The organism is Streptomyces sp. NPDC047886, from assembly GCF_043204435.1.
Classification (GTDB): Bacteria; Actinomycetota; Actinomycetes; order Streptomycetales; family Streptomycetaceae; genus Streptomyces.
Genome location: NZ_JBIDCF010000002.1, coordinates 887,332 through 1,000,030, shown reverse-complemented (window position 1 = coordinate 1,000,030; position 112,699 = coordinate 887,332). Strand labels below are relative to the sequence as shown.

Sequence of the window (112,699 nt, the reverse complement as noted above, 5' to 3'; positions counted from 1 at the left end):
GCAAGGACCCGGCGGACCGGCCAGGCGCCGCCGAGACCGAACGGATGCTGCTGGAGGCGATGGAGGGCCGGACGCCGACGGCCGCGCAGGCCTTCGTGCCGACCCAGGCGGTGCGGGAGGAGCAACTGCGTGAGGCGGCGTCCCGGCACGCCGAGGAATCCGGGGCGTCAGGGGCCGCCGGGGCCGGCGGTGTCGGCGGGGCCAGCGGTGTCGGCGGGGCCGCCGGTACTCGCGAGGGCTTCGCGTCCTTCGGGACCTCTGGGGCTGCCACGGCCCCCGGGCAGTCGTCCGGCGGGCACGCGGGCGGCGGGCAGTCCGGGGCGACACCCCGGCACCCCGTACCCGTACCCGGATTCGGTCCCGCGTCCGAGCACGGGACGGCCAACCGGACCGGTCGCAGGGCCGGCGGCGCCGTCAGCGGCATCGGCACGGGTGATGGCGGCAGCGGTGGCGGTATTGGCGGTGGGCGCGGGCGTTGGCGGAGGGCCGTCCTCGTCGTCGTCCTCGCCGGCGTCGTCGGCGGCGCCGCGGGCTTCGCGGTCATGCGGTACGCGGGTGACGGCGACGACAGGCGGACCACGCAGGCGGCCGACCCCACGCCCGGTGCCTCGGCCACGCCCACCAGAACACCCGGCGGAGTGCCGGAGGGCTGGGAACGGGTCAAGGATCCGGAGGGTTTCAGCCTGCTCGTGCCCAAGGGGTGGAAGCGGCAGATGGACGGCGATCAGATCGACTACACACCCGACAACGGCCGTCACCGCATTCGCATCAGCATCGACTCGTCACCGGACTTCGAGAACCCCTACATGCACATGCTGAATGTGGAAAGGGGACTTAAGAAGCGGCTCCCGGACTATCAACGGAAGCAGCTGCACCCGAATACGTTCCGTGATCAACTGGAATCCTGTCTCTGGGAGTTCACCTGGACGGAGAGAAAGGATCATCCGGGCAAGCGGCGCGCGATCGACCAGGTGTACTTCACGGACGACGGAACGGAGTACGCGCTGTACATGTCGTCTCCCGCGGAAGACTGGCCGACCACACGGGAGCAGTTCGACATCATGCTGCGCAGCTGGCGTCCCGCCGGGGAATGACCTCCTCGGCGCGAGCAGAGGAGATGGCCGTGTCGGTCGGAGCGGACAGACCGGGGGAACAGCGGCGGATCATCGGCCGTTACCGGCTGGAGTCCCGGCTCGGCCGGGGCGGCATGGGGACGGTGTGGCGGGCGTACGACGAACTCCTCGGCCGCCGGGTCGCGGTCAAGGAGCTCCATGTCGACACCGGCGACGCCGGAGCGGCCATCGGATCGACCCTGCGCGAGGCGCGGGCCATCGCCCAGGTGCACAACCCGCACGTGGTCTGCGTCCATGACGTCGTCGAGGAGGACGGCGTCCCGTACATCGTCATGGAGCTGGTCGAGGGCGCCTCGCTCGCGGAACGCCTCGCCGTCGGCGGACCCTTCGCCCCCGCCGATGCCGCGCGCATCGGGCTCGCGCTGCTCCGCGCGCTGCGGGCCGCGCACGAACTCGGCGTGCTGCACCGGGATCTGAAGCCCGCCAACGTCCTCGTCGAGGACGGCACGGGGCGTGTCGTCCTCACCGACTTCGGGATCGCCCAGCTGGCCGGGTCCACGACGATCACCGAGACGGGCATGTTCGTGGGCTCTCCCGAGTACACCGCTCCCGAGCGGATGCAGGGCGCCAACGCCGGACCCAAGTCCGACCTGTGGTCGCTGGGCGCGCTGCTGTGCACGGTGCTGACCGGGCGGTCGCCGTTCCACCGGGACTCGCTCGGCGGCGTCCTGCACGCCGTCGTGGAGGGCGAGATCAGACCGCCCGTGGAGGCCGGGCCACTGCTCCCGGTCGTACGCGGGCTGTTGCAGCGCGACCCGGCGCGCCGGATCGACGCGGTGGAGGCGGAGCGGCTGCTGCGGGCGGCGGTGGCGGCACCCACGACGCACGCGTACGCCACGGCGGACGCCCCACCCGGCGCCGCGCACCCCGCGACGGGCCGCACAGGCCGGGCCGGACGTCCCCAGACCGGGCGGGCGGGGCCCGGACGCCTCGGCAAGGGCCGCGCGAAGAACGCCGCTCCCGCCGACGCGGTGCCCGACGGGTGGGCACCGCCCGGCGGCGTACCGGCCGGGGCAGACGCGGCGGCCGGTGCGGTGGTCGTCGGCGGGCCGGGCGGCGTGGCGGCTGCCGCACCGGAGGACGCCGTCCCACTCGTGGGCGGCGCTCGGGGCGGCCGGGGCATGGCCATCGGCGCGGGCACGGGCGCGGGGACGGTGGCGCCGCGGCACCGGGGGCGCGGCTGCCTGCTCGCCGCCGCGCTCGTCGTGGTCCTCGCGGCGGCGGGCCTGGCGGCCGTACTGCTCCTGCGCGGTGGCGGAGACGACGACGGCCGCCCCTCGGCGCCGACGGCGACAGCCACGGCCACGGCCACGGCGACAGCCACGGCCACGGCCACGGCCACGGCCACGGCGACCGCCACGGCGACAGCCACGGCCACGGCCACGGCGACCGAGACCGCCACCACCACGGCGACCGCCACGGTGACGACCACACCGCCACGCTGAACGCCCTCGACGCCCCCACCGCACAGTCCCCGGCACTCTCCCCGCCCCCTATGGCCCCTCAGCCCCCCATGGCCCCTCAGCCCCCCATGTAGCCCCTCAGCCCCCAAGCCCCCAAACCCTCTCCGCCCCCACAGCCCCCCACAGCCCCCCACGGTCCCCCACGGTCCCCCACAGCCACCCACAGCCCTCCGCGCTCGCCGCAGAACCCGGCCCAGCCGGAGTCCCGGCTCCGTCACACCGCGACAACGCGCTGATCAGGGCTTATTTGCCAGTGAACGCTGGCGTGATGTGAGCGCCCGGTGAAAAGCTGTTACCGACGGGTACCCAAAGCGTCCGCGCCCGCATACCCTCGCCCCCATGACGGACTCGCAGGCCACCGCCACCGCCACCGCATCCTCGTCGTCGTCCTCCCCCTCGCATACCGGGACGAATCCGGTCGCCCCCAGCCCCGCCGGTGTGCGCACCGCGGCGGATGTCGTGACGCCCGAAGTGGTCGCCCAGCTGACCCGGGGTGTCGTGGGCTCCGGCCGGACCGCGAACCACACGCCCTTCACCGGGGACCGGCTCGCGGAGCTGCCCGAGGCCACGCCCGATGACGTCGCCGAGGCGTTCGCCCGGGCCCGTGCCGTCCAGCCCGCGTGGGCCGCGCTGCCCGTCCGTCAGCGCGCCGCCGTACTGCTGCGCTTCCACGACCTCGTACTGGAGCGCCAGGCCGAGGTCCTCGACCTGATCCAGTTGGAGACCGGCAAGGCGCGGCTGCACGCCCACGAGGAGGTCCAGGCCGTCGCCATCGCCGCCCGCCACTACGGGCGGCGCGCCGCCGCGTACCTGAGGCCGAAGCGGCACACCGGTGCCGTACCGACCCTCACCAAGGTGACCGAACTGCGTCAGCCGCGTGGTGTCGTCGGACAGATCGCCCCCTGGAACTACCCCCTCGAACTGTCCGTCGGGGATGCCCTGCCCGCCTTCGTCGCGGGCAACGCGGTCGTCATGAAGCCCGACACGGAGACCGCGCTGACCGCCCTGTGGGCCCGCGACCTGCTCATCGAGGCGGGACTGCCCGCCGCCGTCTTCCAGGTGGTGCTGGGCGACGGTCCGGTGGTCGGCCCCGAGGTCGTCAGGCACGCCGACTACGTCTCCTTCACCGGCTCCACCCGGACCGGCCGTGAGGTCGCCCGGGGCGCGGCGGACCGGCTCGTCGGCGTCTCCCTCGAACTGGGCGGCAAGAACGCCATGCTGGTCCTGCGCGACGCCGACGTGGAGAAGGCCGCGGCCGGTGCCGTACGCGCCTGCTTCTCCTCCGCCGGACAGCTCTGCATCTCCATCGAGCGGCTGTACGTGCACGAGTCGATCGCCGACGCGTTCCTGGAGCGCTTCGCGGCCCGTACGAAGGCGATGCGGCTCGGCAACGCGCTCGCCTACGGGGCCGACATGGGCTCCCTCGTCGGCGAACGGCAGCTGGAGACGGTCACCCGGCACGTGGAGGACGCGGTCGCCAAGGGCGCCCGGCTCGTCGCGGGTGGCGTCGCGCGCCCCGACATCGGCCCGCTCTTCTACGAGCCGACCATCCTCGACGGCGTCGAGGAGCCGATGGCCGTGTGCGCCGAGGAGACCTTCGGGCCGGTCGTCTCCGTCTACCGCTTCACCGACGAGGACGAGGCGGTCGAGCGCGCCAACGCCACCGCGTACGGGCTCAACGCCAGCGTCTGGACCAAGGACGGCCGCCGGGGCCACGCCGTCGCCGCGCGGCTGCGCAGCGGCACGGTGAACATCAACGAGGGCTATGCCTCGGCGTACGGCAGTGTCCAGTCCCCGATGGGCGGTATGAAGGACTCGGGCCTCGGCCGCCGGCACGGCTCCGAGGGCATCCTCAAGTACACCGAGGCCCAGACGGTCGCCCATCAGCGGCTGATGCCACTGGCCCCGTCGTTCGGGATGGACGACGAGAAGTACGCGGCGTTCATGAGCGCCAGCCTGAAGGCGATGAAGGTGCTGCGTCTGCGCTGAGCGCGCCCGTTTCCCACCGTTTCGGTACGAGGAGAGCCATGTCCCAGGTACCCCCTGCCCAAAACCAGGAAGCCGCCGCGTCCGGCACCGCGCACGACGACACCGCGCAGGACGGCACCGCGCACGACGACTCGGCCCCGGCCGACTCGGTCGGCTCGACCGACGCGGTCTCCGATGACGCGGTCCTCGACGACACGGCCTTCGACTACGACGTCATCGTCGTCGGCTCCGGCTTCGGCGGCTCCGTCTCGGCCCTCCGCCTCACCGAGAAGGGGTACCGCGTCGGCGTGCTGGAGGCGGGCCGCCGCTTCACCCGCGCCACGCTGCCGAAGAACTCCTGGGACCTGCGCAACTACCTGTGGGCCCCGGCCCTCGGCCTGTACGGCCTGCAGCGCGTCCATCTGCTCGGCAACGTGATGGTGCTGGCGGGCGCGGGTGTCGGCGGCGGCTCCCTCAACTACGCCAACACCCTGTACGTACCGCCCGCGCCGTTCTTCCAGGACAAGCAGTGGGCGTCCATCACCGACTGGCAGGCCGAACTCGCCCCGTACTACGACCAGGCCAAGCGCATGCTGGGCGTACGCCTCAACCCGACCATGACCCCGTCGGACGTCCACCTCAAGGCGACCGCGCAGGCCATGGGCGTCGGCGACACCTTCCACCTCGCCCCCGTGGGTGTCTTCTTCGGCGACGGCAAGGACGCGGACGGAGCGTCGAAGGCGCCCCCCGGCGACCAGGTCCCCGACCCGTACTTCGGCGGTGCCGGCCCGTCCCGGCGCGCCTGCACCGAGTGCGGCGAGTGCATGACGGGCTGCCGCCACGGCGCGAAGAACACCCTCACCGAGAACTACCTGCACCTCGCCGAGAAGGCCGGCGCCGTCATCCACCCCATGACGACGGTCACGGGCATCACCGACGACCCGGACGGCGGCCACGTCGTCACGACCGTGCCCACGCACCGTCGCCGCAAGGCCACCCCGCGCCCGCTGCGCGCCCGGTACGTCGTCGTCGCGGCCGGTACGTACGGCACCCAGACCCTGCTGCACCGGATGAAGGACGAGGGAAGCCTCCCGCGTGTCTCGGCCCGGCTCGGCGAGCTCACCCGTACCAACTCCGAGGCCCTGGTCGGCTCCCAGACCACCGACCGCCGCTACCGCAAGCGCCACGGTGCCGACCGGGCCGACTTCACTCGGGGCGTGGCCATCACCTCGTCCATCCACCCCGACGCGAACACCCACATCGAACCCGTCCGCTACGGCAAGGGTTCCAACGCGATGGGCTCGCTGTCGATCCTCCAGGTGCCGTACGGCGAGCGGCGCGTCGCGGCCTGGCTCGGCAACGTCGCCCGCCACCCGGTCCTCGCTCTGCGGTCGCTGTCCAACCGCCGCTGGTCGGAGCGGACCATCATCGGCCTGGTCATGCAGTCCCTGGACAACTCGCTGACGACCTACCGCAAGCGAGCCGGTATCGGAAAAGGCCTGCTGACCGCCCGGCAGGGGCACGGCGCCCCGAACCCGAAGCAGATCGCGGAGGCCACCCGGGCCGCGACCCTCATGGCCGAGGAGATCAACGGTTTCGCGGGCTCCAACGTCGGCGAACTCATGGGCACCCCGCTCACCGCCCACTTCCTGGGCGGCTGCGTGATCGGCGCCAGCGCCGACGACGGGGTCATCGACCCGTACCACCGGCTCTACGGCCACCCGGGCATCTCGGTCGTGGACGGCGCCGCCGTCTCCGCGAACCTCGGCGTGAACCCGTCCCTCACCATCACCGCCCAGGCGGAGCGGGCCATGTCGTTCTGGCCGAACAAGGGCGAACGGGACCCGCGCCCCGCGCAGGGCGAGCCGTACGCCCGTCTCGCCCCGGTCGAGCCGAAGTCGCCGACCGTCCCGGCGGACGCGTTCGGCGCGCTGAGGCTGCCGTTCCTGGGCATGCCCGCGATGCCACCGAAGAGCTGAAGCGGGGAAGGCCCCTGGTGGGGAAGCCACCCGGGGGAGTCACCCGGCGGGGAAGCCACCCGGGGGAGTCACCCGGTGGGAAGCACCCGGGGGATTCACCAGGTGGGGAAGAAGAGGGAGAAATGACAAGAGAGGCGCTGCACCCCCCTCCGAGTGCAGCGCCTCCCCGGCTTGGGAGCGGCCGTTACGCGACGGCACCGCCGCTGCGGCGCTTCAGCGCGAAGACCACACCGGCACCCGCGACGATGGCGATGCCACCCGCGATACCGATGGTCGGCAGCATGGAGGACGAACCGGTCTCAGCGAGGTTGCCGGTGACCGGGAGCTCCTTCACACCGCCCTGCGGCTTGGTGCCGGGGCCCGACTTGCCCGGCTTCTCGTCGCCCGGCTTCGCCTCGCCCGGGTTGTCGTTCGAGCTGCCCGGCTTGAGGACGACGAAGTCGACGTAGGCGCCCGCGTTCTCCGCGATGCACTCCTTGCCGTCGACGTCACCGATGTAGCCGCCGCTGCCGAACGAGTAGCTGTCACCGGCCGGAGCGTTCTTGGCGACGTTCAGGCGCAGGTCGATCTTCACGAAGTCCTGGGACTTCATGGTGTCGACGCCCCAGAAGTAGTCGCCGGCCCACTCCTCGTCGCCGATCGGCGCCCACTCGTTGGTGCCGGGCACCTTGAACTCGAGCTTGACGTACTGGCTGAGCCACTTGGACTCGTCGATCTCGTCGTTCTCGACCTCGGCGTAGAAGGCGACCTCCTTGAGGTCGGTCTTCGACTTGTTGGTGATGGTGAGGTTGAAGTTCTTCCAGCCACTGCCGGCGACGATCTTGCCGGGCAGGCCGGTGAGCTTGACGTCGAGGGCCTTCTCCTCGAACTTCTCGTCGAGGTCCTCGCAGTACGGGAGCTCGTCCTTGCCCTCGTCCTTGCCCGTTCCACCGGTGGCGGGCGTGGTGTCGCCGCCCGGCTTCGGGGTGTCGCCCTCGGCGGGCTTGGTGTCGTCGGTCTTCGGCGTCTCGCCGGTCGACGTGGTGGTGTCGTCGGTCTTCGGCGTCTCGCCGGTCGACGTGTTCGTGTCGTCCGTCTTCGGCGTCTCGCCGGTGGACGTGTCGGTGTCGTCGCCCGGCCCGGTGGGCGCGTTCGGGTCGGTCGTGTCGCCCGACTCGCCGGTGGTCCCGGAGGACGTCGCGGCGGTGGTGCCGTCCGTCGCGTACGCGGCCGGAGCCGCGAGGAAGGCGGCGGGGGCGATGACGGCGGTCGCGGCGGCGACGGCCATGGCACGGCGAAGCTTCATGCAAGACCTCGTGGTCATGGGTGCCACCGGTCGGGTGGCACGTGTACGGAGTGGGGTTCGGCCGATAGCCGTGACGAGTCACAGGCGTGGCCGTAGTTCCGCATGCATGACCTGCGGCGAGAGCGATTGGTTGCACGGAAACTCACACAGAATTTATGTGGCCTGTGTCACATGCCGGTGGTCATATGCGCGGCCCCGAGGCGGCGGTGTGGGGCGGCGGAGGGATGGCACGGGGAACGGGGCGGGGGGCGGGGCGGAGAAACGGGGCAGGCCGACCGTTGACATGGCCAAGGGCCCCGCGGCGTGTCCGCAGGGCCCTTGGGCGTCGGCACCGGGAGTCAGGGCGGCGGTGCCGGGGTGCGGCGCCGGGGGTCGCGCCGCGAGCGAGTGGGGTCGCGTCGTGCTGGACGGTCACGTGCCCGCGACCGATGGGGACCGACCTGATGGGGACCGGACCTGATGGGGACCGGACCTGATGCGGTCGGTTCCGGGCGTCCCCGGAACCGACCGCCTTGGGTGACCGGGCTGCTGTCCCCTGCCGTCCGGTCACGCACGCCGGGACGAGGTCCCACGGCGCACCTGCGGTGCGCCACACGCCCCGGCGGAGCCACGCGTGGTTTCTTCGGGCCCGCGCCTGGCTGACACGGACAACGGGACCAACGAAGCGCGGCCGGAAGCGGTCACGCGCCGTACGGGTGAGACCGTCCCCGAACTCAGATGCGGCCCCGGCACAGCTCCAGCACCGTCATCGCCAGCGCGGTGCCCGGCTTGCCGAGCGCGTCCCTGTAGTGGGCGAGGACCTCCATCTCACGCGCCAGGTTCACCCGGCGGCCCCCGGACGTGATCCGGGCGTCCTGGATGACGGCCGAGACGGCCATGCGTTCCTGGATGAGGCCGATGATCCGGTCGTCGAGCGCGTCGATCCGCTCACGCGCGCCGGTGATCACGTGCGCCGCGTCACCGGTGCGCGCGCCGGTCTTCTCGATCTGCTCGGTCTTCTCGGTCTGCTGGGGCTGCTTCGTCGGGTCGGTCGGCTGGGTCTGCTGGGTCTGCTGGGTCGGCCGGGTGGCGGTCATGGCCATGGGGGCTCCTGTTCGGATGATCCGCTGACACCCCGCGACGACATGGTCCCGGAAACGGCACAGGCGCCCCGGGCCTTGTCGGCCCGGGGCGCCTGGGAAGTCGCTTGTCAGTAGCTCAAGCAGCACGACCATGGCAGCCGGACGGGCCGGTGCCATAGGTAAAGAAGAAGGTCAGGTGCTTGCGCATGCGAGCAGTATGGCCTCCCGTGCGGTGAAAGAGCCAGCGCGACCGTCATGGGTTCGGATGGTGAGACGAACCGACAGTCGGCCGCGCCGGTAGAATCGACAAATACCGACCCCCTCCCACCGCCGGAAGGCCGCCGTAGTGTCATCAGCGCCCCCCGCTGCCGCGTCGCCCGACGTCGTCCTCGTCGTCGACTTCGGCGCGCAGTACGCCCAGCTCATCGCCCGCCGCGTCCGTGAGGCCCGGGTCTACAGCGAGATCGTCCCGTCCACCATGCCGGTGGCCGAGATGCTGGCCAAGAACCCCAGGGCGATCATCCTGTCCGGCGGTCCGTCCTCCGTGTACGAGGAGGGCGCTCCGCGTCTCGACCGTGAGATCTTCGAGGCCGGCGTCCCCGTCTTCGGCATGTGCTACGGCTTCCAGCTGATGGCCGTGACCCTGGGCGGCACCGTCGACAACACCGGCGCCCGGGAGTACGGGCGTACGCCGCTGCACGTCAGCAGGCCGGGCTCCACCCTGTTCGAGGGCACCCCCGTCGAGCAGTCGGTGTGGATGTCCCACGGCGACGCCTGTTCCGCCGCGCCGGAGGGCTTCGCCGTCAGCGCGTCCACGGACGTCGTACCGGTCGCCGCGTTCGAGAACGACGAGAAGAAGCTGTACGGCGTGCAGTACCACCCCGAGGTGATGCACTCCACGCACGGCCAGCAGATCCTGGAGCACTTCCTCTACCGGGGCGCCGGTATCGAGCCGTCCTGGACGACGGGCAACGTCATCGACGAGCAGGTCGCGGCGATCCGCGAGCAGGTCGGCAGCAGGCGGGCCATCTGCGGCCTGTCCGGCGGCGTCGACTCCGCCGTGGCCGCCGCGCTCGTCCAGAAGGCCATCGGCTCCCAGCTGACCTGTGTGTACGTGGATCACGGTCTGATGCGGAAGGGCGAGACCGAGCAGGTCGAGAAGGACTTCGTCGCCGCGACCGGGGTCCAGCTCAAGGTGGTCGACGCGCAGGATCGCTTCCTGAAGGCGCTCGCCGGGGTCAGCGACCCGGAGGAGAAGCGCAAGATCATCGGGCGTGAGTTCATCCGCGTCTTCGAGCAGGCGCAGGCCGAGATCATCGCCGAGGCGCCGGGCGACCAGCCCGTCGAGTTCCTCGTCCAGGGCACCCTCTACCCGGACGTGGTCGAGTCCGGCGGCGGTACCGGCACGGCCAACATCAAGTCCCACCACAACGTGGGCGGCCTGCCCGAGGACCTCGAGTTCAAGCTCATCGAGCCGCTGCGCAAGCTGTTCAAGGACGAGGTCCGGATGGTCGGCCAGGAGCTCGGCCTGCCGGACGAGATCGTCCAGCGGCAGCCGTTCCCGGGCCCCGGCCTCGGCATCCGTATCGTCGGCGAGGTCACCCAGGACCGCCTCGACCTGCTGCGCGACGCCGACGCCATCGCCCGTGAGGAACTCACCGCGGCCGGCCTCGACCGCGAGATCTGGCAGTGCCCGGTGGTCCTCCTCGCCGACGTCCGCTCGGTGGGCGTGCAGGGCGACGGCCGGACCTACGGCCACCCGATCGTGCTGCGCCCGGTCTCGTCCGAGGACGCGATGACCGCGGACTGGACGCGGATGCCGTACGAGGTGCTGGCGCGGATCTCGACGCGGATCACCAACGAGGTGAAGGACGTCAACCGTGTCGTCCTCGACGTCACGAGCAAGCCGCCGGGCACCATCGAGTGGGAGTGACCCCCCGCCGGCGCGATGCCCAGGCGATCCCCGCAGATGGCGAGTGATCGCCGGGCGTCCGTCGCCCGCGTGAGCCCGGCGTGACTCCAGCCTGACGAAGAGCCGCCGTCCACCCCTGGTGGGCGGCGGCTCCTTCGTACTCGCGCCGTGCTCCTGGCCACTTGCGACGACCGGCGCTACCTTCCGCGCCATGAGCGACGAAGGACCGCACCTCGCCATGCCGCCCGCCTTCGGCTCGGCCGGCGACGAACGGGCGCACCGCAGGGAACGGCTCGCGGGCGCCCTGCGCCTCCTCGCCCGCCTCGGATACGAGGACGGGGTCTCCGCCCTGGTCACCGCACGGGACCCGGAGCGGCCCGACCACTGCTGGGCCAACCCCTTCGGAGCGCCGCTCGCCGGGACGGCCCCGGGGGACCTCGTCCTGGTCGACGGCGACGGCCGGGTGGCCGACGGCGGCGCGCCCGTCAACCAGGCGGCGTTCGCCGTGCACGCCGCCGTGCACCGGGCACGCCCCGACGTCGTCGCCGTCGCGCACGCCCACACCCTGTACGGCAGGGCCCTGGCCGCCCTCGGTGAACCGATCGAACCGCTCACCCAGGAGGCCTGCGCGTTCTACGAGGACCATGCCGTACTCGACGCGTACACCGGCGTCTCGGTCGACGCGGCCGAGGCCCGGCGCATCGCGGTCGCGCTCGGCGGCCGCAAGGCGCTGGTCCTGCGGAACCACGGCCTGCTGACCGTCGGCACATCCGTCGACGCCGCGACCTGGTGGCTCATCCAGCTGGAACGGTGCAGCCAGGTGCAGCTGACCGCCCGCGCGGCCGGGAAACCGGTGCCGATCGGCCACCGCGAGGCCCTCGCCACCCGCGCCCGGCTCGGCGGCGACCTCGCCGCGTGGCTCAACTACCAGCCCCTGTGGCGCCGGTTCGGCGCGCCCGCACCCGGCAGCTGACGAGCGCGAACCCGCACGGACACGGGCTGAACCCGGGTCGTGTCCCGCCCGTATCCCAGGGCGGGGCCGCCGGGGACAATCGGATCCAGGGGGCGGCGCGTGGAGAGGCGGAGGCCATGGGGCACACGTACCGGTCGGCGGTGGCGTACGGCGAAGGCGACAGGGCCGGTGAAGACGGCGCGCGGCGAGGCGGACGGCGGGAGCGCGCCGCCCGGTACGCACTGCTGCCGCTGCGTGTCTTCCTCGGAGTCACCTTCGTGTACGCCGGGCTCGACAAGCTGACCGACGCCCGCTTCCTGGCCGGGTCCGGCACAGGTTCCGTGGGCGAGCTCATGCGGGCCGTACGGGACGGTTCCGCCGTGCCGTGGCTCGTCGACCTGGCGCTGCGCAACCCGGAGGGGTTCGGGTACGCGATCGCTGTCGGCGAGCTGGCCGTCGGCATCGGCACGCTCCTCGGCCTGCTCGCCCGGCTCGCCGCGGCCGGCGGCGCACTGATCTCGCTGAGCCTGTGGCTCACCGTGAGCTGGCAGACCGACCCGTACTACTACGGCAACGACCTCGCCTATCTCATGGCCTGGCTGCCGTTGGTACTGGCCGGGGCGTCGGTGCTGTCCGTCGACGCGGCCCTCGCCGCTCGGCGGCGCCGTATTCGGTAGACCGACCAGGTGGTCAGAGCCGCGAGGCTCAGCCCGCCGAAGAGCAACGGCGGCATCAGGTACCAGGGGGCGTGCCAGGTGCCGAGGGCGTCACCTCCGTAGAGCACGGCGATGCCGAGACCCGTGAGGCCCGCGATCAGCCGGCCCGGCCGGAACTCATGGAGCAGCACGGGTCACCTCCAGTACCCCGACCGCCATCTGCAGGTCGAGTTCCAGCGTGCCCGCCGGGGTCACGCCCTTCGGGGGCGCGATCGTACGGGTGGCCTCGCGGGCCGGCGAGACGTCCACGTCTCCCTGCTTCGGAGGCGGGTCGTTCGGCAGCAGAAGGTCGCCCAGGCCCACGCGGGCGGTCACCCTCACCGTGACGCCTGCGGGTACGACGACCCTCAGACGGCCGGCGCCGACCTCGGCGGACGTCCGCACCGTCTCGCCCTCCGGCACGCTCAGCCGACGCAGGTTCAGCGTGGCGTCGCCGGTGCCCAGCTCGTACCGGGGCCGGACGTCCGCGACGGACGCGGGTATCCACTCGGCGTGCCGGAAGTCCGTACCGATCTGCGGCGGCACCAGCGACGCGAGGCCCAGCAGCAGCGCCGTGACCACCGTCATGAAGATCGTGCCGAACCTGGTCCTGCCCAGGAACGAGGCGACCACCAGGCCCAGCCCGAACACCCCGAGCGCGCACGCCAGCCCGATCTGCAGGCAGACACCCAGGGGGTGCGACTCCCAGGCTGCGGCCGTGCCGACCCCGCCCGCGATCAGCGCGAGCAGCAGGACGAGCCCGCCGATGGACTTCGGGCCCGGCGCCGGGGCGGCCGCGGGCCGGGCGGGCCGGGGCGGCTGCCCCCATGCGGCGTGCGGCGGCAGCGCCGCTCCCTCCTCCGCGTCGTCCGGGCCCCACAGATAGCCGATGGCCACAGGCCCGGTCGTACCGTCCTTGACGATGGGATCCCGCCACCAGGACGGCGCGCCCGGCGGCGGCGGGGCCTTGGTCTCGGGCGGCGCCTCGGCCACGGCCTGCGCCACCGCCTGCGCGGCCGCCCGTTCCAGCGGTGTCTCCGGCCCCGCGGCGAGCCGGCGGCGCTGCGACCACACCGCCGCACCGCTCACGGCGAGGAGCAGCAGCACCGAGAACGTGATCGTGCCGGGGTTGCCCCCCAGCATCGACAGGAACAGGCCGCAGCCGACCAGGGCCATCAGCACGGCGATCAGCGAGGCGCCGTCCACCCGCCCCGACAGCAGCCGCCGACCCTCGTTCTCCTCCTCGCCGTCGGCCGTGATCAGCAGCCAGGCGAAGCCGTAGAAGATCAGACCTATGCCACCCGCCACGGCGAGCACACCCGTGGCCACCCGGAAGATCGCCGGGTCGAGGTCGAAGTGCCGGCCGAGACCGCCGCACACCCCCGCGACCACCTTCTGCCGCTGCGTGCGCCGCAGCGGCGGGTGGGGCGGGGAGGCGGGAGCCCCCGGCGGAGCGGGCGTCGTGCTGGTCATGCGTCCATGGTGACGGTCTGTGCGCCGCCGCGGCACCCGCGGCGACCCTGGCCGATCCCTGATATTGCCCGGCGCGCCCCTGAGACGCGGACCGCCGACCACAAGCCCCGACCCGGCCGCCGACCCCCGGTGTCCCCGCGGCCGTCTCAGGGTCGGTTGGGGGACGGACCCTGATGTCCCGGCGCGCCGCGCATGTGACGATCTCTTCATGCCGTCCGCCGCCGCCCTGCTGCCCGACACCGACGACCCACCCGTGCGCAAGCTCTACCGCAGCGCCGACGGGCGGATGCTCGGCGGTGTCGCACGGGGCCTCGCCGGACACCTCGGACTGCCCGTCATATGGGTGCGCTGCGCGTTCGTCGCGCTGCTCCTGGCCGACGGCCGGCTCGGCATGCTGCTCTACGCGGCGTTCTGGCTCGCCGTGCCGCTCGGGGTCGGCGGCCGCACCACCGAGCCGCGCTCCCTGTTCGAGACCACAGCCGACGGCCGGCGCCGGCTGCGCAAGCCCGACAAGGGGCAGACCGTCGCCCTGGTCGCGCTGCTGGCCGGCGGGGCCGTCTTCGTCAGCAACGTCGAACTGGGCGGTGAGGCGGGCCGCTACATCTGGCCGACCCTCCTCATCGGCGTCGGTGTCGTCCTTGTGTGGCGGCAGGTCGACAACGCCCGCCGCGCCCGCTGGACCGAGTCCGGCCGCCGCAAACGCCTCTTCCAGATCGCCCGAGGAGTGGCCGGCGCCGCCCTCGTCGGCATGGGGCTCACGGTCTTCCTGGTCGTGCGCGGCTCGGTCGCGCAGCTCGGCACGGCGCTCACCGCGTCGATGGCCGTCCTGGCCGGGATCGCCCTGCTCGCCGGGCCGTGGCTGGTCCGCATGTCGCAGGACCTGTCGGAGGAGCGGACCATGCGGATCCGCGCCCAGGAGCGTGCCGAGGTCGCCGCCCATGTCCACGACTCCGTCCTGCACACGCTGACCCTGATCCAGCGGAACGCGGACGACGCCGGCGAGGTCCGCCGCCTCGCCCGCGCCCAGGAGCGGGAGCTGCGCAACTGGCTGTACCGGCCGGACGGCATGGGCAGGGCCGAGGGAGAGGGCGAGGACGAGGGGCCGGAGAGCCTCGGCGACGCGGTCAGGAAGGCCGCCGCCGAGGTCGAGGACAAGCACGGCGTGCCCCTGGAGGTCGTGGTCGTCGGCGACTGCCCGCTGGACGAGAAGCTGGCCGCGCAGCTCCAGGCCGCGCGCGAGGCGATGGTCAACGCCGCCAAGTACGGTGGCGGGGGCGGACCGGTACAGGTGTACGCGGAGGTCGAGGGGCGTACGGTCTTCGTGTCCGTACGGGACCGGGGGCCGGGCTTCGACCCGGACGCGGTCCCCGCCGACCGGATGGGCGTACGAGAATCGATCATCGGTCGGATGCAGCGCAACGGCGGTACGGCGCGGGTGCGGTCGGCGCCGGGCGAGGGCACCGAGGTGGAGCTCGAAATGGAGAGGGCGGACGGATGACCGAGGAGACGACGAGCGGACGGCGCGTACGGGTGGTGCTCGTCGACGACCACCGTATGTTCCGCACCGGAGTCCAGGCCGAGATCGGCCGCACCGAGACCACGGGCGTGGAGGTCGTGGGGGAGGCCGCCGACGTGGACCAGGCGGTCACCGTGATCCACGCGACCCGCCCCGAAGTGGTGCTCCTCGATGTGCATCTGCCGGGCGGCGGCGGGGTCGAGGTGCTGCGCCGCTGCGCTCCGCTGATGACCGGCGACGAGCCGGTGCGCTTCCTCGCGTTGTCGGTCTCCGACGCCGCCGAGGACGTCATCGGGGTCATCCGGGGCGGCGCCAGGGGCTATGTCACCAAGACGATCACGGGCACCGACCTGGTGGACTCGATCTTCCGGGTGCAGGACGGCGACGCCGTGTTCTCGCCCCGGCTCGCCGGGTTCGTGCTGGACGCGTTCGCGTCGACGGACGCGCCGCCCGTCGACGAGGACATGGACCGGCTCACCCAGCGCGAGCGGGAGGTGCTGCGGCTGATCGCGCGCGGGTACGCGTACAAGGAGATCGCCAAGCAGCTGTTCATCTCGGTGAAGACGGTCGAGTCGCACGTCTCGGCGGTGCTGCGCAAGCTCCAGCTCTCCAACCGGCACGAACTCACCCGCTGGGCGACGGCCCGCCGCCTCGTCTGACCCCCGTTCGGCGCCCTCGGCGGGCCGGGTGGCCGTCGGCGGACACGGGATCGACGGGTATGTGTGAGGCAACCGGTACATAACCGTGGCAACCCGGACGGCTAACGGCCCCTCCTACCTTCCGTGATGAGCCTGACGGGTACTCCCTTCCTCGTGACCGCGGTGGCGCTGGCCGTGATGGCGGTCGTGCTGCCGCTCGCGCTGTGGAGCAGACTGCGCGGACCTGCCCTCGTCCGGGGCGCCGTGCGGCTGGGCATGGTGGCCTTCGCGCAGATCACGGCGCTTCTGGTGGTTTTCGTCGCCGTGAACAACGCGAACAACCTGTACGACAGCTGGGGCGATCTCCTGGGTACCAGCGACCATGTGGACACCGCGATCGACCTCGGCCCGGACGGCACGGGCGGCAAGCGGGTCTCCGACCTGCCGAAGGTCCGGCAGACGTTCACGCCCGTGGACGAGCCCGGCATGGGCAGCGGCGTGCGTCGCACCGATCTGAAGGGCCGCGTCTCCGGCGTGAACGCGGAGGTGTACGTATGGCTGCCGCCGCAGTACGACGACCCCGCCTACCGGACCCACACGTTTCCCGTCGTCCAGGTGCTGTCGGGCTACCCCGGCTCTCCGAAGTCCTGGTTCGGCAGCCTCCACGCGAACCAGCAGCTGGAGCCGCTGATGCGCAGCGGCAAGGTCGCGCCGTTCATCCTGGTCGCTCCCCGCACCACCCTGCTCGGAGACGCCGACACCGGCTGCGCCAACGTGCCCGGCCGGGTCAACGCCGAGACATGGCTGAGCATCGACGTACGGCGGATGGTCATCGACAACTTCCGGGTCTCCGACAAGGCGGACGGCTGGTCGGTCGTCGGCTACTCGGCGGGCGCGCACTGCGCCGCCAAGCTGGCGCTCGCGCACCCCGACCGGTACCGGTACGCGGTCAGCATGTCCGGTTACAACGACCCGGCGAGCGAGCGGACCTCGCTCACCGCGCAGGATCCGGCGCTTCGGCACGCCAACAACCCGCTGAACATCCTGAAGGAGGCCGCGACCCCGCCGCGGGTCACGATGCTGTTCACCGGGGACGTGAACGACGGTTACCAGCAGGGCATCGACCTGCGGCGGGCGGCGAAGGCACCGACACGGATCGATGTACAGCGGGTCGAGGGCGGGCACCGCATCACCACCTGGCTGCGGGAGGTCCCGTCCGTCTTCGGCTGGCTGACCCGGCAGACCCAGGGCGTCGCCGACGGCACGCAGGGCGGGAACCCGGGCGCGGGATCCCCACAGGGCGAGAACCCGCCACAGGGCGAGAACCGGCCGGGGGGCGAGAACCGGCCGGAGGGCGAGAAGTGGCCGGGGGGCGAGAACCTTCCGGAGGGCCGGAACCCGTCACAGGGCCAGAGCTCCGCCCCGGGGCAGGGCACCCTCTTCGGCGCCCCCTGACAAGCACCGCACCCAGCGGCATCCCGGCGGGCACCCCCGGCCGCACCCCGAGCCCCCCGGGCCGCACCCCCCGGGAGACCCCTGGCCGCACCCCCGAGGGGCCCCTGGCGACCCCCGGGCCGCACGCCCGGGAGACCCCCTGGCGGCACCCCGAGAACACCATGCGCATCGCCCGACACCCGTCAGGCGACGCGGGTGGCGCCCGCCCAGGGCATCTCGTCGAGGGGCGCGATCCGTACCGTCGAGCCGGTGCGCGGTGCGTGGATCATCTGGCCACCGCCGATGTAGATCCCGACATGGCTGAGACCCGAGTAGAAGAAGACCAGGTCGCCGGGGGCGAGTTCGGAGCGTGACACGCGCCGCCCGGCGTTGATCTGCGTGTAGGTCGTACGGGGCAGCGCCACTCCGGCGGAGCGCCAGGCGGCCTGCGTGAGCCCCGAGCAGTCGAAGGACGACGGGCCGGTGGCGCCCCAGACGTACGGCTTGCCGATGGCTCCGTACGCGTACGCGACGGCCTGTGCGGCGCGCGGGTTCGGGGCCTGGACGGAGCCGCGCGGCTCGGAGGCCCGATCGGCGCGGGTGTCGGAGCCCGTGCGCCCGGTGGTGTCCTCGCCGTGGCTGTGCGCACTCTCCTGGTACCGGGCGCGCTCGGCGGCCGTGAGCCGCGCGAGCAGTTTCTCGGCGGCGGCCAGGTTGCCCTGGATGGTGGACTTCTGCCGGCTCAGCTCGGCCTGGTGGCCGCGCAGTTCGCGGACGCGGTCGCCCGACTCGGTGCGCAGCCTGTTGATCTCCGCGAGCTGGCCGGTGATGCCGGCGATGGTGTCGGCCTGCCGGTCGCCGATCCGTTCGGCGAGCGCCGCGCCGCTCAGGTAGGTGTCCGGGTCGGAGGAGAAGGCCAGCTGGAGGGCCGGGTCGAGGCCGCCTGCCCGGTACTGGGCGGTGGCCATCGCGCCGAGCGCGTTGCGCGTGGTGTTGAGCCGGTCGGTCCTGCGGGCGGCCTCGTCGCGCAGGGCGTCCAGGGAGGCGCGGGCCTGGTCGGCCTTCTCCTTGGCGCCGTTGTACTTCTCGGTCGCCACCTCGGCGTCGTGGTACAGCTGGTCCACCTTGGCCTTGACCTGGGCCGGGGTGAGTCGGGGTTCGGCGTGTCCGGAGCCTTCGAAGGCGGTGGCGGTCGCCGCCCCGGCGAGCGCGAGTGTGGCGGCGGTGCGGCCGGCCTGGCCGCTGAGCGGGCGCTGCCTGGGCTTGCGGTGCGCTGCCACGACGGCGGTCACTTCCCTTCGTACGGGGCGATCGGTGCGGCGCCTGCCGGGGTGCTGAGCGAAACTGCTGAGCTGGCTGCTGAGCGGGGCTGCTGAGCGGAGTCGCTGAGCGTGTGGGGGTGTGTGGTGGGAGTGCGGGGACGCCTGGGGGAGGACGCTAGGCCCGGCGGTCGCGGCGGAGCGGGCCGGTGACCGCAATTGGCCGCAGGTGAGGGATCGGGATCGCGTTCCTCTGCGGACGGGAACGCTGGAATCTTGCATTCCGGATCAGCTGTGACCGATGTGGCGAAAGAGGCGGACCTGGCCGACGGCCGGTGCTATGGCCCCGGTTAGGCTCCGCCCCATGGACGTACTCATCAATGTCTTCGTCGCGCTGCACATCATCGGCATCGCCTCCCTCCTGGGCGGCTTCCTGACCCAGATGAAGGCGATGGGCGCGGGCACGGCGCGCATGGTCCCGGCGATGCTGCACGGCGCCCTGACGATGCTGGTCACCGGCGTGGTCCTGGTCGGCCTCAACCAGGCCGAGGGCGCGACCGTGAACAACATCAAGATCGGCGTCAAGCTCGCCGTGCTCGTGGTGATCCTCGGCCTGGTCTATGTGAAGCGGGACGACGAGCACGTCGACAAGGCCGTCTTCGGCGCGGTGGGCGGCCTCACGATGGCCAACATCTTCATCGCCACGCTCTGGACCTGATCCACCCGGTGGCCAGGCCCGAGCCCGCTGGCCAGGCCGGCCCGGGCGGCCAGGCCGCGCCCGCTGGCCAGGCCGTGCCCGGTGCATAAGCCCGAGCCCCGGGTGGTCGGGCCGGAAGTCGGCTCGGTGGTCAGGCCGGCGGTCAGCCCGGCCCGAGCCCGGCCCGAGCCCGGCGGTCAGGCTGACGTCAGGCCGACGTCAGGCCGGCTCGGGCCCGGCGGTCGGGTCGGCCATCGGCCCGGCTCGGGCCCGGCGGTCAGGTCGGCGATCGGCCCGGCGGTCAACCCGCCCCGAGCCCGGCGGTCAACCCGCCCCGAGCCCGGTGGTCAACCCGCCCCCGCGCCCGGTGGTCAGGCCGGGCGGACGCTGCCGTAGATCGGCATGTAGTAGATCGACTCCTCGCGGACGTTCGTGCCCGGCTTCGGGGCGTGGATCATCCGGCCGCCGCCGATGTAGATGCCGACGTGGCTGATGTCGTCGTAGAAGAAGACCAGGTCACCGGGGAGCAGATCCTCCGTCGCGACCCGCTGGCCCACCTTCACCTGCTCCCACGTCGTACGCGGCAGCTCGACGCCCGCCGCCCGCCACGCCGCCTGGGTCAGCCCCGAGCAGTCGTACGAGCTCGGGCCGGTCGCCCCCCACACGTACGGCTTGCCGATCTGCGCCCGGGCGAAGGCGAGCACCTTCTCGGCCTTGGCGGCGTAGTCGCCGTCCGGCGCGACCGGCTGCCGCTCCTGCGCGTCCCCGTCCCCGGTCTGCTCCGGCGCCTGCTCCTGGGCCGCCGCGTCCGCCGCCTGCCGCCGCTGCTCCTCCTGACGCAGGCGCTCGGCCTCCGCCTCGGCGGCGGCCTTCTCCTCCGCCCGGCGGCGGGCCTCGGCCTCGCGGCGCCGCTCCAGCTCGGCCAGCCGGGCCTTCTCCTCGGCCGTCAGCCGGGACAGCAGCGTGCGGGCCTCGCCCAGCTTCCGCTGCACGGTCTCCTTGCTCTTCCGCAGGGCGGCCTGCGAGGCGGTGAGCGACTCCAGGCTCCGGGTGGCCTCGGCGCGCTTCTTCGACGCCTCGGCCTGCTGCCGCTCGAAGTCCGTGACCGCCTGGCGCTGCCGGTCGGTCAGCCGCTCCATCAGCTGCGTCTGGTCCACGTACGACTGGGGGCTGTCCGCGAAGATCAGCGCCGCCGTGGGGCTGAGCGTGCCGGAGCGGTACTGCGCGGCCGCGTACCCGCCCAGGGCGCGCCGCGAATCGTTCAGGGCGTCGGCGCGCCGGGCGACGCCGTCCAGCAGGCCGTCGACCTCGCGCCGCTGGCGGTCGGTGGCCTCCTTGGCCTTGTTGTACTGCTGGGTCGCCGTACCGGCCTGCCGGTACAGGTCGTCGACCTTGCGCTGGACCTCCTCGACCGACGGCTTGGCGTCGGCACCCGGGTCCGTGGGGGCGGCACCGGCGCTCTGCGTGGACAGCAGGGTCACCGAGGCGAGCGCCGCCGTCGTGAACCCGACGGCGGGGGAGTGCGAGCGGATCGTACGGGTCGTGCGGCTGCGCGGCTTGCGATGCGACGCCAAGGCCGGCATCTCCTTCCGTCGACGCCTACCGGGTTAGCTGTCGGGTTCGGGCGATACGGAAGGTGCCCTACGGCCGCGCCGCGCCTGCTCCGGCGGCGCGGGCCGATTCACCCCGGTGGTGCTCGGGTGGTTCCCCGGTTCCGGACAGCCTGAGGGCAGGCCGGATTCGGCGTGGGCAGCCCGACCGGCGTGGGTCGCCGCTGAGGGAACGGGCCGCTTGGGCGAGCACGCTAGCCAACCTGTGGCGGTGCTGTGAAGGATGATGTTCGATATGCCCGATACATTTCCGTGACCTTAGCGCCGGGTCGCCGTCGGGTGGCGCAGCGTGAGGCGTCCGGTTCCGGCCCGGGCTGTCGGTGGGGCCGCCTAGACTCGTTAAGCGATGAGCAGCCTCTTTGACGACAGCTTCCTGGCGGACCTCTCGAACCACGCTTCGGAGGAGCACCCGCCGCCACCCGAGGACGAGGGCCCGGCCGTGGACGAGATCCCGGACGACCTCTTCGGCGGGAAGTTCGACGTGCCTCCGGCCAGGGACGGGTACTACCGCGACGGCGCCGCACGGCCCGCCGTGGACCCCGCCGCGCTGCTGGAGGGGCTCAACGAACAGCAGCGGGCCGCCGTCGTGCACACCGGCACACCCCTGCTCATCGTGGCCGGCGCCGGTTCGGGCAAGACCCGGGTCCTGACGCACCGCATCGCCCACCTGCTGGGCACCCGGCACGTCCACCCCGGCCAGATACTGGCGATCACCTTCACCAACAAGGCCGCCGGCGAGATGAAGGAGCGCGTCGAGCAGCTCGTCGGCCCGCGCGCCAACGCGATGTGGGTCATGACGTTCCACAGCGCCTGCGTCCGCATCCTGCGCCGCGAGTCCAAGAAGCTCGGCTTCACCTCGTCGTTCTCGATCTACGACGCAGCCGACTCCAAGCGTCTGATGGCGCTGGTCTGCCGTGACCTGGACCTCGACCCGAAGCGGTATCCGCCGAAGTCCTTCAGCGCCAAGATCTCCAACCTGAAGAACGAGCTGATCGACGAGGAGACCTTCGCCGACCAGGCCGTCGACGGTTTCGAGAAGACGCTGGCCGAGGCGTACCGGATGTACCAGGCGCGGCTGCGCGAGGCCAACGCCCTGGACTTCGACGACATCATCATGACGACGGTGCACCTGCTCCAGGCGTTCCCGGACGTCGCCGAGCACTACCGCCGCCGCTTCCGGCACGTCCTGGTGGACGAGTACCAGGACACCAACCACGCGCAGTACACCCTCGTACGGGAGCTGGTCGGCACCGGCTACGAGGACCTGGACCCGGCCGAGCTGTGTGTCGTCGGCGACGCGGACCAGTCGATCTACGCCTTCCGCGGCGCGACCATCCGCAACATCCTCCAGTTCGAGGAGGACTACCCGGACGCGACGACGATCCTGCTGGAGCAGAACTACCGCTCCACCCAGACCATCCTGTCCGCGGCCAACGCCGTCATCGAGCGCAACGAGAGCCGCCGCCCCAAGAACTTGTGGACCAAGGCGGGGGCCGGCGCGCAGATCACCGGGTACGTCGCCGACACGGAGCACGACGAGGCCCAGTTCGTCGCGGACGAGATCGACCGGCTGACCGACGCGGGCGAGGCGAAGGCCGGAGACGTCGCCGTCTTCTACCGCACGAACGCCCAGTCCCGCGTCTTCGAAGAGATCTTCATCCGGGTCGGACTGCCCTACAAGGTCGTCGGCGGTGTCCGGTTCTACGAGCGCAAGGAGGTGCGCGACGTGCTCGCGTACCTGCGCGTGCTGGCCAACCCCGAGGACAACGTCCCGCTGCGCCGCATCCTCAACGTCCCCAAGCGCGGCATCGGCGACCGCGCCGAGGCGATGCTCGACGCCCTGGCACAGCGCGAGAAGATCACCTTCCCGCAGGCCCTGCGCCGCGTCGACGAGGCGTACGGCATGGCGGCCAGGTCCGCCAACGCGGTGAAGCGGTTCAACACGCTGATGGAGGAGCTGCGCACCATCGCCGAGTCCGGCGCGGGTCCGGCGGTCGTCCTGGAAGCCGTCCTGGAGCGGACCGGATACCTGGCGGAGCTCCAGGCGTCGACCGACCCCCAGGACGAGACCCGGATCGAGAACCTCCAGGAACTCGCCGCCGTCGCCCTCGAGTTCGAGCAGGAGCGGGGCGAGGGCGAGGGCGCCGGGACGCTCGCGGAGTTCCTGGAGCAGGTCGCCCTGGTCGCCGACTCCGACCAGATCCCCGACGAGGACGAAGAGGGCTCCGGCGTCATCACGCTGATGACCCTGCACACCGCCAAGGGGCTGGAGTTCCCGGTGGTGTTCCTCACGGGCATGGAGGACGGTGTCTTCCCGCACATGCGCGCCCTGGGGCAGACCAAGGAGCTGGAGGAGGAGCGGCGCCTGGCGTACGTGGGTATCACGCGCGCCCGCGAGCGGCTCTACCTGACCCGCTCGGCGATGCGCAGCGCATGGGGCCAGCCCGCCTACAATCCGCCGTCGCGGTTCCTGGAGGAGATCCCCGGCCGGCATCTGGAGTGGAAGCGTACGGGTCCGATGGCCGCCCCGGCCGGTCCTACGTCCGGCATCGCGTCGTCGCTGTCCTCGTCGCTGTCGTCCCGCTCCCGGTCGCGCTCCGGCCAGGGAGGCCCCGCGGGCTTCGCGACCCGGCGTACGACGGACAAGCCGGTGATCTCGCTGGCCGTCGGGGACCGCGTGACGCACGACCAGTTCGGTCTGGGAACCGTCATGGCCGTGACCGGGGCCGGTGCGGACGCCCAGGCGACGATCGACTTCGGGGACGAGAAGCCGAAGCGACTGCTGCTGCGGTACGCGCCGGTGGAGAAGCTGTAGCCGTGCCGTACGGTGCCGTGCGGCCGCCGGGCACGGGCGCTCGGTGGCCGGCCCGGTCACCCGGCCGGTGGTGGCGGCCGGTCGCTCGGGCGGTCGCGTGACCGGTGTTGGCGGGCGGTCGCGTGACCGGTGTTGGCGGGCGGTCGCGTGACCGGTGCTCGGGCGGTCGCGTGACCGGTTGCTCGGGCGGCGGGCCGGGTTACTTCGTGGGGTCGAGGTCGTGGCTGCGCAGCCACGGCAGCGGGTCGATCGCCGCACCGCCGCCGGGACGTACCTCGAAGTGCAGATGCGGGCCGGTGGAATTGCCGGAGTTGCCCGAGTAGGCGATCACATCGCCGGCCTTGACCTCACCGGAGCGGATCTTCGTGCTGCTCAGATGGCAGTACCAGGTCTCGGTGCCGTCCTTGGCGGTCACGATGGCCATGTTGCCGTAGGCGCTGTTCCACTGGGTGCGGACGGTGCCGTCGGTCGCCGCCATCACCGGAGTCCCGTACTGGACGGGGAAGTCGATGCCGGTGTGCAGCGACATCCAGTTGACGCCTGCCTGGCCGTAGTAGGCGCTCAGCTGCTGCAGCTTCACCGGCAGGGCGAACTTGGGGCGCAGCGCCTCCTTGCGGGCGGCCTCCGCCTCGCGCTTCTTCCGCTCGGCCTCCTGGCGCGCCTTGAGGTCCAGGCGTTCCTGCGTGCGGCTCGCGCGGTCGCCGAAGTCGCGGGCGTCGGCGCTGAGCGCGGCGAGCTGGGTGTCCAGCGCGCTGTTGGCCGCGATCGGCTTCACGGAGGACGGGTCCGCGGCGGTCACCGCCTTGCCGTCGTCCTTCTGCTCGCCGTCGGTCAGACCGCTCACGGAGGCGGCGGCGATACCGGCGACGCCCATCACGCAGGCGGACGGCACGGCGACGGTCAGCAGGGCGGAACGCTTCGCCGGGGTACGGCGACGGCCCCGGCTGCCACCGGCGCGGCGGACCGGGCGGGGTGTGACGGGGGCCGGGGCGCTCTGCGCGGTCTGTACGAGCGGTTCGGAGTCGGGTGCGTCGGTGTCGTCGCCGGTGTGGAGGTCGCCCTCGGCGTGGCCCTCCACGGGGGTCCCGTGCTCGGTCTCCGCTGCGGCGTCGGACGCGAAGTGCGCGTCGAAGCCCGGGTCGAAGCCGGGGTCGAACTCCTGCGTGGCGTCGGGCGCGAACTCCTCCGGCGCGGGAGCGTATTCCGGCTGGGCGGCCGAGGTGGCGTCCGCGGTGTGCGGGGTCTGGGTGGCGTGTGCTGCCTCCGCGGCCGCGTAGTCGTACTGCTGGGGGACGTACGTCTCCGTCGTGCCCGTGTAGTTCCAGGCCGTGGCGTCGTACGCGCCGCTGTCATAACCGGCCGTGTTCCACTGCCCGGTCGTGGTCGTGGTCGTGGTCGCGGTCGTGTCGTACGAGGTCGGGGTGAACTGGGCGGTCGGCTGCGCCGCGTTGGCCTCGTGGGCCTGGTTCCAGGCGGAGGCGTCCCACTGCCCGGTGTACTCGGAGTACTCGACGTGGCCGGTGGTGTCCCACTGCTGCGTACCGCTGTACTGCCCGGTATGGCCCGCGTCGTAGCCGTCCGGCAGGGTGCCGAAGAGGGGGTCGGTCGCGAAGTGACCGGTGTCGTAACCGCCGGTGCTCGTGGCGTAACCGCTGGTCGTGGCGCTGGTGGTGAAGCTGCCGGTGTCGTAGGCGCCCGTCTCGAAACCGGAGGTCTCGAAGCTGCCCGTGGTGTACGCGTCGCCTCCGACGTACCCGGCGTGGGGGTGCTGGTCGTTCACCAACTTCTCTCTCGCCTCGGCAGCAGGACCAGTTCTGAGGAGCCCCGCGAACGGGAATCCCAGAGGGAAAGCAGTGGGCGCGACTGTACCCGGCGGTATGCGCGAGCGACAATCTTCCCCGGGTTTTGGACCCCGGTGAAAGGGGCATTCGGCCGCCTTTCGGCGGAGCGCACACAGAGCCTTGGCGGTACGTTCGAAACCTGTTCGAGAAATGGCGGGTGTGGAGGCGCCCGCAGGCCGGGCTCAGTCGGGAGTTGCTCAGGCGACCGACGCGGAACCGCCCGCTCCCTCGGCCTCCCCGCCGGACTCGAGGGCCTCCCGGATCGCGGCGACGACCGCCGGATGGACGGGGAGGGCGAGATGGCCGATCCCGCTCACCCGTACGTTCCTGGCGATCAGGTCGGGATGCGACACGCGGGCCGTCTCGACCGGGACCATGATCTGGTCGAGTTCGCTCCAGAAGCCCACGAAGCGGGTCCTGCATCCCGGTGCCGGTTCGCTCAGCTCGCGCAGTACCGACGACCCCGGCCGCATCTGCCGTACGAGCGGATGGATCCCGGCCGGCGGCGCCACGGCCGTACCGGAATGCGGTGTGCCGAGCGTGACCAGGACGCGCACGCGCCGGTCGCCGCCCAGTCGCTGTACGTAGTAGCGGGCGATCAGCCCGCCCAGACTGTGGCCCACGATGTCGACCTCCGCGTGACCCGTGCGGGCGCACAGCTCCTCGACACGGCGGCCCAGCAGCTCGGCGGCGGCGCGTATGTCGCAGGTCAGGGGCGAGTAGTTGAGCGCCTCCAGGCGGCGTCGGCCCTGGCGGGCGAGTGATCGGCGCAGCAGGACGAAGACGGAACGGTTGTCGATGAACCCGTGCAGCAGCACGACCGGCGGCTCGGTACGCCCGACGGACACGGCGGGGGCGGGGGCGGGGGTGGAGGTGCGGTGTGCGGTGGGGCCGGGCGCGGGCGCCGTCCTGCGCTCGGGGACCAGGCCCGTGGGGTACAGGAAGACGTGGCCGGTGAGGATCGCGAGCTCCAGGACACCGGCCTTGAGCAGGGCGGCCGACGGCAGCCCGAGCGACGGCAGCGCGACCGATGGCAGCGCGATGGACGGCAGCGCGATCGACCGCAGCACGACCGACGGTAAGGAGAGCAGCGGGAGGAGGGGGAGCGCCCGTGCGACTCCCGACCTCCCGACCAGGGACTCAAGGATCCCCGACGGGCTGATCCGCGAGGGGATGATCCGGGACGCGCTGATCCGCGAGGGGATGATCCGGGACGCCGGGCCCTTCATCGCAGGATCTCCATGGCCGACCTCCCGAATGGAACGGCACACGGAGGGCAGCTCTGTCCCCCGTGTGCCCTCATGGATGCCGGTCGGAGGGGTGGCGTGGGGATGCACCGCCGTGCCGCGCGGCTGGCGGCACGGTGGTACGGCGACCTCTTCGCGGCTCCTGTCGCTGTCGTACCGCCTGCGGCCATTGGGCCCCTTGATGCGGGTACGACGCCTCTGGTGAACATGTCCCACGTGTGATTTCCCCCTCCCTGCCCACCGTGAAACGGCCGGTTGCGGGATGCTGGCGATAACGTTCGTTCACCTCCCCGGCCATCAGGCGCGGGGGACGCATGTGGAGGCAGTGATGGGTGTGACCGGTCCGATCCGCGTGGTGGTGGCCAAGCCGGGTCTCGACGGCCACGATCGCGGCGCGAAGGTGATCGCGCGAGCGCTGCGCGACGCCGGCATGGAGGTCATCTACACCGGGCTGCACCAGACACCGGAGCAGATCGTGGACACCGCGATCCAGGAGGACGCGGACGCGATCGGCCTGTCGATCCTGTCGGGCGCGCACAACACGCTCTTCGTGAAGGTGCTGGAACTGCTCAAGGAGCGCGACGCGGAGGACATCAAGGTCTTCGGCGGCGGCATCATCCCCGAGGCGGACATCGCGCCGCTGAAGGAGAAGGGCGTCGCGGAGATCTTCACGCCGGGCGCGACGACCGCGTCCATCGTGGACTGGGTCAACGCGAACGTCCGCGAGGCCGCCGGCGCCTGACGCCCGCTGCCCGCAGGCCACCCCCGGAGCGTCGACGCACCGGGGGGCGCCCCGCGTGCCTCCGGCGCGCCCGCACCGGTGCGTCCCCGCGCGCGTGCTGCCGGCGCGCGCGTGTGCCGGCGCGCGCGTCCGGCGGGCGCCGCCGCCCGTACGCCACGGGCTGCCGAGCGGCGGCGGGCGTGTCAGGCATCCTCGGCCGCCCCGCCCGCCCCGCCCGCCCCGCCCGCCCCGCCCGCCAGCTCCTGGCGTATCGCCGCGCGGAGACGGAGCGTGGCGACAAGTCGCCGGAACGCCTCCGACCAGTACCCTCCCGCTCCCGGCGACGCGCCTTCGGGCTCGTCGGTCACCGCCGTGAGGACCTCCAGCCGGTCCGCCTCGCCGGGATCCAGGCACCGCTCCGCCAGCCCCATCACCCCGCTGAAACTCCACGGATAGCTGCCCGCGTCGCGGGCGATGTCGAGCGCGTCGACCACCGCGCGTCCGAGCGGGCCGGCCCAGGGCACCGCGCAGACTCCCAGCAGCTGGAACGCCTCCGACAGTCCGTGCGCGGCGATGAACGCGGCCACCCAGTCGGCGCGCTCGTCGGCGGGCAGCACCGACAGCAGCTGTGACCGCTCGGCCGGTGACGACGTGCCGGGGCCGCTCGCCGGGGGCGCCGCGGCGGGGCCGAGCAGGGCGCGGGACCACGCGGCGTCCCGCTGACGCACCGAGGCCCGGCACCAGGCGGCGTGCAGCTCGCCCTGCCAGTCGTCGGCGACCTGCAGCGCGACGATCTCCGCCGGGCCGCGTCCGCCGAGGCGCTCAGGCCACAGGGAGAGCGGGGCCGACTCCACGAGCTGGGCGAGCCACCAGGACCGTTCGCCGCGACCCGACGGCGGCTGCGGCACGACTCCGTCGCGCTGCATGCCGGTGTCGCACTCGTGCGGCGCCTCCACGACGACGGCGGGGCCGTCCCCCGTACGGTCCAGGCTCACGCAAGACGCCGCCCGGTCCGCCATACGGCCCGCGAACGCCGACCGGGGGAGTGCGGAGAGGAGCTCTGCGGCGGTCGAGCGGACGTTACGGCTGCGGTCGGACAGGGCCTGTTCCAGGAAGGGCTCGTCGTGGTCGGAGAGCCCGGCCCGCAGCGAGTCCAGGAACATCAGCCGGTCCTCGGCCCGCTCGGTGGACCAGGTCGACGCCAGCAGCTCCCGCGCGGCGCCCGGATCGTGCGCGCGTACGGCGCCGAGCAGCGCGACCCGCTCCGCGAACAGGCCCTCCTCCCACAGACGCCGCACCGCCGCCGGGTCGTCGGGCGAGGGCAGCGCCGTACCGCCGGGCGCCCCGCGCAGGGCGAACCGCCACTCCGGGTTGAGCCCGGCCAGCCACAGGGCGCGCGGCCCGGCGAAGGCCAGCGCCTGCGGCCGCAGGTCGGTGCGGGCCCGAGCGGCGTCCAGCAGCGCGGGCACGGCCGCCGCCGGGGCCCGGTAGCCGTGCTCGTTGGCCGCGGCCAGCCACTGCGGCAGCAGCTCCGTGAGGTCGGGTGCCGCACCGCGCCTGCCGCCGCCCTGTGCCGGACCCGAACGGCCGGCGAGCAGCTGGGTGAGCCGCCGCGCGGCCGGCTCCGGGAGCGGCGGCCTGGGGTCGTGCGGCGCGGGCTCGGGCCGGGTGGCGGCCCGCGCGGGCAGCAGGCCCGCACGGCGCCGCACGGTGTGCAGCGCGGCCGCGTCGAGCAGCGCGACGGGAGCGTCCTTGCCCGGGTCGCCCGGGTCGCCCGGAGCGCCCAGGCCGCCCGGTTTGCGCGGGTCGCCGGGGTCGCTCACGCCACCCGGGCCGCTCTGGTCGCCCGGAGCGTCAAGGCTGTCCAGGCCGCCCGGAGCGTCAGGTGCGGTCGGGCCGACCGGCACTGCGGCGCCGCCCGGGTCGCCGGAGGTTCCGGGCGTGGCGGCGGTCGCGCGGGTGCGGAGCGGGCCCTGGGAGTGCGGGATGGTCGGCGTGTCCCGGGTGTCGGCTGTGCCGAGCGGGGTCAGAGCCGTCACGTGTCGTGCCGGGGGGCGCCGGTCGGTGCCGAGCAGCGCCGAGGTGACGAGTTCTTCCCATGCCGTGGTGGTCATCGGGGCCTCCGTACGTTCGGGTCTGGACCGTCGGGTAAGGAACCGTCGGGTCGGCGGGACCGTCGGGTCGGACCGTCGGGTAAGGAACCGTCGGGTCGGCGGGACCGTCGGGTCGGGGACCGTCAGGTCAGCGGGACCGTCTCGGACGTGTCCGGTGACCACACGGCGAGCGGGGTGAACCCGCGGTGCCCGCACTCGCCGAAGACGGTGACGGGGGCGCCGCCGGACACCGAGGCCAGCCGCCACAGGCCCGGTCGGTTCAGCGCGGTGTGCGTGACCGGCAGCGCCGCGTCGCCGTCCGCGTCCGCCAGCTGCCAGCCGGTCTGCGCGGGCACGGGGACGACGCCGGTCAGTGTCACCGGCCAGGAGTCCAGCCAGGGGTCGTCGCGGAGCGCCAGTCCGTACGCCGTGAGCGCGTCCCCGACCGTCCCGCCGGGTGGCGGCGCGTCGATCGGCACCGGCTGCGAGAACCGGTCCCCGAGCTCGGCCCGCAACCGGCCCCCACCCGGGTGCGGGGTGACCTCCGCGTCGATGGCGGCGCCCACGGGGAGGGCCAGTTCGGGCGCGCGGCCGCCGGCCCCGAAGGACAGCAGCAGGGCCGTGCGGCCACTCGCCCGCCCGTACAGCCAGACGCGGCGCGTGGTCAGCTTGCCGTCGGACGTGTCGTACTGCGCGAGGACGAGCCACTGATCCCGTATCGCCGGACCGGCGGCCGACGAGGGCAGCCCCACCCGGGTCCTTACCGTCGCCGCCAGTGGCTCCGGCAGCCGCTCGACGCCCAGCCACGCCGTGCCGAGCAGATGGGTCAGCGCGCTCTCCTCCAGCAGCCGTACCGGCCAGCCGGGACCCGACCCCGGTATCGCGCCCAGCTCCCGGACCCGTCCCGCGAGCCCGGGCGCCTGCGCGTCGACCATGCGCCGCGCGGTCTCCTCCCACCATCCGTACCCCGCCTGTCCGGCGGAGGCGAGGCCGTCGCGCAGCAGATCCGCGAGGCGCTGCTCCAGCTCCGCGGCTCCCGAGGTGATCCTCGCGGCACGCCGCTCCGCCCTGCGGCGCGCGGCCTCCGGGTCGGCGGACCCGCCTCCCGCTCCGGCCGCCGCGTCCTCTCTCCGCTTCTCCGCGCGGCTCCGCCGGCCCGCGAGCCACTTCTCCGCCCACTCCGGCGGCGCGCCGGCGTCCTCCGGCACGGCGTCCGCACCGGCGGCCCAGAGCAGCAGCAGGCCGAGCGCGTGCTTGCACGGGAACTTCCGGCTGGGACAACTGCACTGGTACGCGGGTCCCGTGGTGTCGACCACCGTCCGGTAGGGCGTCCTGCCGCTGCCCTTGCACAAGCCCCATACGGTGCCGTCCCCGGCACCGCTTCCCGTCTCGGACCACGGTCCCGCCGTGCCCAGCTTGCCTCCCGCCCTGCGTGAGGCGTCGTCAGGCGCCAGTGCCAGCACCTGCTCCGCCGTCCAGCGCACCCCTCGGTTCGAGGAGATCCGGGGCGCTCCCCCATCAGATCGCAGCATGGGAACGACCGTACGACCCACCACTGACAATCCACCCCGACCTGCGGATCGGCAGCCGGACAACGCTGTTGACCTCCCCCACCCCGTGCGGTTGTCTGCGCCTGACACATCCGAAGCACCGGGGGGAACCCGCATGAACCGCATGACCCGATCCGTCGTCTCCGCACTCGCCGCCGGAGGTCTCGCCCTCGGCCTCGGCGCCTGCTCGGTCACCGAGGAGGCGGCCAAGGGGGTCGACAAGGCCATGAACGAGACGTACCAGGTGACGTACGAGGTGACCGGGAAGAGCGTGGACTCGATCACCTACAACGGCGGCCAGGGCGACGCCATGAACCCGAAGCTCGAAACGGTCGAGAAGCCGACACTGCCGTGGACGAAGACCGTCACGCTGCGCGGTATCGAGGCGCCCGCCGTCACGCCCATCGCCCTCGACGCCGGCGGTGCCGACGTCACCTGCAAGATCACGCACGAGGGCAAGGTGATCAAGGAGGCGTCCGGCCAGGGCGTCGCCGCGGCCGGCGGCTGCGTCGCGGTCTCCCCGCTGGCCGGCTGACCCACCGCCAACCCGCCCCGACAATCGGCCGTTTCTGCCATCTGACCTGCGGAGACGACCGATTGTCAGTGGCGTGGTGCACGGTTGATCCCACACCCGGTCGAACGAGTCGATCGATCTGGAGGGGGATCCATGACCGTGCCCGAAACCACCGCGACCCGGCCCGCCGAAGCGCTGCGACCGCATGCCGAGGACGCCTTCGCCGACGAGCTGAGGGCACTCGCCGCGGCCGACGACCGGCCCCGCCCCGAGCGCTGGCGGCTGTCGCCGTGGGCCGTCGCCACCTACCTGCTCGGCGGCACCCTGCCCGACGGCACCGTGATCACACCGAAGTACGTGGGACCGCGCCGCATCGTCGAGGTCGCCGTCACCACGCTCGCCACCGACCGCGCCCTGCTGCTCCTCGGCGTTCCCGGCACCGCCAAGACCTGGGTGTCCGAGCACCTCGCCGCCGCCGTCAGCGGCGACTCCACGCTGCTCGTACAGGGCACCGCGGGCACACCCGAGGAAGCGATCCGGTACGGCTGGAACTACGCCCGGCTCCTGGCAGACGGCCCCAGCCGGGACGCCCTGGTGCCCAGCCCCGTCATGCGCGCCATGGCCGACGGCATGACCGCCCGCGTCGAAGAGCTGACCCGTATCCCCGCCGACGTGCAGGACACCCTGATCACGATCCTGTCGGAGAAGACCCTGCCCATCCCGGAACTCGGCCAGGAGGTCCAGGCCGTACGGGGCTTCAACCTGATCGCCACCGCCAACGACCGCGACCGGGGCGTCAACGACCTGTCCAGCGCCCTGCGCCGGCGCTTCAACACCGTCGTGCTGCCGCTGCCCGCGACACCCGAGGCCGAGGTCGACATCGTCTCCCGGCGCGTCGAGCAGACCGGCCGCTCCCTCGACCTGCCGGCCGTCCCCGAGGGCATGGACGAGATCCGCCGTGTCGTCACCGTCTTCCGCGAGCTGCGCGACGGCGTCACCACCGACGGCCGCACCAAGCTCAAGTCGCCCTCCGGCACACTCTCCACGGCCGAGGCCATCTCGGTGGTCACCAACGGCCTCGCTCTCGCCGCGCACTTCGGCGACGGGGTCCTTCGCCCCGGCGACGTCGCCGCCGGCATCCTGGGCGCGGTCGTCCGCGACCCGGCCGCCGACCGGGTCGTCTGGCAGGAGTACCTGGAGACCGTCGTCCGGGAGCGGGACGGCTGGAAGGACTTCTACCGCGCCTGCCGCGAGGTGACGGTATGACGGGACCGCTGCTCCTGGGCGTACGGCACCACGGGCCGGGCTCCGCACGCGCGGTGCGTGCCGCACTCGACGCGACACGGCCACGTGCCGTCCTCGTCGAGGGCCCGCCCGAGGGCGACGCGCTGCTGCCGCTCGCCGCCGACGAGGGCATGCGGCCCCCGGTCGCGCTGCTCGCCCACGCCACGGGCGACCCCGGCAGGGCCGCGTTCTGGCCGCTGGCCGAGTTCTCGCCGGAGTGGGTCGCGATCCGCTGGGCGCTCGACCACGGCGCGGCCGTGCGCTTCATCGACCTGCCCGCCGCCCACTCCCTCGCCATGGCCGCCGACCCCACCTGGGGCGACGAGGACGAGGGCGAGGCGGACGGGATCACCGGGGACACGGGCGCGGGCACGGAGCACGGACTGCGCCTCGACCCCCTCGCGGTCCTCGCCCAGACCGCGGGCTACGACGACCCGGAGCGCTGGTGGGAGGACGTGGTCGAACACCGCGCCGCCGGCCGCGCCTCCGCCCCCGGGCGCTCCTCCGCAGACGCCACCGACCGTTCCGACGCCGCCCTCGGCGCCACCGACCGTCACGACGCCGGCGCCACCGACCGTTCCGACGCCGCCCCCGGCGCCACCGACCGTCACGACGCTGACGCCACCGACCGTTCCGACGCCGGCGCCGATGCCACCGACCGTCACGACGCCGACGCCCACGCTGACGGCGCACCCGCCTCCGCCGGTCCCGCCCCCCACACCTGCGCCGGTTCCACCACCGACACCTCCACCGGTTCCACCACCGACGCCTCGGCCTCTTCCGCCACCGACCCCTCGGCCGGTTCCTCCGCCGGTGCGTCCGGGGGCGGGGGAACCGACCCCGTCGCGCCGTTCACCGCGCTCGCCGAGGCCATGACCGCCCTCCGCGAGGCGTACGGCCACGGCGGTCACGACCGTGACCTGATCCGCGAGGCTTATATGCGCCTCCAGCTCCGCGCGGCCAGGAAGGAGCACGGCGACGCGGTGGCCGTCGTCTGCGGCGCCTGGCACGTGCCCGCCCTGCGCGCCACCCCGACCGTCGCCGCCGACCGTGCCCTCCTCAAGGGCCTGCCCAAGGTCAAGGCGGAGACGACCTGGGTGCCATGGACGCACCGCAGACTGGCACGGCGCAGCGGCTACGGCGCCGGCATCACCTCACCCGGCTGGTACGGACACCTGTTCACCGCCCCCGACCGGCCCGTCGAACGCTGGATGACCAAGGTCGCGGGGCTCCTCCGCGACGAGGACCGGATGGTCTCCTCCGCCCATGTCATCGAGGCCGTACGGCTCGCCGGGACGCTCGCCGCGATGCGCGGCCGCCCGCTCCCCGGGCTGGGCGAGACGACCGACGCCGTACGGGCCGTGATGTGCGACGGCTCCGACGTGCCGCTCGCGCTCATCCACGACCGGCTCGTCATCGGCGACGTCATCGGCGAGGTGCCGCCTGACGCCCCGGCCGTACCGCTCCAGCGCGACCTGGACCGCACCCAGCGCACCCTGCGCCTCAAACCCGAGGCCCACACCCGCGAACTCGACCTCGACCTGCGCAAGGACACCGACGCCGCCCGCAGCAGACTCCTCCACCGGCTGCGCCTGCTGGGCGTCGACTGGGGCGAGCCCGTCACGGCGCGCGGCGGCAGCACCGGCACGTTCCGCGAGAGCTGGCGGCTGCGCTGGGAGCCGGAGTTGCACGTCGGGATCGCCGAAGCCGGCGCCTGGGGCACCACGGTCCTCACCGCCGCCACCGCCCGCGCCCAGGATCTCGCCGCCGCCGCCGCCACCCTGTCCGACATCACCGCACTCGCCGAACGGTGCCTGCTGGCCGACCTGCCCGAGGCGCTGCCCGTCGTGATGAAGGCCCTCGCCGACCGTGCCGCCCTGGACGCGGACGTCGGCCACCTCGCCGAAGCCCTGCCGGCCCTCGCCCGCTCCCTGCGCTACGGCGACGTGCGCGCCACCGACACAGCCGCCCTCGCCGACGTCGCCACCGGGCTGGCGCTGCGCGTCTTCGTCGGCCTGCCGCCCGCCTGCGCCGGACTCGACGCGGACGGTGCCGCCGCGATGCGCCGCCACCTCGACGGCGTCCACACCGCGCTGCGGCTCCTACCCGACCACGAGGAACTCACCGGACGCTGGGGCGCCGTGCTCGACCGGCTCACCGCGCGGGACGGCATACCCGGCGTCCTGCGCGGGCGGTCCGCCCGGCTCCTCCTGGACGACGGGCGGCTCGCCACGGACGACGCCGCCCGGCTCATGGGCCTCGCCCTGTCGCCCGGCACGGTACCCGCCGACGCCGCCGCCTGGATCGAGGGGTTCGTCGGCGGCGCTCCCGGGGGCGCCCGCGACCCCGCCGGCGGACTGCTCCTGGTCCACGACGAGCGGCTCCTCGGCCTGGTCGACGCCTGGCTGTCCGGGGTGTCCGCCGAGGCGTTCACCGATGTCCTGCCGCTCCTTCGCCGCACCTTCTCGGCGTACGAACCGGGCGTCCGCCGGACGCTGGGCGAGCTTGTCAGGCGAGGCCCGGGCAGCGCGGGCACGGCGGCGCCCGACGCTGGCACGCCCGGCTTCGGCGCAGGGCTGGACACGGCCCGCGCGGACGCCGTCGTGCCCCTGGTGAGGCTGCTGCTCGGCGCCGGAACGACCGACGACAACGACCTGGTGGAGGTGGGCCGATGAGTACGGACGAGCGACTGCGGCGCTGGCGCATGGTGCTCGGCGGAGGCGCCGCCGACGGCACCGGACACCCGCTCACCGGCACCGACGCGGCGATGGACGGCACCCTCGCCGCGCTGTACGGGGACGACGGCCCACAGGGCCCGGGTGCGGGCGGCAGCGGCGGCCGGCGGCAGGGCGGCGGCGGCCGCTCGGCCGGACTAGGAGGGTCGGCGCCGTCCGTCGCCCGCTGGCTCGGCGACATCCGTACGTACTTCCCCAGCTCCGTCGTCCAGGTCATGCAGCGCGACGCGATCGACCGGCTCGGCCTGTCGGCGCTCCTGCTGGAACCCGAGGTGCTGGAGGCCGTCGAGGCCGACGTCCACCTCGTCGGCACCCTCCTGTCGCTGAACAAGGCGATGCCGGAGACCACCAGGGAAACGGCACGAGCCGTCGTCCGCAAGGTCGTCGACGACCTGGAGAAGCGGCTCGCCACCCGCACGCGGGCCACCCTCACCGGCGCCCTCGACCGCAGCGCCCGGATCAGCCGGCCGCGCCACCGGGACGTCGACTGGGACCGCACGATCCGGGCGAACCTGAAGAACTACCTCCCCGAGTACCGCACCGTCGTGCCCGAGCGGCTCATCGGCTACGGGCGCGCCGCGCAGTCCGTGAAGAAGGAGGTCGTGCTCTGCATCGACCAGTCCGGATCGATGGCCGCGTCGGTGGTGTACGCCTCGGTGTTCGGAGCCGTCCTGGCGTCCATGCGGTCCATCTCCACGCGCCTGGTGGTCTTCGACACCGCCGTGGTGGACCTCACCGACCAACTGGACGACCCCGTCGACGTGCTGTTCGGCACCCGGCTCGGCGGCGGCACCGACATCAACCGTGCCCTGGCGTACTGCCAGTCGCAGATCACCCGCCCCGCCGACACCGTCGTCGTCCTCATCAGCGACCTCTACGAGGGCGGCATACGGGACGAGATGCTCAAGCGCGTGGCGGCGATGAAGGCGTCGGGTGTGCAGTTCGTCGCCCTGCTGGCGCTCTCCGACGAAGGGGCCCCCGCCTACGACCGGGAACACGCCGCCGCGCTCGCCGCCCTCGGCGCACCCGCGTTCGCCTGCACTCCCGACCTCTTCCCGGAGGTGATGGCCGCGGCGATCGAGAAACGGCCGCTCCCCGTCCCGGCGGAGCAGATGTGACGCTTTATCCGGTGAGGAGGCCGGTAGCACCCATTCCGGACATGGTGACCCATCGGTAACACGGGACTTGCGTGCACCCCCGAGGCTCGTGCAAGCATCGGCCGTCGTACGCGGATTCCGATCGTCCGCGCCGGGGAGGAATCCGCACACCGTGACCGTCGCCGCAGCAGCCGCAGCCGTTGCGCCCGCCGCCGTTACGCGCCTCGCGCGCCGTACGGCGACCGGGCGGGCGACGGCTGTCCTGCTGTTCCTCGGCGGGCTGTTCGGGCTCGGACTCCTCTGCGGCGGCAGCGCCCACGCGGCGGAGGGCGCGGCGGAGTCGCGCCAGCGCTCCGAGGCGGTCGCCGCACCCATGCGTGAAACCACCCGCCAGGCCGCCGAAGACGCCACCGAAACCGCCGGAACCGCCACCGCGACCGCCGGAACCGCCACCGAAACCGCCGGAACCGCCACCGCCGGAACCGCCACCGCGAGCGCCGCAACCATCGGCGCGGCCACGGAGGTCGCCGACGGCGTCGAGGCTGTGACGGCACCGCCCGCGACGGCTTCCGGCACGGTACGGGCGGCGGTCGAGCCCGTCCTGTCGACCGCGCGGGATGCGTCGAGCGCCGTGCGCGACGTCACGGCGGCGCTGCCGGTCCCGGACGCGCCACCCGAGACGGCGCCCGTGCTGCCGCTGCCGCCCACGGCACCCGGAGCGGACCAGCCGCGGCACTCCGCGCCGTCCACGTCCGGCACCGTCGACGCGGACGGCGCGGACGGCGCGGCCATCCGTACCGGCACGGACCGGGCGGACACCGCCCCGCCGCGTACCGGCACCGCCGCCGAACGGACCGCGTCCCCGTACACGTACGCGCACCCGGCCACGTCCGATGCCGACGCCGACAGCCTTCACGTGAAGGCGTTCGCGCCCGCCTCTCCCAGCCCCGTGCCCGCGCCCGGCGACCCCTGCGGTGGCGCGGCACGGCACCTCGCGGGAGACGGCGGCTCGTCGCGCGGCGCGGGCGACCAGCACGCCGTGGCGGACCGTACGGCCGCGCCACGCGGCCCGGTACACGGCGCCGGACTCCCGGCCACCGCCGCGACCACCGTCGACCGGCCCGGCGACGTTCTCGAATTCCCCGGCTAGGGCAGCCCTTCCCCCGCTCAAGACCTGCCGCGCGGGGGCGGGACAGGTCTGCCCGCCGTCTCCAAGAGCCCCTTCTTCAGGTCGGCTCGGAATTCGAAGGAATCGACGCACCCATGCACAAGAACATTCGCCGCTCCATAGCCGTCGCCGCCACGGCCACCGGTATGTGGGCGCTGGGCACCGCCGCCGCCAACGCGGACGAGCTGCCCGTCTCCATCCCGCTGTCGACGCCGGACACGGCCGTCGACGCGTCCGACGACGTCGTGGTCGGCGTGTCCGTCGACCTCACGCAGGACACGCCGGATGCCGAGGTCCGCGTTCAGGGCACCACGGTCGGCACCGATGACGTCCAGGCCCCGACCGTCCAGGCCCCCACCGTCCAGACTCCGGACCTGCAGACTCCGGACCTGCAGACCCCGGGCCTGCAGACCCCGGCCGTCGACGCGCCCGCCGTCCAGGCGCCGGGCACGCCCTCCGCCCCCTCCGTGCCCGATGTCACCGTGCCCGATGTCACCGGGCCCGACGCCGGCATCGACTACCTCTTCGGCCCCCTCGCCGCCTTCGCGCCGGAGCTGGAGCAGCCGCAGGCTCCCGACGCCCCTGCCGCCCCCACCGCCGCCGACGCCTTCGCGACCGCGTCCCCCATCGCCGACGGTGTCGCCGCCGACTTCCTGCCGCCCTACGCGGCCCGTGCCCTGGACGCGCTGCTCCCGTTCGCGGAGCAGACCGCCGGTGACGCGGTCGTCTTCGCCGACGGCACGGCGAACGGTGTCGTGGCGGGTGCGCAGCCGCTCGCGGCGGGTGTGGCCGCCGAGGTCCAGCCGTTCGGCCAGGGTGTCGTCGGTTCGGTGCAGCCGCTGGCCGAGGGTGTCGTCGGCTCGGCGCATTCTCTGGTGACGGCCGTCACCGACCAGGTGCAGCCGATCACCGACCAGGTGCAGCCGGTCGCCCAGGGCGTCGCCGGGTCCACCACGACCCTCGCGGGCGGCGTGGCCTCGCACACCCAGCCGTTCGCGCAGGGTGTGACGACCACGATGATGTCCGACGCCGACCCGCTCACCGGCAACGCCGTCGCGGGCGCCCAGGACACGGTCACGGCGATCACCCCGGACTACCTCCCCTACGGTGCCTGATCCGGTACGAAATCCGTAGTGACGGGCGGTCTCACAGCCGGTGGGACCGCCCGTTTGAGGCGCGTGTCTGTGACAGGTATCACCGCGCCGGTGTGATCTGCGATTTAGGGACCTACGGCCCTCAGGGATAACCTGCGAGACGGACATGCCGCGTCCACGGACACCGTGTACGCCTCCCCTGTGACAGCGCAGTCACGTTGCCCTCCGCCCGCCTGCCGGGCGCGCGGCACGCCCACGCAGACAACGGAACCGCGATCATCGGAAAAGGGACGGACGCGCGTGGACCTGTTCGAGTACCAGGCGAGGGACCTCTTCGCCAAGCACGGTGTACCGGTGCTGGCCGGTGAAGTCATCGACACGCCTGAGGCGGCGCGCGAGGCCACCGAGCGGCTGGGCGGCAAGTCGGTCGTCAAGGCGCAGGTGAAGGTCGGCGGCCGCGGCAAGGCCGGTGGCGTGAAGCTGGCCGCCACTCCGGACGAGGCCGTCGCTCGCGCGACGGACATCCTCGGCATGGACATCAAGGGCCACACGGTCCACAAGGTCATGATCGCCGAGACGGCGCCGGAGATCCTCGAGGAGTACTACGTCTCGTACCTCCTCGACCGCACCAACCGCACCTTCCTGGCGATGGCCTCCGTCGAGGGCGGCATGGACATCGAGGAGGTCGCGGCCACCAAGCCCGAGGCCCTCGCGAAGGTCCCGGTCAACGCCAACGAGGGCGTCACCATCGAGAAGGCCCGCGAGATCGTCGCGCAGGCGAAGTTCCCGGCCGAGGTCGCGGAGAAGGTCGCCGAGGTCCTGGTGACCCTGTGGCAGACCTTCATCGCCGAGGATGCGCTCCTCGTCGAGGTCAACCCGCTGGCCAAGGTCGCCTCCGGTGACATCCTGGCCCTCGACGGCAAGGTGTCCCTGGACGCCAACGCCGACTTCCGCCAGCCGGAGCACGAGGCGCTCGAGGACAAGGCGGCAGCCAACCCGCTCGAGGCTGCCGCCAAGGCCAAGAACCTCAACTACGTCAAGCTCGACGGCGAGGTCGGCATCATCGGCAACGGCGCGGGTCTGGTCATGTCGACCCTCGACGTCGTCGCCTACGCCGGTGAGGCGCACGGCGGCGTGAAGCCCGCCAACTTCCTCGACATCGGTGGCGGCGCCTCCGCCGAGGTCATGGCGAACGGCCTGGAGATCATCCTCGGCGACCCGGACGTCAAGTCCGTCTTCGTCAACGTCTTCGGTGGCATCACCGCCTGCGACGAGGTCGCCAACGGCATCGTCCAGGCGCTTGAGCTGCTCAAGTCCAAGGGCGAGGATGTCACCAAGCCCCTGGTCGTGCGCCTCGACGGCAACAACGCGGAGCTGGGTCGCAAGATCCTGTCGGACGCCAACCACCCGCTCGTGCAGCGCGTGGACACCATGGACGGCGCGGCCGACAAGGCCGCCGAGCTCGCGGCTGCGAAGTAAGGGACGAGGTTCACCAAAGCCATGGCTATCTTCCTCACCAAGGACAGCAAGGTCATCGTCCAGGGCATGACCGGCGCCACCGGCATGAAGCACACCAAGCTCATGCTCGGTGACGGCACCAACATCGTCGGTGGTGTGAACCCGCGCAAGGCCGGTACGACCGTCGACTTCGACGGCACCGAGGTTCCCGTCTTCGGCTCGGTCGCCGAGGCGATGGAGAAGACCGGCGCCGACGTGTCCGTCCTCTTCGTGCCGCCGGCCTTCGCGAAGGCCGCCGTCGTCGAGGCGATCGACGCCGAGATCCCGCTGGCCGTCGTCATCACCGAGGGCATCGCGGTCCACGACTCCGCCGCCTTCTGGGCGTACGCGAAGTCCAAGGGCAACAAGACCCGCATCATCGGCCCGAACTGCCCCGGCCTGATCACGCCGGGCCAGTCCAACGCCGGCATCATCCCGGGCGACATCACCAAGCCCGGCAAGATCGGTCTCGTGTCGAAGTCCGGCACGCTGACCTACCAGATGATGTACGAGCTCCGTGACATCGGCTTCACCTCCGCCGTCGGCATCGGTGGCGACCCGGTCATCGGCACCACGCACATCGACGCCCTGGAGGCCTTCGAGGCCGACCCGGAGACCGAGCTGATCGTCATGATCGGCGAGATCGGCGGCGACGCCGAGGAGCGTGCGGCCGACTTCATCAAGGCCAACGTCACCAAGCCGGTCGTCGGCTACGTCGCGGGCTTCACCGCCCCCGAGGGCAAGACGATGGGCCACGCCGGTGCGATCGTGTCCGGTTCGTCCGGCACCGCGCAGGCGAAGAAGGAGGCCCTCGAGGCCGCGGGCGTCAAGGTCGGCAAGACGCCGACCGAGACGGCCAAGCTGGCGCGCGCCATCCTGGCCGGCTGACACCGCCGTCGCCGTCAGGCACTGCGGAGGGGCCCGCTCCGGGGAACATCCCGGGGCGGGCCCCTCCGCGTCTCGCCTCACGTCTCGCTCCGCGTCTTGCTCCGTGCTCGTCCTCGCGTCTCGCTCCCGCGTCCTGCTTCCCGTCGGCTCAGCGGACGTCCGGTACGAGGCGTGGCGGCCCCTTCACCGGCTGGTCGCTCAGCCGGTCGCGGAGCTCCTCGTTCAGCTGGGTCAGCCGCTGCGGGCCGCTCAGCATGGGCACCCCGCCGACCGCGCGGCCGGGGGCCAGCGGTGGCTCGTAGCGGGTGGGGGCGGTGGCCAGCGTGACGGCGGTCGCCCCGACGATGAGCGTGCTGAGCCCGAGGGTGCTCCTGGTCCAGAGCCGGGCGCGGCGCTCGCTGCCGACGCGTACGGTACGGGCCGTCGACAGGACCATGGTCGGCCCGGTCGTGAGCAGTTCGGCTAGCCGCCGGTGCAGCGCGGCGGGGTCGCCGAGCTCGGGGAACCGTTCGGCGAGCGCCTCGCGCGCGTGCAGGAGCCGGTTGGCGGCGGCCGGGGTGCTCGCCTCCGTCTCGGCGGCCGTGTCCGGCAGGTCCAGGCCGAGCCCGTCGTACAGCAGGAGCGTGCGGCGGTACGAGGGTGGCAGGTCCAGCAGTGCGGCCCGCAGCGCCTGGTCGCCGCGTCCGCCCACGGGGACGTCGGGCTGTCGGTGCGCGCGGCGCAGCCGGTGCCAGGGCGACAGCGCGTGGTCGTGCGTCGCGGCACGGACCCATCCGGCGGGATCGCGGTCGACGGCGACCTCCGGCCAGCGCTCCCAGGCGCGGTGGAATGCCTGCTCGACGGCCTCCCGCGACAGCCGCCGCCGTCCGGTGAGCAGGAATGCCTGCTGTACGAGGCCGGGCGCGGCGTAGGCGTACAGCGCGTCGAACGCCTCGCCGGGGGTCGTCGCGACAGGCCGCGGCATACGGCGGTACGCGGGCCGGGTGGACATGGCGTCGCCCGGTGCGTCGCCCGGTGCGTCACCCGGGGCGCCGTCGGGGGCGCCGTCGGCCGGGGCGGAGGCCCGGGGTCGTCTCCCTGCCCCCGCGGCGGACGCGGCGTTGGCCGCCGCCGTGCGGCGGTCGAGCTGTGCGGCCGACACGACGGGGATGACCGGTACGGGTTCGGGACCGCTCACCGGCTCCGACGGACCCCGGGCCTGTTCGTGGTCCAGGTCCTGGCCATGGTCCTGTCCCTGTCCCTGTCCCTGGTGCCGGCCTTCGCGCCGCCCTCCGTCCGGCGGGGGTGGGCCGGAGGGGCGCGTGGTGCGGGACGGCTGGGTGGGTCTCGTGCTGCCGGACGGACCGGAGGCGGCGTCGGCCAGGGTGCCGAGCAGTCTCGCGTACGCCTCGCGCTTCCGTCCGCGCGGTGACGTCCGTCCCGTCTCCCAGGCCCGTACCGTCGCGCAGGTGACCCCCAGCGCCTCGGCGACCTGGTCCTCGCTCAGCGAACGTGCCTCCCGTCGGCGGCGCCGCTCCTTGGGGGAGGGCAGGGGCGGCGCGGGGCGGGTGGTGGTGCTCCGGGTCATGGGAGCCCTCCAGAAGCGCTGCACTCAACGGAAAAGTACATAACCGTATATTGAGCGACACAGCGGTCATTCGCCTGTTACGCGAATACAGCGCGTGTCGTTGGCAGCATGTTCGCGTGACCGACATCGTGAGCGGCAGCGCGACCGAGACGCCCGGCGGCCCGGCCCCCGACCTCGATGCCGTACCGGCGCCGGCCGAGGGGCCGGGCGTCCTCTACGGCGGGCGGCGTGCCGCGGTCGCCACGTCCTTCGTACGCGGTGCCGTCGCCGCGGGCCTCGGTCTCGGTTCACTGGCCGTCCTGGCGACCGTGGCATGGATCAGCTCCCCGTACCCCGACAGCGGGCCGACCGGCGCGCTGCACGTCGCCGCCGCCCTGTGGCTGCTGGCGCACGGTGTGGAGCTGGTGCGGCCCGGCACCCTCTCCGGCACCCCCGCGCCAGTCGGCGTCGTCCCCCTGCTGCTGGCCGCCCTGCCGGTGTGGCTCGCGCACCGTGCCGCCCGGGACGCCCGCGACCCCGGTGACGGCCGCCCCCGTCCCTCGGCGGCCGGCGCCGTGTGTGCCGTCACGGCCGGATACCTGCTGGTCGCGGCAGGTGCTGTCGGCTACGCGACGGGCGGACCGCTGTCCGTCGAACCGTCCGTCGCGGCGTCGCGCCTGCCGCTCGTGGTGGCGGCCGCGGCGGTGGCGGGGGTGTGGACGGCGCACGGCCGCCCGTTCGGTCCGCTGCCGGACCGGGTGCCGCGCCGGTTGCGGGTCGAGCTGGCCCGGACGCGGGTCGCGGTCGCGTCACGTGCGGCGGCCGCCGCCCTCGGGGTGCTGCTCGCGGGCGGTGCGGTGCTGGTCGCGGCGTCCCTGGCCTGGCACGGCGGCGCGGCGCGGGACTCTTTCCTGGTCCTGGCGGGGGACTGGTCCGGCCGTGTGGCGGTCGTCCTGCTGGCGCTGGCGCTGCTGCCGAACGCGGCCGTGTGGGGAGCGGCGTACGGACTCGGGCCGGGGTTCGCGCTGGGGACGGGGGCGACGGTCACCCCGCTCGCGGTGGTCGGCGGCGCCCCCGCGACGCCGGAGTTCCCGCTGCTGGCGGCGGTTCCGGTGAGCGCCGGTGGCGGCTGGCTCACCTGGTCGTGCCTGGCCGTCCCGGTGGTGGCCGGCGCGGTGGCGGCGCGGCGCACGGCCCGGGTGGCGGCGCCGCCGTTCGCCCGCCGCGACGAGGCGTGGACCGTACGCGAGACGACGTTCACGGTGCTGCTGGCGGCGGCCCTGTGCGGCCTCGCCACGGCGGCGCTGGCGGCGGTCGCGGGCGGCCCGCTGGGGAGCGGCGCCCTCGCGGAGTTCGGTCCGGTGTGGTGGCGCGCCGGCGGGGCGGCGTTCGCGTGGATGGCCGCCGTGGCCGTACCGGTCGCCCTGGCGCTGCGGGCCTGGCGGGTACGGGAGCGGAGGCCGCGCGCGGTGCCGGAGCCTCCGGTACGGCTGCCCGTGCCCCCGCCGGTGCCGCCGCCCGTCCCCCCGTACGAGGGGTTCGACGGGTACGGGACGGACGAGGCGGACGGCGTACCCCACAGTCCCGGCGCGGATCCCGGCGCGGATCCCGGCGGGGATCCCGGCGCGGAGTCGTACGGCTTCCTGCCCGCCGCGTGGGAGGGGCCGGGCGCCCGCGAGGCGCGCTGGGCGGCGCTGAAGGAGGCGTCGGGCGGCCTGATGGCGAGCACCGAACTCCCGGAGCGGATGCCGCCGCCATGGCCGCCGCGGCCGCCCGAGCCGCCGACGGCGACCGAAGCGCCAGAGCGGTGGGAGGGTCAGGAACAGTACGCGTCGCGAGAAGGGCCCGGAGCGTCAGGGCCGCGAGAAGCGCAGGAAGCGCCCGTCCCCGCGCCCCCGCCCGCCACTCAGCCCCCGGCGACCACGCCTGTACCGCCCCCGCCGACGGCTTCCGCGCCGCCCCCGCCGACGGCTCCTGCGCCGTCCCCGACGGCCACTCGGCCGCCTGCCGGTCCTGCCGGTCCTTCCGCTACTCCTTGACGCCGAAGACGTCGCGCAGCGGGTCGGGGAGCAACTCGTTGCAGGACAGCTGGCCGTCCTTGGTCAGGGCGTCGTCCACGCAGGTGTAGAAGTCGCGGTACACGAGCTGGATCGTGAACGTCGTCGCCACGATCATCAGCGCCAGCCCCGCCGTGACCAGTCCGCTCACCGCCGCCGTCGTCTGCGGGCGGCCGGGGGAGGCGCCGGCGGGTCCGCCGCCGGGAGGTGTCGTCCCGGTGACGGCGGCCTGCTGCGCGGTGCGGGACTTGGCGCGGAGGGAGCTGATGCCCCAGTAGAGCGCGAGCGAGCCGAGGAGCAGGGCGATCTCCGGCAGGTCGAAGACCGCGAAGAAGAAGGCCCACATTCCGGAGAGCAGCGCGTAACGCGCGCGCCGCTGGGCCGGGTCGGTCGGGTCCCAGCGCGGCTGCGGGCCGCTCTGGCCACCGCCGGGCCCGCCCTGCTGGTCGCCCTGCGGCCGGCCGCCGAAGCCGCCGGAGGAGCGGCCGGGCTGCCGGGGGCTCCACTGGCTGCCCCAGGAAGGGCGGTCACGGTCCTGACCGGAGGCGCCGGACCCGTGATCGTCGCCTCCGCGCCCGTTCCCACCGCGCCCGTCGCCGGTTCCGCCGCCGCCGTCGCTCCCGCCGTTGTCGGGGCGGCGCGGCTGCCAGGGCTGGTCCGGCCTGCCCTCGGGCGGCGGCGCGAACGGGTTGTTGTCGTCCGTGGACTGGCGTTCCCGCGGCAGGAGGTGGATGGCCGTGCGGCGGCGTCGGTCCGGCATGTGGTGAACGTCTTCCCCTCAGACCCCGGGCAACGCGCGCCCAGCGGGTCTTGTGTCGTCGTGTCCGTCCGTCGGGGACGGCTCTGCCCCTGACGCTACCGCCCGGCCCCGCCCCCGTCCCGTGGGGGCGGTGCGGTGTGCCGGTATCGTTGCTGACGGTCGGCTCGTTCGTAGAGTTCCCCGTATCCGGGAGTACGACGCGTTTGTACGACCATACAAAGTCGATCGCACGGGCCGACGGCGCGGAGCCGACCGCCCGGAACGGACCACACTCAGCCGACCACACACAGCCGCCCCGCACACAGCCGCACCGCACCGCAACGCGAAAAGAGTCCCCCTGTGGCCGCCGCCCCCGCCCGCCTCGTCGTCCTGGTCTCCGGGTCAGGGACGAACCTGCAAGCGCTGCTCGACGCCATCACCGCCGACCCCGACGGGTACGGCTCTGACGTGCGGGTCGTCGCCGTGGGCGCCGACCGCGACGGGATCGCCGGGCTGGAGCGGGCCGAGCGCGCCGGGGTGCCGACGTTCGTGTGCAAGGTCAGGGACTTCGAGACCCGTGACGCGTGGGACCGGGCGCTCGCCGATGCCACCGCCGCGTACGCGCCCGACCTCGTCGTGTCGGCCGGGTTCATGAAGATCGTCGGCAAGGAGTTCCTGGCGCGGTTCGGCGGGCGGACCGTCAACACGCATCCGGCCCTGCTGCCCAGTTTTCCCGGTGCCCACGGAGTGCGGGACGCGCTCGCGTACGGGGCGAAGGTCACCGGGTGCACCGTCCACTTCGTCGACGACGGCGTCGACACCGGCCCGATCATCGCGCAGGGCGTGGTCGAGGTGCGGGACACGGACGACGAAGCCGCTCTCCATGAGCGCATCAAGGAAGTCGAGCGCACGCTGCTCGTCGATGTCGTGGGGCGTCTGGCCCGGCACGGCTACCGCATTGAGGGACGAAAGGTTCATGTCGGTGAATAAGCCCATCCGTCGCGCGTTGATCAGTGTCTACGACAAGACGGGTCTTGAGGAGCTGGCCCGGGGCCTGCACGAGGCGGGTGTCGAGCTGGTCTCCACGGGCTCCACGGCCGGGAGGATCGCCGCAGCGGGCGTGCCGGTCACCAAGGTCGAGGAGCTGACCGGCTTCCCCGAGTGCCTGGACGGCCGCGTCAAGACGCTGCACCCGCGCGTGCACGCCGGAATCCTCGCCGACCTGCGCCTGGACGCGCACCGTGAGCAGCTCGCGGAGCTGGGCGTGGAGCCGTTCGACCTGGTGGTCGTGAACCTGTACCCGTTCAAGGCGACCGTCGCGTCGGGTGCCGGGCCCGACGAGTGCGTCGAGCAGATCGACATCGGCGGCCCGTCCATGGTCCGCGCCGCCGCGAAGAACCACCCCTCCGTGGCGGTCGTGACGTCCCCGGCCCGGTACGGCGACGTCCTCGACGCCGTGAAGTCCGGCGGCTTCGACCTGACCGCGCGCAAGCGGCTCGCCGCCGAGGCGTTCCAGCACACCGCCGCGTACGACGTCGCCGTCGCTTCCTGGTTCGCGTCCTCGTACGCGCCGGCCGACGATTCGGCGTTCCCCGACTTCATCGGTGCCACCTACGCGCGCCAGAACGTCCTGCGGTACGGCGAGAACCCGCACCAGGGCGCCGCACTGTACGTCGACGGCGAGGGCGGCCTCGCCGAGGCGGAGCAGCTGCACGGCAAGGAGATGTCGTACAACAACTACACGGACACCGACGCCGCGCGCCGGGCCGCGTACGACCACACCGAGCCCTGCGTCGCGATCATCAAGCACGCCAACCCGTGCGGCATCGCCATCGGAGCGGACGTCGCCGAGGCGCACCGCAAGGCGCACGCCTGCGACCCGCTCTCGGCCTTCGGCGGCGTCATCGCGGTCAACCGCCCGGTATCCGTCGCGATGGCGGAGCAGGTCGCCGAGATCTTCACCGAGGTCATCGTGGCCCCGGACTACGAGGACGGCGCCGTCGAGGTGCTCGCCCGTAAGAAGAACATCCGTGTGCTGCGCGCGGAGGGCGCCCCCGCCAACCCGGTCGAGGTGAAGCCGATCGACGGCGGCGCGCTCCTCCAGGTCACCGACCGCCTCCAGGCCGACGGCGACGACCCGGCCAACTGGACCCTGGCGACCGGCGAGGCGCTCTCCGCCGCCGAGCTGGCCGAGCTGTCCTTCGCCTGGAAGGCCTGCCGGGCCGTCAAGTCCAACGCGATCCTGCTCGCCAAGGACGGCGCGAGCGTCGGCGTCGGCATGGGCCAGGTCAACCGCGTCGACTCGGCGAAGCTCGCGGTCGAACGCGCCGGCGCCGAGCGCGCCCAGGGCGCCTACGCCGCGTCGGACGCGTTCTTCCCGTTCCCCGACGGCCTGGAGATCCTCACGGCCGCAGGCGTCAAGGCCGTGGTCCAGCCGGGCGGCTCGGTCCGCGACGAGCAGGTCGTGGAGGCCGCGGAGAAGGCGGGCGTGACGATGTACTTCACGGGCACGCGCCACTTCTTCCACTGACGGTTCCCGTCACAGACACGACCGGGGCGGGGGGGGGCCCCGCCCCCCCCCCCCCCCCCGGGGGGGCGCGCGCGGGTAGCCCCGGGGGGCGGGGGGGGCGTGGGGGGGGGGCGGGCGGGGGCCCCGCCCCCCGCCCCCCCCCCCCCCGGCCCCCCCGCCCCCCCCCCCCCCCCCCGCGGGCGCGCCCCCCCCCCCCCCCCCCCCCCCCCCCCCCGGCGTCGTCTTCCGGCAGGTCGAAGCCGGTCGCGCGGACGCGCAAGGGCCGTGGTGATCGCCGGTCGAGCGAACACCACGGCCCTTGCGCCGGTGGAGCGGAGAAGCGTGTGCGTCAGTGGCGCGGACGGCTGAACCACGCGGCGCCGTCGGACTTGCCGACGAAGACGGCGATCAGAATCGCCAGGACGGTGTGCGCCAGGCCGATGACGACGAACGGGTAGATGCCGAGGATCGCCGTGATGATGCCGAAGACCATCGTGGTGATCCGGATGCCGTTGCCGCCGTTGCCGAACTTGGCGCCGAGCACGATCGCGAACACGCCCCAGCCCAGAATGAGGAGCGTGACGACCCAGACAGCGCCGACCGACATGTCGGCGAGCTGCTGGAACTGGATGTCGTCCTTCAGTGTCGGGTCGTCCTTCGCCGCGCTGATCGCCATGGCGGTGAGCGCGGCCAGGATCGCTCCGATCACCTGGAGGCCGCCGATGACGAACAGCATCACGCGGGCCGCCTTGACGCCGCCCGGCATCTCCTGGGGCGCGGGGGCGTAGCCGCCGCCGTACGGGGAGACCGGCGGGGCCTGGGGGTAGCCGTAGCCGGGCTGTGCGGGCTGCTGCCCCTGCGGGTAGCCGTATCCGGGCTGACCCTGCTGCTGGCCGTAAGGGTTGTTCGGGTCGCCGAAGCTCATGGCGGGATTCCTCCGTGGGTTGTGCGGGGACGACGCGGCCCGCGCGGAGAACTGCACATGTATGAGCCGTTTTGCCCCCCGGCACTGCCCGCGGCACTGCGCGGTTCATCGTGGTAGTAACCTCGATATTTTGTCCAGTCCGAAACGTCAATAGTTGTGCAAGTGCAACGTCGCATCCCGCCGGGCGTACGCGAATTGGAACAGTCCGGGGGTCATCCGCGAGGATGGGCCCATGACCGCCCAGATTCTCGATGGCAAGGCCGCCGCGGCCGCGATCAAAACCGATCTGACCGCCCGTGTGGCGGATCTCAAGGCCGGGGGCATCACTCCAGGGCTTGGGACGCTGCTGGTCGGTGAGGACGTCGGCAGCCAGAAGTACGTCGCCGGCAAGCACCGCGACTGTGCCCAGGTGGGCATCGCCTCCATCCAGCACACGCTGCCCGCGACCGCCACGCAGGAGGACATCGAGGCGGTCGTGCGCGAGCTCAACGACGACCCCGCCTGCACCGGTTACATCGTGCAACTCCCGCTTCCCCGGGGCATCGACACCAACCGGGTGCTGGAGCTGATGGATCCCGCCAAGGACGCGGACGGGCTGCACCCCATGAACCTCGGACGCCTGGTGCTCGGCGAGCCCGCGCCGCTGCCGTGCACGCCCGCCGGCATCGTGGCGCTGCTGCGCCGCCACGGCGTGGAGATCGCCGGTGCCCATGTCGTGGTGGTCGGACGCGGCGTCACCATCGGCCGCCCGATGCCGCTGCTGCTGACCCGCCGGTCGGAGAACGCCACGGTCACGCAGTGCCACACCGGTACGCGCGACCTCGCCGCGCATCTGCGCCGCGCCGACATCGTGGTCGCCGCCGCCGGTGTCCCGCACCTGATCAAGCCCGAGGACATCAAGCCGGGCGCGGCGATCCTGGACGTGGGCGTCAGCCGGGACGAGAACGGGAAGATCGTCGGCGATGTGCACCCCGGCGTGGCCGACGTGGCCGGCTGGGTCGCCCCCAACCCCGGCGGTGTCGGTCCGATGACCAGGGCCCAGCTGCTGGTCAACGTCGTCGAGGCGGCCGAGCGCGCCGCGGCCGCGGCCGCGAGCTGAGCCGGAGAGGGCGACCCCATGGGCGTACGGGCCAACGACGAGCCCCCGGCCGAGCAGGCCCCGGCGGCGACGAACGACGACCCGGCGGGCGCCGCGCCCACCGGGGGTGGCGGCGACGGCGCCGGTGACCGTGCCGACGCCGGTGACCGTGCCGGTGCCGCCGCGTCGGCGGACGGTGCCGCACCGGCTGCCGCGACGGCCGCGTCGGCGGACGGTGCCGCGCCCGTGAACGGCGCGGCACCCGCGAACGGCGCCGCGCCCGCGAACGGCGCCGCGCCCGCGAACGGCGCCGCGCCCGCGAACGGCGCCGCGCCCGCGAACGGCGCCGCGCCCGCGAACGGCGCCGCGCCCGGCGACGCCGCTTCCGCGGACGGTGCCGCGCCCGGTGGCGGTGGGCCTTCGCGGGCTCGGGCACGGGGCGGGATCCGCCGCGGGGGCGCCACGCGGCGGCCGCCGACCATGACCCGGGACACCGCGCGCCCCGAGGGCGGCGGGCGTGCCGCGCCCGGTGACGCGCCCGCGCCCGCGCGGCAGTGGCCGTTGCTGCTCGTGGTGGGGCTGGCCGCGCTGGGGCTGCTGGTGGTCGGGTTCGATCCGTTCTGGCAGGCGTCCCGGATGGGCGCCATCCTGATCGGGGTCGCCCTGCTGACCGGCGCGGCCCTGCGGCGGGTACTGCCGTCCGTCGGCATGCTGGCCGTGCGGTCCCGGTTCACCGACATGATCACGTACGGGCTGCTCGGGACGCTGATCGTGCTGCTCGCCCTCATGACGCAGCCCAAACCATGGCTGGAGATCCCGTTCCTGGAGGACATCGTTCGCTTCACTGTGCGTTAGCGCCCGTGTGTGCGGGGTGACGCTTCGGTGAAGTGAGAGGGACGGTCCACCCAATGGCCAAGATCAAGGTAGCCAGCCCCGTCGTCGAGCTCGACGGTGACGAGATGACCCGCATCATCTGGCGGTCCATCAGGGAGAAGCTGATCCTGCCCTACCTCGACGTCGAGCTGATCTACTTCGACCTCGGCATCCAGCACCGCGATGCCACCGGCGACCAGGTCACCGCCGACGCCGCGCACGCCGTCAAGGCGTACGGCGCCGGCGTCAAGTGCGCCACCCTCACGCCGGACGAGGCGCGTGTCGAGGAGTTCAACCTCAAGGCGATGTACCGCTCCCCGAACGCCACGATCCGCGACCTCATCGGCGGTGTGCTCTTCCGGGAGCCGATCGTCGTCGGCAACGTCCCGCGCCCGGTGCCCGGCTGGACCGAGCCCGTCGTCGTGGGCCGGCACGCCTTCGGCGACCAGTACCGAGCCACCGACCTCAAGGTCCCGGGCGCGGGCACCCTCACCATGACGTTCACCCCGAAGGACGGCACGGACCCGGTCGAGCTGGAGGTCTGCGACTTCCCTGGACCCGGGGTCGCGCTGGCCATGTACAACCTGGACGACTCCATCCGCGACTTCGCGCGCGCGTCGTTCCGGTACGGCCTGGCCCGCGACTACCCGGTCTACCTGGCCACCAAGAACACGGTCCTGAAGAAGTACGACGGCCGGTTCAAGGACATCTTCCAGGAGGTGTTCGACGCCGAGTTCCGGGCCGAGTTCGAGGCGCGGGGGCTCGACTACGAGCACCGGCTCGTCGACGACATGGCCGCGTCGGCCCTCGTCAGCCGGGGCGGCTACGTCTGGGCGTGCAAGAACTACGACGGGGACGTCCAGTCGGACGTCGTCGCGCAGGGCTTCGGTTCACTCGGTCTGATGACATCGGTGCTGATGTCCCCCGACGGCAGGACGGTCCTGGCGGAGGCCGCCCATGGCACCGTCACCCGCCACTACCGCGAGCACCAGCAGGGCAAGGCGACCTCGACCAACCCGGTCGCCTCGGTCTTCGCCTGGACCCGGGGGCTCGCCCACCGCGCGGAGCTGGACGGCACGCCGGAGGTGGCCCGGTTCGCCCGGACGCTGGAGCAGGTCTGCGTCCGGACGGTCGAAGGCGGCCAGATGACCAAAGACCTGGCCCTTCTGATCGGTTCCGAGCAGCCGTGGTTGACGACCGAACAGTTCCTGGCGGCCGTGGACGAGAACCTCCGTAAGACGCTCGTCACGGTCTGACTCCCGTACACACGGCACCGCACCGCACCGCACGGCACGGCACGGTGCGGCACTGCACGGTGCGGCACTGCACCGCACGGCGCTGCACGGTGCGGCATCGCGTGAAGGTCGGTCGTCCGAGCGTCTCTCGGACGTACGGGCGGCTCTCGGCGCGTACGGGCCGGTGCGAGGCCGGCGGCGGCCATCCCCTCCCCCGAGGTAAGGACGGGCGCCGCCGGCCCGCGTTACGAGAGTCATGCACCCGCCAAGCTCGATCAAGGTATGTCCTGGCCCTGTGGCACGGAGGTGACCATTCCGGCATCGTGTGATCGCGCGGCGACGGAGCGTGCGACCCGCCCGGGGAACTGCCATCCTGGGCTCGCGCGTCCTCATGCATGCCGGGGAACAAGGGGGAGCAATGCCACGCTGGAAGGCGCTGCCGGATGAACTCGACCCACAGGTCAGGGAGTTCGCGGACCAACTGCGACGGCTGGTCGACCGCAGCGGGCTGAGCCTCGCGGGCATCGCGGACCGCACCGGCTACAGCAAGACGTCGTGGGAACGGTGTCTGGACGGGCGGCTGCTCGCGCCCCGGCCGGCGATCCTCGCCCTCGCGGAGGCGACCGGCACCAGCCCGGTGCACCTCCTCACCCTGTGGGAGCTCGCGGAACGCGCCTGGAACCGCTCGGGCGCCGCCGGTACGACCGCCAACCGCTCCACCCCGGACGCCACCGCCCGCGATCCGTACCCGCACCCGCGGCCCCGCCGTGAACCGCCCCTGGACGGGGCGCGCATCGCCGAGGCCCGCGCCGCGCTCACCACCCCCGCCGGCACCCGCGCCGGCACCGCCGTGGGCGCTCCCGGCCGTACCCCGCCCGCGCGCAAGGCGACCATGTTCCTGGCCGGACTCGTCGGCGCCCTGCTGGTCGTGGCGGCCGCCGTGCTCCTCACCGACCTGGGGGAGGACCCCGGCAAGGGCGCCGTCGGCGCGCCGGGCACCGGACGCTCCCCTTCGGCCACGTCCGGCGGCCCCGGCGGTCCCGCGACGTCCCCGGTGCCCACGCCCGCCACCGGCGCCCCGAGCGCGCTGCCCGCCGGTGTGAAGTGCGCCGGAGCCGACTGCGCGGGCCAGGATCCTCAGGCCATGGGGTGCGGCGGCCCGTACGCCAGGACCGTCGTCTCGGCGACCGTCGGTACGGCCGTGGTCGAGGTCCGCCACAGCGAGGTGTGCGGCGCGGCCTGGGCGCGTATCAGCCGGGCGCTGCCCGGCGACACGGTCAGCGTGACGGCGGGCGGTACGACCAGGAGCGGCGTGGTGCGCGCGGACATGGACGCGTACACCCCGATGGTGGCGGTCGCGGACGGTACGAGGGCACGGGCGTGCGCCACGCTGCACACGGGCAAGGCGGGCTGCGCCGGGGCCTCCTGAGCGTGCGGAACCGTACGGCGGTGTGGACGCCGGGATGGACGCCCGGATGGACGCCCCGGATGGACGCCGGGATGGACGCCCGGATCGATGCCCCGGATGGACGCCGGGATGGACGGCTGGGTGTTTCGTGAGCGGTGACACAAGGGGGCGGCGGGTGCGGGCGGCCGGGGTCGGATAGCCTGACCGCTGGATTCTCTTCACGTCGAGAGACCGCCGGACACGATCCGTCGTCCATCGGCGCCGAAGACGTCCAGCACCAGGGGCAGGGACCCCCACCGCCAGCTGTCTTACGGAGATCGCCATGACCCGCACTCCCGTGAATGTCACCGTGACCGGCGCGGCCGGCCAGATCGGTTACGCGCTGCTCTTCCGCATCGCCTCCGGCCATCTGCTCGGCGCGGACGTGCCGGTCAAGCTCCGCCTCCTGGAGATCCCGCAGGGCCTGAAGGCCGCTGAGGGCACGGCGATGGAGCTCGACGACTGCGCGTTCCCGCTGCTGCGCGGCATCGAGATCACCGACGACCCGAACGTCGCGTTCGACGGTGCCAACGTCGCCCTCCTCGTCGGCGCCCGCCCCCGTACCAAGGGCATGGAGCGCGGTGACCTGCTGGAGGCCAACGGCGGCATCTTCAAGCCGCAGGGCAAGGCCATCAACGACCACGCCGCGGACGACATCAAGGTCCTCGTCGTCGGCAACCCGGCCAACACCAACGCGCTCATCGCGCAGGCCGCGGCGCCGGACGTACCGGCCGAGCGCTTCACCGCGATGACCCGCCTCGACCACAACCGCGCGATCTCGCAGCTGGCCGCCAAGACCGGTGCCGCCGTCTCCGACATCAAGCGCCTCACCATCTGGGGCAACCACTCGGCGACGCAGTACCCGGACATCTTCCACGCCACCATCGGCGGCAAGAACGCCGCCGAGGTCGTCGACGACGAGAAGTGGCTGGCCGACACCTTCATCCCGACCGTCGCGAAGCGCGGCGCCGCGATCATCGAGGCCCGTGGCGCCTCGTCCGCCGCCTCCGCCGCGAACGCCGCCATCGACCACGTCCACACGTGGGTGAACGGCACCGCCGAGGGCGACTGGACCTCCATGGGCATCCCGTCGGACGGCTCCTACGGTGTCCCCGAGGGCCTCATCTCCTCCTTCCCGGTGACCTGCAAGGACGGCGTGTACGAGATCGTCCAGGGCCTGGACGTCAACGAGTTCTCCCGCACGCGCATCGACGCGTCGGTCCAGGAGCTCGCGGAGGAGCGCGACGCCGTGCGGGGTCTCGGCCTCCTCTGAGCCGACCGTCCTCACCGGCCCGGCTTGTTCTCACCGGCCCGGCTTGTTCTCACCGGCCCCGGCTGTTCTCACCGCCCCCGGCTGCTCTCCCGCAGCCGGGGGCGTGGTGTTTCCGCGGCCGGGGTGCCGAGGTAGGTGCGGCGCAGGCGCAGGAAGGGCAGCTCGATGGCGTGGTACGTGAGGAACGACAGCGCCACGGTCAGCGGCAGCGCCACCAGCAGCGTCAGTGTGAACGCCGCCCAGACGGGCGGCAGTGACGGCAGGAGGTCCGCGAGCCCGGCGTACCGGCACAGCACCGTCAGCACCATGAAGTGGATGAGGTAGACGGAGAAGCTGACCTCGCCGAGGCGGGCCAGGGCCCGGGAGAGCGCCCCTCCGGCGGTGCGGGCGCCCGCCACGTACGCGGCCACGACCAGCGCCCACACCGCGCCCTCCACCGTGCTCCACAGCAGCTTGAGCGGGCTGTCGGAGACGAAGCCGTGCACCTGGTTGAAGGACCAGAGCACCGTCACGGCCAGCGCCAGGGCCGTCGGTGTGAGCCACCGGGCGCGCAGCAGGTCGCGGTGGTGGAGGTAGCACCAGGCGGCGAGCATGCCGAGCAGGAACTGGTCGATGCGCCCGGCGAGGCCCAGGTAGAGGGCCTCCGTGTGGGGCGCGGGTGCCGGGCCGCTGAACCACACCAGGGCGCGCAGCAGCGCGACGGCGGCGAGGAGCCGCAGCAGGGCCGCGGGCCCGCGGTCGCCGAGGAGCCGGTGGAGCAGCGGGAAGAGCAGGTAGAACTGGAGCTCGACGCCGAGGGTCCAGAAGACTCCGCCGTACGGCCGGCTCGGCGTCGTGAAGGTCAGGATCCGCACGAGGTCCTCGTAGCCGGGCAGCGTGACGTGGGTGGCGAGGCCCAGGACGGCGATCACCAGGTAGAGCGGATAGACGCGCAGCAGCCGGTTGGTGATGAACCGTCCGTACCGGATCGGCCTGCCGTACGCGCCGACGGTGAAGATGAAGCCCGACAGGACCATGAAGAGGGCGACCGCCGTGTGTCCTTCGAAGACCAGGGTGGCGGCGGGGTTGGGGGAGTACAGCCAGTCCGCGACCGGGGTGAAGGCGTGGCCCTCGATGCGCGCGCCGAGCAGTTGGCACCCGTGGTAGACGACGACCAGGACGGCGGCCACGGCCCGCAGGTGGTCGACGGGGGCCAGGTAGACGCGGTCGCGGTCGCTGCTGCGCATGGTCGGAACCCTAGGTCGGCGGCTTCGCGCCACCCGTCCGACCGGGCGATGCGGGCGCAGCACATCATCCATACGGATCATTGCGTAAGTACGATCGAATGTAGTACTTCTTATGCATGAGCGAGCGGGTGCACAACAGGCTGGCGGTGGTCCGGGCCGAGCGGAAGGTGTCACGGCAGGCACTGGCCGAGGCCGTCGGCGTCCACTACCAGACCATCGGCTACATCGAACGGGGGCAGTACAACCCCAGCCTCGACCTGGCGTTGAAGCTGGCCGCCCACTTCGGTCTCCCGGTGGAGGCGCTGTTCTCCCTGGAGCCGTTCCAGCCGCTCACGAACGAGATCTACGGGGACCACGGGAGGAAACCATGACCACGCCCACGCCCACGACCGGGGCCGGGACCGCGACGCGCTACGACCGGCGCATGTACGCGATCATGAACCGGGGTGAGGCCGCGTCGCTCCACGCCACGGCCGGACGCAGGCGCGCCTGGGTGGTCGCCCACACCGTGCTGACGGCGGCCTTCGTCGCCGCCTGGCTCGGCACCGTGCTGGGCGCGGAGCCCGGCGGCCCGGTCTGGACCGCCGTCGCCCTGCTCGCGGTGCTCGTCCCGTGGTGCGTGGCCATGGGCGTGATCAACGGCGCCACGCGCGGGCTGTTCGAGCTGCGCGGCCGGATGCTGGACGAGCGCCAGCTCGCCGAGCGGGACCGGTCGCTGGCCCTCGCCCACCGGATCACCTCCGGCACCCTCCTCGCCGCCGCCGCGGCGGCCGGTCTGGCGAACTGGCTCGGCGGCGTCCGGTTCCCCGACCTCCTCTTCCCGGTCCTGCTCACCGCGCTGGTCGTGCACCGGATGATGCCCCGCTGGATCGCCTGCCTTCGCGTACAGGACGAACCCGGCGAGGAGTGAGCCGCACCACTTTCGCGCATGCTTTCCACCGCCCAGGGCAGGGGCCCCGGTCGCCGGTCACCACCGGTCATGACCACACCGGGAACGGAAGGCAACACGCGCAGTGTCGGAACAACAGACCATCCATGTGGCCGGAGAGTGGCGCGCAGCCGCCTCCGGAGCCACACGCGACATCCTCGACCCCGCCGACGCCACGACCCTCGCGGTCGTCGCCGAAGGCGGAGCCGAGGACACCGACGCCGCTGTCGCCGCCGCACGCACGGCGTTCGACGGCGGCCGGGGGGAGTGGCCGCGCACGCCCGTCGCCGAGCGGGCGGCGCTGCTGCGCCGGGTCGCGGACCTGCTGCAGCGCGATCGTGAGACGATCGGGCTGCTGGAGAGCCGCGACGCGGGAAAGACCCTCGAAGAAGGGCGCGTCGACGTCGACTGCGTGAGCGACGCCTTCCGCTACTTCGCCGACCTCGTCATGAACGAGAGCGGCGGCCGGGTCGTCGACGCCGGATCACCCGACGTCCACAGCGTCGTCGTCCATGAGCCCGTCGGCGTCTGCGCCCTGATCACGCCCTGGAACTACCCGCTCCTCCAGGCCAGTTGGAAGATCGCCCCGGCGCTCGCCGCGGGCAACACCTTCGTCGTCAAGCCGAGCGAGATCACCCCGCTCACCACCGTCGCGCTGATCGAGCTGCTGGCGGAGGCCGGTCTGCCGACCGGTGTCGCCAACCTCGTCACCGGCGCCGGGGACCCCGTCGGCGCCCGGCTGTCCGCACACCCCGACGTCGACCTGGTGTCGTTCACCGGCGGCCTCGTCAGCGGTACGAAGGTGATGCGCGCCGCCGCCGACAGCGTCAAGAAGGTCGCCCTCGAACTGGGCGGCAAGAACCCCAACGTCGTCTTCGCCGACGCCTGCGCCACCGACGAGGGCTTCGACACCGCCGTCGACCAGGCGCTCAACGCCGCGTTCATCCACAGCGGCCAGGTCTGCTCGGCCGGCTCGCGGCTCATTGTGGAGGCGTCGCTGCGCGACCGGTTCGTCGCCGAACTCGCCCGCCGCGCCGAGAGGATCCGCATCGGCCGGGGCACCGACCAGGGCGTCGAGTGCGGCCCCCTCGTGTCGGCCGCGCAGCTGGCCCGTACCGAGGAGTACGTCGCCTCCGCCCTCGCCGAGGGCGCCGTGCTGCGCGCGGGCGGCGAACGCCCCCGCGAAGCCGGCCTCGCCGACGGGTACTTCTACCGCCCGACCGTCCTCGACCGCTGCCACCGCGGCATGCGCGTGGTCCGCGAGGAGGTCTTCGGCCCGGTCCTCACCGTCGAGACGTTCCGTACGGAGGACGAGGCCGTCGCCCTCGCCAACGACACCGAGTACGGCCTCGCCGGGGCCGTCTGGTCCGCCGACGCGGGCCGCGCGCGGCGCGTCGCGGGACGGCTGCGCCACGGCACCGTCTGGATCAACGACTTCCACCCCTACCTGCCGCAGGCGGAGTGGGGCGGCTTCGGCAAGAGCGGTATCGGCCGCGAGCTGGGTCCCGCCGGACTCGCCGAGTACCGCGAGAGCAAGCACGTGTACCAGAACCTCGCCCCGCGCCCCGTGCGCTGGTTCGCGGGCTGACCGGGGGAGAAAGCAGCACCATGAGCACCACCAGCGACCACACCCGTATGACCACCACCGGCGACGACAGCGGCACGTACGACTACGTCGTCGTCGGCGGCGGCACCGCCGGATCCGTCATCGCGAACCGGCTGTCCGCCGACCCCGGCGTCACCGTCGCCGTGATCGAGGGCGGCCCGTCCGACGTCGACCGCCCCGACGTCCTGACCCTGCGCCGCTGGATGGGCCTCCTCGGCGGCGAACTCGACTACGACTACCCCACCACCGAACAGCCGCGCGGCAACTCCCACATCCGGCACAGCCGCGCCCGCGTGCTCGGCGGCTGCTCCTCGCACAACACGCTCATCGCGTTCAAGCCGCTGCCGTCCGACTGGGACGAGTGGGCCGACGCCGGGGCCGACGGCTGGGACGCCGCCGCCATGGACCCCTACTTCGGCAAGCTCCTCAACAACATCGTCCCCGTGGACGAGAAGGACCGGAACGCCATCGCCCGCGACTTCGTGGCCGCCGCGCGGTCCGCGCTCGGCGTCCCGGGTGTCGAGGGCTTCAACCGGGAGCCGTTCCACGAGGGCGTCGGCTTCTTCGACCTCGCCTACCACCCGGAGGACAACAAGCGCTCCTCCGCCTCGGTCGCGTACCTCCACCCGGTCATGGACGAGCGCCCCAACCTCCACCTGATGCTGGAGACCTGGGCGTACAAGCTGGAGCTGGACGGTACGACGGCGACCGGCGTCCACGTCCGTGCCAAGGACGGCACCGAACAGCTCGTCACCGCCCGCCGCGAAGTCCTCGTCTGCGCGGGTGCCGTGGACACGCCCCGGCTGCTGCTGCACTCCGGCATCGGCCCCAGGAAGGACCTCGAAGAGCTCGGCATTCCCGTCGTCCACGACCTGCCGGGCGTCGGCGAGAACCTCCTCGACCACCCGGAGTCGGTCATCGTCTGGGAGACGAACGGGCCCATCCCCGAGAACTCCGCCATGGACAGCGACGCGGGCCTCTTCGTGCGCCGTGACCCCGAGTCCAAGGGCCCGGACCTGATGTTCCACTTCTACCAGATACCCTTCACCGACAACCCCGAGCGCCTCGGCTACCAGCGCCCCGCGTACGGCGTGTCGATGACGCCGAACATACCCAAGCCGCGCAGCCGCGGCCGCCTCTACCTGACCAGCGCCGACCCGTCGGTCAAGCCCGCGCTGGACTTCCGCTACTTCACCGACGAGGACGACTACGACGCCCGGACGCTGGTCGACGGCATCCGGATCGCCCGCGAGATCGCCCGCTCCGAGCCCCTGGCCGGCTGGCTCAAGCGTGAGGTGTGCCCGGGGCCCGAGGTCACCGGCGACGAGGAACTCAGCGAGTACGCCCGCAAGGTCGCCCACACCGTCTACCACCCGGCGGGCACCTGCCGGATGGGCGCCTCCGACGACGAACAGGCCGTCGTCGCCCCCGACCTGACCGTACGGGGCCTCGACGGGATCCGGATCGCCGACGCGTCCGTGTTCCCGACCATGACGGCCGTCAACCCGATGATCGCCGTCCTGATGGTCGGCGAGAAGTGCGCCGACCTGCTGGGAGCACGAACCCGATGAACACCAACCCCGCCAGTACCCCCACCACGCCCGACCACACCTCCACCGCCGCCACGATCCCCGCCACCGGGTCCGCACAGGAGACCGGCACCCCGCCCGTCTTCTCCGTCGACGGGCTGTGGAAGGTCTTCGGCCCGCGCGCGGACAAGGTCCCCGGCTCCGCCCTCGCCGAGCTGCCCCCCGCCGAGCTCCGCGAGCGCACCGGCTGCACCGCCGCCGTCCGCGACGTCTCCTTCGACGTGCGCAAGGGCGAGGTCTTCGTCGTCATGGGCCTGTCCGGCTCCGGCAAGTCCACCCTCGTCCGCTGCCTCACCCGGCTCATCGAGCCGACCGCGGGGGCCGTCCGGATCGACGGCGAGGACGTGCTCTCCATGGACCGCGCCCGGCTGCGCGAGCTGCGCCGCCACCGCGCCGCCATGGTCTTCCAGCACTTCGGGCTGCTCCCGCACCGCTCGGTGCTCGACAACGTCGCCTACGGCCTGGAGATCCAGGGCATGGGGCGTGCCGAGCGGCGGGCGAAGGCCGCCGAACTCGTCGCCAAGGTCGGCCTTGAGGGCCTGGAGGACCGCAGGCCCGGCCAGCTCTCCGGCGGCCAGCAGCAGCGCGTCGGCCTCGCCAGGGCGCTCGCCGTGGACCCCGAAGTGCTGCTGTTCGACGAACCGTTCAGCGCCCTCGACCCGCTGATCCGCCGCGACATGCAGGACGAGGTCGTGCGGCTGCACCGCGAGGAGGGCCGCACGATGGTGTTCATCACCCACGACCTGAACGAGGCGCTCCGCCTCGGCGACCGGATCGCGCTGATGCGGGACGGCCGGATCGTGCAGCTCGGCACGGCCGAGGAGATCGTCGGCGCCCCCGCCGACGACTACGTACGGGACTTCGTCCGTGATGTGCCGCGCGAGCAGGTCATGACGGTACGGACGGCGATGCGCCCGCCGCACGACGCCGAAGGCGACGGCCACTCCGGCCCCGCCCTCGCGCCCGACGCGACCGTCTTCGAGGCCATCGAGGCCGCCGCCCGCACCGGCGGCCCCGTCCGGGTCGTCGAGAACGGCCGCTGCGTCGGCGTCGTCGACCACGGGAGCCTGCTCTCGGTCGTCGCCGGTGTCCCCCTCGGGAAGGCGGCGGCATGACCGCGGCCGTCACCCCCTCCCCCGTACCCCCCGCCCCCGTACGCGAGCCCGCCGCGCGACCGGAGACGGAACCCGTCCATCCCGTACGGCGGCTGCTGCAGCACCGCGTCGGCCGCAGGCTCCTGCCGCTCGCCGTCGCCGCGGTGGTGCTCGTCCCGCTGGGCGCCGCCCTGTGGGGCACCGGAAGCTGGCCCGCCGCGCTGACCGTCGACGTCTCGGCTCCACTGGACGACGCCAACCAGTGGGTCATCGACAACCGCGACTCGCACCCCCTGTTCCTCTACTTCCTCCTCCACCTCTCCAACACCGCCACGGACGCGGTGGACGGCGTCTACCGCTTCCTGGACGCCATGGGCTGGCTGGGCGTCCTCACCGCCGGGGTGCTGTTCGCCTGGCGGGCGGCGGGGCTCGGCCGCCGCGGCGCCAGGGTCGCCGCGATCGCCCTCGGCGCCTTCGCCGTGTGCGGGCTGCTCGGCATGTGGGACGCCACCCTGCTCACCATCGCGCTGATGGTGGTCGCCGTGGCCGTCGCCGCCCTGCTCGGCGCTCTGATCGGTCTCGCCGCCGGACTCTCCGACCGGGTGGACCGCGCGCTGCGGCCGGTGCTCGACACCATGCAGGTGCTGCCCGCCTTCGCGTACCTCCTCCCGTTCGTGCTGGTCTTCGGCACGGGCACGCCCGCAGCGCTGTTCTGCACGGTGATCTACGCGGCCCCGCCCATGGCCCGGCTCACGGCGCTCGGCCTGCGCGGGGCCGACCGCTCCGTCCTGGAGGCGTCCGTCTCGCTCGGCGCGAGCGGCTGGCAGCGGCTGCGGACCGCACGGCTGCCGCTGGCCCGCCGGCAGATGCTCCTCGGCCTCAACCAGACGATCATGATGGCCCTGTCGATGGTCGTCATCGCGGCGCTCGTCGGGGCCGGCGGCCTCGGCGAGGAGGTCTACTCGGCGCTCTCCACGGTCGACGTCGGCAAGGCGCTCACCGCCGGTATCCCCATCGTGCTGATCGCCGTCTGGCTGGACCGTACGACCGCCGCGGCCGGCGACCGGATCGGCGCCGGCACGTCCGGCGGCGGGCTCCTGCACGGCCGGTCCGCGTGGGCCCTGGTCACGGCCGGAGTCATGGCCGCCGTCGTGGCCGGACTCGCCCTCGGCAAGACGTGGCCGGCCGACTGGACCGTCGACTTCTCCACCTCCGTGAACAGGGCCCAGGACTGGGTCACCGCGCACCTGTCCTCCGGTGTCCCCGTACTCGGCGGCACAGACGTCTGGTCGGAGAACTTCACCCTCTGGGTCCTCAACCCGCTCCGTGACGGCCTGCAGTGGCTGCCCTGGTGGGCGCTGCTGCTCCTCGTCGCGGCGCTCGCCTGGCTCGTCGGCAGCTGGATCACCGCGCTGACGGCCACGTCCGCGATGGCCGCGATCGGCGTCCTCGGCGTCTGGAGCAAGTCCCTCGACACCCTGTCCCAGGTGCTCGCCGCGCTCGTCGTCACCCTCTTCCTCGGGGTGCTCGCCGGTGTCCTGTGCGCCCGCGCGGGGCGGCTCGAACGCTGGCTGCGGCCGGTCCTCGACGCCATGCAGACGATGCCGCAGTTCGTCTACCTCATCCCGGTGGTCGCCCTGTTCGGCGTCACCCGCGCCTCGGCGATCATCGCGGCCGTCGTGTACGCGCTGCCCGCCGTCGTCCGCATCACCACCCAGGGCATGCGCGAGGTCGACCCGGCCGCGCTGGAGGCATCCCGCTCCCTCGGCTCCTCCGCCTGGCAGCAACTCCGCCAGGTCCAGCTGCCGCTCGCCCGCCCGGCGCTCCAGCTCGCCGTCAACCAGGGCGTCGTACTGGTCCTCGCGGTGGTCGTGGTCGGCGGACTCGTCGGCGGCGGAGCCCTCGGCTACGACGTCGTCAAGGGCCTCTCCCGGGGCGAGATGGGCCTCGGCATGACCGCCGGCGTGGCGATCGTCTGCCTGGGACTCGTCCTCGACCGGATCACCCAGCCGACGTCCCGCAAGCCCCGGCACTGACCCCTCCCCCTCACGTACAGGAGCACCACCATGCGTACCAGCATTCGTACCGCCACGGCCGTCGCCGGCGCCCTCGGCGTCCTCACCCTCAGCGCGTGCGGCGCCGCCGACACCGGCAAGAGCCAGGCCGCCGGCAGCGGGGGCACCGTGACGCTGACCGTCCCGTCCTGGGTCGGCGCCCAGGCCAACACGGCCGTCGCCGCCCACATCCTGAAGAACGAACTGGGCTACAAGGTGAAGACCCAGCAGATGGGCGAGGTCCTCGCCTGGGACGCCCTCTCCAAGGGCGACATCGACGCGATACTCGAGGACTGGGGCCATCCCAAGGAGGAGAAGCAGTACGTCGAGACCAAGAAGACCGTCGTCAGAGGCGGCGACCTCGGCGTCACCGGGCACATCGGCTGGTTCGTCCCGAAGTACTTCGCGGACGCGCACCCGGACGTCACGGACTGGAAGAACCTCAACAAGTACGCCAAGGACTTCCGGACCGCCGAGAGCGGCGACAAGGGCGAACTCCTGGAGGGTTCCCCGGACTACGTCACCCACGACGACGCGATCATCAAGAACCTGAAGCTCGACCTGAAGACCACCTACGCGGGCTCCGAGGCCGCGCAGATCACCGCGATCCAGAAGTACGCCAAGGCGAAGACGCCCTTCCTGACGTACTGGTGGACCCCGCAGTGGCTGAACGCCCAGGTCGAGATGGTCGAGGTCAAGCTGCCCGAGTACAAGGAAGGCTGCGACGCCGACCCGAAGGCGGTCGCCTGCGCCTACCCGAACACCCCGCTGCAGAAGTTCCTGAACGCGGACTTCGCCAAGGACGGCGGCAAGGCGGCCGAGTTCCTGAAGAACTTCAACTGGTCCACCGAGCAGCAGAACGAGGTGGCCCAGATGATCGCCGGCGACAAGATGTCCCCGGAGGCCGCGGCCGAGAAGTGGGTCAAGGCCAACGAGTCCACATGGAAGGCCTGGCTCCCCAAGTGACCCGGTAACCCCCGACGCCCCTCGGCCCCCACCCGGAAGTCCCCGGGCGGGGGCCGACACCTGTGGAGTGTCAGGCGTGGAGCCGGGCGAGCACGAGGTCGCGGTACGGCAGCAGCACCGGGGGACAGTGGTGGAGCCCGAGCTCCTCCTCCACCCGTGTGAGGACCTCGGCGGCGCCCGCTGGACCGCTGGTGTTGACCTCGGTCTCCACGAAGACGCCCACGTCCTCGACGGTGTCGAGGGTGACGGTCACTTCGTCCAGGACCGGGTGAGTGTAGGCACTGCGGTGCTTGGTGACGCGCGCGAGAAAGACCATGCCGATCGCCTCCAGCAGGCGGCGGGCCTCCTCTCCCTGCCCGGCACCGTCGAGCCGAACGTTCGTCTCTCGCTTCGACACGATCCCATCCGTAGCCGCCTCGGTAGTCGCCGGCTTGTAGGTGATCTCACAGAAGTCGTCCCGCTCCCGGACGCGCAGGCATTCGACCGTCCTGAGGTAGTCGACGTCGGGGCGGCCGTAGTAGTCGTCAGTCTCGGTGTAGCTGCCTGACCGCCGGTAGCCGAGCGCTGAGAGCCGACCGGGGAGTAGTCCGGCGCAGTCTTCCGCGTCCCTCTTGCGCTCGGTCTCCACAGGGGCATTGGTCACGCGTGTCACGTCCTTTGCATGATCGCTGAGTGCATTCGCGCCAGGCTCTTCTTGCTGCACCGAGTCCGTACGGTGGTCATGGCCTCCATGATCGCGTCAACGTCGGATGCCGGAACATTGCTGAAGAGCACGAGCTGTTTCGAGTCGGTCAGCGGGTTCGCCAACCGATGCCGCAGATAGCGGTTGTAGTAGTTCCTCGTCGCGGTCGTGACGTCGTGGGCGAGTCGCGGAATCATCACCGTGCCGCCGGCCTCGGCCGACGAGATGACGAACTCCGTCAGCAGTTCCTCCACTGTGAGGTAGGCATACGTCTCACGGCCCTCCCGGGTGCTCCAGTCTTTCCAGACCGACGCGCACTGGGAGTCCCCGGCCTCGGCAGCGGTCAGGAAGCCCACCAGAGCGGCGTCGGTGCATTCGTCGAAGATGTCACCGTCGACCACGTAGTGATCCGCGTACGGTTCGCTGACGGCGGTGAGCATCGCGGACTGCTGACGGGAGAGCCGGTTAGCTTCGGTCAGGCTGTAGTGGACACGCTTGTGCCCGGAACCCGCGTCGATCCAGTCGGCAGCCAGGAGCCCGTCCAGCTCCGGCCGGAATCCGAGGACACCGGACCTCCACGCGTAGTCGCGGAAGGTGATGTAGCGGCGTTGCAACTCCCGGAACAGTCCCACGGGGGCCGTGATGACGGCGCACGTCTTGGGGTTCACCTCGCTCAACGCGATGGTTCGGCCGTCCTGTCGGATCACCGGGTCGTCGCTGGAGCGGTGGTAGGGGTGGGTACCCTCGCTCAGGTACAGGGGGGTGAATACGCGGATGAACTGTAACCAGGACCGGGCCGCGTAGGTCTGCGTCACCCGTTCGTGGAGGGATGCGCCGTGGACCGCGTACACGTCGCGGTACACGAAGAACCCACCTGGTTTGATGACGCCGGGCAGGGTCTGCATCACACTGTGAAGTCCGCTGTACCCACCACCGTATGAGTACACCTCGTGCAGCAGCGCGGAGGCACTGATCACGTCGACCGGCTCGCCGAGCAGATCGCCGATGTCCTGCGCGAGCCCCCGCTTCAGGGTGCAGACCCCTACCTTGTTGAACTCCTCGATCGCCGATGTCAGAGACCGCGATGTGATGCCCGGTGCCTCGATCAGCGTCACCGTCACATCTCCGCGGTCCACTGGGTCCGCCGCGAGGCGCGAGGCCAGAAACCGTACCGCCGCGCCCCCTCCAGGCCCGACCTCCACCACGTGCGGGCTTTCACTCCGCGTCCGTCGCAGTGCCCGGTAGACGAATTCCCCCTTCTCCTTGCCGTGGCTGTTGGCAGCCACGTCCAGGTAGCCGGTCGCGGACTTGGCCGCTGCGGCGAAAACGCCCATGGGCGTGCTCCTCTCGAATCTCTCGAGGGTGCTGTGAACGGAAGACCGGATGCGCACACCGGTGGTCCCCTCGACGGTAGGAAGCGCCACGGGAGGTCTCAACGAAGTTGCGCGTTATTGCGGAGATTCACCCGAGGGAGCCGATGGCGGCATCGATGAGGGACCGCGCACGATCGCCGTAGACGGCCATGTCGGACAGCGTGGTGAACGCCCGGCGATAGTCGGCGATTTCGCCGGGCTGCACCACGTTGATCTCGGCGGTCAAGGTCTCGACGAGGCCGCGCTCGCCGTCGTAGACGTAGAACGCCTCCAGCGGCCAGATGGTGCGCTCCACACCGAAGGGGATGACCCCGAGCGAGACGGAAGGCAAAGGCATGACCGTGAGCAGATGCCGAAGCTGTGCGGCCATCGCATCCACGGTGCCGATGCGGTGCCGTAGCACGCACTCCTCCATGACGATGGCGAAGCGGTGCTCGCCTTCGTAGAGGAAGCGGGAGCGAGCGATACGAGCGGATACGGCCTCAGTGACGTCGTCCGGAGTTCCCTGAAAGCCCGTGATGGACTTCAACAGGGCTGTGGCGTACGCGGGAGTCTGCAGAAAGCCGGGAACGACGTTGGAGACGTACGCATGGCACATGCCGGTCTGCTCGTGCAGTGCGTAGAAGTCGAGTTGTACCTTGCGCATACCGTTCTTGTGCAGCCTGCGCCACTCCAGATACATGGAGTAGACCGCACGGGAGGTAGCGATCAGATCCTCGGCTTGGTCCTCGGCGCCGCATGCCACGCACCACGCGCGAATGTCCGCGTCGGTGGGGGTGACTTCACCCTTCTGAATACGTGTCGTCTTCGCCGGGTGCCAGCCGCACCTGGCGGAGAGTTCCCTGCCTGTGAGGCCGGCATCCTGGCGGAGGTGGGACAGGCGGACAGCCAGGGCTTTACGTGCCGCCCGAACGCTGGACGAGGGGGAGGGGGGCATGGGATCCGGCGGCGGTTCAGACGGTGAACTTCTCGTGGTCTACGGCCCGTCCCCAGACGGCCTCGAAGGCCCGTGAGCAAAGACTCACGACTGACGGTTCCTCGGTCAGTTGCTTGGCAGGAGCGGCCCAGTCTCCTGCACCCGTGAAGATGTTGAACTGCACCACCCGGTCGTCGAACAGCCAGAAGTCGTTTCCCGGCAACGCGATGTCCGACGCCTGACGGCGAGGCAGCCATCGGACCAGTTCGCCCGCACCGATGTTCAGTGGGGTGGCGGCGTGTTCCCAGCGGATGTAGTCCGTCACCGGCTCGGAGACGATCCGGGCGCGGCGCATCACAACGCCCCTGCCTACAGCCTTGCGCACCATACCCAGCCACTCGGGCCACCAACGGGCGGTAGGGTCGAGATCGATCGAGCCCGTGCGCTTGAACTGCTCGAACTCCTCGATCTCGTCCCCCACGCCGTAGCTGTCCCGCATCTCCAAATGCACGGCGCTGTACCGCGTGGAAGACAGCAACTCAGCGAAGCTCGGCACGCCGCTCTGCGACATCGCATGCCTCCCTCAGAATCGGCACCATGCGAGCGGGGATGCGGATGATCGTCTCATGTGCGGGGATGCCCGCCGCGTGTCCAGCGACCCATGCCTTCTCGCTCAGCCGGGCCTTCAGTAACGCGTCGGCCTCCTCGCCCTGGAGGACCAGGTCGGCCGTCTCGTTGTCCACCCATACCGTTGGCGAGCCCTCGCCACCGGTGTTGGGGTCGATCCCGATGAACGCGAGCTCCATGAATCCTCCCCGAGCCATGTGGATTGCATGTGCCTGCTTCCCTCGGGACGGAGGTCCGTAACCTGGATCACCGCTAAGGTCGTGGAGGCAGGGAGTCGAGCGGAGGGGCGGCATGGCAGCCAGGAAGCCGCCGACCGAGCGGCAACGGCGGCTCGGCGTGGAACTGCGCAGGATGCGCGAGCGGGCCGGGCTCCCGTTGGCCGAAGCGGCCGCGCTTCACGGCGTGGACAAGACGACGATCAGCAACACCGAGTCGGCCCGTTTCGGCGTCAGCCCCGACCGGGTCCGCGTCTGGGCTTCCAACTACGCCTGCTCCGACGCCCCGTACGTGGACGCTCTCGCCGCCATGGCCCGGGAACGTCCGGGCGGCAACTGGTGGGACGAGTGCCGCGACGCGGTCGCTCCCGCGATGCTGGACCTGGCGGAACTGGAGCACCACGCCACCGCGTTGCGGCACGTTCAGATCACGCATCTGCCGGGGCTTCTGCAGCACCCCGACTACGCCCGCGCGTCGTTCCTGGAGGCTTTGCCTCCGTTGAAGGACGAGGAGATCGAGCAGCGGATCGCCTTCCGCGTGAGACGTCAGGGGATCCTTGACCGGCCGGAGGCGCCCGAGTGCTCCTTCCTCGTGCACGAGGCCGCTCTCCGTATGCACTTCGGTGGCCGGGCCGTCATCCGGACGCAGCTGGCCCACATGCTGAAGCAGGCCGACCGGGAGCAGGTGACGATCCGCGTCATCCCGTTCGAAGCCGGCGGTTTCACGAGCGTGGCGGGCTCCACGCTCTACGCCTGTGGGCCGGTGGCCATGCTCGACACGGTGCAGATCGACGTCTCCAACGGGATGACGTTCCTGTACGCGGAGACCGACCTGGTCAACTACCGCGTGCTTCTGGCCCGTATGCAGGATCGCTCCCTCGACCCGGATCGCTCGCGGGACTTCATCCGGGAAGTACTGCAGGAACTGTGAGGGAGTGGACGTGGACATTCAGTGGCGTAAGTCGTCGTTCTCCGACGCGGCGGGGAACTGCATCGAACTCGCTGCGCGGGACGGGCACATCCTCGTCCGCGAGAGCGATGAACCCGACGTGATAGTGACGACGAGTCCGCAGAAGCTGCGGGCGTTCCTTGCCGGAGCCAAGGCGGGGGAGTTCGACGACCTGGTGTGAGCCGACCGCCGTGGGCATATGCCATTCAACGTTTATAGCTCATCAATGTTGATGAGCTATTGGCCGGACCGGTAGCGTCATTGCTACGTGCTGTGACGGCCTTGTCGCGGCGCGCAGACAAGCGTGCCCCGGCGGTGTCACCAGCACCCCGGGGCATGGCCAACGTTATGTGGAGCGTCAGCATGGCCCACCGTATCTGGCATGCCGTCCAACGGACAGCCGCCTTCACTCTTCTCGCCTTGTTCTGCCGAGCCGTGACCACCGTCGGGCGCGAGCCCCGGGGCCGTCACCGTCGCGGCGGATATTGCCCTCTCCCGCCGCGCCGGGTCGTCCTCGGCGACCTCGTGCTCGACTCCCCGAGCCCGCTCGTCCGCCCGTACCTCACCGCCTACGAGCGGGCGGTGGGCTGATGAACCGGCTCACCGTGGTGCGGCGGTGGCACCGGGGCCCCCGGTGTGTGGGGCACGCGCGGGCGCTGCTCGCCGACGTACTGGACGACTGGGATCTGAACGCCATCGCGGAATCGGCTGTACTCGTCCTGTCCGAACTCGTGACCAACGCCGTCCGGCACGCCCCTGTGCGGGGCCGGGACATCGAGACACGGTTTCTGCGCCTGGCGACGCACGGCGTACGTATCGAGGTGCACGACGCCTCCGGCGTACGGCCGGAACGGGTGCCGCCCCGCGCGGACCTGTCCGGGGGCCGGGGGCTCGTGATCGTCGACGCCCTGGCGGACCGGTGGGGCGTCTCCGACCGCCGTGGCCCCGGCAAGGTCGTCTGGGCGGAACTGCACGCCGAGGCGGTGACCGTATGAACCGCTCCCTCGCCCGGGTGGCGCCACCCGGGCCGGAGTTCCTCGTCGGCGTCGGTGTCGCGTCCTGGGTCGACAGACGTACCGGTAGCCTGCCCTGCCTGCTCGTCACGGGCCGGACCCGGGACAGCGCGCTCGGCCTGCGCGGCATGGCGCTCGGCCTCTGGCTCGCGCCCGTTGTCGCCCGCCGCGTCCCGGTCGGGCGCGGGCGCCTGCTCAGGCGGGGTGACGTCATCGCCCTCGACTACGGCCACGACTCCTGCCTCCTCCACGTGCCCACCCCCGGACCCGTGTGGCTGTCCCGCGCGGCCGCGCTGGGGGCCGTACGCGTCACCGTCGGTCTCGACCCGCTGAGACTCGGGGCGGACCGGGAGGAGGTCGGTACGTACATGGGCCACCTCATGGACACCGGACGCGCGTTCACGGGCATCTGCGTCGCGACCGGGAGCGCGTAACCCCTTTCTCCCGCCCGCCCCCACCGGCGTGCGGACGCCTTCCCGGCGGAACGGGGACGCGCAGGGTCGACCCGCAGGGTTGGCGGCTACGGCACGTCCGGCATGACCGGGACCCGAGGCCGCCGACCCGAGGACGCGAGCCCGGAGCGGCACCGACCCCACGACCACCCGAGGCGGTGTCCCACGGCGGTCGGCGCGGCGGCACCGCCCCGGGGCGGCCCGTCGGCGGCTGTCGCCCGGTCAGCCCCGAGCGGGCAGGGCCTGGCCGGCGTCACGGCCGCCGACCGGGTCGAAGGCGGGGTCGATGACTTCGACCCTGTCGCCGCATCCCGTGCCGAGCCGGTGGGTGACGCACAGTTGGATCACCACGCTCTTGCCGTACCGGGGGTGCAGGAAATTGCGTCCCGCCACCCAGCCCGCAGCGGTGGCCGTGTCCGTGCAGGTCACTTCGTTGGTGTCCTTCGACGGGCTCGCGCCGCCGTACAGCTCGCGCGAGTAGTGCCGCAGGAAGGCGTGGAACTGGCCTGCGGCCTGGCAGTCCACGTGGATCCGTGCGCTGACGACGTACGAGTCCTTCTCGAAGCGGACTTCCCCCTTGCTTGCCCTGGCCTCGTAGGCGCCGAACCACCCGGCGACGCGGAGGTCGCGGAACGGCCGCACCGCGTCGGCGTGGGCGGGCGTGGAGCTCACGCAGGTGAGACCGGCCGCCGCGAGGCCAAGAGCGCGGGGTCATCGAACCGGAGGCGTCCGACATGGAGCCGCTCGTGCCCGTACATGGACTGGCCCAGTTCGACGGTCCTCTCCACCTGGAGCGTCCATGCCGCCGAGGGAATGTCGACGGTGCCGGGCCCGGGGGTGCCGCGTCCGCTCCAGCCGGTGCAGATGAGCCAGCAGGCGGCGGCGAAGTCCGGGCGGCCCACGGGATTCCCGTACAGCCGCTGGGGCTCGTGGCGAGCGGCGACGTCCATGAGCGAGACCTCGGCGACCCCGGGTTCGGGGATGTGCCCGATGACGGCCGTGTCGCCGTAATGACCCGTACCGGCGTACGCGAGCAGGCAGTAGCGGTCGGGCCAGGTGTGCAGCAGGGACACCACGGTGACCCTGCTGGTGCCGGTCACGATGGAGGGCACGTGTACTCCTCGGAAGGCGGGCGCCCCTGTCCGGAACCTGTTCCGGACAGGGCCGCCGTCGGTCGGTCTAGGGGATGCAGTTGTCGCCGCAGCCGGACGACGGGTTGGAGCCGCCTCCGTCACCGTCCTCGATGTCGGTGTTGTCGGGGTCGCCCTGGACACGAGCCCAGCGCTGTGGGTGGATACGGGTCATGTGCCGGTCCCTTCCTCGGAGGGGTGGTGCACGGCCCTGCCCCGGTCGCGGTCCGCCAGGGAATGAGCGGCCGGGGCGGGGAGAACGGCGGTCAGGTACGGGCCTTCCGGTGGCAGGCGTGCGCACAGGGCACGGTCAGTACCGGCCGATCCCCGACGCGCCTCGGCCGGCCGGGCAGCCATACGTCGATGGGCCCGGGGCACAGGGCGCACTCGTCCAGGCAGCACTCCGGCGACAGGTCGGGGAACCGCTCGGCGTGCCGCGCCAGTTCACCGCGCCGCGTCATGTCCCCGGTGGTCACCCCGGCGTCACCCGCAGCCGACAGCGGCGGCGCTTCGTCTCGTCCGGGCGCACTTGGTACACCTTGATCGTCATCACGGAATGTCCCCTGTTGGGTGCGTTCGGTAGTGGCGACTCGACGTTACGGAGCCTGCATGCCGACGCTCCAGCGTTGTGCAGAAGTGTGCATAAGGCGGCTCAGCCTCAGCTGGTGGCTGCATCTCGCCCTTGACGGGGCGGGCGCTTGTCGAGATTCTCTTGCACGGAACTGCACAGCCCGACCAATGGAGCTGACGTGTCGTTACAGTTCATCGGGATCGACCCCAACACCGGGCAGCATGAAAGCCCGACTGTCTGGGTCGACAAGGAGAATCGGGAGCTGGTCTTCCAGGGATGGAAGCCGGGGCCCGCCCTCATGGCGGAGTGCGCCGCCACAGAGATTCCCGGGCACGCCCAGGGCATCCCGGAGAACGAATCAGTGGTCCGGATTCCGGCCAGGATGGTGCAGATGATCAGGGAGGCATGTGATGTCGTCGAGCGTTCCTGACTTCGACAAGCTGATCGCGCGCTGTAAGCACTCTGCCGTGCACCTGGAGATGCGCGACTCGTACGGCGTGGACTACGAGAAGGGACCGTTCGCCGCCTGGAAGGCGGGATTCCGCCACGATCCGGCCGACCGGGCGTCCTGGTGGCGGCCGTGGCACGACTTGATCTCCGAGACGGTTTCCCGTGGCGTTGTCGTGCGGCGCGCCCGTATCGTCTCCGAGCCCGTGAGCGAGTACATCCAGTTCGAGCACTCGGGTACCTTCACCAACGTCGCGGCCGGAGAACTGGTGCGGTGGCTGCCTCGACGTCAGGCATCCGACATCGCCCTTCCTGGGAACGACTTCTGGCTGTTCGACGGAGCCTGGATCTGGTGGAACCACTTCACCGGCGAGGGCGCTTCAGCAGGTCCGGAGATCAGTGACGACCCGGCTGCCGCGAAGCTCTGCGCCGAGGCGTTCGAAGCCGTGTGGGAGCGTGCCATCCCGCACGACCAGTACGAGATCCGCTAGCAGGGGCCTGACACACTCCTTGCATGCCCGCTTCTCCCTCATCGTCCGCGCAAGCCGCCCGCGAAGCCGTCGCGCGGCGGCTGCGTGACCTCCGCAAGACCGCTGGGCTGACCGTCGCCGAACTGGCCGATCGGTGCGGCTGGCACCACGCCAAGACCTCCCGCATCGAGAACGCCCGCACCGCACCCTCCGCGAAGGACATCGGCCTCTGGTGCGAGGCGTGCGGTGTCGGTGACCAGGTGCCCGACCTGATAGCCCAGTCCCTCAACGCCGAGTCGATGTACAGCGAGTGGCGCCATCAGATGCGCAGCGGACTGAAGCGGCTCCAGGAGAGCCAGACACAGTTCTTCCGCGACACACGGTTGTTCCGCGTCTACTCCGCGACTCTCGTGCCGGGGCTACTCCAGACGGAAGGCTATGCGGCGGCACTGTTGAGCACCATCGCCGACTTTCAGGAGATCCCCGACGACGGCCCCGAGGCCGCTGCCGCCCGCGTCGAGCGATCGAAGATCATTCACGAGCCCGGGCACCGGTGCGTCCTGCTGGTCGAAGAGGCCGCGCTGTACTACCGGCTGGGCGACGCGGACGCGATGGCCGCGCAGCTGGGTCATCTACTGACCGCAGGCGCCCTGCCGTCCGTATCCTTCGGGATCATTCCCATGAAGACCCGAGGACGCAGGCACTGGCCTGTGGAGACTTTTCACGTGTACGACGACAGTCTCGTCTCGGTGGAGCTGCTGTCCGCGAGGGTGCGCATCACCCAGCCCAGTGAGATCGCCCTCTACCTCAAGGCGTTCGAGAACCTCCGCAGCATGGCCGTGTACGGCGCCGAGGCCCGTGCGCTGATCGTCAGGGCGATCGAGGCCCTCGACTGAGACGCCCTCAGCCGGCCTCCGCGCGGCGGCGGCGCCGCGCGGTCAGGAGCGTCGCCGTGACCGAGGCCGCCAGCGCGGCGAGCAGCAGCCAGGCCAGGGCGCCCACCCAGCCTGCCACGAGGTCGTACGTACCGCCGTCCGGGTACACGCAGGTCGTCTGCGGGGGGAACACGGCGCGGCGGACCTCGTCGGCCCGCCGGTAGACGCCCGTGGTGAACGCCGAGCAGATGGAGAGCGGTTCGCGGCCAGGCGGGCCCGTGACCAGCACCACCGCCGCGTAGTGCGCGGCGAGGGCGGCGGCGCAGACGAAGGAGAGGGTGCGCAGGCGCGTGGCCGACACCGCGCGTGCCGGGCCCGCCAGGTGCCACGTGAACTCCAGCGCGAACGCGACGACGGCGCAGATCGCCACGCCCGCCACGCAGGCCCACACCGCCCAGCCCAGGCCGTCGGCGGCGGAGATCGTAGTGCCGTCCTCGTACACGCAGCTTAGGTTCGGTGGGAAGCCGCTCCGCTCGATACGGAACGGCCCGCCCGGTCCCACCAGCCCGTGGCCGCAGCGTTCGTCAAGCTCCGAGACGCCCGTCCACAGCCAGGCCAGGAGCCAGGTGAGGACGGTGCCGCACAGGAACAGGGCGAGGGCGGTCCACCAGCGGTCCGCGACGCGCCGCACGCTCATCGGACGCGTTCCACTGGCGGGGTGGCGGCTCCTCGTCGGAGAGGCGTACGCGGATCGGCGCTCACGAGCGGTTCCCCTCCACTCGGGGCTGTTGGGTGCGACGACTGTGGATATCACACCCGGGCGACGCCGCCACCCCCGCGGAGGGCGTCGCCAGGGCGGGAAGTCGCCCCCGAGAAGGCGCGGCGCTCGCCGCCGCCCATGCCCCGGCAGGACCCGGGGTTGCCCCTGATGCCTTCAAGGCCGCAGGGGCGGGGCCCCCGGGGCCCGGCCGTGGCGCGGGCCCGGCCGTGCGCGGGCCCGGCCGTGGCGCGGGGTGCCGGAACGCCGCTCCACGAGCGGCTACTTGAACTGGCCGGGGGTGTAGTGGCCCGGCACCGCGCGGGTGGTGACGGCGATCCGGTTCCAGGCGTTGATCACGATGATCGCGGAGATGAGCTGGGACAGCTCCTTCTCGTCGAACTGCTTGGCGGCCCGCTCGTACACCTCGTCCGGGACGAAGCCGTCGGTCAGGACGGTGACGGCCTCGGTGAGCTCGATCGCCGCGAGTTCCTTCTCGGTGTAGAAGTGCCGCGACTCCTCCCAGGCGCTGAGCTGGATGATCCGCTCAACCGTCTCGCCGGCGGCGAGCGCGTCCTTGGTGTGCATGTCGAGGCAGTACGCGCAGTGGTTGAGCTGCGAGGCCCGGATCTTGACCAGCTCCACGAGAACGGGGTCGAGGCCCTGGTGGGCGGCCGCGTCCAGCCGGACCATCGCCCGGTAGACGTCGGGGACGTGCGCGGCCAGATTGAGCCGGGGGGTGTGCTCGGGGGCGTACTCGGCGTCGTGGGTCTTCGTCGTGGTCGTCGTGTTCGTCGTCATGTGGACGACCGTACGCGGAGGTTGGCGCACGGGTATGGTCCATTTACATGACGGATTCCCGGGCCACTTCGGCGAGCTTCGGCACCGATCTGCATCTGGAGATACGAGGCCCCGGGCTGCGCGCCGGTCTGATGGACGCCCTGCGGGAGGCCGTCAGGAGCGGGCGGCTCGCGCCCGGTGTGCGGCTGCCGTCCTCCCGGTCGCTCGCCGCCGATCTGGGCATCGCCCGGAACACGGTCGCCGACGCGTACGCCGAGCTGGTCGCGGAGGGCTGGCTCACCGCGCGCCAGGGCTCGGGCACACGGGTGGCCCGCCGGGCAGAGCCGCGCAGGTCCGAGCCACGCCGGGGGGATCCGCGCCGGGCCGAGCGGCGCGGGGGCAGGCACGTCCCGATGCCACTGCCCTGGCAGGGGACGACCCCGGCACGGCGCGGCAGGCCGCTGCACACCCTGCACCCGGGCACCCCCGACCTCGGGTCGTTCCCGCGCGCCGAGTGGCTCAAGGCGGCCCGCCGGGCGCTGACCGAGGCGCCGCACGAGGCGTTCGGCTACAACGACCCGCGCGGCCGCGCCGAACTGCGCACCGTCCTCGCCGAGTACCTGGCACGGGCCCGCGGGGTGCACGCCGATCCCGACCGGATCGTCATCTGCTCCGGCTTCGTCCATGGGCTGATGCTGATGGGCAAGGTGCTGCGCGAGCGCCGCGTCCGGCAGGTGGCCGTCGAGTCGTACGGGCTCGATGTGCACTGGAACCTGCTGACGGAGGCGGGCCTGGGCACTCCGGCGCTGTCGATCGACGAGCGCGGCACCCGGACCGAGGACCTGGCGCACGGCAGGGAGGGCGCGCTCCTCATCACACCCGCCCACCAGTTCCCGACCGGCGGGGCGCTGCCGCCGGACCGGCGCGCGGCGGCCGTCGACTGGGCGCGCGCCGCCGGAGGGCTGATCTTGGAGGACGACTACGACGGCGAGTTCCGCTATGACCGCCAGCCCGTGGGCGCGCTGCAGGGCCTGGACCCCGAGCGGGTCGTCTACCTCGGCACGGCCAGCAAGTCGCTCGCCCCGGGGCTGCGCCTGGCCTGGATGGTGCTGCCCGATGAGCTGGTACCGGACGTCCTGCTGGCGAAGGGCGACGTGGACTGGGTGTCGAGCGCCCTGGACCAGCTGACGCTGGCCGAGTTCATCGCGTCAGGCGCCTACGACCGGCACGTACGGAACATGCGCCTGCGCTACCGCAGACGGCGCGACCAGCTCGTGGCGGCCCTCGCCGAACGGGCGCCCGACATCCGCGTGAGCGGTATCGCCGCCGGGCTGCACGCGGTCCTGGACCTGCCGCCGGGCACGGAACAGCCGGCCGTCCAGGCGGCCGCCCGCCAGGGCCTCGCCCTCCAGGGCCTCAGCCGCTTCCGTCACCCCGACGTGCCCCACACCCGCGACGGCCTCGTCGTCGGCTACGCCACCCCCACCGACAGCGCCTGGCCGAGCGCCCTCGACATCCTCTGCCGCTCCCTGCCCTGACCTTGCCCAGGCCCTGCCCCTGCCTGCGACTCCGTCCCCGACCCGACCCCGACCCGACCCCGACCCGACCCTGACCACCCCGTCGCCGCCGCACGCACAGGCTTCGTGGACGACCGGACTTACGGTCATGTCCACGGTCCCTTTATGGTGTTCGGCGTTGTTCGTTCGAAGAGTTCATGACGGGGGATCGAGATGCGCAGGTTGAGGTCGAGCACGGTCGTGCTCGGCGGTATGGGGGTGCTCGCGGCGACGATCACGTCCTGTGGCGCCGAGCCCGACAAGCGGTGCGTGGACCGGTACACGCGGGAGCTGCTGCCCAGCTACGAGTGCGGCAGCGGGAGCGGCGGGAGCAGCGGGAGCGGCTCCAGCTCGAGCACCGGCGGCGGGTCGTACTACTACGGCGGAAGCACCCGGGACGGCAAGGTCAGCGGCGGGAGCTTCGACAAGGCGGCCGTCGACCGGGGCGGCTTCGGCTGCTCCACGAGCGGCGGCGGCTGAGCGGGCGGGGCATACGCGTCGATGAAGCGTCACACGATCGAGCCGCGTCCCGGCTGGCAGCGGACCGTCGAGGAGCAGGGCTGCGTCTATCCGCTGACCCGCTTCCCCGACGGGTCGCTTCGCCCCTACTGGGACGAGAGCGCCTACTACTCCTTCTCGCTGCCCGAGGTCGAGGCGCTGGAGGAGGTCGTCGAGGAGCTGCACGCCATGTGCCTGGCCGCCGCCGCGCACATCGTCGAGCGGGACCGGTTCGCCGACCTCGGCATCACCGACCGCCGACTGGCCTCCCTCGTCGCCGAGTCCTGGCGGCGGCGGGACGAACTGCCGTCCGTGTACGGCAGGTTCGACCTGCGGTACGACGGTACGGGCCCGGCCAAGCTGCTGGAGTACAACGCGGACACGCCCACCTCGCTGGTGGAGGCGGCCAGTCCGCAGTGGTTCTGGATGGAGGAGCGGTTCCCCGGGGCCGACCAGTGGAACTCCCTGCACGAGCGGCTGGTCGACGCCTGGAAACGGCAGGCGCGGCTGCTGCCGCCGGGTCCGGTGCACTTCGTCCACTCGGAGGGCGACGAGATCGGCGAGGACCTGATGACGGTCGCGTACCTGCGGGAGACCGCCGAACAGGCCGGACTCGCCACCGAGGCGCTGTCGGTGGAGGAGATCGGCTGGGACCGGCTGACGGGCCGCTTCGTGGACGACCGGCTCCGCTTCATCCGCAGCTGCTTCAAGCTGTACCCGTGGGAGTGGCTGGTCACCGACCGGTTCGGGCCGCATGTCCTCGACACGCTCGACAACGGCGGCGGCACCGGTACGACCTGCTGGATCGAGCCCGCCTGGAAGATGCTGCTGTCCAACAAGGCGCTGCTCGCGGTCCTCTGGGAGCTCTACCCCGGGCACCCCAACCTGCTGCCCGCCTATCTGGACGGTCCGCGGGAACTGGCGGACGAGGGCGGCTGGGTCGCCAAGCCGCTGCTGGGCCGTGAGGGCGCGGGCGTCACCGTCCACGAGGCGGGCGAGCGGCCCGCCGTACGGGACGAGCCCTGCTGCTACCAGGCGCTCGCGCCGCTGCCGGACTTCGACGGCAACCGGGTGGTGCTCGGTGCGTGGATGGTCGAGGACGAGGCGGCGGGCCTCGGCATCCGGGAGTCCTCGGGGCTGGTCACGGACGGGTACGCCCGGTTCCTGCCGCACGTGATCCTGTAGCGGTCGGCTCCCGGGGCCGGACCGAAGAAGCAGCCGCGAAGAAGCGGCAGCGAGGAAGCAGCCGCGAAGGAGCACCGCGAAGAAGCAGCCGCGAAGAAGCAGCCGCGAAGGAGCAGCCGCGACGAGCAGCGAGGGGGGCGGAGTCCTGACGAGTCGTGCCGGGGCGCACTGACGGGCCGCCCCGGCACCGGCGTACGGGCCCGTCAGCCCGCCAGGACCTCCCGCAGCTGCTCCAGGCCCCAGTCGAGGTCCTCCTTGCCGATCACCAGCGGCGGGGCGATCCGGATCGTGGAGCCGTGGGTGTCCTTCACCAGCACGCCGCGCTCCATCAGCCGCTCCGAGATCTGCCGGCCCGTGCCCAGGCGGGGCGCGATGTCGACGCCCGCCCACAGGCCGCGCCCGCGCACCGCCTCGACCGCGCCGCCGCCGACGAGGAGCCCCAGCTCACGGTGGAGGTGGTCGCCGAGTTCGGCCGCCCGCTGCTGGTACTCGCCCGTGCGCAGCATCGCCAGCACCTCCAGGGCCACCGCGCAGGCGAGCGGGTTGCCGCCGAACGTCGAGCCGTGCTCGCCCGGCCGGTGCACCCCGAGCACGGCCTCGCTCGACACGACGGCCGACACCGGTACGACGCCGCCGCCGAGCGCCTTGCCGAGCAGGTACATGTCGGGGACGACGCCCTCGTGTTCGCAGGCGAACGTCTTGCCCGTGCGGCCCAGGCCCGACTGGATCTCGTCCGCGATGAACAGGACGTTCCGCTCCCGGGTCAGCTCCCGGACCGCCGGCAGGTACCCGGGCGGCGGCACCAGCACGCCGGCCTCGCCCTGGATCGGCTCCAGCAGCACGGCCACGGTGTTGTCGGTCATCGCGTCGGCGAGCGCGGTCAGATCCCCGTACGGCACGATCTCGAAGCCCGGCGTGTACGGGCCGTAGTCCGCCCGCGCCTCGGGGTCCGTGGAGAAGCTGACGATCGTCGTCGTCCGCCCGTGGAAGTTGTTCGCCGCGACAATGATCTTGGCGGTGCCGTCCGGCACGCCCTTGACGCGGTAGCCCCACTTCCGGGCGGTCTTCACGGCGGTCTCCACCGCCTCGGCGCCCGTGTTCATCGGCAGCACCATCTCCATGCCGCAGAACTCGGCGAGCTCGTCGCAGAAGGCCGCGAACCGGTCGTGGTAGAAGGCGCGCGACGTCAGCGTCACCCGCTCCAGCTGGGCCTTCGCGGCGTCGATCAGCCGGCGGTTGCCGTGGCCGAAGTTGAGCGCCGAGTAGCCGGCGAGCATGTCGAGATAGCGGCGGCCCTCGATATCGGTCATCCACGCGCCGTCCGCCGTCGCGACGACGACGGGCAGGGGGTGGTAGTTGTGCGCGCTGTGCGCCTCCGCGGCTGCGATCGCGTCTTGGGTTCTCGACACGGGATCTCCGTTCGTCCTGCGGGACCGGGGCGGGGGTGGCGCCCCTTTCTATCGTCGCTCGGCATGTGGACGAGGAAACATCGTGTCCGGCGCGGCGACTAGCATGAAGCTACGCACGGCGACTGGCGTACGGGGAAGGGACCTCGGGGAAGCCGCGCGAGGCAGAACGTCCCGTGAGGCGCCGCCCGCCTGGGCGCCTCGGCCCTTGTGTCACGCGCTGCCCATCCGGAGGACGCCATGAGCACCCCGTCCAGCACCCCGCACTCCTCGCGCTCGGCGCACGTCCCGCACACGCCGTCGGGCGCCACCCCGCATCCCGCGCTCGCCGCCGCCGACCCCGAGCTCGCCGAGCTCGTCGCCGCCGAGGAGCGTCTGCAGGCCGAGACGCTGCGGCTCATCCCCAGCGAGAACTACGTCTCGCGGGCCGTCCTCGAGGCGTCGGGGACCGTCCTGCAGAACAAGTACAGCGAGGGCTACGCCGGCCGCCGCTACTACGAGGGCCAGCAGAACATCGACCAGGTCGAGCGGCTCGCCGTCGGCCGGGCCAAGGACCTGTTCGGCGTCGACCACGCGAACGTCCAGCCCTACTCGGGCTCCCCGGCCAACCTCGCCGTCTACCTCGCGTTCGCCGAGCCGGGCGACACCGTGATGGGCATGGCCCTGCCGATGGGCGGCCACCTCACGCACGGCTGGGGCGTCTCCGCGACCGGCAAGTGGTTCCGGGGCGTGCAGTACGGCGTACGCCCGGGCCCGGTCTCCGAGGGGGGCGGCCTGATCGACTTCGACCAGGTGCGCGATCTGGCACTCGCCGAACGCCCGAAGATCATCTTCTGTGGCGGTACGGCGCTGCCCCGCACCATCGACTTCGCCGCGTTCGCCGAGATCGCCCGCGAGTGCGGCGCCGTCCTCGTCGCCGACATCGCGCACATCGCCGGCCTGATCGCGGGCGGCGCCCACCCCTCGCCGGTGCCCCACGCGGACGTGGTCTCCACGACCACCCACAAGACCCTGCGCGGTCCGCGCGGCGCGATGCTCATGTCGCGCGAGGAGCACGCCAAGGCCATCGACAAGGCCGTCTTCCCCGGCCTGCAGGGGGGACCGCACAACCAGACCACCGCCGCGATCGCGGTCGCGCTGCGCGAGGCGGCCCAGCCGTCGTTCCGGGAGTACGCCCACGCGGTCGTCGCCAACGCCCGCGCCCTCGCCGACGAGCTCCTCGCCCGGGGCTTCGACCTGGTGTCGGGCGGCACCGACAACCACCTGATCCTGATGGACCTCACCCCCAAGGACGTGCCGGGCAAGGTCGCGGCGAAGGCCCTGGACCGGGCGGGCATCGTCGTCAACTACAACACCGTCCCCTACGACCCGAGGAAGCCCTTCGACCCCTCGGGCATCCGCATCGGCACCCCGTCCCTCACCTCCCGGGGGCTCGGTACGGAGCACATGGCGACCGTCGCCGACTGGATCGACCGGGGCGTCACGGCGGCGCACAAGGGCGACGAGGAGGCCGTCGCCGCGATCCGCGCGGAGGTCGCCGACCTGATGGCGCAGTACCCGGCGCCCGGCATCCCCGCGTAGCCGAACGCGCTCGGGCTCCCCGCGTCAGCCGGACGGGCTAGGGGCTTCCCGCGTCAGCCAGACGGCTGGGGCCCCCGCGTACCCGGTCGGGCTCGGGGCTCCCCGCGCAGCCGGACGGGCTCGTACGGGCTCGGCGGGCGGCCCGGCGGGGCGCCGGAGTGTGGTTCTCGTCTCACTCCGGCGCCGCCGCCAGGGACTGTGCGGGCGGTTGTCCACAGGGCGTGCCGAGTGGTCGGCCGCACCTGAGAGAATGTGGAACATGGCCTCTGATCGCCCCATGCAGCGTCCTCGCGTGCTCTCCGGAATCCAGCCCACCGCAGGTTCGTTCCACCTCGGCAACTACCTGGGTGCGGTCCGCCAGTGGGTCGCCCTCCAGGAGACCCACGACGCGTTCTACATGGTCGTCGACCTGCACGCGATCACCGTTCCGCAGGACCCCGCCGAGCTGCGCGCCAACACCCGCCTCGCGGCCGCGCAGCTGCTCGCCGCCGGTCTCGACCCGGAGCGGTGCACGCTCTTCGTGCAGAGCCATGTGCCCGAGCACGCCCAGCTCGGCTGGGTCATGAACTGCTTCACCGGGTTCGGCGAGGCCTCCCGGATGACGCAGTTCAAGGACAAGTCCGCCAAGCAGGGCGCCGAGCGTGCCACGGTCGGCCTGTTCACGTACCCGATCCTCCAGGTCGCGGACATCCTGCTGTACCAGGCGAACCAGGTCCCGGTCGGTGAGGACCAGCGCCAGCACATCGAGCTGACCCGTGACCTCGCCGAGCGGTTCAACGCCCGCTTCGGTGAGACGTTCACGGTCCCCGCGCCGTACATCCTGAAGGAGACGGCGAAGATCTACGACCTGCAGGACCCGACCGCCAAGATGAGCAAGTCGGCGTCGACGCCGAAGGGCCTGATCAACCTGCTGGACGAGCCGAAGGCGACGGCGAAGAAGGTGAAGAGCGCGGTCACGGACACCGACACCGTCATCCGCTTCGACCCGGAGAACAAGCCGGGCGTCAGCAACCTGCTGACGATCATGTCCACGCTCACCGGCCGGTCCGTTGACGACCTGGTGAGCGGCTACGAGGGCAAGCTGTACGGCGCGCTGAAGACCGACCTCGCCGAGGTCGTCGTGGACTTCGTCACCCCGTTCAGGACCCGCACGCAGGAATACCTGGACGACCCGGAGACGCTGGACTCGATCCTGGCCAAGGGCGCGGAGAAGGCCCGCGCCGTCGCCGCCGAGACGCTCGCGCAGACGTACGAGAAGGTCGGCTTCCTGCCGGCCAAGCACTGACCCCGGGCCAGGGCCCGGGGGCCCTGGCCACGTGGTGGGTCCAGGCGCCACACTGGCGACCCACCCACTCACCCGACGCCCGCCCGCCGCACCGACACTGAGGAGAACGATGTGGGGACCGTAACGCTCGGCGTTTCGATCGCGGTCCCGGAGCCCTACGGCAGCCTGCTCCAGGAGCGGCGCGCGGGCTTCGGGGATCCCGCGGCCCACGGCATCCCCACCCATGTCACCCTCCTCCCGCCGACCGAGGTCGACGAGGCGGAACTGCCGGCGGTCCGGGCGCATCTCGCGCGGGTCGCCGCAGCCGGCCGGCCGTTCCCGATGCGGCTGAGCGGCACGGGCACGTTCCGGCCGCTCTCGCCGGTCGTGTACGTGCGGCTGGCGGAGGGCGCCTCGGCGTGCTCCCGGCTCCAGCAGCAGGTCAGGGACGCGTCCGGGCCGCTGGTGCGGGAGCTGCAGTTCCCGTACCACCCGCATGTCACCGTGGCGCACGGCATCCCCGACGACGCGATGGACCGGGCGTACGAGGAGCTCGCCGACTTCGAGGCGGAGTGGACCGTCGCCTCCTTCGCCCTGTACGAGCAGGGCGCGGACGCGGTGTGGCGCAAGCTCCACGAGTACGAGTTCGGCAGCGGCCGCCCCGCGAAGGGCGTCCCCGCGCAGGGCTCTCCCGTGGACGAGCCGGCCACCACGACGTTCCTCTGAGCCGGGGCCACGGAGTCCACGCGGCTTGACGGGGCCCACGGAGTCCACGCGGCTTGACGGGGCCCACGGAGTCCACGCGGTTTGACGGGGCCCACGGAGTCCGCGCGGCTGACGGAGCCCACGCGGCCACGGGGCCCGCAGAACCCACCGGCCCACGCGGCCACGGGGCTCACACGGACAGCCGCCGGAACAGCGGGCGCGGCAGATGCCGCAGGACCGACATCACCACCCGCAGACCGCCCGGCACCCACACCGTCTCCGCGCGGCGCCGCAGGCCGTGCTCGATCGCCTCGGCCACGGCCACCGGGGTCGTCGCCAGCGGCGCCCTGGCCAGCCCGGCCGTCATCTTCGTCCGGACGAAACCGGGCCGTACGACCATCACGTGCACGCCCGTGCCGTGCAGCGCGTCACCGAGCCCCTGCGCGAACGCGTCCAGGCCGGCCTTGCTGGAGCCGTAGATGAAGTTGGCGCGGCGGGCGCGTTCGGCGGCCACGGACGACAGCACCACCAGCGAGCCGTGGCCCTGGCTCTGCAGCGCCTTCGCGCAGACGAGCCCGGCCGACACGGCCCCCGTGTAGTTGGTCTGCGCCACCCGCACGGCGGCGAGCGGATCACCCTCGTCGTGCGCCTGGTCCCCGAGGACGCCGAACGCCAGCAGCACCATGTCGATGTCGCCGTCCGTGAACAGCTTGCCGAGGGTCTCCTCGTGCGAGGCCGGGTCCAGCGCGTCGAACGGGACGGTACGGACGTCCTCCGCGCCGCCCCCGGGCAGCGACCGCAGCGACCGTGCGGCCGCCTCCAGGGCGGGGGACGGCCGCCCGGCCAGCAGGACCGTGCGGGTGCGGCGGCGGGCGACGAGCCGGCGGGCGGTGGCCAGCGCGATGTCCGACGTACCGCCGAGGACGAGCAGGGACTGCGGGGTGCCGAAGGCGTCCTTCATGACGGGTTCGCTCCCAGGGCCAGACGGCGGGCGAGGTCGGAGGTGAACACGGAGCCGGGGTCGAGCCGGGCCCGCAGGGCGAGGAAGTCGGGCAGCCTCGGGTACATGGCGGGCAGCAGCTCCGGCCGCAGCCGGGCGTCCTTGGCGAGGTAGACCCGCCCGCCGGCGGCCGCCACGTCCTCGTCCAGCTCGTCCAGGAACGCGCCGAGGCCGGACAGGGACGCCGGGATGTCGAGCGCCAGGGTCCAGCCGGGCATCGGGAACGACAGCCAGCCGGGGTCGGCGTCGCCGAACCGTTTCAGTACGGCCAGGAACGAGGGGCAGCCACGCCGCGCGATCCGGCGCACCACCCGGCGCAGTGTCTCCTCCTGTCCGTCGCCGACGGCGAACTGGTACTGGACGAAGCCGCCCCGGCCGTAGATCCGGTTCCAGTGCGGCACCCCGTCCAGGGGGTGGAAGAACGACGGGATCGGCTGGAGCTCACCGGTGCGGCGGCGCGGCGCCCTGCGGTACCAGAGCTCGTTGAACAGCCCGACCGAGGTACGGCCGAGCAGCCCTCGCGGAACGTACGAGGGCGCCGCCGGGAGCCTCCCCGGCCGGAACGCCAGCGGGTCGCGTCGCCGTCGGCGCGCCCCGACCGGCAGCGCGTCGTACGGGGCGTGGTCGCCGCGGGTGAGGACCGAGCGGCCGGTGGCGGCGCCGCGCGCGAGCAGGTCGATCCAGGCGACGGAGTAGCGGTAGCGGTGGTCGGTGGCGGTGAGCCGGGCCATCAGGTCGTCCAGGTCGCGGGCCCGCTCGGTGTCGACGGACATCAGCGACGTCTCCACCGGCAGCAGGCGCAGGGCGGCGGAGAGGACCACCCCGGTCAGGCCCATGCCGCCGGTCGTCGCGTCGAACAGATCGGTGCCCGGCAGCACCGTACGGATCTCCCCGTCGGCCGTGAGCAGCTCGAAACCGCGTACGTGGCGGCTGAAGGAGCCGGAGACATGGTGGTTCTTGCCGTGGATGTCGGCGCCGATGGCCCCGCCGACGGTGACATGACGGGTGCCGGGGGTCACCGGCACGAACCAGCCGAGCGGCAGCAGCACCTCCATCAGCCGGTGCAGGCTCACCCCGGCGTCGCACACGACGACGCCCGCCTCCGCGTCGACCGAGCGGATCCGGGCCAGCCCGGTCATGTCCAGCAGGGCGCCCCCGGCGTTCTGCGCCGCGTCCCCGTACGAGCGCCCCAGGCCCCGGGCGATGCCGCCCCGGCCCCCGGGCTCGGCGCAGGCGCGGACGGCGTCGGCGGCCTCCTCGGGGCTGCGGGGCCGCAGGACACGGGCGGCGGCGGTGGGGGCGGTGCGGCCCCAGCCGGTCACCGCGACGGGACCGGCGGGGGAGCTGTGCGCGGCGAGCATGCCAATGACCGTAACGCCGCATATGGCTGGTTTCCCGGCTTTCTTCGCCGAACGCGCCGAACTCGCCGAATGGGTGATTAAACGAGTGTCATGAAAGATTGCCGTGCCGCGCGCGGCCTCGCGCGCGAGAGTCGCCCGCATGCGACACATCGACCGACGCGGGCTCGATCGGCACGGCATCGAAGGACGCGGCCCCGATCGGCACGGCCTCGACCGTCGCGGCCTCGACCGGCGGCTGCTCGACGCCCTGCGCGACTGCGGGCGCCGCAGGCCCGGTGTGGCGTCCGCCGCCAAGGCGCTGTCGCTCAGCGGCGAGCACGGCGCGCTGTGGCTCGCCGCCGGGCTCATGGGCGCGGCCGCCGACCGTGAGCGGCGCGGGGCGTGGCTGCGGGGAACGGCCCTGGTCGCGGGGGCGCATCTGGCGAGCATGGGCGTCAAGCGGGTGGTCCAGCGCCCGCGCCCCGAAGGCCCGGCGCTGGTGCGCACCGCAGGCCGGCACGGGTTCCCGAGCTCGCACGCCACGTCGGCGGCGGCTGCGGCCGTCGCGTTCGGGGCGCTGCGGCCCGCCGCCCGCCGGCTGGTCCCGCCGGTGGCCGCCGCGATGTGCCTCTCCCGCCTGGTGGTGGGCGTCCACCACCCGACGGACGTGGCGGCCGGAGTGCTCCTGGGCGCCGCCACCGCCGCCCTCGGCAGCCGCCGCGCCGCCACCGCCGCCCTCGGCAGCCGCCGCGCCGCCACCGCTGCCCTCGGCAGCCGCCGCGCCGCCACCACCGCTGTCGGCGGCCGTCGGCGGGTGTTCCGTCCGGGGGCCGCCGGCCGTGGGTGAACACACCGCCGCCGTACTGGACCGGGCGCGGGCCGGGGCGCCCGACGCGCGGCCGCCGCACCCGACCGGACGCGGCCTGGCCCGGGGACTGCTGCGCACCGCGCGCCCGCGCCAGTGGGTCAAGAACGTGCTCGTCGTCGCCGCGCCGGCCGCGGCGGGCGAGCTGGCCTCCCGGCACACCGCCGTCCAGCTCGCCCTGGTGTTCTGGCTGTTCACCGCCGCCGCGGCCGCCGTCTACCTGGTCAACGACGCCTGCGACGCGGCCGCCGACCGCGCCCACCCCGTCAAGTGCCGCCGCCCGGTGGCCGCGGGGGACGTGCCGGTGCCCGTGGCGTACACGGCCGCCGGGGTGCTCGCGGGAGGCGCGCTCGCGGGGGCCGCGTGGCTCTGCAACGCCCTGACGGCCGCGCTGCTCGCCGCGTACCTGGCCATGCAGCTCGCGTACTGCCTGCGCCTCAAGCACGTCCTCGTCGTGGACCTCGCCGTCGTCACCACCGGGTTCCTGCTGCGCGCCATGATCGGCGGCGTCGCGCTCGGCATCCCGCTGTCCCGCTGGTTCCTGATCACCACCGGGTTCGGCGCCCTGTTCATGGTCTCGGCCAAGCGGTACTCCGAGGCCGTGCAGCTCGGCGGGACGGGCAGCCGGGGCGCCACCCGGGCGCTGCTCACCGAGTACACCACCGGCTACCTGCGGTTCGTGTGGCAGCTCGCGGCCGGTGTCGCCGTGCTCGGCTACTGCCTGTGGGCGCTGGAGAGCGGCGGCACGGCCAACGGCTCGCTGCTGCCCTGGCGCCAGCTCTCCGTGATCGCCTTCATCCTGGCCGTCCTCCGCTACGCCGTCTTCGCCGACCGGGGCACCGCCGGAGCGCCCGAGGACGTCGTCCTGCGCGACCGGCCGCTCGCCGTCATCGGCCTCGTCTGGACGGCGATGTACGGCCTGGCGGTGGCGGACCTGTGAACCCGCCGGCGGAGCCGGTGAACCGGCGGGCGCCGGGGCGGAAACGGGGTAGGCACCCACGATGGACTGGCTGACCAAGCTCCCCGTCATCGGCCCCGTGGCGGCGCGGCTCACACGGACCCACGCCTGGCGCTCGTACGAGACCCTCGACCGGGTCCACTGGACGCGCCTCGCCGCCGCGATCACTTTCATCAGTTTCCTGTCGCTGTTCCCGCTCATCACGGTCGCCGCCGCGATCGGCGCCGCGCTGCTCAGCGAAGAGCGGCTGGACGGCATCGAGGAGAAGCTCGGCGAACAGGTCCCCGGCATCTCCGACCAGCTCGACATCGGCGCGCTCGTCGACAACGCGGGCACCGTCGGACTCGTCGCGGGCGCCGTGCTGCTCTTCATCGGTATCGGCTGGGTCGGTTTGATGCGGGACTGCCTGCGCGCCGTCTGGGACCTGGACGACATCGACGAGGGCAACCCGATCGTCCGCAAGGGCAAGGACGCCGTGGTCCTGCTCGGCCTCGGCGCGACCGCGCTCGTCTCTCTCGCCGCGTCCATGCTCGGGTCCACCGCCGTCGGCTGGACCGCCGACCGGCTGGGCCTGGCCGGCGGCGGCTGGGACCTGCTGCTCAGGATCGTCGCGCTCGCCGCGGCGGCGTTCGCCGGCTTCGTCCTCCTGCTGTACCTGCTGACCCTGCTGCCCGGGGTCGACCCGCCGCGCCGCCGGCTCGTCGTCGCCGCGGTGATCGGGGCCGTCGGCTTCGAACTGCTGAAGCTGCTGCTCGGCGGCTATGTGTCCGGGGTAGCCGGGCGCTCCATGTACGGGGCGTTCGGCGTGCCCGTCGCCCTGCTGCTGTGGATCAACTTCACCGCCAAGCTGCTGCTGTTCTGCGCCGCCTGGACGGCCACGCCCGGCGCGGGACAGCCCGTCAGTGATCGCCCCGGCGGCGGACCAGCTCCGGCACCGGCCAGCGACGGTTGATCAGGAACACCACACCGGCCAGCACCACCAGCACCCCGCCGACGACCGCCAGCGCCGTCCCGACACCGCCGGAACCGGTGTGCCTGGCCTGCCCGGCGATCGCCGCCTCGGCGGCGCCGCCCGGGGTCGCGGACGGGCTGGGGCGGCCCGTACCGGTCTTCGCGGACCTCGGCGGCACCAGCTCGCCGACCGGCTCGACCTTCCCGGCCGCCGCGAACCCCCAGTCGAGGAGCTTCGCCGTCTCCTTATAGACGGCGCCGCTCTCCTTGGACGACGGGTTCATGACCGTGACCAGCAGGACCCGGCCGTTCCGCTCGGCCACCCCGGTGAACGTGGAGCCCGCGTGCGTGGTGTTGCCGTTCTTGACGCCCGCGATGCCCTTGTAGGGGGCGACGCCGTACGCGCCGGTCAGCAGCCGGTTGGTGTTCTGGATCTCGAACGTCTCACGCTTCTTGCCGGGCTTCTGCTCGCCGGGGAACTGTGCCCGCACGGTCGACGCGTACTCCCGGAAGTCCTTGTTCTGCATGCCGCTGCGCGCGATCAGCGTGAGGTCGTACGCGGACGAGACCTGGCCCTCGGCGTCGTAGCCGTCGGGCGAGACGACCTCGGTGTCCAGCGCCTGGAGTTCGTCGGCGCGGGCGTTCATGTCCCGGACGGTCTGGGGGACGCCGCCGTTCATCTCGGACAGCGCGTACACGGCGTCGTTGCCGGAGCGCAGGAAGACGCCGAGCCACAGGTCCCGCACGGTGTAGGCGTGCTTCTCCTTTATGCCGACGAGGCTGGAGCCCTCACCTATCCTCGCCAGTTCGCCCGGTGCGACCAGATGGGTGGCCGTCCTCGGGAACTTGGGCAGCAGCGTGTCCGCGAAGAGCATCTTGATGGTGGAGGCCGGCGCCAGCCGCCAGTGGGCGTTGTGCGCCGCCAGCACGTCACCGTTCTCCGCGTCCGCGACGATCCAGGACCGGCCCGTCAGGTCCTTCGGCAGCACGGGCGCCCCCGCCCGCAGCCTGACCTGGGTGCCGGGCTTCCCCAGCAGCTCCCCGCCGACCGTGGACATGACGGCGGGCGGCTTCGGCTGCGCGGCCGCGTCCTTCTTCTTGTCCGCCCGGGGACTGGGCTCGGCCAGGGCGGGGGAGGCGACGAGCAGGGGCAGCAGCGCGGCGGCGACGACGGCGGCCGTCAAGGCCTTGTTCTTCGGAGCGGACACGTTCGAGAACGTACAGGCAACCTTTCGGCGGCCCCACACCGGTCCACCACCCGGCCGGAGCCGTGACACCCGTTGCGGTGATACTGGCTCCATGAGACTCAGCCGCTCCGCCTCCTGGTTCCTGCTCGCGTTCGGGGTGTGGAGCTGGTTCATCTGGATCACTTTCGTCAAGAACCTGTGGAACGACGCGAGCGGTCTCGCCTTCGACGACCTGGGTGACCCGACCGCGTACTTCTGGGTCCACCTGCTGCTCGCTGTCACGTCCTTTCTTCTGGGGACGGGGATCGGTGTGCTCGGGTTGCGCGGGGTGCGCGCCGCGCGCCGGGGCAGCGGCGACGAGGCGTAGGGGGTAGGGATCGTGCTGGTCGTCCTGCTGGTGCTCGTCGTGGTCGTCGCCCTGCTCGGCGGGGTCCACTGGTACGTGTGGCGCCGCCTGGTGCGCGATGTGACGCTAACGGGCGGCGTGGCACGCCGCATCGGGACCGTCGCCGCCGTGGTGCTGCCGCTGCTGTCGCTCGGCGCCCTGATGTCGGGCCGCGCCGGGCTCCCGTTCCCGGTGCAGCAGGCACTGGCGTGGCCGGGGTTCCTGTGGCTGGCGGTGCTGCTGTACGTGGTGCTGGCGCTGGTCGCGGGCGAGGCGGTACGGCCGGTGCTGCTGCGGGTCCTGGCGCGCCGCGACGCCGCCCGCGCGGCGGCCGGAGCACCGGCCCACCCGGCGGCGGCCGCCGTGCCGACCGCCATACCGGTCGCCGCGTCGGCGGTCGCCGCGTCCGCCGGTGCCGCGCCTGCCGGGGCCGCGTCCGCCGCAGCCGTCCAGGACACCGGGACCCGGGAAGCGGTGGACACGCTCGAAGCCCCCGCCCCGGCTGCCCCGGCCCTGTCGGCGGCCGGCCCGGGCGCGGCCGGTGAGGCCGCCGCCCAGGGCGTCTCCCGGCGGCTGTTCGTCTCCCGTGTCGTGGGCGGCGCGGCGGCGGCCGCCGCCGTCGGCACCGTCGGGTACGGCACGTACGGCGTCCTGCGCGGGCCGCGCGTCAAGCGCGTCACCGTGCCGCTCGCCAAGCTCGCGCGGGGCGCGCACGGCTTCCGTATCGCGGTCGTCAGCGACATCCACCTCGGCCCGACCCTGGGCCGCGCCCACACCCGGCGCATCGTCGACGCGATCAACGGCACCCAGCCCGACCTGATCGCCGTGGTCGGCGACCTGGTCGACGGCACCGTGGCGGATCTGGGCCCGGCCGCCGAGCCGCTCGCGGGGCTGCGCGCCCGGCACGGCTCGTTCTTCGTGACCGGCAACCACGAGTACTTCTCCGGTGCCGCCGAATGGGTGGACCACGTCCGGGAGCTCGGCCTGCGTCCGCTGACGAACGAGCGCGTCGAGATCCCGGGCTTCGACCTGGCGGGCGTCAACGACCCGGCGGGCGAGAACCACGGCGAGGGCCCCGACTTCGGCCGGGCACTCGGCGACCGGGACCGCACCCGGGCCGCCGTGTTGCTGGCGCACCAGCCGGTCGTCATCCACGACGCGGTACGGCACGGCGTCGACCTCCAGCTGTCCGGCCACACCCACGGCGGTCAGATGTGGCCCGGCGAGTACCTCGCCGACCTCGCCAACCCGACCGTCGAGGGCCTGGAGCGCTACGGCGACACCCAGCTGTACGTCACCCGGGGCGCGGGCGCCTGGGGCCCGCCCGTCCGTGTCGGGGCGCCGTCGGACATCACGGTCGTGGAGCTGGCCTCGCGTCAGGCCTGAGCGGGCTCCTGCGGCCCGGTCGTCGTCCTGCCCGCGCCTGCCCGTCCGGGCCGTTCACCCGCGCCCGGCAGGAACTCCTCCAGCACCTCGTGCACCTGCCGTACCAGCGGGCGCAGCACCCGGAACCGGGACAGGGCGATCGCACGGGCGGCGAGCGGGGCGGTGCGCTCGACGAGGCGGCGGCTGCGCTCGGTGCCGGGGGACCTGTCGTACACCCAGAAGAGCACCAGGCCCATCTGCATCAGCCACATCAGCCGGGGGAGCAGGGGGACCAGTTCCGGCGGCGTCCGGGTGCCGGAGCCGCCGAGTACCCGCTCGTGGATGGCGATGGCCGCCTCGCGGGCGGGCGCCGACTCGGCGGAGAAGGGGCTGAGCGGGCTCTCGGGGTCGGCGGCGTTCTTGAAGAACTGGGCCGCGAACCGGTGGTACGGGGCCGCGACGTCCAGCCAGGCGAGCAGGGTGCCCCGGATACGCGCCGCGAGGTCCACGTCGCCGTCCAGGACCGGCCGGACCGCCGTCTGGTGTTCGGCGGCGATCCGGTCGTAGAAGCCCTGGACCAGGTGTTCCTTGGAGGCGAAGTAGTAGTACGCGTTGCCGACGGAGACGCCGGCCTCCTGCGCGATGGCCCGCATCGTCGTCCGGTCGTAACCGCGCTCCTGGAAGAGCCGGAGCGCCGTTTCGAGGATGACGGTGCGGGTCTGCTCGCTCTTGGGCCCCTTGGGACCCTTGGGACCGTTCACGCGTCCGAGCCTAACGGGCGGTGAACGGCCGATCGTTCAGCCGGCGTCGGTCACCGTGATGGCCCGCACCGGGCAGGCCCGGCCCGCCTCCCGTACGAGCGGACTCCCGGCGCCGTCCTCCCGGCCCGGGAGCAGGGCGCTGAATCCGTCGTCGTCCTGGGTGAACACCTCCGGTGCCGTCAGGGCGCACTGGCCCGCCCCGATGCAGAGGTCCTTGTCGATCGAGATGCGCATACCCGATCTCACCATCCTCACCACGCCACGGGCAGCTCCACCATGCCCTGCAGCGTGTCGCCCGGCTTGAACGGGATGGTGTCCGGGTCGGCGGCCAGCCGCAGCCCCGGCAGCCGCCGCAGCAGACCGCCGAGCGCGATCTCCATCTCGGCGCGCGCGAGGTTCTGGCCCAGGCACTGGTGGATGCCGAAGCCGAACGCGACATGGTGACGGGCCGAGCGCCCCCAGTCCAGGGAGTCCGGCTCGGCGTACATCACCGGGTCCCGGTTGATGACGGACGTCGAGAACACGACGCCCTCGCCGGCCCGGATCCGGGTGCCGCCCGCCACCTCGATGTCCTCGGTGGCGAACCGCAGCATGCCGTCCGCGATCGACAGGAACCGCAGCAGCTCCTCCACGGCACCCGGCAGCAGCGAGGGGTCGGCCCGCAGTTCGGCGAGCCGCTCCGGGTGCCGCAGCAGCGTGAAGGTGCCCAGCGAGATCATGTTGGCGGTGGTCTCGTGACCGGCGATCAGCAGGATCATCGCCAGGTCCAGCAGCTCCTGCCGGTCGATGTGCCCCGGCACGTACTGCTCCATGACGAGCTCGTCCAGCAGCCCGTCACCCGGCTTGTCGCGCTTGCGTTCGGCGAGGTCGCCGAGGTAGCCCTCCAGTTGTTCGAGGGCGTCCTCGGTGTCGGCCGCCGTCGGGCCGCGCAGCAGCCGGCGCGACTGCTCCTCGAAGAAGTCGTGGTCGGCGTACGGCACCCCGAGCAGATCGCAGATCACGATCGACGGCACGGGCAGCGCGAAGGCGCTCACCAGCTCGGCGGGCGGCCCCTGTTCGACCATCGCGTCGAGCAGCTCGTCCACGGTCCGCTGGATCCGGGGCCGGAGGTCGGCGATCCGCCGGACGCTGAAGCTGGGGATCAGCATCCGCCGCTGGACGTTGTGCTTGGGGTCGTCCTGGCCGAGCAACGCGGATCTGCGGCGGTTGCGCACGGCGGTGAAGCGTTCGGTGGGGATGGGGAACGCCTCATGGGTGGTGTCGGTGGACAGCCGCTGGTCGGCGAGGAGGTCACGGGCGGCGGCGTGGCCGGTGACCAGCCACACGGCACGCCCGTCGTAGAGCGAGACGCGCGAGAGCGGCCGTTCCTCGCGGAGCGGATCGTAGGCGGTCGGCGGGTGGTAGGGGCAGGTGCGGTCCTGCGGGAACGCAACGGCTTCCGTTTCCGTCATGGCTCCACTACATGCTCCCCACACGTAACGGGTCAACGCACGGACCGGCCAAAACCACCCGCCGTACGCTTCCGGACACCGCGCCAGGCCCCGCGGGACCGGCCCGGCGCCCTCAGCGCCTCAGAAGCTCAGCGACCGCGCGTAGTTGAGCTGCCCCATGACCATGGCGAACGTCTGCGGACTCGTCGCCGGGATCATGGTCGAGTGGTGGCGCCCCCCGCTGGTGACCGTGACCTGAACGAAGCCGGTCGTCGTCTTCTCCTTCATCAGCAGGAACAGCAGTCCCAGGAAGCAGAACACGAAGAAGACAACGGCGAGCACGATGGCGTGCGTCGGCATCTTCTCCTCGGTGCGCGACATGTCGGTGGCGTTCCACACCGCGCCCTTGAGCGGCATCGTCCCGGCGGGCGTGACGATCGAGTCCGCCAGGACGGTGATGTCGCCGATCGCGACCAGGGGCGTGCCCGCTCCGGCGGCGGGCGCGGGGTACGCGCCGGTGCCCGGGTACGCGCCCGGTGCGGACGGCTGCTGCGGGTAGCCGTAACCGGGCGCCGTATGGGGGTAGCCGTAGCCCGGGGGCTGGGTCGGACCCCAGGTGTAATCGCCGTCGTTGGCGTACGGATTCGGCTCGCTCATCGATCGATCCCCGTCCCTCTCGTGTGGCCCGACTCGTCCGCTCATGGCGAAGGCCCGCTTCTGTACGGTGAGCGTACAGAAGCGGGCCTTCGCCGGAGGCGTGGTGTCAGTAGCGGCGCGTGATCAGGGCGCGCTTGACCTCCTGGATCGCCTTGGTGACCTCGATACCGCGCGGGCAGGCGTCCGTGCAGTTGAACGTGGTGCGGCAACGCCACACGCCGTCCTTGTCGTTGAGGATCTCCAGACGCTGCTCGCCGGCCTCGTCGCGCGAGTCGAAGATGAACCGGTGCGCGTTGACGATGGCGGCGGGACCGAAGTACTGGCCGTCGTTCCAGAAGACCGGGCAGGACGACGTGCACGCGGCGCACAGGATGCACTTGGTGGTGTCGTCGAACCGCTCGCGGTCCTCGGCGGACTGCAGCCGCTCACGCGTCGGCTCGTTCCCGGTCGTGACGAGGAACGGCATGACGTCCCGGTACGCCTGGAAGAACGGCTCCATGTCCACGACCAGGTCCTTGAGGACCGTCAGGCCCTTGATGGCCTCGACCGTGATGGGCTTCTCCGGGTTGATGTCCTTGATCAGCGTCTTGCAGGCGAGCCTGTTCTTGCCGTTGATCCGCATCGCGTCGGAGCCGCAGATGCCGTGCGCGCAGGAGCGCCGGAAGGTGAGCGAGCCGTCGACGTCCCACTTGATCTTGTGGAGACCGTCGAGCACGCGCTCCTTCGGGTCGATCTCGATCTGGAAGTCCTGCCACTGGGCCTCGTCGGAGACCTCGGGGTTGAAGCGGCGGATCCGGAAGGTGACCGTGATGTAGGGCGAGGCGGCAGCGGTGTCGGCCGCCTTCTCCAGGGTCGGGGTGGCCATCAGTACTTACGCTCCATCGGCTGGTAGCGGGTCTGGACGACGGGCTTGTAGTCGAGACGCACGGTCTCGGAGCCGTCGTCGCCGACCTCGCGGTACGCCATGGTGTGGCGCATGAAGTTGACGTCGTCGCGGTTCGGGTAGTCCTCGCGGTAGTGACCGCCGCGGGACTCCTTGCGGGCGAGCGCGGACACGGCCATGACCTCGGCCAGGTCGAGCAGGTTGCCCAGCTCGATGGCCTCCAGCAGGTCGGTGTTGAACCGCTTGCCCTTGTCCTGGATCGCCACGTTCCTGTACCGCTCGCGCAGCTCCGCGATCTTCTCGACCGCGGTCTTGATCGTCTGCTCGGTGCGGAACACCATCACGTTGGCGTCCATCGTCTCCTGGAGCTCACGGCGGAGCTCCGCGACCCGCTCGCTGCCCGTGGAGTTGCGCAGCCGCTCGACCTGCTCCTCGACGAACGCGGCCGGGTTCTCCGGCAGCTCGACGTAGTCGGACTTCGCCGAGTACTCGGCGGCGGCGATACCGGCCCGCTTGCCGAAGACGTTGATGTCGAGCAGCGAGTTGGTGCCCAGCCGGTTGGCGCCGTGCACCGACACGCAGGCGACCTCGCCGGCGGCGTACAGACCGGGGACGACGGTGGTGTTGTCCGCCAGGACCTCACCCTCGACGTTGGTCGGGATACCGCCCATGGCGTAGTGCGCGGTCGGCTGGATCGGGATCGGGTCCGTGTACGGCTCGATGCCGAGGTACGTACGGGCGAACTCGGTGATGTCGGGGAGCTTGGCGTCCAGCTGCTCCGGCGGCAGGTGCGTCAGGTCCAGGAAGACGTGGTCGCCCTCGGGCCCGCAGCCGCGGCCCTCGCGGATCTCCGTGTAGATGGAGCGCGAGACGACGTCACGGGACGCGAGGTCCTTCATGACCGGCGCGTACTTCTCCATGAAGCGCTCGCCGTCCTTGTTGCGGAGGATGCCGCCCTCACCGCGGGCGCCCTCCGTCAGCAGGATGCCCATGCGCCAGATGCCCGTCGGGTGGAACTGGAAGAACTCCATGTCCTCCAGCGGCAGACCGCGCCGGTAGCAGGCGGCCTGGCCGTCACCGGTCAGGGTGTGAGCGTTCGACGTCACCTTGAAGAACTTGCCGGTGCCGCCGGACGCGTAGATCACGGCCTTGGCCTGGAAGATGTGGATCTCACCGGTGGCGAGCTCGAAGGCGACCACACCGGCCGACTTCCTGACGCCGTCGACCTCGGTGATCAGCTGGTCCAGGACGTAGAACTCGTTGAAGAACTCCACGCCCTCCTTGACGCAGTTCTGGTACAGCGTCTGGAGGATCATGTGGCCGGTGCGGTCCGCGGCGTAGCAGGACCGGCGGACCGGGGCCTCGCCGTGGTTGCGGCTGTGGCCGCCGAAGCGGCGCTGGTCGATGGTGCCGCCCGGGGTCCGGTTGAACGGCAGGCCCATCTTCTCCAGGTCGAGGACGGCGTCGATGGCCTCCTTCGCCAGGATCTCGGCGGCGTCCTGGTCGACCAGGTAGTCACCGCCCTTGACCGTGTCGAAGGTGTGCCACTCCCAGTTGTCCTCCTCCACGTTGGCCAGCGCGGCGGCCATGCCGCCCTGCGCGGCGCCCGTGTGGGAGCGGGTCGGGTAGAGCTTCGTCAGCACGGCGGTACGGCTGCGCTTCGTCGCCTCGATGGCGGCGCGCATGCCCGCGCCGCCGGCGCCGACGATGACGGTGTCGTACTTGTGGATCTTCATGACGTGGATTACCTCAGCCCCGTGCCTAGCGGATGTTCGGGTCGAAGGTGAAGATCACCAGCGTGCCCAGAAGGATGGTGAACACCGTGGCGGTGTACAGCAGGCCCTTGAGCCACAGGCGCGTGTTCGGGCGCTCGGCGTAGTCGTTGATGACGGTACGCAGGCCGTTGGCGCCGTGCAGCATGGCGAGCCACAGCATCAGCAGGTCCCAGACCTGCCAGAACGGGGACGCCCAGCGGCCGGCCACGAAGGCGAAGCCGATCTTGGAGACGCCGCCGTCCAGCACGAGCTGGATGAGCAGGTGGCCGATGACCAGGACGACCAGCACGACGCCGGACAGGCGCATGAAGAGCCACGCGGCCATCTCGAAGTTGCCGCGGGCCGACCGCGGGGTCTTCCCGGTGCGCTTGCGCGGCGGCTCGATGACCGGGGCGGGGTTGTCGACGTCGTACAGGCTGACGCCCTCGACGGGACCCACGGCGGACGTGGTGTCGGCGGCGGTGTTGTTCGAAGACATGTCTGGCGTCAGCTCCCGAACACTTCACGTGCGGCGTGGCCGAGTACCGGGTACAGCGCACCCACCATCAGCACGAACCAGATGGCCATCACGGACCAGAGCATCTGCTTCTGGTAGCGCGGGCCCTTGGACCAGAAGTCCACGGCGATGACACGGAGGCCGTTCAGCGCGTGGAAGAGGATGGCCGCGACGAGGCCGTACTCCAGCAGCGCGACGAGGGGCGTCTTGTAGGTGGCGACGACATCGTCGTAGGCCTCGGGCGAGACGCGGACGAGAGCGGTGTCCAATACGTGTACGAACAGGAAGAAGAAGATGAGGACGCCGGTGACTCGATGAGCCACCCACGACCACATGCCTTCCCGGCCGCGGTACAGCGTTCCAGCCGGCACGGAATAACCCTCCGGGAGCGGGGATTGGGGTCGATACCGGCTTCTCTGTCGGTCTGACCCGGCCGGGTACGGTCCACCGGCCCCGGTCATCGTAGCGACGACTTGTCGGTCCGCTCGCGCCGGGTGGCCAGGTGTGATCAAACAGGCAGCCAATGGGCCACGGACGGGCTATCCCCGGGGGTCCATATCCGCCACAAGCCGGAAAAGCCGGGCGCGGGCGAGTCGTCGCAGCTCATCGGCGGCGATGGCGCGCTCCTCGTCCGGTTCGTTACCGAGCCGTGAGCGGATGCCCGCCAGGACCTGGTCCAGGTGCTCGTCGGAGCGGTGCCCGTGCAGACAGATGACGAACGCGTGTCCGAATCTGGCGCGGTACGCCTCATGCGCGGCGTCCAGGGCCATGTGCGCGGCGGCCGGTGCGGAGGCGGGCAGCACGGGCCGTGCCTCGTCGGCGAGCGCCTCGTCCAGATCGCGGGCCGACAGGTCGTAGCTGGCCTCGTCGGCCGCCGCGAGCAGGGAGTCGAGGGTGGGGTACGGGCGGTGCGCGGCCAGCCGCCTGGCCCAGCGGCGGCTGCCGCAGCAGGCCAGCAGAGAGGTTTCCGCCCACTCGGTGGGAGCCGTGTTGAAGCCGCCCAGCCCCGCGGGGATGTGCGGGCCCCGGCTCTGGGCCGGTATGGCGGCGGTGGCGCTGAAGGATTTCGGGGTGCCTGCGGCGGATTCGCTGGACAGCGGGGGCTCCTCGAACAAGTCAGCGGAATATGTGGAAAAGATGTGAGGGAAGGGGCACAACGTTACCGAGGGTGAGCGGGTGCTGTCCGAAGCCTTTCGGAATTTCACCCGGAAGGGAGAGTTTCGACACGGTTGATGGACGCACTCGGGGTCGGCTGGACATCGCGGTCGGTGAGAGGCGGCCGGGAGAAGCGGGACACTCGGGGCAGGAGACACGGCGAGGTACGGCGAGGTACGGCCGGGGCGCCGGGCCCGTGCCGGTGTCGGTGTCGGGTCGTGTCGGTGCCGGTGCCGGTGCCGGTGTCAGTACCGGGTCGTGTCGGTGTCGGTACCGGGCCGTACCGGTGTCGGTGTCGGTACGTGCCGGTGTCGGCGTCGGGCCGGGAGGCGGCGGCGCCGGGGCGGCGGACCGTGTCGGTACCGGTGGCCGTGTCCGTGTCGGTACCGGTGTCCGTGTCGGTGACGGTGTCGGAGGAGGAAACCGAGTGAAGGCACGCATACGCGGCGCGGCGCTCGCGGTCGGCGCGGCCCTGCTCGTCGGCACGGCGGCCGGCTGCGGCGACGGCGGTCGGGGCGGCTACGGCACCGGGCCCGTCACGGCGAGCCCGGGCGTCACCTCGCGCGCCGGCGACCCGGCCGGTACGAGCACCCCGCCCCGGTCGCCCTCCCCGAGCCCGACGCCCACGCGGACGTACCCCCTGTCCACCGAGCCGCGCACCATCCCCTCCGTCCGCGACCACGAGCCCGCCCGGGGCCCCGGCTGGCGGCCGGGCGCGGGCAGTGCGGTCGTGGTCGCCAGGGGCAGCAGCGTCCTCGCCGACGAGGCCCGCCTCCTGGCCCGGGAGCTGAAGATCGCCGACCGGGGCGAGTCGCCGGCCAGGCCCGGTGACATCGAGCTGGCCCTCGACACCGCGCAGGCAGGGGGCCCCGAGTCGTACACGCTGACCACGCGCGGCGGCCGGGTGCGGATCACCGGCCCCGACGAGGCGGGCGTGTTCTACGGGACCAGGACCGTGAAGCAGGCGGTGCGCTCGGGCGGAGCCGTGCCCGAGGGCGTCGTACGGGACCGGCCCGGCCGGCCGCAGCGCGGACTCATGGTCGACATCGCCCGGAAGCACTTCACCGCCGACTGGCTGGAGGCGCGGGTACGCGAGATGGCCGACCTGAAGCTGAACCAGCTCGGGCTGCACTTCTCCGACGACCAGGCGTTCCGCATCGAGTCCTCGTCCCACCCCGAGGTGGTGGCGGCGCAGCGGCTGACCAAGGCCGAGGTGCGGCGGATTGTGGCGCTCGCCGCGAGCCTGCACATCGAGGTGATACCGGAGATCGACTCGCCCGGGCACCTCGGCGCCGTCCTCGACGCCCATCAGGACCTGCGGCTGCGCAACGCGAGCGGCACGGTGGCGCGCGGCGCGATCGACATCGCGAAACCCGCGTCGGCGCGGCTCGTGGACGAACTGCTGCGGGAGTACGCCGCGCTGTTCCCCGGCCGGTACTTCCACATCGGCGCCGACGAGTACCGGGCGCTGATGGCGCGCGACCCCGAGGCGACCTACCCGGGCCTGGCGGCCGAGGCGCGGCGGGTGTTCGGCCCGAACGCGCGCGTGAAGGACCTCGCGACCGACTGGCTGAACGACCGCGCGGCGGTGGTGCGGGCGGCCGGCAAGCAGCCCAAGGCGTGGAACGACGGGTTCTTCCGGGGCGGCGTCGTGCGGGCCGACAAGAGCGTCGAGGTCGAGTACTGGACGGGCAAGGAGTTCGGTGCGCGGCAGCCCGCGGAGTATCTGAGCGAGGGCCGCAAGGTCGTCAACGTCAACGACGAGTACCTCTATTACGTGCTCGGTGAGCCGAACCAGTTCACGTACCCGACCGGGCGCCGCATCTACCAGGAGTGGACGCCGCTGGTGCTGCGCGGCAGCGCGGCGGTGCCCGCCCGCTACTCGGGCCAGATCCTCGGCGGCCGGTTCGCCGTCTGGTGCGACCTGGCGAACGCGCAGACGCAGGCGCAGGTGGCGAGCGGCATCCGGATGCCGCTGCGGGCGACGGCGCAGAAACTGTGGGACCCGGGGAAGCCACCGCTGACCTGGGAGGCGTTCCGCGCGCTCGCCGACAGGCTGGGGTCCTGACGCGGTGCGGTGCGGGCTGCCCGGGGGTAGTGCGGCCCGCACCGCGCCACGATGTGCGCAGAATGTAACAGAGCCATGGCGGAACTGTGCAGGTATCGCTGAGGTGATACTTCACGCCACCCGCAGTGACGATTTTTCGCCACGCGGCGCAGTAAGGGAAGTACCGCGTCCGCGACGGGAGACCTCCATGAGCCCGAGCACGAGCACCAGCCAGAGCGCGACCACCGGCCAGAGCGCGAGCCAGAGCGCCAGCGCCGGCCCGCCCGCGAATCCGGCGCGGCTGATCGCCGATGCCGACGAGCGCGGCCTCGCCGCCACCGCCCTCGCCTGCCTGGAACGATGTCTGCCGCTGCTCGACCCGGCGGTGTCCGGTGAAGCGCTCCGCCCCGCGTGGGCCGGAGTCGCGCGTGGCGGCCAGGGCTGGGCCGGCCGCCTCGACGAGGCACGCGACGACATCCCCGCCGCGACCGGTACGGAGGACGAGTCCGCCGCCCTCGTACGGCGCATGCTCGGCGCCGCGCCCACCGAATGGGCGGCGGCGCCGCTGCGCGTCTGGGCCGACGAGTGCTCGCTCATCGCGCTCGACCTCCACCAGCGCCTGTGCGCCACCGAGACCGCGTCGCCCGATGAGCTGGAGGGATGGCGCTCGGGCGGTGCGGACGGCATGGGCCCGCTGGCCGCCGGGGAACTGCGCCGCCAGGTCCAGGTCCTGGAGATCTTCGCCGACGGGGCGATCGGCGGACTGCGCCGCGCGCTCGACATCTCCGCCGAGGGCCAGCGCGTCGTACGGGCCGTGGTCTCCCGCCGGGCACGCGGGGCGTGACGTCCGCGTTCCCGGGTACTCGCCGCGCTGTCGAACCCGAGAACGAGGAGGCAGAGGCAAATGGGCAAGGTGAAGGAGGCCGTCGAGGTCGAGGTCCCCGTCCACACCGCGTACAACCAGTGGACCCAGTTCGAGTCGTTCCCGAACTTCATGGAGGGCGTCGAGGAGGTCCGGCAGCTCGACGACCGGCACAACCACTGGACCACCAAGATCGGCGGAGTTCGGCGGGAGTTCGACACGGAGATCGTCGACCAGTTCCCGGACGAGCGGATCGCCTGGCGCACCGTCAGCGGCGACACCCAGCAGAAGGGCGTCGTGAGCTTCCAGCGCCTGGACGACACGCACACCCGCGTGGAGCTCGTGATGGACGTCGAGCCGAGCGGCGCGGCCGAGAAGACGGCCGACGCGGTCGGTCTGATCGACCGTCGGGTGAAGGGCGACATGCGGCGCTTCAAGGACTTCATCGAGCACCGCAGTGGTGAGACCGGCGCCTGGCGCGGCCGCATCAAGCCTGGATGACCCGGCCCGCGGTGGTCCGGCCGAGCGTGGTCCGGCCCGACCGTGGACCGTGGTCAGAGCGGCCGTGGACCGGGTCCGGTCGGCCGTGGTCCGGCCGAGCGTGGTCTGGCCGAGCGTGGGGCGGCGGCGCCCGAAGGTGCCGCCGCCCCGGCGCGCTTTTCGCCGCACCGGCCGGTGCGCCGCCCGGCGCGTCCGGTCAGAGCAGCAGCAGGACCGCCGCGCCCCACACCACCGACACGACGACGAGCAGCGGCCCCAGGGGCATGCCCTGCCTGCTCGGCGGCGCCTCCCCGAGGGGCCGCAGGTCCGGGCGGTGCAGCAGCGCGCGGAGCTCGTCGGCCGCGCGGACCGCGTACGGGTCACGGCCCAGCCGCCGTTCGAGCCACGCCCAGCCGGAGGGGGACACCTGAACGGTGTCGCCGCCCCTGTGCCCGTCCCCGTCGCCCTCCCCGGCCGGGGACAGTTCGATGCGGATGGCGTCGTTCGTGTGCCGTACCCCCGTGATCCGGCTCCACTCGATACGCCGCACCCGCCACGCCCGCGCGACCCACAGCCCGTCGCGGTCCGCGGTGATCCGCCAGTTGAGCGCGGTCGCCACGGACGCCACCAGCCAGGGCAGACCGAGGCCGAGCCACAGCCAGGACCACGAGAAGCCCTCGTCCAGCGCGGCCCACATACCGCCGCCCTGCACCAGCAGCAGGAACACCCCGACCATGCGCGAGGCGCCGTTCGCCGACCAGCTGCGGGCCTCGCCCGACACCTCCATCGCGGCGGCGACCTCGTCCACCGGACGGCGGTGGTGCCGCTCGCGCCGCTCCCCGCCCTGCGGCCGGTGCCGCCCCTGGACGCCGGCCCGGTCCTGGCCGTGGGCGCGCTCGAACTCCTCGCCGGACCCGAACAGTCCCGGCACGGCCGGCTTCACCACGGTGACGCTGCACTCCAGGGAGACCTCGTCCGCGTCCTCGTCGTCGCGTGACACGAAGGCGAGTTCGGCACCGGCGTACGGAACCCCGTAGAGCACCGCCTCACGCATCACCGGCGCCGGGTCGTCACCCCTGAGGATGGCGGCCATCCCGGCGAGCTCATCGGCGAGGCCCGCCGCGTCCCGCCCGGCGCCCTCCTCGCCCCCGTCCGCCGTCCCGCGCTCCTCCCTCTCCTCGGCCTCCCTCTCCGGGTCGGAGGCGTACAGGGAGTGGAAGTGGAGGACGGGCCGCTCGCCGCCCGGATCGTCCGCCGCGTACACCCACGTCCGCCCGTCCTGATGGCCCTCGCGGACCAGGACCCGCAGCACCGGCAGCGGCCCACGGCGCAGCCGCTCCGCGCGCGTACGGCCGTCGACGCCGTTGGCCAGGAACGCCAGGCCCACGACCGAGGACGCGAGCACCAGCAGTTCCCAGCCGAAGACGTCGTAGGGCTCCGCCACCAGCCGCGCCCAGTCGCCGTCCACGAGCACGTCGACGGTGCTGCCGACGGGGAAGTCCTCCGGGTACCCGGTCTCGATCGTGTACGAGCCGCGCCCCGCGACCGCCACCGTGAGGGACGTCGCCTCGTCGTCGTCCCTGACCTTGGTGACCTCGCCGCTCACCGGTGTGAGCACGGCGGCCCGCTCCTCGTACGCGTCGACGACCTCCTGCGCCTGCCAGAACGCGAACGCCGCCACCGCGAGCAGCGGCGCCGCCAGCGCGAACGACCACCGCCCGCGCCGGAACGTCCGGGCCGCCGCGGGCAGCGGGTGCGTGACCGTGCCCGCCGCCGCGAGGGCCAGCGCCTGCTGCCGCCCCGCCATCGCCAGCCGGTGGACGAGCGTGACCGCGGTGAACCCGACCGCCCCGACGAACCCGAGCGCGGCCGGCTCCTCCAGCACGGCGGAGAACCCGCCGTCGAAGGCGTTGCCGACGAGCACCACGGCGAGGCCGGCCAGCGCGAGCCGGGGCTGCCGCCATACCCAGAGGAAACCGAGGAGCGTCAGCACGGCGAACAGCAGTCCGATCCAGTCCGTGCCACAGGGGTCGGCCGCGGTGCACGGCGGGACGGGCCCGGTCTCCAGCGACCACACCCCGGTGCCGAGCAGTGCGAGCAGCGCCCACAGCGGGTGCGCCCACCGCCCCGGAACGGACGCGAGCCAGGCCCGCGTGTCAGCCGACCGCCACTCGGGCGTGCCGGGAGGTATGTGCTCGGCGGGGAGAGACACGGGAAGCGAGGTCACCCGCGCATTATTCACCGGCGCCAGGACCCCGCCGACGGCCCGCCCGGCACGGAGAACGGCGGCGCCCGGCACGGAGACGGCGGCGGCCGGTACGGAGACGGCGGCGGCCGGTACAGGGAACGGCGGCGCCCGGCACGAGAGACGGCGGCGCCCGGCACGGGGAACGGCGGCGGCCGGCACGGGGAACGGCGGCGCCCGGCACGAGAGACGGCGGCGGCCGGCACGGGGAACGGCGGCGCCCGGCACGAGAGACGGCGGCGGCCGGCACGGGGCCGGACGCCCCACGACGGCCGCCGCCGTCAGATGAGTTCGGTTCAGTTCACCACGGTCGTGGTCTCCCTCGTCGCCGGATCACCGCTTGGCGTAGACGGAGCTCGCGGCGGCCGTGCGGATGCCGGGCAGCGCGCTGTAGAGCGTGGCGCCGGGGCACAGCGTGGCGTAGCCGTCCCGGTGGCCCGAGATCGTGTAGAGCGTGGCCGCCTGGCCCTTCTTCCACACACCCGTGTCGGCTCCGGCGACGAGCGTCACCTTGCCCTGCGGGTCGCCGCCGTGCAGACCGAGCTTCCAGCCGGCGATGTCGGCGATGGCCTTCTTCGCCGCCGCCGTCGGGGTGCCGCCGTTCTCGTAGTCACCGATCAGGCTGATGCCGGACGAGTAGGTGTTGAAGCCGTAGGTGTGGGCGCCCTGCACCGGGCGGTCGACGCCGCCCGCGCGGCCCTCGAAGATGGTGCCGCACTTGTCGACGAAGAAGTTGTAGCCGATGTCGTTCCAGCCGTTCGTCTTCACGTGGTAGGTGAGGATCGAGCGGATGATCGCCGGGGATTCGGCGCAGGTGTAGTTGTTCGTACCGGCGGTGTGGTGCACGAACATCGCCTGGACCTTGGAGATGTAGGTGGGCGGGTCCGCGACGAGGGACTCGTCGGCGCCCCACTGCGCGCGCTTCACGATCGGCGGCACGGCGGGCGTGGTCGGCGACGTGGTCACGGTCGGCTTCGGCGTGGGTGTCGGCGTCGGAGTCGGCGTGGGCGTCGGAGTGGGGGTCGGCGTCGGGGAGGCGGTCGGCTTGTCCGTCGGGCTCGTGGACGGCGTCGGTGTCGGCTCCTGCTCCGTGGGCGTCGCCGACGGGCCGGCCGACTCGGTCGGAGTGGGGGTCGGTTCGGGGTCCTCGGTGACGGTCGGCGTCGGCGTCGGTGTCGGGGTGGGGGTGGGGGTGGGTGCCGGGGTCACGGAGGCCGACGGCGTGGGCGTCGGGGTCGGCGTCGGGGACGCCGGCGGGGTGCTCGGCTGCGGGGCGGGCCTGCCCGTCTTGTTGAGGTGGCCGCCCGACCGCAGCACATCGCCCGGGTCGATCATCTCCAGCCGCAGCGAGTCCGGCACGGACACCTCGCCGGAGCCGGCCACGACCCTGGCCTCCACGCCGTTGGACATGCCGACCCAGAGCGGCTCGGACGCGCCGCGGACGCCGGACTCCCCGCCTTCGGCCGTCTCGGGCGCGCGGACGTCGAAGTCGAGGTCCCGCCACGCCGACCAGGCGCCGGTCGACGCGCTGCGGGTACGGATCTGGGCCGTGCCGTCGAACAGGTCGGCACTGTCCTTCCAGCTCACGCCGACCAGCGAGAACGTCTTCGTCTCGGTCCTGGGCAGCGTCCGCTTCTTCGGGTCCTCACCGGTCAGCGCGAGGGTGTGCGCCTCCGCGGCGCGTACGGCCGTCGGCTGCGGGCCGTCGCTCCGCGTGGCGTCTCCTCCGGGTGCGCCCGCGACGGCGGCGGTGGTGACTCCTATGCCACCGACGACGAGTGCCCCCGTCGCCAGCCACACGTTCCGTCGTGTGCGCGATGCCCGGTGGCCTCGCGTTGTTCTCGGACTCATGTCCTACCCCTCCGCGTTCGGTATCCGATCGATGACTCACGACCGATGCGAATGGTTGTATGGGACTGGTGTGACAGGTGATTCGTGACACGACGGCTCAGTGACATTTCCGGTCGGTCGCACGCAGAAGGAAACGTGGGGGCGTTCGGGGCGAACGGGGCGTACGAAACGGAGCTCGGCGTTGCCGTCGAGCGGGCGCAGCGCGGTGACGAGGAGGCCTTCGCGGTCGCCTACCGGCTGGTGCAGCCGCAACTGCTCGGATATCTACGGGGCATGGTGGGGACCGACGCGGAGGACGTGGCCGCCGAGGCGTGGCTGGAGATAGCGCGCGACCTCGGGAGGTTCCGCGGCGACGCGGCCGGGTTCCGCGGCTGGACGGCGGCCATCGCCCGGAACCGCGCACTCGACCATGTGCGTCGGCAGAGCCGGAGACCCCGTACGTCCGCCCTGGAACAGCACGCCCTGGACCTGGCGGACGGTCAGGACACCGCCGCGGCCGCGCTGGAGACGCTCTCCACCGAACAGGTCGTCGCACTGATCGCCGGCCTGCCGCGTGACCAGGCGGAGGCGGTGCTGCTGCGGGTGGTGGTCGGCCTCGACGGGCCGGCCGCCGCCCGGGTCCTGGGTAAACGCCCAGGAGCGGTACGCACCGCGACCTACCGGGGGCTGAAGAGACTTGCCGGGCGACTGGACCAGGGCGGAGCGAGCGGATGAGACGGCAACACGAGCAGGGGCCCGGACCCGAGGAGCTGCGGAAGGTGGCCGAGCTGCTCAGAGCCGCCGCCCTGCCGAGCGGAGAGGTCGACCCGGTGGGCGAGGAACGGGCGGTCGCGGCCTTCCGGGCGGCGCGCGAGGCGGGAGCGCACGCCGGGCGCGGAACCCGGCGGCGCGACGACTGGCGGCCGGCACGGCGGCGGCGCGGGCGCGGATCCGCGCGGGCGGCGGCCCTGGGTCTGGCGGCGGTGGTCACGCTGGGCGGGGTCGCGGTGGCGGCCGGCACGCTCGGCGGGGACAGCGGCGGCCGGGCGCCCGAGCCGCACCGGGCGTCGGTGCCCGCGTCGCCGACCGTGCCCGCGACCCCGGCGGAGTCCACGCACCCGCACGACCCGGGCCGCACCCCTGGGGGACCGACGCCACCGGCGGAGGGGCAGGGGAACGGGAAGGGGAACGGGAACGGAAACGCGAAGGAGCGGGACCGGGACGCGGACCGGAAGCAGAACGGAAAGCAGGACGGAAAGCAGGGCCGTAACGACAAGCAGGACGGAAAGCAGGGCCGTAACGACAAGCAGGGTCGGGACGGACAGCAGGGCCGGCACGACAAGCAGGGCCATAAGGGAGAGAACGGACAGAGCGGCCGGCCGCAGCCGCCGTCGCAGCCTGAGGCGCGGTCCCAGGGTGCACGAGAGCAGGCCGGTGACCGAGCGGGGAAGGCGGGGAAGGCAGGGGAGGACCTCGGGTCGAAGAGCCGGGAGAAGCCCGGCGCGGCGGCCGACGGCGGTAAGTGACCGGAAACGGAGCCGGAACCGGAGGGCGACACGGGGCCGGAACCGGAGGACGACCGGGGCCGCCACCCCCCACAGGAGAGGCCCCGGTCGCCGTCCGCGGGTCCGCAGGACGGCCCCGTACTCCTATCAGCGCCACGCATGCGTTTTGTGTCACACCACTCGGCGGCCCCAAGATGTTGCGTGTTGTACAAACATGGACGAGACGCGGCAGGAGCACGTAGCGTGCTGCTCCGCGCTGAGCGGAGCGGCGGTGGTGACCAGCCGCGATGACGAACAGGTTGTGGGAGTGCTGGGGGACGACGCGGAGCTGACCGCCGCAGTGCTCGCGGCACAGACCGGTGACGAGAACGCGTTCCGGACTGTGTACCGCGCCGTACATCCGCGGTTGCTCGGTTACATACGCACGCTGGTCGGTGACGCCGAGGCGGAGGACGTCGCGTCCGAGTCGTGGCTGCAGATCGCCCGCGACCTGGACCGGTTCTCCGGCGACGCCGACCGCTTCCGGGGCTGGGCGGCGCGCATCGCGCGCAACCGCGCCCTGGACCATCTGCGCATGCGCGGTCGGCGCCCCGCGACCGGCGGCGACGAGAGCGAGCTGACCGACAAGCCGGCCGCGAGCGACACCGCGGACGAGGCCATGGAGGCCCTGGCCACCGGCCACACGATGAGCTTGATCGCCCAGCTGCCGCAGGACCAGGCGGAGGCCGTCATCCTGCGTGTCGTCGTCGGGCTCGACGCCAAGACCGCCGCCGAGACGCTCGGCAAGCGGCCCGGCGCCGTACGCACCGCCGCGCACCGCGGACTCAAACGTCTGGCCGAGCTGCTCGGCACCGAGAGCCCCGGTGTGTCGCTGGGCGCCGTACCGCCGCAGCCCGGCCCCCGCGTGGGTTCGGGAACGCGCTCCGGTGTGACGCATTGGCGCTCGCGGACGCAGAAGGACATGTGATGGCCGACGAGCGGTATGAGTGGCTCGACCAGGCCGCGGCGGAGCGACTGCTGCGCGGCGAGCCGGTCGACGCTGCCGACGATCGCGCCCGCACGCAGGCCGATCGCCTCGCCGAGGCCCTCCGGGCCGCCCGCCTCGCGTACTGCGCGGGCGGTGCGCCGTCCGCCGCGCTGCCCGGTGAGGAAGCGGCACTCGCGGCATTCCGCGAAGCCCGCGCGACGTCCGCCACGTCGTCCGCGGCCTCGGCGACCACGACGTCCGTGGCCGCGTCGGCCCCCACGTCCGTGACCGGCTCCGACCTCGGCGCCGTACGCATCGGCGGCGCGCCGCGCCCCTTCCGCTGGGCGAGGCCCGCGCGCTGGGGCCTCGCGGCGTCGGTCGCCGGCCTCGCGGTCGGCGGCGTGGCCGTCGCCGCCGGTACGGGCGTGCTGACGCCGTTCGGCGACGACCGGACGCCGGTGCCCTCCGCCTCGGTGTCCGCGGCCGCCACGGCCGACCCCCGCGACTCCGGTCACGCGGCGGGCGGGCACGACTCCGGTACGCCCACGGCGCCCGCCGACCCCGGTGCGCTGCCCTCGTCACCGGCGCCGGGCTCCGGCCCCTGGTCGCTGCCGCCCGGCTCGGGCCGTGGTGATGACAACGATGGCGCCACGACGGGCCCCGGGCGTGAGCCCGGCGGTGACCCTGCGCGTACCCCCGACGACGGAACGTCGTCCGGTTCCTCCGCGCGCCTTGCTCAGGCGTGCCGTGACTACCGCGCGGGCCGTATCGACAGTGCCGCCAAGCGGAGCCTGGAGGCCGAGGCCCGGGGCGGCAGCCTCAAGGGGTTCTGCGACGACGTGCTGGACGGCGACCAGGACGGCTCCGGCACGCGCGACGGCGACTCCGGCGGCGGCGCCGACGGCGGCTCCGGCCGCCCCGGCACGGAGAGCGGCGACGGCGAGCGCGACGGCGACTCGGGCCGTACCGCCGGGACCCGCTCCGGTGACGGCGGTTCCGTGCCCAGCGTCTCCTGGACGGCCCCGGCGCAGACCGGGTCCACCGCGGCCGCGCAGCCGGCCATGGCCTCCTGACCCGCCCAGGACCTGCGTTTTTCTCCGCGCTCCCACAGGGGTGTGACGTTTTTTCGTCCCGTGGCGCAGTAATAAGTGAGCCGACTGGTCATCGGCAGCGCTAAGGAGCCGGGGTTCCCCCCGTACCTACGGCTCAGCGCATCTGGCGCGGGCGGGGCATGTTCCCCCGGTCCCGCCCGCGCCACTCTCTCCTCCCGGCCCTCGCCGGAACTCCCTCGGATTCCCCGGATTCCCGGATGGCCCGGATCCCTGGACGGCCCCGGGATCGCCCAGCTCTCGCCGGCAGACCGCCCGAGACTCCCCGAGCGGCCACCAGCCCACCGGCCGACCCAGCTCACCGGCCGACCCGGCTCACCGGCCGACCGGCCACCGGTCGAGCGGCCTACCAGTCCACCTGCCTACCAGTGGACGACGACCTTGTCGCCGGTCTTCACCTGGTCGAAGACGCTGGCCAGCTTGGCCTTGTCCCGGACGTTCACGCAGCCGTGCGACGCGCCGTTGTAGCCGCGAGCCGCGAAGTCGGCCGAGTAGTGCACCGCCTGGCCGCCGCTGAAGAACATCGAGTACGGCATCGCCGTGTGGTAGAGCGTCGACGTCCACTCGCGCTCCTTGCGGTCGACCTTGAACGTGCCCTCCCGGGTCGGGGTGTTCTCCGAACCGAAGCGCACGTCCATCGCCGAGACGACCTTGCCGTCGACCATCCAGGCGAGGGTCCGGCTCTCCTTGCTGATGCACAGCACCCGGCCCGTCATGCACCGCGCGTCCGGCGTGTCCAGCGGGTTGGACGTCGCGGGCCGCAGCTCGTCGGCGGTCGGCTCGCGCGTCATCGCGACCAGCTTCTGCCAGGTCGTCTCGTCCACCGAGCCGGTGGCGGGCAGCTCGCGCTTCTTCTGGAAGGCGGAGACCGCGTCGGCCGTGATCGAGCCGTAGAACGCCGTCGGGCCGCGGTGGAAGTAGCCGATCTGGCGCAGCCGCGCCTGCAGCTCGCGGACCTGCTCGCTCTCCGAACCCTTCGTCATCAGCGCCTTGGCCGTCGGGCTGGGAGCCGCCGTCGACGGCGAGGACGACGGCTTGTCGTCCCCGGGCGTCCCCGACGGCGACGCGGAGGGCGCCTGGGAGGGATCGGCGGACGGCGCGATCGACGTCGTGGCGGACGCGGCCGGAGAGCCGGTGCGCGCCGGGCCGGACGCGCCGACGGCCTGGGCCGTGCAGCCGGTGGCCATCGCCACGGCCGCGGCGGCGAGCGCTGCTCGGCGTATGACGGATGCGCGGGTGCGGGTGCGGGTGTGGGTGCGGTTGGTGGTGCGGTGCATCGGAGCCCCCCGAATGGATGTGTGTACGTAGGGATGCCTCGCCCCGGAGCATGGTTGCGCATGATGACGCAGTTGTGACACTTGCTGTGAGGAAGGTCCCAGCGTGCGGGCCTCCACCGGCCGCACGCCCGCCGCTACAGTCCGTCGCGAGGGTCGATACCTGCGAGTAGGTCTATTCGGAAGGCACAGCACATGGCGCGCGAGTCGGAGTCGGGTCTGCCCATCGAGCCGGTGTACGGGCCGGCCGCACTCGACGGGTGGGACCCCGACGAGAAACTGGGCGAACCGGGCGCGTACCCCTTCACACGCGGTGTCTACCCGTCGATGTACACCGGCCGGCCGTGGACGATGCGGCAGTACGCCGGGTTCGGCACGGCCGTGGAGTCCAACGCCCGCTACAAGCAGCTCATCGCCAACGGCACGATGGGCCTGTCCGTCGCGTTCGACCTGCCCACCCAGATGGGCCACGACTCGGACGCCTCCATCGCGCACGGCGAGGTCGGCAAGGTCGGCGTCGCCATCGACTCGATCGACGACATGCGGGTGCTGTTCGGCGGGATCCCGCTGGACCAGGTCTCGACCTCGATGACCATCAACGCCCCGGCCGCGCTGCTGCTCCTGCTCTACCAGCTCGTCGCGGAGGAGCAGGGCGTCCCGGCCGGGAAGCTGACCGGCACGATCCAGAACGACGTGCTCAAGGAGTACATCGCGCGCGGCACGTACATCTTCCCGCCGAAGCCGTCGCTGCGGCTGATCGCCGACATCTTCAAGTACTGCAAGGCCGAGATCCCGAAGTGGAACACGATCTCCATCTCCGGCTACCACATGGCCGAGGCGGGGGCGTCGCCCGCGCAGGAGATCGCCTTCACCCTCGCCGACGGCATCGAGTACGTCCGTACCGCCGTGGCCGCGGGCATGGACGTCGACGACTTCGCGCCGAGGCTCTCGTTCTT

General features: G+C 72.5%; 102 protein-coding genes and 1 riboswitch (2 of these 103 running past the window's edge). Of the genes, 62 read left to right on the top strand and 40 right to left on the bottom strand.

The annotated features are described in order from the left end of the window. The 4 genes from ACGF5U_RS10190 to ACGF5U_RS10175 form a co-directional block, all read left to right on the top strand. Positions 1-1,094 carry the 3' portion of a serine/threonine-protein kinase gene (locus ACGF5U_RS10190; RefSeq protein ID WP_392712002.1) on the top strand. Its footprint begins 751 nt before the window's first position, so only the last 1,094 of its 1,845 coding nucleotides appear in the window; its start codon lies off the left edge, out of view; it ends in the stop codon at positions 1,092-1,094. A gap of 29 nt (positions 1,095-1,123) precedes the next feature. Beyond that, the gene (locus ACGF5U_RS10185) at positions 1,124-2,578 is read left to right on the top strand and encodes a serine/threonine-protein kinase (RefSeq protein WP_392712004.1); all 1,455 of its coding nucleotides are present in this window, start codon (positions 1,124-1,126) and stop codon (positions 2,576-2,578) included. Positions 2,579-2,935: 357 nt separating this feature from the next. Next, complete coding sequence (locus ACGF5U_RS10180) at positions 2,936-4,585, top strand: succinic semialdehyde dehydrogenase (RefSeq protein WP_392712006.1); 1,650 nt, start codon at positions 2,936-2,938, stop codon at positions 4,583-4,585. 38 nt (positions 4,586-4,623) lie between these two features. Continuing rightward, on the top strand, positions 4,624-6,543 hold the full coding sequence (locus tag ACGF5U_RS10175; RefSeq protein WP_392712008.1) for a GMC oxidoreductase: 1,920 nt from the start codon (positions 4,624-4,626) through the stop codon (positions 6,541-6,543). A 184-nt stretch (positions 6,544-6,727) separates the two neighbouring features. On the opposite strand, the gene ACGF5U_RS10170 is transcribed toward ACGF5U_RS10175, so the two are convergent. Next, entirely contained in the window at positions 6,728-7,828 is a 1,101-nt protein-coding gene (locus tag ACGF5U_RS10170; RefSeq protein WP_392712009.1) for a hypothetical protein, read from the bottom strand. A gap of 713 nt (positions 7,829-8,541) precedes the next feature. Then, on the bottom strand, positions 8,542-8,910 hold the full coding sequence (locus tag ACGF5U_RS10165) for a chorismate mutase (protein WP_392712011.1): 369 nt from the start codon (positions 8,908-8,910) through the stop codon (positions 8,542-8,544). Between the two features lie 325 nt (positions 8,911-9,235). On the opposite strand from ACGF5U_RS10165, the gene guaA reads away from it, so the two are divergent. The 3 genes from guaA (at position 9,236) to ACGF5U_RS10150 (ending at position 12,430) form a co-directional block, all read left to right on the top strand. After that, the gene (gene guaA / locus ACGF5U_RS10160; protein WP_392712012.1) at positions 9,236-10,822 is read left to right on the top strand and encodes a glutamine-hydrolyzing GMP synthase; all 1,587 of its coding nucleotides are present in this window, start codon (positions 9,236-9,238) and stop codon (positions 10,820-10,822) included. Positions 10,823-11,012: 190 nt separating this feature from the next. After that, positions 11,013-11,774: a class II aldolase/adducin family protein gene (locus tag ACGF5U_RS10155; RefSeq protein ID WP_392712014.1), complete on the top strand. Its 762-nt coding sequence runs from the start codon at positions 11,013-11,015 to the stop codon at positions 11,772-11,774. A 116-nt stretch (positions 11,775-11,890) separates the two neighbouring features. Beyond that, entirely contained in the window at positions 11,891-12,430 is a 540-nt protein-coding gene (locus ACGF5U_RS10150) for a DoxX family membrane protein (RefSeq protein WP_392712016.1), read from the top strand. 156 nt (positions 12,431-12,586) lie between these two features. On the opposite strand, the gene ACGF5U_RS10145 is transcribed toward ACGF5U_RS10150, so the two are convergent. Next, positions 12,587-13,921 carry a PspC domain-containing protein gene (locus tag ACGF5U_RS10145; protein ID WP_392712018.1) on the bottom strand — a complete coding sequence of 445 codons (1,335 nt, stop codon included), beginning with the start codon at positions 13,919-13,921 and terminating at the stop codon, positions 12,587-12,589. A gap of 208 nt (positions 13,922-14,129) precedes the next feature. On the opposite strand from ACGF5U_RS10145, the gene ACGF5U_RS10140 reads away from it, so the two are divergent. From ACGF5U_RS10140 to ACGF5U_RS10130, 3 genes are all read left to right on the top strand, one after another. Continuing rightward, positions 14,130-15,419 carry a PspC domain-containing protein gene (locus ACGF5U_RS10140; RefSeq protein WP_392712019.1) on the top strand — a complete coding sequence of 430 codons (1,290 nt, stop codon included), beginning with the start codon at positions 14,130-14,132 and terminating at the stop codon, positions 15,417-15,419. Then, positions 15,416-16,096, top strand: coding sequence for a LuxR C-terminal-related transcriptional regulator (locus ACGF5U_RS10135; RefSeq protein ID WP_392712020.1), 681 nt, complete (start codon positions 15,416-15,418; stop codon positions 16,094-16,096). Before ACGF5U_RS10140 ends, ACGF5U_RS10135 begins: the two co-directional genes overlap by 4 nt. Positions 16,097-16,222: 126 nt before the next feature. Next, entirely contained in the window at positions 16,223-17,530 is a 1,308-nt protein-coding gene (locus ACGF5U_RS10130) for an alpha/beta hydrolase (protein WP_392712022.1), read from the top strand. 182 nt (positions 17,531-17,712) lie between these two features. Here the strand turns inward: ACGF5U_RS10130 and ACGF5U_RS10125 are convergent, their stop codons facing one another. Beyond that, positions 17,713-18,789, bottom strand: coding sequence for an NlpC/P60 family protein (locus ACGF5U_RS10125; RefSeq protein WP_392712023.1), 1,077 nt, complete (start codon positions 18,787-18,789; stop codon positions 17,713-17,715). Between the two features lie 343 nt (positions 18,790-19,132). Here ACGF5U_RS10125 and ACGF5U_RS10120 point away from each other — a divergent pair, with 343 nt between their 5' ends. Beyond that, positions 19,133-19,486 carry a hypothetical protein gene (locus ACGF5U_RS10120; protein WP_392712025.1) on the top strand — a complete coding sequence of 118 codons (354 nt, stop codon included), beginning with the start codon at positions 19,133-19,135 and terminating at the stop codon, positions 19,484-19,486. Positions 19,487-19,836: 350 nt separating this feature from the next. Here the strand turns inward: ACGF5U_RS10120 and ACGF5U_RS10115 are convergent, their stop codons facing one another. Continuing rightward, positions 19,837-21,048 (bottom strand): NlpC/P60 family protein, encoded by a 1,212-nt coding sequence (locus tag ACGF5U_RS10115; RefSeq protein WP_392712027.1) that lies wholly within the window; start codon positions 21,046-21,048, stop codon positions 19,837-19,839. Then, positions 21,047-21,221: riboswitch (cyclic di-AMP (ydaO/yuaA leader) on the bottom strand. Its footprint overlaps the gene before it by 2 nt. Positions 21,222-21,421: 200 nt before the next feature. Here ACGF5U_RS10115 and pcrA point away from each other — a divergent pair. After that, positions 21,422-23,890, top strand: coding sequence for a DNA helicase PcrA (pcrA, locus tag ACGF5U_RS10110; RefSeq protein ID WP_392712029.1), 2,469 nt, complete (start codon positions 21,422-21,424; stop codon positions 23,888-23,890). Positions 23,891-24,089: 199 nt separating this feature from the next. On the opposite strand, the gene ACGF5U_RS10105 is transcribed toward pcrA, so the two are convergent. Together ACGF5U_RS10105 and ACGF5U_RS10100 are read right to left on the bottom strand one after the other, a co-directional pair. Beyond that, complete coding sequence (locus ACGF5U_RS10105; RefSeq protein ID WP_392712030.1) at positions 24,090-25,670, bottom strand: M23 family metallopeptidase; 1,581 nt, start codon at positions 25,668-25,670, stop codon at positions 24,090-24,092. 258 nt (positions 25,671-25,928) lie between these two features. Beyond that, the gene (locus tag ACGF5U_RS10100) at positions 25,929-26,960 is read right to left on the bottom strand and encodes an esterase/lipase family protein (RefSeq protein ID WP_392712032.1); all 1,032 of its coding nucleotides are present in this window, start codon (positions 26,958-26,960) and stop codon (positions 25,929-25,931) included. Between the two features lie 346 nt (positions 26,961-27,306). Here ACGF5U_RS10100 and ACGF5U_RS10095 point away from each other — a divergent pair, with 346 nt between their 5' ends. Further along, on the top strand, positions 27,307-27,720 hold the full coding sequence (locus tag ACGF5U_RS10095) for a cobalamin B12-binding domain-containing protein (protein ID WP_392712034.1): 414 nt from the start codon (positions 27,307-27,309) through the stop codon (positions 27,718-27,720). Between the two features lie 182 nt (positions 27,721-27,902). On the opposite strand, the gene ACGF5U_RS10090 is transcribed toward ACGF5U_RS10095, so the two are convergent. Continuing rightward, on the bottom strand, positions 27,903-29,813 hold the full coding sequence (locus tag ACGF5U_RS10090) for a DUF5691 domain-containing protein (RefSeq protein WP_392712036.1): 1,911 nt from the start codon (positions 29,811-29,813) through the stop codon (positions 27,903-27,905). Between the two features lie 122 nt (positions 29,814-29,935). Further along, positions 29,936-31,324, bottom strand: a complete 1,389-nt coding sequence (locus ACGF5U_RS10085; protein ID WP_392712037.1) for an SWIM zinc finger family protein — start codon at positions 31,322-31,324, stop codon at positions 29,936-29,938. Between the two features lie 133 nt (positions 31,325-31,457). Here ACGF5U_RS10085 and ACGF5U_RS10080 point away from each other — a divergent pair, with 133 nt between their 5' ends. The 8 genes from ACGF5U_RS10080 to sucD all read left to right on the top strand — a co-directional run bounded on the left by ACGF5U_RS10080 (position 31,458) and on the right by sucD (position 41,619). Further along, positions 31,458-31,877: an MmpS family transport accessory protein gene (locus ACGF5U_RS10080; RefSeq protein WP_392712039.1), complete on the top strand. Its 420-nt coding sequence runs from the start codon at positions 31,458-31,460 to the stop codon at positions 31,875-31,877. A 132-nt stretch (positions 31,878-32,009) separates the two neighbouring features. Then, positions 32,010-33,122: an AAA family ATPase gene (locus ACGF5U_RS10075; RefSeq protein WP_392712041.1), complete on the top strand. Its 1,113-nt coding sequence runs from the start codon at positions 32,010-32,012 to the stop codon at positions 33,120-33,122. Then, positions 33,119-35,815 (top strand): DUF5682 family protein, encoded by a 2,697-nt coding sequence (locus ACGF5U_RS10070; RefSeq protein WP_392712043.1) that lies wholly within the window; start codon positions 33,119-33,121, stop codon positions 35,813-35,815. Before ACGF5U_RS10075 ends, ACGF5U_RS10070 begins: the two co-directional genes overlap by 4 nt. Beyond that, on the top strand, positions 35,812-36,993 hold the full coding sequence (locus ACGF5U_RS10065) for a VWA domain-containing protein (RefSeq protein WP_392712045.1): 1,182 nt from the start codon (positions 35,812-35,814) through the stop codon (positions 36,991-36,993). Before ACGF5U_RS10070 ends, ACGF5U_RS10065 begins: the two co-directional genes overlap by 4 nt. Before the next feature lie 151 nt (positions 36,994-37,144). Continuing rightward, a complete protein-coding gene (locus ACGF5U_RS10060) occupies positions 37,145-38,122 on the top strand; it encodes a hypothetical protein (RefSeq protein ID WP_392712047.1) in 978 nt (325 codons plus the stop codon). 113 nt (positions 38,123-38,235) lie between these two features. After that, positions 38,236-39,255, top strand: coding sequence for a hypothetical protein (locus ACGF5U_RS10055; RefSeq protein ID WP_392712049.1), 1,020 nt, complete (start codon positions 38,236-38,238; stop codon positions 39,253-39,255). A gap of 279 nt (positions 39,256-39,534) precedes the next feature. After that, a complete protein-coding gene (sucC, locus tag ACGF5U_RS10050; RefSeq protein ID WP_392712051.1) occupies positions 39,535-40,713 on the top strand; it encodes an ADP-forming succinate--CoA ligase subunit beta in 1,179 nt (392 codons plus the stop codon). Between the two features lie 21 nt (positions 40,714-40,734). Beyond that, entirely contained in the window at positions 40,735-41,619 is an 885-nt protein-coding gene (gene sucD, locus ACGF5U_RS10045) for a succinate--CoA ligase subunit alpha (protein WP_392712053.1), read from the top strand. A gap of 148 nt (positions 41,620-41,767) precedes the next feature. On the opposite strand, the gene ACGF5U_RS10040 is transcribed toward sucD, so the two are convergent. Then, positions 41,768-43,186 (bottom strand): sigma factor-like helix-turn-helix DNA-binding protein, encoded by a 1,419-nt coding sequence (locus tag ACGF5U_RS10040; RefSeq protein ID WP_392712055.1) that lies wholly within the window; start codon positions 43,184-43,186, stop codon positions 41,768-41,770. 116 nt (positions 43,187-43,302) lie between these two features. Between ACGF5U_RS10040 and ACGF5U_RS10035 the strand changes: the two genes are divergently transcribed. Beyond that, positions 43,303-45,204 carry a DUF6350 family protein gene (locus ACGF5U_RS10035; RefSeq protein ID WP_392712057.1) on the top strand — a complete coding sequence of 634 codons (1,902 nt, stop codon included), beginning with the start codon at positions 43,303-43,305 and terminating at the stop codon, positions 45,202-45,204. Here ACGF5U_RS10035 and ACGF5U_RS10030 read toward each other — a convergent pair. Further along, positions 45,194-45,982: a hypothetical protein gene (locus tag ACGF5U_RS10030; protein WP_392712059.1), complete on the bottom strand. Its 789-nt coding sequence runs from the start codon at positions 45,980-45,982 to the stop codon at positions 45,194-45,196. The genes ACGF5U_RS10035 and ACGF5U_RS10030 overlap by 11 nt on opposite strands. Before the next feature lie 339 nt (positions 45,983-46,321). Here ACGF5U_RS10030 and purN point away from each other — a divergent pair, with 339 nt between their 5' ends. Both purN and purH read left to right on the top strand, forming a co-directional pair. Next, complete coding sequence (gene purN / locus ACGF5U_RS10025) at positions 46,322-46,951, top strand: phosphoribosylglycinamide formyltransferase (RefSeq protein WP_392712061.1); 630 nt, start codon at positions 46,322-46,324, stop codon at positions 46,949-46,951. After that, positions 46,938-48,491: a bifunctional phosphoribosylaminoimidazolecarboxamide formyltransferase/IMP cyclohydrolase gene (gene purH, locus ACGF5U_RS10020; protein ID WP_392712063.1), complete on the top strand. Its 1,554-nt coding sequence runs from the start codon at positions 46,938-46,940 to the stop codon at positions 48,489-48,491. The genes purN and purH overlap by 14 nt, the downstream gene beginning before the upstream one ends. Before the next feature lie 328 nt (positions 48,492-48,819). On the opposite strand, the gene ACGF5U_RS10015 is transcribed toward purH, so the two are convergent. Continuing rightward, positions 48,820-49,395, bottom strand: a complete 576-nt coding sequence (locus ACGF5U_RS10015; RefSeq protein WP_392712065.1) for a hypothetical protein — start codon at positions 49,393-49,395, stop codon at positions 48,820-48,822. Between the two features lie 232 nt (positions 49,396-49,627). Between ACGF5U_RS10015 and ACGF5U_RS10010 the strand changes: the two genes are divergently transcribed. The 5 genes from ACGF5U_RS10010 (at position 49,628) to ACGF5U_RS09990 (ending at position 55,301) form a co-directional block, all read left to right on the top strand. Further along, entirely contained in the window at positions 49,628-50,494 is an 867-nt protein-coding gene (locus ACGF5U_RS10010) for a bifunctional methylenetetrahydrofolate dehydrogenase/methenyltetrahydrofolate cyclohydrolase (protein WP_392712067.1), read from the top strand. Between the two features lie 18 nt (positions 50,495-50,512). After that, the gene (locus ACGF5U_RS10005; protein ID WP_392712069.1) at positions 50,513-51,328 is read left to right on the top strand and encodes a DUF3017 domain-containing protein; all 816 of its coding nucleotides are present in this window, start codon (positions 50,513-50,515) and stop codon (positions 51,326-51,328) included. A 53-nt stretch (positions 51,329-51,381) separates the two neighbouring features. Continuing rightward, positions 51,382-52,602 carry an NADP-dependent isocitrate dehydrogenase gene (locus ACGF5U_RS10000; RefSeq protein ID WP_392712071.1) on the top strand — a complete coding sequence of 407 codons (1,221 nt, stop codon included), beginning with the start codon at positions 51,382-51,384 and terminating at the stop codon, positions 52,600-52,602. 397 nt (positions 52,603-52,999) lie between these two features. Then, positions 53,000-54,010: a helix-turn-helix domain-containing protein gene (locus tag ACGF5U_RS09995; protein WP_392712073.1), complete on the top strand. Its 1,011-nt coding sequence runs from the start codon at positions 53,000-53,002 to the stop codon at positions 54,008-54,010. Positions 54,011-54,311: 301 nt separating this feature from the next. Next, positions 54,312-55,301 (top strand): malate dehydrogenase, encoded by a 990-nt coding sequence (locus ACGF5U_RS09990; protein WP_392712075.1) that lies wholly within the window; start codon positions 54,312-54,314, stop codon positions 55,299-55,301. A 68-nt stretch (positions 55,302-55,369) separates the two neighbouring features. Here ACGF5U_RS09990 and ACGF5U_RS09985 read toward each other — a convergent pair whose 3' ends face one another. Beyond that, a complete protein-coding gene (locus ACGF5U_RS09985; protein WP_392712077.1) occupies positions 55,370-56,527 on the bottom strand; it encodes an acyltransferase family protein in 1,158 nt (385 codons plus the stop codon). Between the two features lie 116 nt (positions 56,528-56,643). On the opposite strand from ACGF5U_RS09985, the gene ACGF5U_RS09980 reads away from it, so the two are divergent. From ACGF5U_RS09980 to ACGF5U_RS09950, 7 genes are all read left to right on the top strand, one after another. Next, positions 56,644-56,898: a helix-turn-helix transcriptional regulator gene (locus ACGF5U_RS09980; protein ID WP_392712079.1), complete on the top strand. Its 255-nt coding sequence runs from the start codon at positions 56,644-56,646 to the stop codon at positions 56,896-56,898. Then, on the top strand, positions 56,895-57,437 hold the full coding sequence (locus ACGF5U_RS09975) for a hypothetical protein (protein WP_392712080.1): 543 nt from the start codon (positions 56,895-56,897) through the stop codon (positions 57,435-57,437). Before ACGF5U_RS09980 ends, ACGF5U_RS09975 begins: the two co-directional genes overlap by 4 nt. 103 nt (positions 57,438-57,540) lie before the next feature. Continuing rightward, positions 57,541-59,043 carry an aldehyde dehydrogenase family protein gene (locus ACGF5U_RS09970; RefSeq protein WP_392712082.1) on the top strand — a complete coding sequence of 501 codons (1,503 nt, stop codon included), beginning with the start codon at positions 57,541-57,543 and terminating at the stop codon, positions 59,041-59,043. Between the two features lie 20 nt (positions 59,044-59,063). Further along, on the top strand, positions 59,064-60,632 hold the full coding sequence (locus tag ACGF5U_RS09965; protein ID WP_392712085.1) for a GMC family oxidoreductase: 1,569 nt from the start codon (positions 59,064-59,066) through the stop codon (positions 60,630-60,632). Then, on the top strand, positions 60,629-61,765 hold the full coding sequence (locus ACGF5U_RS09960; protein WP_392712087.1) for a glycine betaine/L-proline ABC transporter ATP-binding protein: 1,137 nt from the start codon (positions 60,629-60,631) through the stop codon (positions 61,763-61,765). Before ACGF5U_RS09965 ends, ACGF5U_RS09960 begins: the two co-directional genes overlap by 4 nt. Further along, on the top strand, positions 61,762-63,780 hold the full coding sequence (locus tag ACGF5U_RS09955; RefSeq protein ID WP_392712089.1) for an ABC transporter permease: 2,019 nt from the start codon (positions 61,762-61,764) through the stop codon (positions 63,778-63,780). Before ACGF5U_RS09960 ends, ACGF5U_RS09955 begins: the two co-directional genes overlap by 4 nt. A 30-nt stretch (positions 63,781-63,810) precedes the next feature. After that, positions 63,811-64,764 carry a glycine betaine ABC transporter substrate-binding protein gene (locus tag ACGF5U_RS09950; RefSeq protein WP_392712091.1) on the top strand — a complete coding sequence of 318 codons (954 nt, stop codon included), beginning with the start codon at positions 63,811-63,813 and terminating at the stop codon, positions 64,762-64,764. A 70-nt stretch (positions 64,765-64,834) separates the two neighbouring features. On the opposite strand, the gene ACGF5U_RS09945 is transcribed toward ACGF5U_RS09950, so the two are convergent. The 5 genes from ACGF5U_RS09945 to ACGF5U_RS09925 all read right to left on the bottom strand — a co-directional run bounded on the left by ACGF5U_RS09945 (position 64,835) and on the right by ACGF5U_RS09925 (position 68,541). Further along, on the bottom strand, positions 64,835-65,407 hold the full coding sequence (locus tag ACGF5U_RS09945; protein ID WP_392712092.1) for a class IV adenylate cyclase: 573 nt from the start codon (positions 65,405-65,407) through the stop codon (positions 64,835-64,837). Between the two features lie 5 nt (positions 65,408-65,412). Next, the gene (locus tag ACGF5U_RS09940; RefSeq protein ID WP_392712094.1) at positions 65,413-66,780 is read right to left on the bottom strand and encodes a hypothetical protein; all 1,368 of its coding nucleotides are present in this window, start codon (positions 66,778-66,780) and stop codon (positions 65,413-65,415) included. 127 nt (positions 66,781-66,907) lie between these two features. Next, the gene (locus ACGF5U_RS09935) at positions 66,908-67,756 is read right to left on the bottom strand and encodes a helix-turn-helix domain-containing protein (protein ID WP_392712096.1); all 849 of its coding nucleotides are present in this window, start codon (positions 67,754-67,756) and stop codon (positions 66,908-66,910) included. A 16-nt stretch (positions 67,757-67,772) separates the two neighbouring features. Continuing rightward, positions 67,773-68,306 (bottom strand): DUF6879 family protein, encoded by a 534-nt coding sequence (locus ACGF5U_RS09930; RefSeq protein ID WP_392712098.1) that lies wholly within the window; start codon positions 68,304-68,306, stop codon positions 67,773-67,775. Continuing rightward, positions 68,275-68,541, bottom strand: a complete 267-nt coding sequence (locus ACGF5U_RS09925; RefSeq protein WP_392712100.1) for a hypothetical protein — start codon at positions 68,539-68,541, stop codon at positions 68,275-68,277. The genes ACGF5U_RS09930 and ACGF5U_RS09925 overlap by 32 nt, the downstream gene beginning before the upstream one ends. Positions 68,542-68,653: 112 nt before the next feature. Here ACGF5U_RS09925 and ACGF5U_RS09920 point away from each other — a divergent pair, with 112 nt between their 5' ends. The 4 genes from ACGF5U_RS09920 to ACGF5U_RS09905 all read left to right on the top strand — a co-directional run bounded on the left by ACGF5U_RS09920 (position 68,654) and on the right by ACGF5U_RS09905 (position 70,973). Next, entirely contained in the window at positions 68,654-69,508 is an 855-nt protein-coding gene (locus tag ACGF5U_RS09920) for a helix-turn-helix domain-containing protein (RefSeq protein WP_392712101.1), read from the top strand. Between the two features lie 10 nt (positions 69,509-69,518). Next, a complete protein-coding gene (locus tag ACGF5U_RS09915) occupies positions 69,519-69,707 on the top strand; it encodes a DUF397 domain-containing protein (RefSeq protein WP_392712103.1) in 189 nt (62 codons plus the stop codon). A 409-nt stretch (positions 69,708-70,116) separates the two neighbouring features. After that, positions 70,117-70,521 (top strand): ATP-binding protein, encoded by a 405-nt coding sequence (locus ACGF5U_RS09910; protein WP_392712106.1) that lies wholly within the window; start codon positions 70,117-70,119, stop codon positions 70,519-70,521. Further along, positions 70,518-70,973: a hypothetical protein gene (locus ACGF5U_RS09905; protein WP_392712108.1), complete on the top strand. Its 456-nt coding sequence runs from the start codon at positions 70,518-70,520 to the stop codon at positions 70,971-70,973. Before ACGF5U_RS09910 ends, ACGF5U_RS09905 begins: the two co-directional genes overlap by 4 nt. Before the next feature lie 240 nt (positions 70,974-71,213). Here ACGF5U_RS09905 and ACGF5U_RS09900 read toward each other — a convergent pair whose 3' ends face one another. The 4 genes from ACGF5U_RS09900 to ACGF5U_RS09885 form a co-directional block, all read right to left on the bottom strand. Continuing rightward, complete coding sequence (locus tag ACGF5U_RS09900) at positions 71,214-71,663, bottom strand: hypothetical protein (protein ID WP_392712110.1); 450 nt, start codon at positions 71,661-71,663, stop codon at positions 71,214-71,216. Then, on the bottom strand, positions 71,660-72,103 hold the full coding sequence (locus tag ACGF5U_RS09895; protein ID WP_392712112.1) for a hypothetical protein: 444 nt from the start codon (positions 72,101-72,103) through the stop codon (positions 71,660-71,662). The genes ACGF5U_RS09900 and ACGF5U_RS09895 overlap by 4 nt, the downstream gene beginning before the upstream one ends. Positions 72,104-72,170: 67 nt before the next feature. Continuing rightward, positions 72,171-72,296, bottom strand: coding sequence for a hypothetical protein (locus ACGF5U_RS09890; RefSeq protein WP_392712114.1), 126 nt, complete (start codon positions 72,294-72,296; stop codon positions 72,171-72,173). A gap of 91 nt (positions 72,297-72,387) precedes the next feature. Beyond that, positions 72,388-72,597 (bottom strand): hypothetical protein, encoded by a 210-nt coding sequence (locus tag ACGF5U_RS09885; protein WP_392712116.1) that lies wholly within the window; start codon positions 72,595-72,597, stop codon positions 72,388-72,390. Positions 72,598-72,870: 273 nt separating this feature from the next. On the opposite strand from ACGF5U_RS09885, the gene ACGF5U_RS09880 reads away from it, so the two are divergent. The 3 genes from ACGF5U_RS09880 to ACGF5U_RS09870 are packed head-to-tail and all read left to right on the top strand — an operon-like array spanning position 72,871 to position 74,505. Next, positions 72,871-73,122 (top strand): hypothetical protein, encoded by a 252-nt coding sequence (locus ACGF5U_RS09880; RefSeq protein WP_392712117.1) that lies wholly within the window; start codon positions 72,871-72,873, stop codon positions 73,120-73,122. After that, a complete protein-coding gene (locus tag ACGF5U_RS09875; protein ID WP_392712119.1) occupies positions 73,103-73,630 on the top strand; it encodes a DUF6879 family protein in 528 nt (175 codons plus the stop codon). The genes ACGF5U_RS09880 and ACGF5U_RS09875 overlap by 20 nt, the downstream gene beginning before the upstream one ends. A gap of 23 nt (positions 73,631-73,653) precedes the next feature. Next, positions 73,654-74,505, top strand: coding sequence for a helix-turn-helix domain-containing protein (locus ACGF5U_RS09870; RefSeq protein ID WP_392712121.1), 852 nt, complete (start codon positions 73,654-73,656; stop codon positions 74,503-74,505). A 7-nt stretch (positions 74,506-74,512) separates the two neighbouring features. Here the strand turns inward: ACGF5U_RS09870 and ACGF5U_RS09865 are convergent, their stop codons facing one another. Both ACGF5U_RS09865 and ACGF5U_RS09860 read right to left on the bottom strand, forming a co-directional pair. Beyond that, the gene (locus ACGF5U_RS09865) at positions 74,513-75,181 is read right to left on the bottom strand and encodes a hypothetical protein (protein ID WP_392712122.1); all 669 of its coding nucleotides are present in this window, start codon (positions 75,179-75,181) and stop codon (positions 74,513-74,515) included. Between the two features lie 342 nt (positions 75,182-75,523). Next, entirely contained in the window at positions 75,524-76,042 is a 519-nt protein-coding gene (locus tag ACGF5U_RS09860; protein ID WP_392712124.1) for a carboxymuconolactone decarboxylase family protein, read from the bottom strand. Between the two features lie 47 nt (positions 76,043-76,089). Between ACGF5U_RS09860 and ACGF5U_RS09855 the strand changes: the two genes are divergently transcribed. The 3 genes from ACGF5U_RS09855 to ACGF5U_RS09845 all read left to right on the top strand — a co-directional run bounded on the left by ACGF5U_RS09855 (position 76,090) and on the right by ACGF5U_RS09845 (position 79,260). Beyond that, positions 76,090-77,559 (top strand): PLP-dependent aminotransferase family protein, encoded by a 1,470-nt coding sequence (locus ACGF5U_RS09855; protein ID WP_392712125.1) that lies wholly within the window; start codon positions 76,090-76,092, stop codon positions 77,557-77,559. 192 nt (positions 77,560-77,751) lie between these two features. Further along, positions 77,752-78,057, top strand: coding sequence for a hypothetical protein (locus tag ACGF5U_RS09850; RefSeq protein ID WP_392712126.1), 306 nt, complete (start codon positions 77,752-77,754; stop codon positions 78,055-78,057). 21 nt (positions 78,058-78,078) lie between these two features. Further along, on the top strand, positions 78,079-79,260 hold the full coding sequence (locus tag ACGF5U_RS09845) for a glutathionylspermidine synthase family protein (protein WP_392712128.1): 1,182 nt from the start codon (positions 78,079-78,081) through the stop codon (positions 79,258-79,260). A gap of 203 nt (positions 79,261-79,463) precedes the next feature. Here the strand turns inward: ACGF5U_RS09845 and rocD are convergent, their stop codons facing one another. Further along, positions 79,464-80,669 carry an ornithine--oxo-acid transaminase gene (gene rocD / locus ACGF5U_RS09840; RefSeq protein ID WP_392712130.1) on the bottom strand — a complete coding sequence of 402 codons (1,206 nt, stop codon included), beginning with the start codon at positions 80,667-80,669 and terminating at the stop codon, positions 79,464-79,466. A 237-nt stretch (positions 80,670-80,906) separates the two neighbouring features. On the opposite strand from rocD, the gene glyA reads away from it, so the two are divergent. From glyA to ACGF5U_RS09825, 3 genes are all read left to right on the top strand, one after another. After that, positions 80,907-82,247, top strand: coding sequence for a serine hydroxymethyltransferase (glyA, locus tag ACGF5U_RS09835; protein ID WP_392712131.1), 1,341 nt, complete (start codon positions 80,907-80,909; stop codon positions 82,245-82,247). A 250-nt stretch (positions 82,248-82,497) separates the two neighbouring features. Then, positions 82,498-83,532 carry a tryptophan--tRNA ligase gene (gene trpS, locus ACGF5U_RS09830; protein ID WP_392712627.1) on the top strand — a complete coding sequence of 345 codons (1,035 nt, stop codon included), beginning with the start codon at positions 82,498-82,500 and terminating at the stop codon, positions 83,530-83,532. A 111-nt stretch (positions 83,533-83,643) separates the two neighbouring features. Beyond that, a complete protein-coding gene (locus ACGF5U_RS09825) occupies positions 83,644-84,237 on the top strand; it encodes a 2'-5' RNA ligase family protein (RefSeq protein WP_392712133.1) in 594 nt (197 codons plus the stop codon). 169 nt (positions 84,238-84,406) lie between these two features. On the opposite strand, the gene ACGF5U_RS09820 is transcribed toward ACGF5U_RS09825, so the two are convergent. Further along, positions 84,407-85,177, bottom strand: a complete 771-nt coding sequence (locus ACGF5U_RS09820; protein WP_392712135.1) for a decaprenylphospho-beta-D-erythro-pentofuranosid-2-ulose 2-reductase — start codon at positions 85,175-85,177, stop codon at positions 84,407-84,409. After that, complete coding sequence (locus ACGF5U_RS09815; RefSeq protein ID WP_392712136.1) at positions 85,174-86,577, bottom strand: FAD-binding protein; 1,404 nt, start codon at positions 86,575-86,577, stop codon at positions 85,174-85,176. Before ACGF5U_RS09815 ends, ACGF5U_RS09820 begins: the two co-directional genes overlap by 4 nt. A 139-nt stretch (positions 86,578-86,716) precedes the next feature. Here ACGF5U_RS09815 and ACGF5U_RS09810 point away from each other — a divergent pair, with 139 nt between their 5' ends. The 3 genes from ACGF5U_RS09810 (at position 86,717) to ACGF5U_RS09800 (ending at position 89,331) form a co-directional block, all read left to right on the top strand. After that, a complete protein-coding gene (locus ACGF5U_RS09810) occupies positions 86,717-87,403 on the top strand; it encodes a phosphatase PAP2 family protein (protein WP_392712138.1) in 687 nt (228 codons plus the stop codon). Next, complete coding sequence (locus ACGF5U_RS09805; protein ID WP_392712140.1) at positions 87,396-88,361, top strand: decaprenyl-phosphate phosphoribosyltransferase; 966 nt, start codon at positions 87,396-87,398, stop codon at positions 88,359-88,361. Before ACGF5U_RS09810 ends, ACGF5U_RS09805 begins: the two co-directional genes overlap by 8 nt. Before the next feature lie 61 nt (positions 88,362-88,422). Beyond that, positions 88,423-89,331: a YihY/virulence factor BrkB family protein gene (locus tag ACGF5U_RS09800; RefSeq protein WP_392712142.1), complete on the top strand. Its 909-nt coding sequence runs from the start codon at positions 88,423-88,425 to the stop codon at positions 89,329-89,331. Here the strand turns inward: ACGF5U_RS09800 and ACGF5U_RS09795 are convergent. Beyond that, positions 89,279-90,538: a D-alanyl-D-alanine carboxypeptidase family protein gene (locus tag ACGF5U_RS09795; RefSeq protein WP_392712144.1), complete on the bottom strand. Its 1,260-nt coding sequence runs from the start codon at positions 90,536-90,538 to the stop codon at positions 89,279-89,281. The genes ACGF5U_RS09800 and ACGF5U_RS09795 overlap by 53 nt on opposite strands. Positions 90,539-90,629: 91 nt before the next feature. Here ACGF5U_RS09795 and ACGF5U_RS09790 point away from each other — a divergent pair, with 91 nt between their 5' ends. Together ACGF5U_RS09790 and ACGF5U_RS09785 are read left to right on the top strand one after the other, a co-directional pair. Further along, positions 90,630-90,884, top strand: a complete 255-nt coding sequence (locus ACGF5U_RS09790) for an SCO4848 family membrane protein (protein WP_392712145.1) — start codon at positions 90,630-90,632, stop codon at positions 90,882-90,884. A 12-nt stretch (positions 90,885-90,896) separates the two neighbouring features. After that, on the top strand, positions 90,897-92,288 hold the full coding sequence (locus tag ACGF5U_RS09785) for a metallophosphoesterase (RefSeq protein WP_392712147.1): 1,392 nt from the start codon (positions 90,897-90,899) through the stop codon (positions 92,286-92,288). Here the strand turns inward: ACGF5U_RS09785 and ACGF5U_RS09780 are convergent. The 9 genes from ACGF5U_RS09780 to ACGF5U_RS09740 form a co-directional block, all read right to left on the bottom strand. After that, positions 92,279-93,028, bottom strand: coding sequence for a TetR family transcriptional regulator (locus ACGF5U_RS09780; protein WP_392712148.1), 750 nt, complete (start codon positions 93,026-93,028; stop codon positions 92,279-92,281). The genes ACGF5U_RS09785 and ACGF5U_RS09780 overlap by 10 nt on opposite strands. 36 nt (positions 93,029-93,064) lie before the next feature. After that, a complete protein-coding gene (locus ACGF5U_RS09775; protein WP_392712149.1) occupies positions 93,065-93,262 on the bottom strand; it encodes a ferredoxin in 198 nt (65 codons plus the stop codon). A 17-nt stretch (positions 93,263-93,279) separates the two neighbouring features. Continuing rightward, entirely contained in the window at positions 93,280-94,479 is a 1,200-nt protein-coding gene (locus ACGF5U_RS09770) for a cytochrome P450 (RefSeq protein ID WP_392712151.1), read from the bottom strand. 120 nt (positions 94,480-94,599) lie between these two features. Next, positions 94,600-95,115 (bottom strand): hypothetical protein, encoded by a 516-nt coding sequence (locus ACGF5U_RS09765; RefSeq protein WP_392712152.1) that lies wholly within the window; start codon positions 95,113-95,115, stop codon positions 94,600-94,602. A gap of 106 nt (positions 95,116-95,221) precedes the next feature. After that, positions 95,222-95,980, bottom strand: coding sequence for a succinate dehydrogenase iron-sulfur subunit (locus ACGF5U_RS09760; RefSeq protein WP_392712154.1), 759 nt, complete (start codon positions 95,978-95,980; stop codon positions 95,222-95,224). Then, positions 95,980-97,734, bottom strand: a complete 1,755-nt coding sequence (sdhA, locus tag ACGF5U_RS09755) for a succinate dehydrogenase flavoprotein subunit (protein ID WP_392712156.1) — start codon at positions 97,732-97,734, stop codon at positions 95,980-95,982. The genes ACGF5U_RS09760 and sdhA overlap by 1 nt, the downstream gene beginning before the upstream one ends. Before the next feature lie 25 nt (positions 97,735-97,759). Continuing rightward, on the bottom strand, positions 97,760-98,251 hold the full coding sequence (locus ACGF5U_RS09750) for a succinate dehydrogenase hydrophobic membrane anchor subunit (protein ID WP_392712157.1): 492 nt from the start codon (positions 98,249-98,251) through the stop codon (positions 97,760-97,762). Between the two features lie 8 nt (positions 98,252-98,259). After that, on the bottom strand, positions 98,260-98,640 hold the full coding sequence (sdhC, locus tag ACGF5U_RS09745) for a succinate dehydrogenase, cytochrome b556 subunit (protein ID WP_392712159.1): 381 nt from the start codon (positions 98,638-98,640) through the stop codon (positions 98,260-98,262). A 168-nt stretch (positions 98,641-98,808) separates the two neighbouring features. Next, entirely contained in the window at positions 98,809-99,384 is a 576-nt protein-coding gene (locus ACGF5U_RS09740) for a 2-oxo-4-hydroxy-4-carboxy-5-ureidoimidazoline decarboxylase (RefSeq protein ID WP_392712160.1), read from the bottom strand. A gap of 467 nt (positions 99,385-99,851) precedes the next feature. On the opposite strand from ACGF5U_RS09740, the gene ACGF5U_RS09735 reads away from it, so the two are divergent. From ACGF5U_RS09735 to ACGF5U_RS09725, 3 genes are all read left to right on the top strand, one after another. Beyond that, positions 99,852-101,492: a glycoside hydrolase family 20 protein gene (locus tag ACGF5U_RS09735; protein ID WP_392712162.1), complete on the top strand. Its 1,641-nt coding sequence runs from the start codon at positions 99,852-99,854 to the stop codon at positions 101,490-101,492. Between the two features lie 187 nt (positions 101,493-101,679). Beyond that, positions 101,680-102,315: a hypothetical protein gene (locus ACGF5U_RS09730; RefSeq protein ID WP_392712164.1), complete on the top strand. Its 636-nt coding sequence runs from the start codon at positions 101,680-101,682 to the stop codon at positions 102,313-102,315. A 60-nt stretch (positions 102,316-102,375) separates the two neighbouring features. Beyond that, a complete protein-coding gene (locus tag ACGF5U_RS09725; protein ID WP_392712165.1) occupies positions 102,376-102,834 on the top strand; it encodes an SRPBCC family protein in 459 nt (152 codons plus the stop codon). Positions 102,835-103,030: 196 nt separating this feature from the next. Here the strand turns inward: ACGF5U_RS09725 and ACGF5U_RS09720 are convergent, their stop codons facing one another. Continuing rightward, complete coding sequence (locus ACGF5U_RS09720) at positions 103,031-105,040, bottom strand: hypothetical protein (protein WP_392712167.1); 2,010 nt, start codon at positions 105,038-105,040, stop codon at positions 103,031-103,033. 351 nt (positions 105,041-105,391) lie between these two features. Further along, on the bottom strand, positions 105,392-106,858 hold the full coding sequence (locus ACGF5U_RS09715) for a peptidoglycan recognition protein (protein ID WP_392712169.1): 1,467 nt from the start codon (positions 106,856-106,858) through the stop codon (positions 105,392-105,394). A gap of 186 nt (positions 106,859-107,044) precedes the next feature. Here ACGF5U_RS09715 and ACGF5U_RS09710 point away from each other — a divergent pair, with 186 nt between their 5' ends. From ACGF5U_RS09710 to ACGF5U_RS09695, 4 genes are all read left to right on the top strand, one after another. Then, positions 107,045-107,623, top strand: a complete 579-nt coding sequence (locus ACGF5U_RS09710; RefSeq protein ID WP_392712171.1) for an RNA polymerase sigma factor — start codon at positions 107,045-107,047, stop codon at positions 107,621-107,623. After that, entirely contained in the window at positions 107,620-108,414 is a 795-nt protein-coding gene (locus ACGF5U_RS09705; protein WP_392712173.1) for a hypothetical protein, read from the top strand. Before ACGF5U_RS09710 ends, ACGF5U_RS09705 begins: the two co-directional genes overlap by 4 nt. A 286-nt stretch (positions 108,415-108,700) precedes the next feature. Beyond that, a complete protein-coding gene (locus ACGF5U_RS09700; protein WP_392712628.1) occupies positions 108,701-109,360 on the top strand; it encodes an RNA polymerase sigma factor in 660 nt (219 codons plus the stop codon). Continuing rightward, the gene (locus ACGF5U_RS09695) at positions 109,360-110,433 is read left to right on the top strand and encodes a hypothetical protein (protein WP_392712175.1); all 1,074 of its coding nucleotides are present in this window, start codon (positions 109,360-109,362) and stop codon (positions 110,431-110,433) included. Before ACGF5U_RS09700 ends, ACGF5U_RS09695 begins: the two co-directional genes overlap by 1 nt. Positions 110,434-110,831: 398 nt before the next feature. Here ACGF5U_RS09695 and ACGF5U_RS09690 read toward each other — a convergent pair whose 3' ends face one another. Beyond that, positions 110,832-111,746 carry a L,D-transpeptidase family protein gene (locus ACGF5U_RS09690; RefSeq protein ID WP_392712177.1) on the bottom strand — a complete coding sequence of 305 codons (915 nt, stop codon included), beginning with the start codon at positions 111,744-111,746 and terminating at the stop codon, positions 110,832-110,834. A 192-nt stretch (positions 111,747-111,938) separates the two neighbouring features. Between ACGF5U_RS09690 and ACGF5U_RS09685 the strand changes: the two genes are divergently transcribed. Further along, a protein-coding gene (locus tag ACGF5U_RS09685; protein ID WP_392712178.1) for a methylmalonyl-CoA mutase crosses the window boundary here: on the top strand, positions 111,939-112,699 show its 5' end (the start). The gene runs 820 nt beyond the window's last position; the window shows 761 of its 1,581 coding nt (coding positions 1-761); it begins with the start codon at positions 111,939-111,941; its stop codon lies beyond the right edge, outside the window.

Excerpts from the sequence above, each read along its gene's own strand:
- ACGF5U_RS10180 (WP_392712006.1), top strand. The coding sequence starts at position 2,936 with ATGACGGACTCGCAGGCCACCGCCACCGCCACCGCATCCTCGTCGTCG.
- ACGF5U_RS10175 (WP_392712008.1), top strand. The coding sequence starts at position 4,624 with ATGTCCCAGGTACCCCCTGCCCAAAACCAGGAAGCCGCCGCGTCCGGC.
- ACGF5U_RS10170 (WP_392712009.1), bottom strand. The coding sequence starts at position 7,828 with ATGAAGCTTCGCCGTGCCATGGCCGTCGCCGCCGCGACCGCCGTCATC.
- ACGF5U_RS10165 (WP_392712011.1), bottom strand. The coding sequence starts at position 8,910 with ATGGCCATGACCGCCACCCGGCCGACCCAGCAGACCCAGCAGACCCAG.
- ACGF5U_RS10155 (WP_392712014.1), top strand. The coding sequence starts at position 11,013 with ATGAGCGACGAAGGACCGCACCTCGCCATGCCGCCCGCCTTCGGCTCG.
- ACGF5U_RS10150 (WP_392712016.1), top strand. The coding sequence starts at position 11,891 with ATGGGGCACACGTACCGGTCGGCGGTGGCGTACGGCGAAGGCGACAGG.
- ACGF5U_RS10145 (WP_392712018.1), bottom strand. The coding sequence starts at position 13,921 with ATGACCAGCACGACGCCCGCTCCGCCGGGGGCTCCCGCCTCCCCGCCC.
- ACGF5U_RS10140 (WP_392712019.1), top strand. The coding sequence starts at position 14,130 with ATGCCGTCCGCCGCCGCCCTGCTGCCCGACACCGACGACCCACCCGTG.
- ACGF5U_RS10135 (WP_392712020.1), top strand. The coding sequence starts at position 15,416 with ATGACCGAGGAGACGACGAGCGGACGGCGCGTACGGGTGGTGCTCGTC.
- ACGF5U_RS10130 (WP_392712022.1), top strand. The coding sequence starts at position 16,223 with ATGAGCCTGACGGGTACTCCCTTCCTCGTGACCGCGGTGGCGCTGGCC.
- ACGF5U_RS10120 (WP_392712025.1), top strand. The coding sequence starts at position 19,133 with ATGGACGTACTCATCAATGTCTTCGTCGCGCTGCACATCATCGGCATC.
- ACGF5U_RS10115 (WP_392712027.1), bottom strand. The coding sequence starts at position 21,048 with ATGCCGGCCTTGGCGTCGCATCGCAAGCCGCGCAGCCGCACGACCCGT.
- pcrA (WP_392712029.1), top strand. The coding sequence starts at position 21,422 with ATGAGCAGCCTCTTTGACGACAGCTTCCTGGCGGACCTCTCGAACCAC.
- ACGF5U_RS10100 (WP_392712032.1), bottom strand. The coding sequence starts at position 26,960 with ATGAAGGGCCCGGCGTCCCGGATCATCCCCTCGCGGATCAGCGCGTCC.
- ACGF5U_RS10095 (WP_392712034.1), top strand. The coding sequence starts at position 27,307 with ATGGGTGTGACCGGTCCGATCCGCGTGGTGGTGGCCAAGCCGGGTCTC.
- ACGF5U_RS10090 (WP_392712036.1), bottom strand. The coding sequence starts at position 29,813 with ATGACCACCACGGCATGGGAAGAACTCGTCACCTCGGCGCTGCTCGGC.
- ACGF5U_RS10085 (WP_392712037.1), bottom strand. The coding sequence starts at position 31,324 with ATGCTGCGATCTGATGGGGGAGCGCCCCGGATCTCCTCGAACCGAGGG.
- ACGF5U_RS10080 (WP_392712039.1), top strand. The coding sequence starts at position 31,458 with ATGAACCGCATGACCCGATCCGTCGTCTCCGCACTCGCCGCCGGAGGT.
- ACGF5U_RS10075 (WP_392712041.1), top strand. The coding sequence starts at position 32,010 with ATGACCGTGCCCGAAACCACCGCGACCCGGCCCGCCGAAGCGCTGCGA.
- ACGF5U_RS10070 (WP_392712043.1), top strand. The coding sequence starts at position 33,119 with ATGACGGGACCGCTGCTCCTGGGCGTACGGCACCACGGGCCGGGCTCC.
- ACGF5U_RS10065 (WP_392712045.1), top strand. The coding sequence starts at position 35,812 with ATGAGTACGGACGAGCGACTGCGGCGCTGGCGCATGGTGCTCGGCGGA.
- ACGF5U_RS10055 (WP_392712049.1), top strand. The coding sequence starts at position 38,236 with ATGCACAAGAACATTCGCCGCTCCATAGCCGTCGCCGCCACGGCCACC.
- sucD (WP_392712053.1), top strand. The coding sequence starts at position 40,735 with ATGGCTATCTTCCTCACCAAGGACAGCAAGGTCATCGTCCAGGGCATG.
- ACGF5U_RS10040 (WP_392712055.1), bottom strand. The coding sequence starts at position 43,186 with ATGACCCGGAGCACCACCACCCGCCCCGCGCCGCCCCTGCCCTCCCCC.
- ACGF5U_RS10030 (WP_392712059.1), bottom strand. The coding sequence starts at position 45,982 with ATGCCGGACCGACGCCGCCGCACGGCCATCCACCTCCTGCCGCGGGAA.
- purH (WP_392712063.1), top strand. The coding sequence starts at position 46,938 with ATGTCGGTGAATAAGCCCATCCGTCGCGCGTTGATCAGTGTCTACGAC.
- ACGF5U_RS10015 (WP_392712065.1), bottom strand. The coding sequence starts at position 49,395 with ATGAGCTTCGGCGACCCGAACAACCCTTACGGCCAGCAGCAGGGTCAG.
- ACGF5U_RS10010 (WP_392712067.1), top strand. The coding sequence starts at position 49,628 with ATGACCGCCCAGATTCTCGATGGCAAGGCCGCCGCGGCCGCGATCAAA.
- ACGF5U_RS10005 (WP_392712069.1), top strand. The coding sequence starts at position 50,513 with ATGGGCGTACGGGCCAACGACGAGCCCCCGGCCGAGCAGGCCCCGGCG.
- ACGF5U_RS10000 (WP_392712071.1), top strand. The coding sequence starts at position 51,382 with ATGGCCAAGATCAAGGTAGCCAGCCCCGTCGTCGAGCTCGACGGTGAC.
- ACGF5U_RS09995 (WP_392712073.1), top strand. The coding sequence starts at position 53,000 with ATGCCACGCTGGAAGGCGCTGCCGGATGAACTCGACCCACAGGTCAGG.
- ACGF5U_RS09990 (WP_392712075.1), top strand. The coding sequence starts at position 54,312 with ATGACCCGCACTCCCGTGAATGTCACCGTGACCGGCGCGGCCGGCCAG.
- ACGF5U_RS09985 (WP_392712077.1), bottom strand. The coding sequence starts at position 56,527 with ATGCGCAGCAGCGACCGCGACCGCGTCTACCTGGCCCCCGTCGACCAC.
- ACGF5U_RS09980 (WP_392712079.1), top strand. The coding sequence starts at position 56,644 with ATGAGCGAGCGGGTGCACAACAGGCTGGCGGTGGTCCGGGCCGAGCGG.
- ACGF5U_RS09975 (WP_392712080.1), top strand. The coding sequence starts at position 56,895 with ATGACCACGCCCACGCCCACGACCGGGGCCGGGACCGCGACGCGCTAC.
- ACGF5U_RS09965 (WP_392712085.1), top strand. The coding sequence starts at position 59,064 with ATGAGCACCACCAGCGACCACACCCGTATGACCACCACCGGCGACGAC.
- ACGF5U_RS09960 (WP_392712087.1), top strand. The coding sequence starts at position 60,629 with ATGAACACCAACCCCGCCAGTACCCCCACCACGCCCGACCACACCTCC.
- ACGF5U_RS09955 (WP_392712089.1), top strand. The coding sequence starts at position 61,762 with ATGACCGCGGCCGTCACCCCCTCCCCCGTACCCCCCGCCCCCGTACGC.
- ACGF5U_RS09950 (WP_392712091.1), top strand. The coding sequence starts at position 63,811 with ATGCGTACCAGCATTCGTACCGCCACGGCCGTCGCCGGCGCCCTCGGC.
- ACGF5U_RS09940 (WP_392712094.1), bottom strand. The coding sequence starts at position 66,780 with ATGGGCGTTTTCGCCGCAGCGGCCAAGTCCGCGACCGGCTACCTGGAC.
- ACGF5U_RS09935 (WP_392712096.1), bottom strand. The coding sequence starts at position 67,756 with ATGCCCCCCTCCCCCTCGTCCAGCGTTCGGGCGGCACGTAAAGCCCTG.
- ACGF5U_RS09930 (WP_392712098.1), bottom strand. The coding sequence starts at position 68,306 with ATGTCGCAGAGCGGCGTGCCGAGCTTCGCTGAGTTGCTGTCTTCCACG.
- ACGF5U_RS09925 (WP_392712100.1), bottom strand. The coding sequence starts at position 68,541 with ATGGAGCTCGCGTTCATCGGGATCGACCCCAACACCGGTGGCGAGGGC.
- ACGF5U_RS09920 (WP_392712101.1), top strand. The coding sequence starts at position 68,654 with ATGGCAGCCAGGAAGCCGCCGACCGAGCGGCAACGGCGGCTCGGCGTG.
- ACGF5U_RS09910 (WP_392712106.1), top strand. The coding sequence starts at position 70,117 with ATGAACCGGCTCACCGTGGTGCGGCGGTGGCACCGGGGCCCCCGGTGT.
- ACGF5U_RS09905 (WP_392712108.1), top strand. The coding sequence starts at position 70,518 with ATGAACCGCTCCCTCGCCCGGGTGGCGCCACCCGGGCCGGAGTTCCTC.
- ACGF5U_RS09890 (WP_392712114.1), bottom strand. The coding sequence starts at position 72,296 with ATGACCCGTATCCACCCACAGCGCTGGGCTCGTGTCCAGGGCGACCCC.
- ACGF5U_RS09875 (WP_392712119.1), top strand. The coding sequence starts at position 73,103 with ATGTCGTCGAGCGTTCCTGACTTCGACAAGCTGATCGCGCGCTGTAAG.
- ACGF5U_RS09870 (WP_392712121.1), top strand. The coding sequence starts at position 73,654 with ATGCCCGCTTCTCCCTCATCGTCCGCGCAAGCCGCCCGCGAAGCCGTC.
- ACGF5U_RS09865 (WP_392712122.1), bottom strand. The coding sequence starts at position 75,181 with ATGAGCGTGCGGCGCGTCGCGGACCGCTGGTGGACCGCCCTCGCCCTG.
- ACGF5U_RS09860 (WP_392712124.1), bottom strand. The coding sequence starts at position 76,042 with ATGACGACGAACACGACGACCACGACGAAGACCCACGACGCCGAGTAC.
- ACGF5U_RS09855 (WP_392712125.1), top strand. The coding sequence starts at position 76,090 with ATGACGGATTCCCGGGCCACTTCGGCGAGCTTCGGCACCGATCTGCAT.
- ACGF5U_RS09850 (WP_392712126.1), top strand. The coding sequence starts at position 77,752 with ATGCGCAGGTTGAGGTCGAGCACGGTCGTGCTCGGCGGTATGGGGGTG.
- ACGF5U_RS09845 (WP_392712128.1), top strand. The coding sequence starts at position 78,079 with ATGAAGCGTCACACGATCGAGCCGCGTCCCGGCTGGCAGCGGACCGTC.
- glyA (WP_392712131.1), top strand. The coding sequence starts at position 80,907 with ATGAGCACCCCGTCCAGCACCCCGCACTCCTCGCGCTCGGCGCACGTC.
- trpS (WP_392712627.1), top strand. The coding sequence starts at position 82,498 with ATGTGGAACATGGCCTCTGATCGCCCCATGCAGCGTCCTCGCGTGCTC.
- ACGF5U_RS09820 (WP_392712135.1), bottom strand. The coding sequence starts at position 85,177 with ATGAAGGACGCCTTCGGCACCCCGCAGTCCCTGCTCGTCCTCGGCGGT.
- ACGF5U_RS09815 (WP_392712136.1), bottom strand. The coding sequence starts at position 86,577 with ATGCTCGCCGCGCACAGCTCCCCCGCCGGTCCCGTCGCGGTGACCGGC.
- ACGF5U_RS09810 (WP_392712138.1), top strand. The coding sequence starts at position 86,717 with ATGCGACACATCGACCGACGCGGGCTCGATCGGCACGGCATCGAAGGA.
- ACGF5U_RS09800 (WP_392712142.1), top strand. The coding sequence starts at position 88,423 with ATGGACTGGCTGACCAAGCTCCCCGTCATCGGCCCCGTGGCGGCGCGG.
- ACGF5U_RS09790 (WP_392712145.1), top strand. The coding sequence starts at position 90,630 with ATGAGACTCAGCCGCTCCGCCTCCTGGTTCCTGCTCGCGTTCGGGGTG.
- ACGF5U_RS09775 (WP_392712149.1), bottom strand. The coding sequence starts at position 93,262 with ATGCGCATCTCGATCGACAAGGACCTCTGCATCGGGGCGGGCCAGTGC.
- ACGF5U_RS09770 (WP_392712151.1), bottom strand. The coding sequence starts at position 94,479 with ATGACGGAAACGGAAGCCGTTGCGTTCCCGCAGGACCGCACCTGCCCC.
- ACGF5U_RS09765 (WP_392712152.1), bottom strand. The coding sequence starts at position 95,115 with ATGAGCGAGCCGAATCCGTACGCCAACGACGGCGATTACACCTGGGGT.
- ACGF5U_RS09760 (WP_392712154.1), bottom strand. The coding sequence starts at position 95,980 with ATGGCCACCCCGACCCTGGAGAAGGCGGCCGACACCGCTGCCGCCTCG.
- sdhA (WP_392712156.1), bottom strand. The coding sequence starts at position 97,734 with ATGAAGATCCACAAGTACGACACCGTCATCGTCGGCGCCGGCGGCGCG.
- ACGF5U_RS09750 (WP_392712157.1), bottom strand. The coding sequence starts at position 98,251 with ATGTCTTCGAACAACACCGCCGCCGACACCACGTCCGCCGTGGGTCCC.
- ACGF5U_RS09730 (WP_392712164.1), top strand. The coding sequence starts at position 101,680 with ATGAGCCCGAGCACGAGCACCAGCCAGAGCGCGACCACCGGCCAGAGC.
- ACGF5U_RS09725 (WP_392712165.1), top strand. The coding sequence starts at position 102,376 with ATGGGCAAGGTGAAGGAGGCCGTCGAGGTCGAGGTCCCCGTCCACACC.
- ACGF5U_RS09705 (WP_392712173.1), top strand. The coding sequence starts at position 107,620 with ATGAGACGGCAACACGAGCAGGGGCCCGGACCCGAGGAGCTGCGGAAG.
- ACGF5U_RS09695 (WP_392712175.1), top strand. The coding sequence starts at position 109,360 with ATGGCCGACGAGCGGTATGAGTGGCTCGACCAGGCCGCGGCGGAGCGA.
- ACGF5U_RS09690 (WP_392712177.1), bottom strand. The coding sequence starts at position 111,746 with ATGCACCGCACCACCAACCGCACCCACACCCGCACCCGCACCCGCGCA.